This is a genomic window from Pseudomonas sp. S3E12, assembly GCF_001702295.1.
Lineage (GTDB): Bacteria > Pseudomonadota > Gammaproteobacteria > Pseudomonadales > Pseudomonadaceae > Aquipseudomonas > Aquipseudomonas marginalis.
On record NZ_MBDT01000005.1, the window covers coordinates 848102 to 935416 of the forward strand.

Below are 87315 nucleotides of genomic sequence, written 5' to 3' on the forward strand. Positions count from 1 at the left end.
GCCATGGCAATGCCGTCGCCGCAGGCGCCGTCGGGGTTGCTGGTATAGAGGTAGACCTTGGCGGCGCCGCCGGAGGCGAGGATGGTGAAGCGCGCACCATAAGTATCCACTTCGCCGCTGGCGCGGTTGAGCACATAGGCGCCGAGGCAGCGTTCGCCCGGAAGGCCCAGGCGCTTTTCGGTGATCAGGTCGACAGCGACGCGTTGTTCCAGCAGTTCGATGTTGGGGCGTTGGCGGGCTTGGTCGAGCAAGGTCTTGAAGATCGCGGCACCGGTGGCATCGGCGGCGTGGATGATACGGCGATGGCTGTGGCCGCCTTCGCGGGTCAGATGGAACTCGAAGCCGCCGTCATCGCTGCCTGCATGTTCATCGCGGGTGAAGGGCACGCCCTGGTCGATCAGCCATTGGATCGCCTCGCGGCTATGCTCGACGGTGAAGCGCACCGCGTCTTCGTTGCACAGGCCGCCGCCGGCGTTGAGGGTGTCTTCAACGTGGGATTGCACCGTATCGGTGTCGTCCAGCACCGCGGCGACACCGCCCTGGGCCCAGAATGTCGAACCGTTGGCCAGGTCGCCTTTGCTCAGGACGGCAATGCGCAGGTGGCTGGGAAGGGTCAGCGCAAGGCTCAAGCCGGCCGCGCCGCTGCCGATCACCAGGACATCGTGTTGAAACTGTTGGCTCATTTGAAGGATTCCGCAAAAAGCGATCCACAGGGCTGGCGCAAACAGGACGCCTGGATCGGCGAATCAAAGGGTCACACGGGCCACTAGTATATAGAGGGGGGGAGCGGCACAATAGCCGGGCATTCGTGGCAATGTGAGATTACGGTGCACGGCTCGGGTAAAATCGGCAGGTTATTGAGGTGGGAACTTTTTGCATAAGCCTCGACTCAATAGCAGGTTGCCCGAAAGCTGGGAAACGTTGAGTTTATTGGCCCGTCGGGAGCATTGGACGCGTCAGAAAACCGACGACAAGATTATTCGCGCAGCCGGCGTTGCCCGCGCTGCGTTTTTCGTGTGTGCCAAATCAGTGCATGCCGGAAACTTGCTTGAAGGGGGAGAACTTTTGCGAAAAGTCCGAGTCTATGTTTGCAAGCCTGATCGTTTAGTTATGCAAGCCTCCTTCAAGTACAACGAGGAGTGTTCATGCTAACCCAGGAAGAGGATCAGCAGCTGGTCGAACGCGTTCAACGCGGTGACAAGCGAGCATTTGATCTGCTAGTGCTGAAATACCAGCACAAAATTCTCGGGTTGATCGTGCGGTTTGTGCACGACACCCATGAAGCGCAGGACGTTGCACAGGAAGCCTTTATCAAGGCGTACCGTGCACTGGGCAATTTCCGCGGTGATAGTGCGTTTTACACGTGGCTCTACCGCATCGCCATCAATACGGCGAAGAACTATCTGGTGTCTCGCGGACGCCGCCCACCGGATAGTGATGTAAGTTCAGAAGATGCAGAATTTTACGATGGTGATCACGGCCTCAAAGATCTCGAGTCGCCGGAGCGTGCATTGCTGCGCGATGAGATCGAAGGCACCGTTCATCGCACAATTCAGCAACTGCCAGAAGATTTGCGTACGGCGTTAACTTTACGTGAATTCGATGGTCTGAGTTACGAAGACATTGCGAGCGTCATGCAGTGTCCGGTGGGGACTGTAAGGTCACGGATTTTCCGGGCCCGGGAAGCCATCGATAAAGCCTTGCAACCGTTGTTGCAGGAAAACTAAAGACAGCGGCGACAGCCAAGAGAGGAACCGCCATGAGTCGTGATGCCCTGCAGGAATCGCTGTCCGCAGTGATGGATAACGAAGCGGATGAACTGGAACTTCGTCGAGTGCTCAACGCATTTGATGATGCCGAAACCCGTGATACCTGGTCTCGTTACCAAGTCGCTCGGGCGGTGATGCACAAGGATCTTCTAATCCCTCGTCTGGATATTGCTGCGGCCGTTTCTGCCGCGCTGGCTGATGAAGCCGTTCCGGCAAAAGCTGCTCGTGGCCCTTGGCGCAGCCTGGGTCGCCTGGCAGTGGCTGCCTCGGTGACTGTTGCAGTGTTGGCCGGTGTGCGCCTGTACAACCAGGACGAAATCGCCGGTGCCGAACTGGCCCAGCAGACTCAGCAACCGGTCATGGCCGGTCCGCAAGTCAAAGGCCCAGCGGTATTGGCCGGCTACAAGGAAAGCTCCGACACCACCGGCCCTATGGCCAACGGTGTGCTGCAAGGGCAATCCGGCTGGCAGGACCAGCGTCTTCCAGGCTACCTGCGCCAACACGCACAGGAATCCGCCTTGAAAGGCACTGAAAGCGCTCTGCCATACGCTCGCGCTGCAAGCCTGGAAAACCGCTGATCCGTTAAGGAGCCCTATGCGCGCCATACCGCTCCTTACGTTATTGCTCAGTGGTTGGTTTGCACTCCCCGCCCATGCCGATGAAGCCCAAGACTGGCTGACTCGACTTGGGCGTGCTGAGCAGCAGCAAAGTTTTCAAGGTACGTTTGTCTACGAACGTAATGGCAGTTTTTCTACCCACGACATCTGGCATCGTGTCCAGAATGGCCAAGTCCGTGAGCGGCTCTTGCAGCTTGATGGTTCTGCCCAGGAAGTCGTTCGGGTAGATGGTCGCACTCAGTGCGTCAGCGGCACTCTTGTCGCCGGCCTGGGCAATTCGCGTGATGCGCCCTCGCGCGCCCTCGATCCGCAAAGACTCAATCAATTCTACGAACTGGCCGTTATCGGAAAATCTCGCGTGGCCGGTCGTAATGCAGTGATTGTGTCGATTACACCCCGAGATCAATACCGCTACGGTTTTGAGCTGCACCTTGATCGTGAAACTGCGCTGCCGCTCAAATCCTTGTTGCTGAATGATCAAGGACAGTTGCTGGAGCGCTTTCAGTTCACTCGATTGGACACCTCCACCACACCCAATGATCGCGACTTGCAGCCCAGCGGCGAATGCACTTCCATCGCCGTCGGCGATACCAAGGCATCGGCCGTAGAGGCCACCGAGGCGTGGCACTTGGAGTGGTTGCCGCCAGGCTTTCAGCTGACCAATAGCAGCGCCCGCAAGGATCCCCATACCAAGGCCACGGTCGACAGCCTGATGTATGAAGATGGACTGGCGCGCTTCTCGGTGTTTCTCGAACCGATCAGCGATGTGAGCGTGACCGAGACTCGCACCCAATTAGGCCCCACGGTTGCTGTATCTCGTCGCTTGAATACGGTGGATGGCGAAATGATGGTGACTGTGGTCGGCGAAATACCTATTGGCACCGCCGAACGCATCGCACTGTCGGTGCGCGGTGAAAAAAAGGCCACCCCCAAGCCGTGAGTCGTTAATCCTATGTTCATCCAGATCTTTCACAGTACGCCCATGCCAGGTTGGCTGCCGAGAGCATGAAATGTCTGGATCAGCATTTTCACTTGCAAAAATCTCCCATGTTTTTTATAGGTCAGGGCTTGTTGGCCCTGGCCTTGTTTTGTTCGCGGAACAAAGATGTCGTTCGCAGTTTTCGGCGTTTCTTGAACCCTGTCGCTCAACCCTGCTCGTCGTAACGGGAGCTGTATGTCGATACCACGTTTGAAGTCTTACCTATCCATAGTCGCCACGGTATTGGTGCTGGGTCAGGCCGTGCCCGCGCAAGCGGTCGAGTTGCCTGACTTCACCCAATTGGTTGAGCAAGCCTCGCCTGCCGTGGTGAACATCAGTACCACTCAGAAACTGCCGGATCGCAAAGTCTCCAACCAGCAGATGCCTGACCTGGAAGGCCTGCCGCCGATGCTGCGCGAGTTCTTCGAGCGTGGCATGCCACAACCGCGTGCGCCCCGTGGTGGCGGTGGTGGCCAGCGTGAAGCGCAGTCCCTGGGGTCGGGCTTCATCATTTCGCCAGATGGCTACATCCTTACCAATAACCATGTGATTGCCGACGCCGACGAGATCCTCGTGCGCCTGGCCGATCGCAGTGAGCTGAAAGCCAAATTGGTCGGCACCGATCCGCGTTCCGACGTGGCCTTGCTGAAGATCGAAGGCAAGGACCTGCCGGTGCTGAAGCTGGGCAAGTCCCAGGACCTGAAGGCGGGGCAGTGGGTGGTAGCCATCGGCTCGCCGTTTGGTTTTGACCATACCGTTACCCAGGGTATCGTCAGTGCCATTGGTCGCAGCCTGCCGAACGAGAACTATGTGCCGTTCATCCAGACCGACGTGCCGATCAACCCAGGCAACTCCGGTGGCCCGTTGTTCAACCTGGCGGGCGAAGTGGTGGGGATCAACTCGCAGATCTACACCCGTTCCGGTGGCTTCATGGGGGTTTCGTTCGCCATTCCTATCGACGTGGCCATGGATGTTTCCAATCAGCTGAAAAGCGGTGGCAAGGTCAGCCGTGGCTGGTTGGGCGTGGTCATCCAGGAAGTGAACAAGGACCTGGCTGAATCCTTCGGCCTCGACAAGCCGGCGGGCGCCCTGGTCGCGCAAATCCAGGACGACGGCCCGGCTGCCAAAGGCGGTCTGCAAGTCGGCGACGTGATTCTGAGCATGAACGGTCAACCGATCATTATGTCGGCCGACCTGCCGCACCTGGTTGGCGCACTCAAGGCCGGCAGCAAGGCCAAGCTGGAAGTGATTCGTGATGGCAAGCGCCAGAATGTCGAGCTGACCGTGGGTGCGATCCCTGAAGAGGGCGCGACCCTGGATGCCCTGGGTAATACCAAGCCGGGCGCCGAGCGCAGCAGCAATCGCCTGGGCATTGCCGTGGCCGAGCTGACTGACGAGCAGAAGAAAGCCTTCGATCTCAAGAGCGGCGTGGTGATCAAGGAAGTGCAGGACGGCCCGGCAGCCTTGATCGGCCTGCAGCCTGGCGACGTGATCACTCATCTGAACAATCAGGCGATTGAGACTACCAAGCAGTTCACCGACATCGCCAAGGCGTTGCCGAAGAACCGCTCGGTATCGATGCGCGTGCTTCGTCAGGGGCGTGCCAGCTTCATTACCTTCAAGCTGGCCGAGTAACCCACCCGGCCAATAAAAAGCCCCGCCTTCGTGTTACGAGGGCGGGGCTTTTTTGTGGGCGACGGGTCTAGCCCATCATGCCTTTAACCAGGCGTTCCTGTTCGATCAACTCACGCTGACGTGCATCGATACGTGACGACAACGGGAAATTGCTGCCGGCGCGACGTTTGGCAAAGTCCAACTGCTGAATCGCCTGCTGGAAGTCGCCCACCAAAGCAAAGTATTCGGCGCGAGCCTGATGCAGGCCGATGATATTGCCCGACAAGCCACGGGTCTCGGCGACCTGGTACCACACATCCGGATCGTCCGGGCGCGACTTGAGCAAGCCATCCAGGGCCTTTTCCGCATCGGCGGTGCGATTCTGTTTAAGCAACAGATCTACCCGAATCTGATTCAGCGGGTAGTTGCCGGGGTATTGGGTCAGCATCCGATCCGTGCGTTGCTGGGCATCGGGCAGGTGGTTGTTGTCGATGTCCAACTGGATCTGCGCCAGGTTGTAGGTGATGTCATTGGGCGCCTTGGCCAGCAAGGGTTGCAGGCTTTCCCGTGCCTGTTTGAACTGGGAGGCCTTGATCTGGGCGATGGCCAGGCCATAGCGCGCCACGTCGTTTTTAGGATTTTCGTCCAGTTGCGCCTGGAAGCGCTTGGCGGCGAGTCCGGAGGTGTCTTCGTATTGCAGTTGTACCCGCGCGCGAATCAGCTGGTAGCGCAGGCTGTCTTCCTTGCCGCCGGCCTTGGCCTGTTCCGCGCGGTTGCGGGTGTCGGCGATACGCGATTCGGTCACCGGGTGAGTCAGCAGGAATTCCGGCGGCTTGGCGTCGAAGCGATACTGACGCATCAGACGTTCGAACATGGTTGGCATGGAGCGCGGGTCGTAGCCGGCTTTCTCCAGGTTGACGATGCCGATACGGTCCGCTTCCTGTTCATTCTGGCGAGAAAATCGTCGTTGTTCCTGGATGGCCGCGGCCTGTGTGCCGGCGATTGCAGCGATCCCGGCATCCCCGGCACCGGCGGCGGCCGCAATGATGCCGCCGAGGAGGGCGGCCATCATCGGGATCTGCATGCGCTGCTGCGCCTCGACACCACGGGCGAAGTGACGCTGGGACAAGTGAGCCAGTTCGTGGGCCAGCACCGACGCGTATTCCCCTTCGGTCTGGGCATTGAGAAACAGGCCGCCGTTCACGCCGACGATACCGCCGGGTGCGGCAAAGGCGTTCAGCTGCGGGCTGTTGATCAGGATGAATTCCAGGCGCCGGTCATTCACCTGGCTGGTTTCCACCAGCTTGTACACGCTGGTTTCGACGTAATCCTTGAGCTGCGGGTCGTTCAGCTGCGAGACCTGGCCCCGTAGGTAGGCCAGCCAGGCGCGGCCCAGCTGATATTCCTGTTGTGGCGAGACAATGGCAGAACTGGCGTCGCCAAGTGACGGCAGGTCGTCAGCGAAGCCTGGGGAGGCCAGCAGGCAAGCCAGCGTCAGCAGGGTGGGGCGCAAAAAAGTCATGCACAGAGCCTTTCGACAAAGAGCTTACTGTAGCCGGACACTGAGCTTCGGACCAGATATTCTAAGCACCCCGAATGCGTGCCCGGAGTAAAACCATGACCGACGCTGTAGCCTTTGATGCCGAACTCGATGCCAGCGGCCTCAATTGCCCGTTGCCTCTGCTCAAGGCCAAGCTGGAACTCAATCGATTGGCCAGTGGCGCTGTGCTCAAGGTGATCGCCACCGACGCAGGTTCCCAGCGTGATTTCCGCACCTTCGCCAAACTGGCCGGCCATACCCTGCTGCATGAAGAAGACGCCGCCGGTGTGTACCGTTACTGGTTGCGCAAGGCCTGAACCGTTTGCCCCTACCACCCGAGGTTGATTGATGTTCAAAGTGTTACGAGACTGGATCCAGCGCTACTTCTCCGATGAAGAAGCCGTGGTGCTGGCGGTCCTGCTGTTTCTGGCCTTTACGGCCGTACTCACCTTGGGAGGCATGCTGGCGCCGGTACTGGCGGGGATGGTGCTGGCTTACCTGATGCAGGGCCTGGTCACCACCCTGGAGCGTTTACGCTTGCCGGGCGGCGCGGCAGTGGGCCTGGTATTCGCCTTGTTCATGGGGCTGCTGGTGGTGTTTGTCGTCGTGGTATTGCCGCTGCTGTGGCACCAACTGATCACGTTGTTCAACGAGTTGCCGGGCATGCTCGTCAAATGGCAGTCGCTGTTGCTGCTGCTGCCGGAGCGCTACCCGCATCTGGTCTCGGACGAGCAGGTGTTGCAGGCCATAGAAGTGGCGCGCGGCGAAATCGGAAAATTCGGGCAATGGGCGCTGACCTTTTCCCTGTCCAGCCTGCCGCTACTGGTCAACATCATGATCTACCTGGTGCTCGTACCGATCCTGGTGTTCTTCTTCCTCAAGGACCGCGCCATGATCGGACGTTGGGTGAGCGGCTATCTGCCGCGCGAACGGGCGCTGATCACCCGGGTGGCCGAAGAAATGAACCGGCAGATCGCCAACTACATTCGTGGCAAGGTCATCGAGATCATTATCTGTGGGGGCGTTACCTACATCGCGTTTATCGCACTGGACCTCAACTACGCCGCCTTGCTGGCACTGCTGGTGGGGATTTCGGTGGTGGTGCCGTATGTCGGTGCCGTGGTGGTGACAGTGCCGGTGACCTTGATCGCCTTGTTCCAGTGGGGCTGGAGCGACCAGTTCATCTACCTGATGGCGGTCTACGGCATCATCCAGACCCTGGATGGCAACGTGCTGGTGCCGCTGCTGTTCTCGGAGGCGGTCAACCTGCACCCGGTGGCGATCATCTGCGCAGTGTTGTTGTTTGGTGGGCTGTGGGGATTCTGGGGGGTGTTCTTTGCGATTCCCCTGGCGACGCTGTTCAAGGCCGTGCTGGATGCGTGGCCGCGGCAGGAGCCGGTGGTGGCACCGTTGTTGTAAGGGGAGGCGCGAATCACTGCTTCATCGCCGCAGTGATCCGCGCTACAGATCAGGCCTTGTTCAACGCCTGGGCTGCGGCCAGAACGGCGTCCACATGGCCCGGTACTTTCACGCCGCGCCATTCCTGGCGCAGCACACCGTCCTTGTCGATCAGGAAGGTGCTGCGATCTACACCCAGGTATTCCTTGCCGTACAGCTTCTTCAGCTTGATGACGTCGAACAGCTGGCAGACCGCTTCGTCCTTGTCGCTGATCAGCTCGAACGGGAATTCCTGCTTGCCCTTGAAGTTCTCATGGGACTTCACGCTGTCGCGCGACACGCCAAACACTTCGGTGTTGGCGGCCTTGAATGCTGTGTACTGGTCACGGAAACCCTGGCCTTCGGTGGTGCAGCCTGGGGTGCTGTCCTTCGGGTAGAAGTAGATCACCACGTGCTTGCCCTTGAGGGCGGCAAGGCTGAAGGTCTGGCCACTGGTGGCCTGGGCTTCGAAATCGGCTACGGGTTTGTCGATGACTACCGCCATGAAAAAACTTCCTTACATTGGGTTCTGTGGGCGCCACGGCTCGATCAACGCGTCGAGGTTCAGGGCATCGGCGAAATCCAGGAACTGGTCGCGCAGCCAACTGATCTGCACGCCGGCCGGCAGGGTCACGGTGAAGGTGGCGTTGAGCATGGTGCCGCCGGTTTGCGGGGCCTGGTAGGTGTCGCAGGTCAGGTTCTCCAGTTCGACGTTATGGTCGATGAAGAACTGGCACAGCTCATTGACGATGTCCGAACGGTAGGCCGAGCTGACATACGCCACATAAGGAAGCGCCTGCGGGCGATTTTCCAGGGCGGCGCTGCGCACCACGTTGACGGTGAAGTCGTGCTTCTTGGCCAGGCCCGGCAGGCCGGTCTCCAGGCGCGCCAGGGCATCCCAGGTGCCGGAAATCTGCAGGACCAGCGCACTGCACTCGCCATGGCGGGTCAGGCGGGAGGTCACCACGGCACAGCGGTTTTCATGGCTGGCGCGGCACAGGACGTTGGTCAGCTCCATGGGGTTGGCGCCGAGGGCACTGATAACAAGGAATTGTTCGCGAACTGTGGGGGTGGACATGCAGCCTTCCTAAAACGATGAGCGGTCGATACGGTGAGGGCTGTATCGATCAAAGCATGAAGGGTAGCGAAAAGCGTCGCCAAGGGATAGGAGGTGGCGTTTTCATTACGTGATCCGCCTGATTTTGCCCTGCCTCAACCGGTGCTTTGGCCCGATGATGGCATTGCCCGTCGTTTAGTTGCGCCAGAACGCATCCTCAGGCGGTACTTCGCTTGTACAAGCATCTTGGCGCCAGTACCATTACGGCTCTCTTTTTCCGGCAGGAGCGGTTGCATGATTGCGGGCAGTATGGTGGCACTGGTCACACCCATGGATGCACAAGGTCATCTCGACTGGGACAGCCTGGGCAAACTGGTGGACTTCCACCTGCAAGAAGGCACCAACGCCATCGTGGCGGTCGGCACCACAGGTGAATCGGCCACCCTCGATGTGGAAGAACACATCCAGGTGATCGAATTCGTGGTCAAGCGTGTGGCAGGGCGTATCGCCGTGATCGCCGGCACGGGCGCCAACTCGACGCGCGAAGCCATCGAGCTGACCCGAAATGCCAAGAAAGCCGGCGCCGACGCTTGCCTGCTGGTGACCCCGTACTACAACAAGCCGACCCAGGAAGGCCTGTACCAGCACTTCCGCACCATTGCCGAAGCCGTCGACATCCCGCAGATCCTCTATAACGTGCCGGGTCGTACCGCGTGCGACATGAAGGCCGAGACCGTGATCCGCCTCTCTACCGTGCCGAACATCATCGGCATCAAGGAAGCCACCGGCGACCTGCAGCGCGCCAAGGATATCCTGGCCGGGGTGAGCAGCGACTTCCTGCTGTATTCCGGTGACGACGCCACGGCTGTCGAGCTGATCCTGCTGGGGGGCAAGGGCAATATCTCCGTGACCGCCAACGTGGCCCCGCGCGCCATGAGCGACATGTGTGCCGCTGCCATCGCCGGTGACGCCGTGACCGCCCGTGCGATCCACGAGAAGCTGATGCCGCTCAACAAGACACTGTTTATCGAATCCAACCCTATTCCCGTGAAGTGGGCGCTGTTCGAGATGGGCCTGATGCCGGACGGTATCCGTCTGCCGCTCACCCGCCTCAGCGAAGCCTGTCACGAACCGCTGCGACAGGCCCTGCGCCAGTCCGGCGTCCTGGTTTAATTGAGGAAGCACTACGCATGAAGCGATTGGCCGGACTTTCCGCACTTGCCTTGATTATCTCCAGCACCAGTGGCTGCGGTTGGATCTGGGGCCCGGAAGGCTACTTCCGTGACCGCGGCAGCGATTACCTGGAAGCACAAGCAACCAAACCGATGCAACTGCCGCCGGACGTCAACGTCGCCAAGCGTCTTGACCCGTTGCTGCCGATTCCACGCAACGTTGCCGACGACACCACCAAGGGTGAATACGTCGTGCCACGTCCACAGCCGATCTCGGCCGTGGCGGATGCCAGCGATTACAGCCTGCAGAAGAGCGGTGATTCGCGTTGGATCGTGGCGCAGCGCCCACCTGCTGAAGTCTGGCCGGTAGCGGTGCAGTTCTTCCAGGACAACGGTTTCCGCATCGACGAGCAGCGCCCGCAGACCGGTGAATTCACCACGGCATGGCAGCAGGGCAGTGAACTGTCCGCCACCATGGCCAAGCGCCTGCAGGCCGGCGGTGTGGCCGCCGGCAGCGAAGCCCGTGTGCGTGTGCGCATCGAGCCGGGCGTGCAGCGCAACACCAGTGAAGTCTACGTGGTCAGCGCCGAGCGTCCTGCCGGCAGCACCGCCAACGTCGACTTCACCAACCGCTCGGTCAACACCGGTGTCGACTCGGCATTGGTCGACGAGATGCTGGCCAGCATGAGCCGTATCTCCGAGAAAGGCGGTTCCGTTTCCCTGCTCGCCGCCCGTGATTACGACACCCCGAGCCGCGTCAGCCTCACCGAGGACGGCAGCGGCAACGTGGTGCTGAACCTGGGTGAAGACCTGGATCGCGCCTGGGCCAGCGTCGGCCGCGCGTTGGAGCAAGGCCCATGGCGTGTTGAAGACATCAACCGCAGCCTGGGCCTGTACTACATCAACGTGGCTGAAAAGGCCGAGCGCAAAGACGATGAGCCTGGTTTCTTCGGCAAACTGTTCGGCAGCAAGCCGACCAAGGAAGAAATCGAAACCCGCGCCGAGCGTTATCAGGTGCGTTTGAGCAAGGTTGGCGAGACTGTGCAGGTCACCGTCGAGAAGAACATCAACACCGTGGCGCCGGCTGAAACAGCGCGCAAGGTGTTGGGCGTGATTCAGGACAACCTGGGCTGATCCGATGCGTTTTGCCGTTCTCGGCAGCGGTAGCCAAGGGAACGGCACGCTGGTCGCCCATGACGACACGTACGTGCTGGTGGATTGTGGTTTCTCGTTAAAGGAAACCGAGCGGCGCCTGCTGCGCCTGGGGGTTCACCCCTCGCAGCTGAGCGCGATTCTGGTGACCCACGAACATGCCGACCACGTGCATGGCGTGGGTTTGCTGTCTCGGCGCTACAATCTTCCGGTGTACCTCAGTCGCGGCACACTGCGCGGGATGCGCAAACCTATAGAACCCGCAGGTTTCCTGGCCGGTGGCGAGCAGCTGCAAATCGGTGCCCTGAGCATCGATGTGATTGCCGTGGCGCACGACGCCCAGGAACCGACGCAGTATGTATTCAGTGACGGAGAGCGGCGTTTCGGCGTGCTCACCGACCTGGGCTCCTACTGCGCCAAGGTACTGGACGGCTACCGGAACCTCGATGCCTTGATGATCGAGTCCAACCACTGCCGAGACCTGTTGGCTCGCGGTCACTATCCGTACTTTCTCAAGCAACGGGTCGGCGGCGAACTGGGACATTTGAACAACCATCAGGCGGCGTACCTGGTGTATGAGTTGGGCTGGCAAGACCTGCAACACCTGGTCCTGGCCCACTTGAGCAGCAAGAACAACCTGCCGACGCTTGCCCGGCAATGTTTTGTCGACACCCTCGGGTGCGACCCGGACTGGCTGCAACTGGCCGATCAAGATTCAGGGCTCGACTGGCGACATATCGCCTAGCCCACCTCACTCAAAGCGGAGCCCATCATGGAAAAACGTGAAGAACTCTACCGCGGCAAAGCCAAGTCGGTTTACAAGACCGACGACGCCAACCGCCTGATCCTGCTGTTTCGCAACGACACCTCGGCGTTCGACGGCAAGCGCATCGAACAACTTGATCGCAAGGGCATGGTGAACAACAAGTTCAACGCCTTCATCATGCAGAAACTCGAAGCGGCCGGCATTCCGACCCAATTCGACAAACTGCTTGGCGACAACGAGTGCCTGGTCAAGAAGCTGGACATGATCCCGGTGGAATGCGTCGTACGTAACTACGCCGCCGGCAGCCTGGTCAAGCGCCTGGGCGTGGAAGAGGGCCTCAAGCTCAACCCTTACACGTTCGAGCTGTTCCTGAAGGACGACGCCAAGGGCGACCCGTTCATCAACGAATCCCACGTCGTGGCATTCGGCTGGGGCACCGCCGAGCAACTGGCACGCATGAAGGAGTTGTCCCTCAAGGTCAACGACGTGCTGAGCAAGCTGTTCGACGACGCAGGCCTGCTGCTGGTGGACTTCAAGCTGGAATTCGGCGTGTTCCACGACGGCTCCATCGTCCTCGGCGACGAATTCAGCCCGGACGGCTGCCGCCTGTGGGACAAGGACACCAAGAAGAAGATGGACAAGGACCGCTTCCGCCAAGGCCTCGGTGATGTGATCGAAGCCTACGAAGAAGTCGCCAAGCGCCTCGGCGTACCGCTTTAATCGACGCAAGCATCTGATAGCACGGAAAAAAATCTCGTTTGAGCTTTGCTTCCACGAAACAGGCTGTTATGATGCGCGCCGTTGGAGAGATGCCAGAGTGGCCGAATGGGACGGATTCGAAATCCGTTGTACCTTCACCGGTACCTAGGGTTCGAATCCCTATCTCTCCGCCATTACATAGAAAAAGCCCCGTAGCTGAATAAGCTACGGGGCTTTTTCGTTTCTGAGATTTGGAGGCAAGCTACTCGTTCCGAGCAGCAAGAAGGGCCGTAGCGTTGTTTCCAGCAGGCACAACCAACCGTATTCCGTCTTCAAGCATGCCTTACTGGCTTGATCAGGCTTTCTGCTGGAATTCCAAACATCTCATGCAGCTTCCAAATCATTGGCAAGGTCAGCGCTCGTTTTCCATTCAGCACTTCATAAATACGATTCTGGCGGCCAATGGCGGGAATAAGATCAGCCGCCGACAGGCCAGACTGTTCCATTCTGAAGCGAATGGCATCGATTGGGTTGGGCAGGTCCATGGGAAAGTGTTTGGCTTCATAGGCCTCGATCAGCGTGATCATTACGTCAGAGTAATCACCTTCCTGGGTGTACGCCCCTCAAGTCTTTATCCGCACGGCCGAAATACTCTCGTACGACATCGTATCCCCCAATAAGAGAGTCCCCCCTAATGTCCCTTCGCAGCCTGTCCATCGCCCGCCGTGCGGGTCTGGGTTTTGCCCTGATTGCTTTGCTCGTGGCCCTGCTGGGTTTTTTTGCACTGTCGAACATGGCAAGCATCCGCGCCAGCGCGGTGCAGGTGGAAAGCGGGCTGGTGCCGAAGATGCGGCTGGTGGCGGACATTCGCGAAATCATGCTGCGCATTCGTACGATCTCTTTGCGCATGGCCCTGGACCCGAACCCGGCGAGCATCCCGCAATACCGTAGCCAGATGGACACCCGCAGCCAGGACCTGAGCAAACGGCTGGCCGACCTCGATGCAGTGATCGACACCCCCGAAGTGCGCACGCTCTACGACCAGTTCCAGGTCTCGCTGCGCCAATACCAGCAAGGGCTGGCGCAGTCTTTCATCCTTGCCGACAAGCAGCAGGGCGCCGAACTCAACAAGCTGTTGCTGGTGGATATGAAAACCGTGGTCGATGGCTCCGGGGCCCAACTCAATGCCCTGGCCGACTACTACAACGCCCAGATCAACCAGCAAGGCCAGGCGGCCGAGTCGCAGTACAGCCGTTCGCGCACCATGGTGTTCGGCTTTGTGATCGTGGCCGGGTTGAGCACCGTGCTGCTGGCCTGGTTGCTCACGCGCAGCATTGTCGGCCCGCTCAGTCATGCCGTACGGGCTGCCGAGAACGTTGCCCAAGGTGACCTGACCCAAACGGTGGACGTGAGCGGCGACGACGAAGTGACGCGCCTGCTCGTGGCACTCAAGACCATGCAGGCCAACCTGCGCGGGACCTTGCAACTGATTCGCCAGTCGGCCGGGCAGATGGCGTCATCGGCCACCGACCTCAACGGCATCACCGACCAGAGCAGCCGCAGCCTGCAAAAGCAGACCGCTGAAATCGAGCAGGCCGCTACCGCTGTCAACGAGATGACCTCGGCGGCGGATGAGGTGGCGCGCAATGCGGTGTCCACCTCCGAGTCCACGCGTCTTTCCAATGAAACCGCGCGCGAAGGCCAGCACCGTGTGGGTGAAACGGTCAGCGCCATTCAAGCCCTGAGCACCAACATCGGCGAAACCTCGACCCTGGTGCAGAACCTCGCCGAGCAATCGCGGGATATCGGCAAGGTGCTCGATGTGATCCGCTCCATCGCCGAGCAGACCAACCTGCTGGCACTCAACGCTGCGATCGAGGCTGCGCGGGCCGGTGAGTCCGGGCGCGGCTTTGCGGTGGTGGCTGACGAAGTCCGTGCACTGGCCCACCGTACCCAGCAATCGACCCTGGAAATCGACCAGATGGTGACCGCCATGCGCACGGGGTCCAACGAGGCGTTGAGCTCGATGCAGTCGAGCACCCAGCGAGCCACCGACACCCTGGCCCTGGCTGAGGGGGCGGGGGGCGCATTAAGCCAGATCACCGATTCCATCGACCAGATCCACCAGCGCAACCTGGTCATCGCCAGCGCCGCCGAGGAGCAGGCCCAGGTGGCCAAGGAAGTCGATCGCAATATCGTCAATATTCGCGACCTGTCTGCGCAATCCTCTTCCGGCGCCGGGCAGATCAATGGATCGAGTCGAGAACTGGCGCAGCTGGCCGTTTCACTGAACGAAGCCGTCGCAAGGTTTCAGCTGTAGTGAAATGCGCGGGCTAGTTCAGTGTCGACTCGTCCACGATCTCGATATTGACGGCCTGCCAGTCGCCGCCCGGGCCCCTGACCAATTCGTAGGTGACCGTCTGCCCCTCGCGCAGCCGCCGTCCGCCCTGGGCGGTGGTGGCACTGAGAAAGAAAATGTCCCGTTCAGTGTAGGCGGCGGTCTTGCTGCTGATGGAGATTGCAGTCTGTGGAGTTTTCCTGGGCATGGCCGTTCTCCTTTCCAGTGCAATAGATGGCCCGTCGGGGCAGGTATGTCTGCGGGCATCAAGCGGGTCAGGACACGATTTGGACTTTATCGGCCTGCATGCCTTTCTGGCCCTGTACGGCTTCGAAGGTGACCTTCTGGCCCTCCTTCAGTGTTTTGAACCCGTTGCCCTCAATTGCCCTGAAGTGGACGAACAGGTCGGGGCCGCTCTCCGGCGTGATGAATCCGTAACCCTTTTCATCGTTGAACCACTTCACTGTGCCGTTCTGTCTGTCGCTCATTCTTGGTGTCCTCGAACCAGTGTGCCCCGCTGCAGATTCGTCGCGGTACCCATAAGCAAAGTCCCGAAGCCGCTGCTCGTCAACGCGCCACGGGACCAGCGGTACTGTCATTCCTGACAGGTTCGCCGCCTGTGCCGTTGCGCGATACTGCTTCGTTTTACCGTGGGTTTTCGCGCCGCGCGGGCATTCGGTTTTCGCCGCCTTCGGGCACCAGGCAGGTGCCTTGTGGCGTGGTGCGCCTGTCCCTTCTAACGCTCGCCTGCCGTCCCATCCAGCCCACGGCGGATCTTTTCCAGCAACTCATCGATGTGAAACGGCTTGGAAATCAGATCCATGCCTTCGCCGAGGAAGCTTTGCCGGTTCGCGGCATTTTCCGCGTAGCCGGTCATGAACAGGATCGGCAAGGTGTGGCGGATCTCGCGTGCTACGTCTGCCAGTTCGCGCCCGGTCATAAAGGGCAGGCCGACGTCGGTCAACAACAGGTTGATGCTCGGGTCGCTGCGCAGGCAGACCACCGCTTCGTCACCATTGGCGGCCAGGCTGCAACGGTAGCCGGCGTCGGCCAGGATTTCGGCGACAAAGCTGCGCACCGAAGGCATGTCTTCGACGACCAGCACATGTTCGCCCTGGCTCTGGCCGGGTGCGGCCAGAGGCTTGGTCACGATGCTGGCAGGCCCGCTGGCGGCGGGAAGCATGATGGTCACTTCGGTGCCCTGGCGGGTCACGCTGCGGATCTGTGCATCGCCGCCGGACTGGCGGGCAAACCCGTAGATGGTCGACAGGCCCAGCCCGGTACCCTGGCCCAGCGGTTTGGTGGTGAAAAAAGGATCGAAGACTTTGTCGATGACGCTGTGTTCGATGCCCACCCCGTTGTCCCGCACCGACAGGGCGATGTAGGCGCCGTTTTCCAGTTTCAGGTTGCCACTGGAGTAGGCTGGGTAAGTCGTCACCCAGACGGTGCCGCCCTTGGGCAGCGCGTCGCGGGCGTTGATCACCAGGTTCAGCACCGCACTTTCCAGCTGGATCGGATCGACCATCGCCACGGCAGGGTTGTTGGTCAGCTCCAGCTTCAGCGCGATATGTTCACCGATGGTGCGTACCAGCAGTTCCTCCAGGGAGCGGATATGCGCGTTGATGTCGATCGGCCGTGTGTCCAGCGGCTGCTGGCGGGCGAAGGCGAGCAGGCGGTTGGTCAGGCCGGCGGCGCTGAGGGCCGAGCTCAACGCTGCATCGGCATAGGCCATGACCTTGTCGGTGCGCTGGGTCTCGATGCGTTTCTTGATCAGCTCCAGGCTGGTGATGATCCCGGTCAGCAGGTTGTTGAAGTCATGGGCAATGCCGCCGGTGAGCTTGCCCAGGGCATCCATCTTCTGCGCCTGCAACAGTTGCGCCTCGGTACGTGCCAACTGGGTGGCGGCGTTGGCCAGCTCGGCCTGTTGGTGCCGCTCGCGGTGGCGGTGCTCGGTGACGTCTTCGACAAACACCAGGCTCAATTCGGCGCTGCGGTAGGGCGAAACCTGCCATTCGGTCTCGCGCAACTGACCGTCGACCTTCATGTGCAGGGTGCCCTTCCAGCGCTCGCCCGCAGCCAGGCGCTGGCACAGTTCCTGGAGCACGCCGAGCTGATCGGCGGCGAAGCACTCCAGCAGGGCGTCGGGGTTGAGGTTGTCGTGAATCAATTGGGCGAAGGCGTGGTTACATTCGTGGACCTTGAGCTGTGCATCCATGACCGCAATCGGTGCGCTGATATTGAAGAATATTTCGCGAAAGCGTGCTTCGCTCTCGCGCAGCGCATATTCGGTGTCGCGCACCCGCAGCAAGGTCCGCAGGGTCGCCAGCAGCACATCGGGGTCGATGGGGTGGATCAGGTAGGCATCCGCCCCGGCATCCAGGCCGGTGATGATGTCGCCGGTCTCGATGGAGGCGGCCGACACGTGCACCACCGGCAGCAAGGCCGTGAGCGGATCGGCGCGCAGCCCGCGTACGATGTCGAAGCCGCTCATGTCCGGCAGGTTGACGTCGAGGATCAGCCCGTCGATCTTTTGGCTGGCGATCAGGTCCAGCCCTTCCTGGCCGGTGCCGGCCTCGAGCACGCGGTAGTCATGGTTCTCCAGGCGCCGGCGCAGGGCATAGCGGGTCGCCGCGTTGTCGTCGACGATCAGCAGTTGGATGTCACGGTTCATCAACAGGCCCGCCAGGAATAGAGAGAGGAATGATCACGAAGAACATCGAGCCCACGCCTGGGGTACTTTCCACGCCGACGCGGCCGCCGAGCAACTCGGCAAAGCGTTTGCACAGCGACAGCCCCAGGCCGGTGCCGCGCAGGCGTTTTTGCAGCGGCGAATCGATCTGGGAAAAGTCTTCGAACAGGTTGCTGTGCAATTCGGCCGGAATGCCCAGGCCGGTGTCGTGCACGGCAAAGCGGATTTCCTGATCACCCACTCTCTGCGCCGAGACTCGCACTTCACCTTGCACCGTGAACTTCAGGGCGTTGGAGATGAAGTTGCGCAGGATCTGCGCGAGCTTCTTGTCATCGGTGTACAGCTTGGGCAAGCCGATCGGCTCTTCGAAGATCAAGTCCACCGACGTCGCATCGACGATCGGGCGGAACATCCCGCGCAACGCCGAGAACAGATCGAACATGTCGAACCAGGCCGGCGAGATCGTGATGCGCCCGGCCTCGATCTTGGCCAGGTCCAGCAGGTCGTCGACCATTTCGCGCAGTTCGCGTGCGGAGCTGCGGATAAACCCGACTTGTGTGTGCTGCTCGGGGCTCAGCGGACCGTCGAGTTCGTCGACCAGCAGGCTGGTGATGCTCAGGATCGAGCCCAGGGGCGTGCGGAATTCATGGCTCATGTACGACAGGAAGCGGCTTTTCAGGTCCGACGCCTGGCGCAGTTGGTCGGCCTGGGTATCCAGCTCGGCATAGAGTGCCAATACGCCCTGGTTGGTTTCGTCCAGTTCGGCGCGCAGTGCATCGGCTTCCAGGCGAAGCGTTCGCACTTGCTCCTCAAGCGAAACGGTGGTGTCAGCCATCGGTGGCCTCCAGGGCAATCACAAAGACGGTAACGTCATCCCGGCCGCGAGAGAAATCACGGTGCAGGACGGCGGCGATCAGGGCAGGGTGGCGATGGGAAAGCCCGGGATAGTCCGCCAGGTTCCAGCGTGACTGCAGGCCGTCGCTGTAGAGGATCAGCATCTGGCCACCCACTTGAGCGTAGTCGAAGGGCTGCGCCTTGCGAAACTGCACGCCGACGATCCCCGGATGGGACGCCAGCCCGCGGGACTTGCCGGGGCCGATCAGGCTGGCGCCGATATTGCCCACCCCGGTAAAGCGCAGGCTGTCTGCCGTGGCATCGTACTGCGCCACGGCCACGGCTGCGCCGCGGGTGCCGTTCATGCCGATATGCAGGTCGTTGAACAACTCGCTTGCGTCGAAGAAGGCGTCTTGGGCAAACACCGCTTCGCCGGCCTGCGCCGCGCGTTCGGCTTCGCAGCCATGGCCCAGACCGTCGGCTACCATCACGCTGAACCGGCCGGGTTCGATCACCAGGTGCCAGGCATCGCCACAGGCCGGGTCGTCGTGCAGGGAATGCTGGCTGACGCCGTAGCGGATATCTTTGGTGGCCGATGCCCGTGGATACAGGCGCGCCAGCATCGCCGTGCCGCGCTGATCGGCGTACACGTCGAACACCTGGGCCACACGAGCAATGGCGCCCATGCCGATGCCCTGGGTGCCGCCGGTGGAAAATCCGTCCACCAGGCAACTGTCCAGGTCAAAGCCCTGGCCACGGTCCACGGCGATCAGCTCCACGCCCTGGTTACCCGTAAGGCGCAGATGCAATTGGCCATGGGCGGCATGCTTGAGGATATTGCTGGCCAGTTCGGTAGCCACCAGTGCCACGCGGCCGGCATCGGTCTCGTCGAAGCCCGATTGTTCGGCCAACTGTTGCGCGGTGCGTCGGGCATGGCCGATCTGGCTGACATCCTCGATCAACAACACCTGGGTCAGGGCACTGGGAATATTCAGGCCCATCGGGTAATCGTCACGCGGGTGCCCTGGCCGGGTGCGGTGTCCAGTTCAAACTCGTCCACCAACCGCTTGGCGCCGGTCAGGCCCAGGCCCAGGCCGCCGCCGGAGGTCCAGCCGTCGGTCATCGCCAACTTGAGGTCGGGGATGCCCGGCCCTTCGTCGCGAAAGGTCAGGCGCAGGCCTGGGCGGTGGTCTTTTTCGACCACGGCCCAATCCATATGGCCGCCGCCGCCGTACACCACGGTGTTGCGCGCCAGCTCACTGACGGCGGTGACCAGTTTGGTCAGGTCGATCAGGCGCATGCCGCATTCCTGGGCCAGCTTGCGCACCAATTGTCGGGCCAGCACTACGTCCTGTTCGATGAGCACCGGGTGAGTGCCACTGCTGGCCTGGGTCATGAGTGGTCTACCCGGTCACGCAACAGTTGCATGCCACGCTCGACGTTCAACGCGGTCGCCACGCCCGGCAGGGTCATGCCCAGTTCCACCAGTGTGATCGCCACGGCCGGCTGCATGCCTACCAGCACGGTCTGGGCATCCATGATGCGCGAAAGGCCGGAAATGGTGCCGATCATGCGGCCGATAAACGAGTCGACCATGTCCAGCGCCGAAATGTCGATCAGCACGCCCCGGGCCGATGTGCGGCTGATGCGCTCGGACAGGTCGTCCTGCAGCGTCAGCGCGAGCTGGTCATGCATGTCGACCTGGATCGTCACGAGCAGGAATTCGCCCATCTGCAAAATAGGGATACGTTCCATGCTTAAACAGCCTTGCTGATGGTGACGCCCAGGCGTTTCAGGGCCAGCGCCAAGGCATCCGCCAGGTTGGCCTTGGTCACCACGCCTTGCAGGTCGAGGCCCAGGTGCACGATGGTCTGGGCGATCTGCGGACGCACGCCGCTGATGATGCAGTCGGCCCCCATGAGGCGGATGGCCGTAACGGTTTTCAACAGGTGCTGGGCTACCAGGGTGTCCACGGTGGGTACGCCGGTGATGTCGATGATGGCGATTTCCGAGCCGGTGTCGACGATGCGCTGCAGCAGCGACTCCATGACCACCTGGGTGCGTTGCGAATCCAGGGTGCCGATCATTGGCAGGGCCAGCACGCCGTCCCACAGCTTGACCACCGGGGTGGACAGTTCCAGCAATTCTTCCTGCTGGCGCTTGATCACCGACTCACGGGATTTCTGGAACGTACGGATGGTGTGCATGCCCAGCGCGTCAAGCAGCTCGGAGATTTCCCAGAGTTGTTCGGCCAGTTGCGTCGGTTGTTCGGCATATTCCCGTTGCAGCAGCGCGAACAGCGGGCCCTTGAGGGCAAAGATAAAGCTGGCGGTCTGTTGCGAGTCCTGGCCGACCAGGGCGCGGCTGTGGGAGAGCTTTTCCAGGAATACCCGGGTTTCTGCCCAGTTTTCATGGTTGACCGGCTGGGAACCGCCTTGCTGCAGCGCCGCGATCAGCAGGTTGAGGAAGTCGTTGGCCTGCTGCCGGGTGTCTTCGGCCTTGACGTTACGCGTGGCCCCCGAAGCTTCAAGGCTGGCAACCCATTCGGTCAGCAGGGTCGGGCGATGGGTGTGCAGTGCCTGGATGGTGTGAGCTTGCAGAGTTGCCACGGGAAACCTCCTTGAATGCCTTGTTGAGTGGCATGCAATTTATACTAAATTGAAGTGCTTTGAATTGTTTCGAAGGTTTTCGTTCATTTGCCTCAAGCCCTGTGGACCGGGCGCTTCGGGCGGGTGGAGGCGGGATGGGGGTCGATGCTGCCGTCGATCGCGATAGCGGCGTCGGAGCAGCCCATTTGGCTGAGTGTGCCGTGGGTGGAACCGCAGGTGAGGTGACCAAACGCCGCGGACGGAGCTGGCCGTCGGCGGCGCTGGAATTGGAGCAGTGTGGCGGAAGATACCGTTTCGGTCAGCGTGCCACCGAGTCCAGGCCGGTGGATTGCACCACCGGTTGTGCCTGGGGCGAAGCGAGGAACTGCAACAACGCCTTGGCCTGTGCAGGGTGTTCGGCATTGACCGGAATGCCCGCCGCAAAGCGCGTCACCGATTGCACGTCTTCCGGGATCTTGCCGACGTAAGTCACACCCGGCACCGGCAATAACTCCGCCACCTGCTGCAAGCCCACCTCGTAATCGCCCTTGGCGACCTGTTCGGCCACCGGGAGGCGTTCGATCATGGTGCCTTTGGCGGGCATGCCGAGCTTCTTGAACAGCTCTTTCTCGACATACACACCGCTGGCGCTGTCCGAATACGCCACGGACTTGGCCTTGCTCAGTACGGCCTTGAGTTCGGCATCGGTGCCGATCGCGGGTTTGGTCGCACCTGCCTTCACCACCAGGCCGATGCGCGAATCCGCCAGTTCCACGCGGGACGCCGGGTCGACCTTGCCTTGTTTGATCAAGTCATCCAGGGCATAGCCGACCATGATCACCACGTCGGCATGTTCGCCACGGGCCAGGCGGTTGGGAATCGCTTCCGGCGCCTTGCCCATGGACGGGCCGAGGACGGTATCGAGGGTGTCGCCGCTGTGCTGGGCGTATTGCGGGCCCAGCAGTTTATAGGCGGCGGTGAAGCCACCGGAGGTCATCACCTTGAGTTCCTCGGCCTGGGCCGTCAGCGCCAGGGCACCGAGGGCCAGGGCCGCCAGGGTCTTGAACAGAGACTTCATCACGCCGCCCCCTGCATCACCTGCCCGCGTGCATTGGCGCGACGATACAGCGCCAGGGTCGAACACAGCGCGCACAACGCAGCGAACATCATCCAATAGGCCGGCGAGGCCTTGTCTTCAGTGATGTGGATGAACCAGGTGGAGATCGCCGGGGTAAACCCACCGAAGATCGCGGTCGCCAGGCTGTAGGCCAGGGAGAAGCCCGCCACGCGCACTTCCACCGGCATGATTTCCGTGAGGGCGGGGATCATCGCGCCGTTGTACATGCCGTACAGGAACGAGAACCACAGCAGCGTCTCCAGCATATGGGCGAAGCTCGGTGCATTCACCACATAGGACAGCGCCGGATAAGCCGTGAGCACCGTCAGCGCGGTCATGGCGATCAGCACCGGCTTGCGGCCGAAGCGGTCGCTCAGGGTGCCGCCGATCGGCAGCCAGACAAAGTTCGACACCGCCACCAGCAAGGTCACCAGCAGCGCATCGGAGGTGCTCAGTTGCAGCACGGTCTTGCCGAAGGTCGGCGCGTACACGGTGATCAGGTAGAACGCGGTGGTGGTCATGGCCACCATCAGCATGCCGCCGATGACCACGGTCCAGTTTTTCACCAGTGTGGCCAGCACTTCGCGCATGGTCGGGCGATGCTTGCGGTTGGCGAATTCTTCGGTTTCCTGCAGGTTGCGACGCAACACAAAAATAAAGGGGATGATCACGCAACCGATGGCGAACGGAATGCGCCAGCCCCAATCGGCAACCACCGCCGGCTCCATCCACACGTTCAAGCCATAGCCCAGGGCGGCGGCGACCACGATGGAGATCTGTTGGCTGCCCGATTGCCAGCTGGTGTAGAACCCCTTGCGGCCTGGGGTGGCCATTTCAGACAGGTACACCGACACACCGCCCAGCTCCGCACCGGCCGAGAAGCCTTGCAGCAAGCGGCCCATCAGCACCAGCAACGGGGCCCACAGGCCAATGGTGTGATAGCCCGGCACCAGCACGATCAACAGCGTGCCGCTGGCCATGATCGACAAGGTCACGATCAACCCTTTGCGGCGACCGACGTCATCGATATAAGCGCCGAGGATGATTGCGCCCAGTGGGCGCATCAGGAAGCCTGCGCCGAACACGGCGAAGGTCATCATCAATGAGGCAAATTCATTGGCGGCAGGGAAGAACGCGGCAGCAATGTAGGTGGCGTAGAAGCCGAACAGAAAGAAGTCGAACTGTTCAAGGAAGTTGCCCGAAGTAACGCGGAATACCGCACCTACTTTCGAACGGGCAGAATCGGGCCGGGAAGGGCTAGTCATGGGTTTGTGTCTCCAGCGTTCTTTTTAAATGCTTGTTTCGCGTAAGACCGAGGATAGTGGCTGACACATTTAGAAATGAAAAGTGAAAAATATGGATTGATTAATGTCTGTTGGTTATGAATTTGCGCGCCTTTCAAAGATCCCGCTCTGTTCTATGCTGGAAGGTATGACCAATTCTTACGGAAGGGAGATGGCTATGGGCAATGAACCGAAGCGCCAAGATGAGCCGGAGCATGAGCAACCCCGGCGACATGAAGAGGAAAAACCCCAGACCTGGAAGCACCCGGACGACGGCACTGAGCTGTCCGAGCGGGATCAGGAGCGTCCGCTCAAGCCCTGATCAATGTTCGGCCGGAGCCAAAAAGCACCCTTGACGGGCCATGAACTGCCTCCACGAAGGGCTCTCCGTGGGGGCGGGTGTTACCTGGGTCGGGGTTTCGAATTGCGCCAGCGCGATGCCGGTATCGGCAATGTTGCGGATGTTCATCAAGGCAGTAGCGTCCAGTTCAAAGAGGGGCGTTATGAAACCAGCAACGAAACAGGAAAACCCGACGCCAGCACCAGGTACGCCACCACTGCCGCCAGGCACAGGCCGACAAACACCCGCAACAAGGTGCGGGCGGTGGGGCGGGTGACAAAGCGGATAAGCCAGAGGCAGAACCCGGCCACCAGAATGGCCAAGCCAAAAATGACCAGCACGGGAGTGTTCCTGCGACGTTCGAGCGCTGTTTATAGTCCCAAAGCCGCGTGATGAACAGTGTGCACATAGACGCGGCCGGTCCGGCTTTCTAAACTGCGGCTTGTCTTGGGCTAGGGGCAGGCGCCGATGAATCGCAATGAATTACGCAAGGCCGACATCAACCTGATGGTGGTCTTCGAAGCACTGATGCTCGAGCGCAATGTGACGCGAGTGGCCGAGAAGCTGTTTCTCGGCCAGCCGACCATCAGTTCGGCCCTCAACCGTCTGCGTACCTTGTTCAACGACCCGCTGTTTATTCGCGTCGGCCATCGCATGGAACCTACCGCGCGCGCCGAGGAAATCATCCAGCACCTGTCGCCCGCCCTGGACTCACTGTCGTCGGCCTTGAGCCTGACCCACGATTTCGACCCATCCATCAGCACCATGACCTTTCGCATCGGCCTGTCCGACGACGTCGAGTTCGGCCTGTTGCCACCGTTGCTGCGCGCCTTGCGCCAGGAAGCGCCGCAGGTGGTGTTCGTGGTGCAGCACGTGGACTATTGGCGGATTCCCGATCTGCTGGCGTCCGGCGATATTACCGTCGGCATCACCCAGACCCGTGGCCTGCCGGCGAATGCCAAGCGCAAGCTGCTGCGCCACATTCGTCCGCGACTGCTGCGCGCCGATGCCTCGGACACCCCGCTGACCCTCGATGAATATTGCTCGCGCCCCCATGTGCTGGTGTCCCACACCGCCAACGTGTCCGGGTTTGCCGATGAGTGGCTGGCGGAAATCGGCCGCAAGCGCCATGTGGTGTTATCGGTGCCGCAATACAGCGCATTGCCCGCGCTGCTGGCCGGGACCGACCTGATCGCCAGCCTGCCGGATTACACGGCCGAGGCCATGGCAGTGTCGGGCAACCTGTTCTGCGAGCCGTTTCCGTTCGAGACGCCGACCCTGGATTTGTCCATGGTCTGGCTCAGTCATGTGGACACCGACCCGGCTGAGCGCTGGGTGCGTTCGCGGCTGGAGGCGTTCATGAGCGATCGGGGCCAGACGAACAAGGCCTGAGGCTTTTATCCGTGCTATATCTACAGACTTTCCTACGAATGACTCGGAGTCATCCATGCCACACCTGCACTTGGAATACACCGCCAACCTGACAAACCTGGCCGTCGAGAAAACCCTGTTGAGGCTCAACAATGTGCTGATGGCGTCCGGGCAGTTCGGTTCCGAGTTCGATATCAAAAGCCGCGCCGTGAAGCTCGAGAGTTTTCAGGTGGGCACCTCCCTCAACCCACGCGGTTTCATCGCGGTGAAGCTGTCACTGCTCAGCGGGCGGTCGCCGCAGGTCAAGCAGCAATTGTCGCAAAGCCTGCTGGCAGCGTTGCAGGATCTGGGCGACTGGCCGACGGATCTGCAGGTTCAACTCAGTGTCCAGCTGGTCGACATGGATCGCGATTCCTACAGCAAAGTCGCCATCGGCTAACCCTCGCCACAGAAGTTAAAGTAATCCCTGATCCGCACACACCTTCACCACCTGTTCACGAAACCAGGTATTGGCACTGTCCTGTTCACTGCTTTCATTCCACTGCATATCCAGGGTGAACCCCGGCAACCCGTTGGGGGCCTCGCAGTGGCCGAACACCGTCGCCGGTGCCAGCAGTTTCTGCACGCGGCGCGGCAGGGTGACGATGAAGTCGGTGCCGGTGATCATCTTCAGCGCCGCGCTGTAGCTGTTGGCGCGGGCGATCACCTGGCGCTTGTGGGCCTGGCGCGCCAGCCAGCCGTCGATCATGTTGGTGTCGGAGGTCCATGGCGTGGGGAACACGTGGCGCCGCTCGACGAATGATTGCAGGCTGAACGCCGACTCGCGCGGTGCCGAGCGTTTATCGAAGACGCACACCAGATCGTCCTCCAGCAGCATTTGGGTCTTGAAGTCTTTATGGGCGCGGTGAAAGTGCGGTCCGAAGCAGATCACCAGGTCCAGGCGGCCCTCGCGCAGGTCGTCGGCGGGGATGTCGGCTTCCAGTTTCTGCACATTGACGATCACCGGCAGGTCGGCGCGGTCGAAATGCTTCAACAGGCGCGGCAGGATCAGTTGTTCGAAGTACTCCGGCGCGCAGACATTGAAGGTCACGGCCTTCTGGGTCGGGTCGAAGGCCTGGCCACCGGCGTGGCACAGGTTGATGCTTTCGAGGATCTTCTGCACATGGGCGTACATGGTAGTGGCCTTGTACGTAGGCCGCATGCCCGCCCGCGTGTTGATAAACAGCTCGTCTTCAAAACTGGTCCGCAGTTTCTTCAGGCTGTAGCTCACGGTGGACTGGCTGACGAACAGCGTTTCTGACACGTCGGTAACGCTGCTCTGGTCATAGACGGCGATAAACACCATCAAGTCCTGCATATCGAGTTTTCTGAGCAAGTTACTGTTTAACATCGGTTTCGTCCGTAAACCCCATGTACCGAAGTCAGTACAAGACAGCGCGAAAGCTTAACGGAACGGCCGTACCAATAGAAAGCTCTGTAGGGCGTTTCAATGTTTTGCGTGGGACAAATACTGTTTGCAACACGACGTCAGCGAATATGTTCTGCGTAATGCCTTGGGTTGAAGCGCGTGACGATCAGCAGCATCACCACGATCACTGCCGTCAGCGACCACCAGGCCCATTCGAAGCTGCCCAGTTGGTCGCGGATCATCCCGGCGATCAGCGGCGACAGGCCGGCAATCAGGTAGCCGATGCCCTGCACGAATGCGGTAAGGCCCCCCGCGCGACGCGGGTTGTCGAGGTGGTCGAGGGACAGGATCAGGCTCATCGGGAACAACCCGCCGATACCCAGGCCCAGCAGGCACGGCCACAGCAGACTGAGGTGTTGCGGGCTGAGGATCAGGCCGCAGAACCCCAGGATGATCAGCCCCAGCAACACGGCCACTACCCCGCGTTTATCCCGGCGGCGGTTGGCGATGGCCGGCGTTACCAGGCCGGACACCACTTCCATCGCGGTCAGGAAACCCAGCAACAAACCGGCATTCTGTTCGCTCCAGCCTTGCTCCACGTAGTACGGCGCCAGCCACGCCAGCACGCAGGTGTAGGACGCCGTACCGAGGCCGAAAAAGATCGCCAGCAACCAGGCGCGGCCGTTGCCGAAAAACGATTCCTGAGGGCCGGCGGCGGCTTGGGGCAACGGTGGCAACACCGAGCGCTGGGCGTACCAGAACACCAGGGCCAGCAGCGCCAGAAACCCCCAAATCGCCAGGCCGATGCGCCAGCTGCCGGTCTGCACCTGCACGAAGGGGGAGAACGCTGCCGCCAGCGCCGCGCCGCCCATGATGGCGGTGACATAGAGGCCCATGAACAGCGACACGTTGTCGCTGAACCGCGACTTGATCAGGGCCGGCATCAACGCCTGGATCATGGCGATACCCACACCGGCGGCAATGGCGCTGACGATCAATTCCAGGGCCGAATCCAGGAACAATCGCGACAACGTCGCCACGCCAATCACCAGCAGTGACAGCACAATGCTGCGGTGCTCGCCAACGCGCTTGGCCAGGCCCATGCCAAAGAACATCGCCAGGCCCATGGCCATGACCGGCAACATGGTCAGCAACGCCGCGCTGCTGAAACTCAACGGCACCTCGCCGCGAATCGACGACAACAACGGCCCCACGGCGGCCATCGACGGCCGCAGGTTAAGGGCGACCAGCACGACGCTGATCATCAGCCATACGGCGGTGGTGGGTTTTGCCTGAACGTTTTCCATGGGCCTGCCTTGAGTGAACAAGGGTGAATCAGGCCACGCAGGGGGGAGGGGGGCAAATGAGAAAGTCGCAGGGACTATCTAAAAATTGCGGTTAACTGAACCACCACTATCGGGGCAAGCCCCCTCCCACAGTTGTTCTGCGTCGTCAGATAGACCGGATCACATGCTTGATCTCCTGAAACGCCGCCAGCCCCCACGGGCCCAGCTCACGGCCGATACTGCTCTGCTTGTAACCACCCCACGCTGCCTGCGGGAAGATCACCTGCGGTGCGTTGATCCACACCAACCCGGCCTGCAAGGCATTCGCCACGCGCTCGGTGGTCTCGACGCTGCGGCTGACCACGCTGGCCACCAGGCCGAAATCGCTGTCGTTAGCCAGGGCAATGGCCTCTTCCTCAGTGGCAAAAGCTCGTACACACAGCACCGGGCCGAAGATTTCTTCGTTCCACAATGCACTGTCCAGCGGCACATCGGTAAACACCGTCGGGCGAATGAAGTAGCCCTTCGCCAGATTCGCTGGGCGTTCACCGCCACACACCAATCGCGCACCAGCCTCGACGCCCCGTTGGATATGCCCCAGCACCCGCTGATACTGCACGCGGTTGATCAGCGCGCCCATTTCCACGTCGTCGGCAAACGGGTCGGCGACGCGAATCCCTTCAGCCCGTGCCTGCAAGCGTTGCAGGAATTCATCCGCCAGGCTGTCGGCCACCAGCACGCGGCTGGTGGCGGAACACATTTGCCCGGCGTTGAAAAAGCCACCGCCACACGCCAGCTCCACCGCCAGGTCGAGGTCGGCATCCGCCAGTACCAGCAGCGAAGATTTACCACCCAATTCCAGGCTCACGCCCTTGATGGTTTCCGCTGCGCGTTGCATCACCTGCACGCCCACGGCGTTGCTGCCGGTGAAGGAAATCTTCGCCACGCGACGGTCTGCGGCCAACGGTGCGCCAACGGCCAAGCCGGTGCCGCAGACCAGGTTGAACACCCCCGCCGGGCAGCCCGCGTCAGCGATGATTTGCGCCAGATGCAACTCTGCCAACGGCGTGACTTCCGAGGGCTTGAGCACTACGCAGCAACCGGCGGCGAGGGCCGGGGCGAGTTTCCAGGCGGTGGTGACCATCGGGAAATTCCACGGCACGATCAACCCCACCACGCCGCACGGCTCACGGCGCAGGCGCGCGCTGAAGTCATCGCTGGGCAGCGCCACCGGGCGATCCTGGCCGGCGTCCATGTCGTCGGCGATACCGGCGTAGTACTCGAACGTGGCGATCACGTCGTCCACATCGATGCCGGCTTCAAACAGCGGCTTGCCGTTGTTGCTCGATTGCAGGTGCATCAACTGTTCGCGCTGCGCGCTGACGCCTTGGGCGATTTTGCGCAGCAGGCTGGCGCGATCACGGCCGCTACTTTTCGACCAGTCGATAAAGGCCGCGCTGGCTGCATCCACGGCCTGGGTCACTGCCTGCCCATCGCCGACGCTGATGCGCGCCAGAGTCGCCTCGGTGGCCGGGTTGATCACCTCCAGCACGTCATGGCCGGCACGCCATGCGCCGTCGATATACACACCGTTCACTACTGCGCTCATACCGCTGTCTCCTTCATCCATAGGTCCTGGTCGATCTCAATCAGCGTCGGCCCCGGGCGATCGGCGGCGGCGCGCAAGGCGTTGCGTAGCTGTGCAACGCTGTGAGCGCTGTCGGCAGCACTGCCGAGGGCCTTGGCCACCCCGATAAAGTCCGGGGTGTAGATGTCTACGCCGACCGGTTCGATGGCGCGGTTGAGCATGTATTTCTTGATCTCTTCATAACCCTGGTTATTCCACAGCAGCACGATGATCGGCGTGCGCGCTTCCACTGCGCTGGCCAGTTCCGGCAGGGTGAATTGCAGTCCGCCGTCACCGATCAAACACACCACCGGTTGCCCATCGCCACGGCCCAACCACGCGCCGATGGCGGCCGGCAGGGCGTAGCCCAAGGTGCCGTAGCCAGTGGAGGAATTGAACCAGCGGCGCGGGTGGTCGAGGTTCAGGGTCAGGTTGCCGCTGTACACCGGTTGGGTCGAGTCGCCCACCAGCACGGCGCCCGGCAGTGCTTCCAGCACCGTATTGAGGAACAGGGTTTGCGCGCGGGTGGCGGCGTCCCAGGTGGGGGCCAGTTCGGCCCACAACCGGGCGACGCGCTGAGCACCCCAGTCGGTGTGGCGAGGGGCCAGCGGCGTGCGGTTCAAGTCGGTCAGCAAGGCATCGGCGGCGATCTTTGCGTCGGCCACCAAGGCGAGGTGCGGCGGGTAGTTGCGCACGGTCTGGTCGGGGTCGATATCGATGCGCAGCAGCGCACCGGGTATCTCGAAGCCACCGGCGAAGGTCACGTCGTAGTCGGTCTCGGCCAGCTCGGTGCCGATGGCCAGCACCACATCGGCCTCGGCGACCAGCGCGCGGGTAGCGACCAGGGACTGAGTCGAGCCGATCAGCAGCGGATGCTCGGAAGGCAGCATGCCCTTCGCATTGATGGTCAGGGCCACCGGCGCGTCGAGGGCTTCGGCCAGGCGGGTCAATTCGGCGGCCGCCTCAATCGCGCCGCCACCGGCCAGGATCAGCGGGCGTTTGGCGGCGGCGAGCAACTGGCTCATCTGCTTGACCGCCGCCGGTGCCGCACCGGCACGGGCGATGCTGACCGGTTGACTGCCCAGCAGTGCATCGGCGTTTTCCACCAGCACATCCAACGGAATCTCGATATGCACCGGGCGCGGCCTGCCGGCCTGGAACAACGCAAACGCCCGCGCCAGCACGGCGGGCAATTCCGCTGCCGACATCAAGGTATGGGAGAACGCCGCCACGCCGGCCATCATCGCGCCCTGGTTCGGCAGCTCATGCAGCTTGCCGCGCCCACCACCCAATTGGCTGCGCGATTGCACGCTGGAAATCACCAGCATCGGGATCGAGTCGGCGTAGGCCTGGCCCATGGCGGTGGTGATATTGGTCATGCCCGGGCCGGTGATGATGAAACACACGCCCGGCTTGCCACGGGTGCGCGCGTAGCCGTCGGCCATAAAGCCGGCGCCCTGTTCGTGGCGCGGGGTGACGTGGCGGATGCTCGAGCGGGCCAGGCCGCGATACAGCTCCACGGTGTGCACGCCGGGGATACCAAACACCTGGTCCACGCCGTAGCGTTCCAGGAGGTTGACCAATACTTCGCCGCAGGTCGCCATAGGTGTCGCTCTTGTTATGGAATCGTGGCGGTATTGGACCGGTTGGCCCGTAGCGGCAACAATCGATAAAAAGTCATACTAGCCATGTCCTCACGTCATGGCTGCGCCCTTATGAAACGCCTTCCGCCCCTGCCCGCGCTGCATACCTTCTGGGTCACGGCCCAGTGCTGCAACTTCACCCGCGCCGCCGAGCAACTGCACATCACCCAAGGTGCGGTGAGCCGGCAGATCGCCGGGCTGGAGAGCCATTTGGGCTACGCCTTGTTCCAGCGCCAGGCACGGGGGTTGAGCCTGACCGAAGAAGGTCGCGAGTGGTCGCAACGGGTGCAGCAGGTGTTTGGCCTGCTCGGTGACGCGCTGGAACAGATCGGCAATCGCCGCCATACCCTGCAAATCAAGGCCTCCACCTGTGTGATGCGCTGGTTGTTGCCGCGCTTGATGCAGTGGCAAAAGGAACGCCCGGACGTGCCGGTGGAACTCACCACCACCGTGGCCTACAGCGTGGATTTTCGTCGCGAGCAATTCGACGCGGCGGTGATCTATGCGCCCATTGCCGAGCAATCGGCCGAGGCGCGGCATTTGTTCGATGAGCAACTCACCCCGGTCTGCGCACCGGCGCTGCTCGCTGGTTTGCACACCCCGGCGGACCTGCAGCAACAGGTGCTGCTGCACCCCACGCGAGACGAGCGCGATTGGGCGCGGTGGCTCAAGGCGGCGGATACGCGGTTGAGCAACTTGAGCCAGGGGCATCATTTCGAGACGTTGGACTTGGCGATGAACGTGGCCTCCCAGGGCTCCGGGGTGGCGATGGGCGACAGTGCGTTGATGGGCGAGGATCTCAAGGCGGGGCGCTTGGCGATGCCGTTTGAACTGCGGGTACCGACGGGGAAGGGGTACTACCTGGTGTATCCGCCGGGGACGGTGCCGTCGGCAGGGCTTGAAGCGCTGATGGATTGGTTGGTGAGCCAGGCGCAACAGTCGTAGGCGCTGAAGATCCAAATGTGGGAGGGGGCTTGCTCCCGATAGCGGTGTTTCAGTCAAAGAGGCTGCAACTGAACTACCGCTATCGGGAGCAAGCCCCCTCCCACATTTCTTGACCGCGTTGGGTCAGTAGCCGACGGTAAAGCGCTGTCGGGAATGTTTTGGCGTTTCTACTTCGTCGATTAGTGCAATCGCATAGTCGGAGAAGCTGATCCAGCTTCTTCCTTTCTCACTAATGAGCAAGTGGTCTTGCCCCAATCTGAAGTCGTCAGTGCGCACATCTTCAACAAACTCCGCAGAGGGCGAGAGAAAGGACCAATCCAACTCCTGTTCTTGACGCAGTTTGTCGAGAAACACGCTGCCAGCACTTGCTTCTGCACGATATTCCTCAGGGAATCCGGCGCTGTCGATGACGCGCTCTCCGGTCGGTAATAACAACGAGCCAGCGCCTCCCACTACCAACAGGCGCTTTACACCGGCTTTCTTCACCGGACCGATCACAGCCTCGGCTGGCACGGTTGCGAAGTGTGCGGCACTGATTACCACATCACTTCCACTGACAGCCTGTTGCAGTTCGTCAGCATTCAAGGCATCCGCTTTTTTGACGGTCACACCTGGCTTCACATCGATGGATTCGGTGTTACGCGCGATAGCCACCACGCTATGCCCACGACGCAGGGCTTCTTCCAGCAATTGGCTGCCGGCACGGCCGGTGGCCCCAATGATTGCGATCTTGCTCATGATGTTCTCCAGTACGGTCAGGGTTTAAAGCCATTCACCACTTCATTTCGCCCTTGGCGACTTTGGCGCTCAGTTCCAGCGAGCTTTCGTCGGCGAGGGTGGGGTAGCGCTTTTTCATGGCCGCGATCAGCGCGGCGGCGTCCTTGGCCTTGGCGGTTTCTACGTCGAATGCCTTGATGTAGTCGGCAGTAAAGGCCACGGATTGCGGCGATGGCGTGCCCAGATAGTGGCCCGGAATCACCGTGCGTGGCTTCAGCTGTTCGATGCGTTGCAGGGTCGCAAGCCAGTCTTTATGGGATTGCGCGCTTTGGGTGTCGGCCATCCACAGATGAATGTTTTGCGCGACCACCACGCCCCCGACCACGGCCTTGATCGACGGGATCCACACGAAGCTGCGGTCCGGCTGCGGGCCGTCCAGGCCGATCACCTCCAGTTGCTGCCCTTCAAGGGTCAGGCTGTGGCCTTGCAGCACCTGGGGCACGATGGTTTTGCCCGGTTTGTCGGCACCCATTTTCGGGCCCCAGAACTCAAGTTTGCCGGCCACGGTGGCGTTGATATGGTCGACCACCGGTTGCGGTGCCAGGACCTTGGCGTCAGGGAACGCGGCGGTCAGGGTGTCGAGGCCGAAGTAGTAGTCCGGGTCGCCGTGGCTGATGTAGATGGTGGTCAGGTGCTTGCCGCTGGCACGGATCTTCTGTACCAGTTGCTCGGCCTGGCCTTTGCCGAATTGGGCGTCGACCAGGATCGCGTCTTTGGCGCCGCTGACCAGCACCGAGCTGACCGGGAAGATGGCCGCCTCGCCTGGGTTGTAGACATCCAGGGTCAGGTCGGCCGCCGCTGCATGGCCGGCAAACGCCAAGACAGCGGTGAAGGTCAAGCGCTTGAGGGTTGAGAACATCGGGCAACTCCAGCAGTGGATTCAAAGAATGCACAGAGCTTAGTTGCACTAAACCGAACTAAAAATGCGATGCTGGGACATAGTTTGTTTCTGAAATCGGGCAAATCATGGATCGTCTTCAAGCAATGCGCGTGTTTGTCACGGTGGTGGACCTGGGCAGCCAGTCCGCCGCTGCCGATCATCTGGACCTGTCGCGCCCAGTAGTGTCGCGTTACCTGGCCGAGTTGGAAGACTGGGTCGGCGCGCGCCTGTTGCATCGCACCACGCGCAAACTCAGCCTCACGGCGGCCGGTGGCGAAACCCTGCCACGCTGTCGGCAACTCCTGGAGTTGTGCGGCGATATGCAGGCCGCCGTCAGTGAGCCCGATAATGCGCCCCGTGGCCTGTTGCGCCTGAGTGTCAGCACCTCGTTCGGCCAGGCGCAATTGGCCGAGGCTATCGCCGAGTACGTCAAGCGCTACCCCTTGGTGACGATTGACCTGCAAATGCTCGACCGCACGGTGAACCTGGTGGACGAGCGCATCGACCTGGCCATCCGCACCAGCAACGACCTGGACCCCAACCTGATCGCCCGGCGCCTGACGGTCTGTCGCTCCGTGGTGTGCGCAACCCCGGCCTACCTGTTGGAGCACCCGGCGCCGCAGAAAGTCGAGGACCTGGCCCGGCACAACTGCCTGACCCATTCGTACTTCGGCAAAAGCCTGTGGCATTTCGAGGAGCACGGCGAGCACGTCTCGGTGCCGGTGCACGGCACTATCACCGCTAACGAAGCGAGTACGTTGTTACGCGTGACGCTGGCCGGCGCGGGTGTGGCGATGCTGCCCAGCTACCAGGCCGGCGATCACATCCGCCGTGGTGACCTGGTACGTCTGCTACCCGAGGCCGAACCCCGGCAGATGAACATCTACGCGGTCTATGCGTCGCGCAAACACATGCCATCGGCGTTGCGCAGCCTGCTGGATTTCCTGGTGGTGAAGTTCCCCGAGGAGCCGGTCTGGGATAGGGGGCTCTAGGGCGACATAACCCTGTTGAATGTCGCCCAATAATGGCAACTCGCCCTGGTTGGCCTATGCTTTAAACAGCACCCTGTAGATCCGCTCAGAGGTCTGTGCCATGAGCATTAAAACCCGCAAATACCTGATGATTTTCTTCCTCTGCGCCCTGGCGACCGGCCTGTATGGCACCGCCGCCTACCGCGTGGAGCAGACCCGGATGCAGCCGACCTTTGCGATCAGCTGCCATCAGGACCAATGCGTTCCACACACCGGCAGTTTCAGTGCACTCAGATAGGCGGCTGTTCGGCCTTGAGTTGCTCGCGAAACGCCTTGGGTGAGAACCCGACCCGTCGGCGGAACAGCCGAGAGAAGTTGGTCGGGTCGGAAAAACCCAGTACTTCTGACATTTCATTGATGGTCATGCTGGTGTAGGTCAGCAGGCGCTTGGCTTCGAGTAATTGGCGGTCATGCATGATCTGCAAGGCAGGCTGCCCACCCAGTTCCCGACACGTCCCATTCAGGTGCGAGACCGAGATACCCAGTTTGTGGGCCAGATCCTCAATCTTCGGGTGTTCCCGATAGTGCTGTTCAACCAATTGCGTAAAGCGCCGGAAATACTCGCGGCCCCTTGGCGCACGCGGGTGGCGACGCTGGATGGCCTGGCGGCTGATCCACACCAGCAGCACACTGACCAGCGCATGCATCAGCATGTCCCGGGCCGGTTGGTTGTCGGCGTATTCGTCCTGCAGGCGGGCGAACTGGCTGTTGAGGTAATCACTGTCCTTGCCCGCCGGGTAGCTGCCCAGGGTCTGCAAACCGCCTGCCGTTGCGCCCAGCTGGGCTTGCAAGTGGCTGACCAGCGGTGCCGCCAGGGTGACCACATAGCCTTCCACATCTTCGGCAAAGCGAAACCCATGCACGCACAACGGCGGCAATACCTGCAGCGTGGCTTCTTTGAGGGTGGTGCGCTGGCCTTCGATTTCCAACTCGGCCTGGCCTTTGTGCACGTACAGCAGTTGGCACAGATCCGCGTGCCGGTGGGGCTGGATTTCCCACTGGTATTCCCGACTGCGCCGGGAAATGGTTTCGCAGTGCAACAAATCGGGGGTCGGCCATTGCTGGCTTTCTCCGTAAAGCTTGAAGACCGGAATCGCGGTGTTGGTCATGGTTTCAATCCGATACTCAGGACAGTGGTGCGGTAATCGCCCAAATTGGCAAAAAGCGCAGGTTTTGTCGCAGTTTTCACCTTCTTATAATGCGCACTCAAGTGAAAACTGTCAGCCACAAGATCAATGACAACTCTTTCACTCGATCCGTTCGGGTGGAACTTGCGGGCGATAAAAATAATGAAAACCCTGAAAACCCAAGTCGCCATTATCGGCGCCGGTCCCTCCGGACTCTTGCTCGGCCAGCTGTTGCACAACGCCGGTATCCAGACCCTGATCCTGGAGCGCCAGAGCGCCGACTACGTACAAGGCCGCATCCGCGCCGGGGTGCTGGAACAAGGCATGGTCAACCTGCTGCGCGAGGCGGGCGTGAGCCAGCGCATGGATGCCGAAGGCCTGGTGCATGATGGCTTCGAGCTGGCGCTGGACGGTCAACTGACCCACATCGACCTCAAGGCGCTGACCGGCGGCCAATCGGTGATGATCTACGGCCAGACCGAAGTCACCCGCGACCTCATGGCCGCCCGCGCCGCCGCTGGCGCCACCACCCTGTATGAAGCGCGCGACGTGCAGCCCCATGATCTTAAAAGTGATCGACCCTGGCTGACGTTCGACCATCAGGGCCAGGCGTTTCGCCTGGAGTGCGACTACATCGCCGGTTGTGATGGGTTCCACGGCGTGGCGCGCCAGTCGATCCCGGCTGAATCGCTAAAAGTGTTCGAGCGGGTCTACCCCTTCGGTTGGCTGGGCATCCTTGCCGACACCCCGCCGGTGCATGCGGAACTGGTGTACGCCAAGCACCCACGGGGCTTTGCGCTGTGCAGCATGCGTTCACCGACACGCAGCCGCTATTACCTGCAAGTGCCGGCCGAGGAGCCCGTGGATGAATGGTCGGACGAACGCTTCTGGGCGGAACTGAAAACCCGGCTGCCCAACGCTTTGGCTGAACAACTGGTCACCGGCCCCTCCATCGAAAAAAGCATCGCGCCCCTGCGCAGTTTTGTGGTGGAACCGATGCAGTACGGGCGCCTGTTCCTGCTCGGCGATGCGGCCCATATCGTGCCGCCCACCGGGGCCAAGGGCTTGAACCTGGCGGCCAGCGACGTGAGCACCTTGTTCCGGATTTTGCTCAAGGTGTATGGCGAGGGGCGCGTGGACTTGCTCGAACGTTATTCCGCCATCTGCCTGCGCCGGGTGTGGAAGGCCGAACGGTTTTCCTGGTGGATGACCTCGATGTTGCATCAATTCCCTGAGTCCGATGGATTCAGCCAGCGCATTGCCCAGAGCGAGCTGGAGTACTTCATCCACTCCGAAGCCGGCCGCCAGACCATCGCGGAAAATTACGTCGGACTTCCTTACGAGCCTATCGAATAGCCTGCTATCGTATCGAGCATTCCCGCGGGCCGCCTTTTCCCGCGGGCCTTGCTCGAAGGTTCTGCCGTGACTCAGCTCAATCAGCCCGCGCCACCGCTCCCCGCGGTGCGCAGTATTCTCGCCTCGTTGATGATGGCGATCTTCCTCGGTGCCCTGGACCAGACCATTGTCGCCGTGTCCATGCCCGCCATCTCCGCGCAATTCCACGACGTCAACCTGCTGGCCTGGGTCATCTCCGGTTATATGGTGGCGATGACGGTGGCGGTGCCGATCTACGGCAAGCTCGGCGACCTCTACGGGCGGCGGCCGATGATGCTGATCGGCATGGGCCTGTTCACCGTCGCTTCGTTGTTCTGCGGCATGGCCCAGAGCATGGAGCAACTGGTGCTGGCGCGGGTGCTGCAGGGCATCGGCGCCGGCGGGATGATCTCGGTGAGCCAGGCGATCATCGGCGACATCATCCCGCCCCGTGAGCGCGGGCGCTATCAGGGCTATTTCAGCAGCATGTACGCGGTGGCCAGTGTGGCCGGGCCGGTGCTGGGCGGCTACATGACCGAGTACTTATCCTGGCGTTGGGTGTTCCTGATCAACCTGCCGTTGGGCGCCGGTGCCTGGTACGTGGCCCATCGCACTCTGGTGGGGCTGCCGGCACCGCAACGCAAGCCGATCATCGATTACCTCGGCACGGTACTGATGATCATCGGCCTCACCGCCTTGCTGTTGGGCATCACCGAAATCGGCCAGGGCCATCATTGGCGTGACAGCCAGGTGCTGGGGCTGCTGGCCTGTGCCCTGGTGGCATTGACCCTGTTCGTCTGGCACGAGCGCCGCGCCCGCGAGCCCTTGCTGCCGATGCACCTGTTTGCCAACCGCAGTGCGGTGCTGTGCTGGTGCACGATTTTCTTCACCAGCTTCCAGGCGATTTCCCTGACGGTGCTGATGCCCTTGCGCTTTCAGACAGTAACCGGCGGCGGTGCCGACAGTGCCGCCTTGCATTTGCTGCCCCTGGCGATGGGCCTGCCCATCGGCGCCTATTGCGCCGGGCGCATGACCTCGGTGACCGGGCGCTATAAACCGATGATCCTCGGCGGCGCGCTGTTGAGCCCGCTGGCGATCCTGGGCATGGCCTACAGTGCGCCCCAGGATATGCTGCTGACCGGCGTATTCATGTTGTTGTGCGGGATCGCCGCCGGCATGCAGTTCCCCACCTCCCTGGTGGGGGCGCAGAACTCGGTGCAGCAACGGGACATCGGCGTTGCTACCAGCACCACCAACCTGTTCCGCTCCCTGGGCGGCGCGGTGGGGGTGGCGTGCATGTCGGCGTTGCTGCTGGCGCTGTTGCAGGACTCCAGCTTCGCCCACCTGGCCAGCGGTGCGCTGGTGCCCGAAGGCGGTTCCGGCAATGTGCTGCTTGACGGCCTGAACGCTGCGCCAGGCCCGGCGCAGGATGCCCTGCGCGGGGAGCTGGGGGTGACGTTCAGGCATTTGCTGTTGGTGAGTGCGGGGGTGTCGCTGCTGGGGTTGGCGGCGGCGATCGCGATGCCCAATCGCGTGCTGCGCGGGCGGGAAGACAAAACCCGCTGACTGACACAATAGAGACCTAATGTGGGAGGGGCTTACCCCCTCCCACATTTGAATGCATTCCAATTCAGATCAGGGGCTGTAGTAACCCACCGCAACCATGAAATGCCCGGCCTTGCGCACATACGCATGCTTGTTCTCGACCTTATCCGTCACCGGGTTCTTCCAACGGTACTTGTATTCCCCCTGGTCCTGCTCGGCCATCAGCTTGAGGATCGGCTCGCCCACCGGCTTGCCGTCGGGGTCCTTGATCTTGCTGAAGTCGGTGTTGATCAGGCGCAGGTTGGTGCCATGGGCCACGTAGCGCTGGGTGTTCAAGTCCACGACAAACACATAGAGGTCATCCTGCAGGAAACCGCCCTGCAATGAGTTGATGGCCTTGAGTGTGCCGGCTTCATCCTTCACCAACGCGTTCACCGCCTTGTTGCGCAGGGCCCGGGCCTGTTCCGGGGTGGCGCGCGGCAGGTAATAACCCACGGCCAGGATGCGCTCGCCGACGCGCTGGTAAAACACATGCTTGTGCTCGACCTTGCCGTCGTTCCAGTTCTGCCAGCGGTAGTCGGCCTGTTGGATACCCTGGCCTTCCGGCACCTTGAGCGCGTCCTTGAATGACTGGCGCAACTCTGGCCCGAGTACCTCGGACACATCCCGGCCGATCAAGGCGGAGGAGGGCCCGCCGCTGGCCAGCAGCACGCCCTGGGTGTCGACCACGAATACGTAGCGGTCATGGTCGACAAACTCGCCTTGGCGGCTGAACACGGCGAGCGCCTTGTCGCCGTTGCTCTGGTAGTAGGCCAGGGCTTTTTCCAGCAGGGCCTGGGCGGCCTGGGCGCCCTCGTCCTGAGTGGTCGCGGCGTGCACCTGGCTGAAACACAACAGCAGCAGCCAGGTTATGCGGAGCAGTCCCTTCATGTCCCGTCCCTCGTTCTTATTGATGTGAGCACAGCGTAGACGGCTCTGGCTCAGGGCGCCGCCAACCATTGGCTGACGATGCCGTCGTAGACGCCGGTGGCCACGCTCAGGTGCAACCACTGGTCGACATAGCTCTTCCACGCCACATCATCGCGGGGCAGCAGGAAGGCTTTTTCGCTGTACTGCATCTGCCGCTCCGGGTTGACCGCGCACAACCCGGGCTTTTGCTTCTGCTGGTAACGCGCTTCGCTGGCGTCGGTGATCATCACGTCGGCTTTGCCGGCCAGCAGTTCGTCGAAGATGGTCACGTTGTCGTGCAGGCGGATTTGCGCCTGGCCCAGGTGGGCGCGAGCGAAGATTTCGTTGGTGCCGCCCGCCGGTTCGATCACGCGCACCTGGGGCTGGTTGATCTGCTCCACGGTCTGGTAGCGCTTGACGTCGGCGCAACGCACCAGCGGGATCTTGCCGTCGACCCCGAGGGACTGGCTGAAGAAGGCTTTTTTCTGGCGTTCCAGGGACACCGAAATCCCGCCCACGGCGATGTCGCAGCGCTGGGCGAGGAAGTCCGGCATCAGGGTTTTCCAGGTGGTGGGCACCCATTGGATCCTGGCATTGAGGCTCTTGGCCAGGGACTCGGCCATGGCAATGTCGATGCCTTCATAGCCGCCATCGGCGCGCAACGAGGTGTAGGGCTTGTAGTCGCCGGTGGTGCAGACGCTGAGGGTGCCGCGCTCAAGCACCTGGTCAAGGCGCGAGGGGGCTGTGTCGGCCAGGGCGGAGGTGGCCAGGCTTGCCAGTACGCACAGGGTTATCGTTGTTTTCATGCGGTCGGGTCCTTGGGGCATGCTCGGGGGCGGTCATTATTTCCAGCAGCAAGGCCAGGTAGCAAGGGGCGTTGAATGTTTAGCCAAGTCGCAACCAAACTCCATCAACCCTGAATTTAAACACCTATGCGGGCGTGTGACGCTGGGCGCATCTCTATCATTGTGATCCACCCATGGGCGGCTCCCCCGACACTCACCCTGTGACACTGCCCTCCGAACTCGCCTTCTGGGCCCTGTTCCACTGCCGCCACGCGCGCCCGCCAGATTCCCTTCTCCTACGCTGATTTACCCCACGGATGACGCACCCTTGTGCGCGCCTGCCTGAAACAAACGTAAGAGAACCCCCATGAGTGTTTTTGCCAGCCTGCACGAAGCCCACGCCTTCCTTGAACAGCATCCGGACATCGAGATGTTCGAGCTGTTTATCCTCGACAACAACGGCGTGCCGCGCGGCAAGTTGCTGCACCGCGATGAATTGCTGGCGGTGTATGAAAGCGGCCGTCCGTTGCCCAGCACCATCCTCGGCCTGACCATCAATGGCGACGATGTGGAGAATTCCGGGCTGGTGTGGGAGGTGGGCGATATCGACTGCCGCGCCTACCCGATCAGCGGCAGTTTGCAGCGCATGCCATGGCGGCTGATCCCCACTGCCGCGGTGCAGGTCAGCATGCACCCCACTGAGGGCCTGCCTGCCACCGTGGCCGACCCCCGGCATTTGCTGGCCAAGGTGATCGAGGGCCTGAACGCCGACGGTTATTACCCGGTGATGGCGGCGGAACTGGAGTTCTACCTGCTCGACCAGAAGCCCGACAGCAATGGCCGCCCGCAACCGGCGCGGGACGTGGACGGCGGGCGCCCACGCGCAACCCAGGTCTACGGCCTGCGTGAGCTGGAGCAGATCGAACCGTTCCTCGCCGACCTTTACAGCGCCTGCAAACTGCAAGGCATTCCGGCGCGCACGGCAATCTCCGAATACGCCCCGGGCCAGGTGGAGATCACCCTGGAACACCGCGCCGACGCCCTGCAAGCCATGGACGAAGCGGTGCGCTACAAGCGCCTGGTCAAGGGCGTGGCTCACAAACACGGCATGGCCGCGTGCTTCATGGCCAAGCCGTTCGATGACCTGGCGGGCACCGGCATGCATATGCACGTCAGCCTGGCCGACGCCGAGGGCAACAACCTGTTCGCCAGTGAAGCCGCCGACGGCACGCCACTGCTGCGCCACGCAGTGGGGGGCATGCTCGGCACCTTGCTCGATTCACTGCTGATGTTCTGCCCCAACGCCAACTCCTATCGCCGTTTCCAAACCAACAGCTATGCGCCGCTGGCCGCCACCTGGGGCGTGGACAACCGCACCGTCAGCCTGCGGGTGCCGGGTGGTCCGGCCGATTCCCGGCATATCGAACACCGCATTTGCGGCGCCGATGCCAACCCTTACCTGGCGGCGGCCGCGATCCTGGCGGGCATCCACCGTGGCCTTCGCGAACAACTCGACCCCGGTGCCCCGGTGGAAGGCAACGGCTACGCTCAGGCCAAGGAATTGCTGCCCACCGATTGGCTCACCACCCTGCGCGCACTGGAGGCTTCAAGCTGGGCGCGGGAGGCGTTCGGCAGCGAGTTCCTGGGCGTGTACCTGGCGGTGAAACATGCTGAATACCGCCAGTTCATGGGCGAGGTGGGCGAGCAGGACTGGCGTTGGTATCTGCATCAGGCGTGATGGTTTTTACGCTGGTGAGGGCTTCGACCTTTTTTTCACGTTGCAAGGGTTAAGCTGCGAATCAAGGTCGTTCACTACCGTTTCAGTCACATGAGCCTGCGATGTCGCCACAACCTCCTTCTTCCATCGAGATCGAATACGCCGAACGCTGTGGCCTTGAGCACGCCAGGGTCTGCGGTGACACGCGCCCGCCCGGTCTGCGCCAGCGCCTGGCGTCATGGCGCGACGAGTGGTTGGTGCGCCAGGCGCTCAAGGTCGCTGGCGAGCCGGGGCTGATCCTGGACCTGGCCTGCGGCTCGGGGCGCTTCTGGCCGGTGTTGGCCGAGCACGTCAACCGCGTGATTCTGGCCTCGGACAATTCCCAGGACATGCTCGACCACGCCCGTAGCCACCATCCGCCGTCATTGCTCAAGCGCGTCAAAACCTTTCAGGGCTCGGCGTTTTCCATCGGTTTGTCGGCGAATGCGGTGGATTGCATTTTCTGCCTGGAGTTGTTTCGTCATGTGCCCAGCAGCGAAGGGCGCATGGCGTTGCTGCGCGAGTTTCACCGGGTCAGCCGCGACACGGTGATTGTCTCGGTACCCTCGCGTACCGCCGTGGAAGAGGAATTTCGCCAGGCCGGGTTCAAGGTCTTGAGTCAGCAGGAATTCATGCCCGGCTCCAGCCTGTGGCGGGCCTACGTTCTTCGTAAGAAAGGATAACTCCCACTTGTCGGACTATTCTTCCTCTCCTGTCTGAGTTTTCATGGTTGCCTGTGCACTGCGGATGCTCGCTAGCCCCGTTCGCGATATATACTGCGCGCCATTCTTCAAGGGAGAGCCGTGTGGCCATCGATATTCACTGGATCTGCGACAACGATAGCCTCGGCCAGCATTGCGCCGAATGGCAGCAGTTGCCATTCGTCGCCCTCGACACCGAATTCATGCGGGTCGACACCTTTTATCCCATTGCCGGGCTGATCCAGATCGGTGATGGCGTACGCGCTTACCTGATCGATCCCCTGACCATCGACAACTGGCAACCCCTGGCCGCGTTGCTGGAGAACCCGGCGGTGATCAAGGTGGTGCACGCCTGCAGCGAAGACCTTGAGGTGTTGCTGCGCCTGACCGGCAGCCTGCCGGTGCCGTTGTTCGATACCCAATTGGCCGCCGCCTACCTGAACCTCGGCTTCTCCATGGGCTACTCGCGCCTGGTGCAAGCCGTGCTCGATATCGAGTTGCCCAAGGGCGAGACCCGCTCGGACTGGCTGCAGCGGCCATTGTCCGAGACCCAGGTGAGCTACGCCGCCGAAGACGCCGTGCACCTGGCCGAGGTCTACATTCGCCTGCGCCCGCGCTTGTCGGATGATAAATACGCCTGGGTCCTGGAAGACGGCGCCGAACTGGTTGCCAACCTGCGCCGCGAAGTCGACCCGTACGAGGTCTACCGTGACGCCAAGCTGGCGTGGAAACTGTCCCGTGCCCAACTCGCTGTATTGCGTGAACTCTGCGCCTGGCGCGAGCAGCAAGCCCGCGCCCGTGACCTGCCGCGCAACCGCATCATTCGCGAACACTCGCTGTGGCCCCTGGCCAAATCCCAGCCGGACAACCTCGCCGCCCTGGGCAAGATCGAAGACATGCACCCGCGTACCGTGCGCCAGGATGGCCAGTTCCTGCTGGACCTGATCAAGCGTGCCGGCAGCGTGCCCATGGACCAATGGCCGCCGGCCGTGGCCGAACCGCTGCCGGTGGACGCCGCCACGCTGATCAAGCAACTGCGCGCCCTCGGCCAGACATTCGCCGAGCGCCTGGAAATGGCGCCGGAACTGATGCTGCGCAAGAAAACCCTCGAAGCCCTGGTTAAAAGTGGCTACCCCGATGGGCCTTACCAATTGCCAGACTCGCTGCGTGGCTGGCGCCGCGAGTTGATGGGCCAGGCGCTGCTCGACAGCCTGGCCACTGCCGGAGAACAGCCTTGAAACGTATTTGCTCCATCTATCGCAGCCTGAAAAAAGACGGCATGTACCTCTACGTGCTCAAAAGCGACGCCCTGGAGCGCGTGCCGGAGCCCTTGATGGCGGCGTTCGGCAAACCGCACCACGCCTTCGACATGGTGCTGACGCCGGAGCGCAAGTTGTCGCGCGAGGACATTGTGGTGGTGTTGGAAAACCTCGACAAGCAGGGCTATCACCTGCAAATGCCGCCGGCCGAGGACGAGTACATCGAGCACCTGCCCGAAGAGCTGCTGCGTCGCAACGACCCGATGTGATCGGGCAGTGCCTCGCCCGGGGCACAGGTTTCAATGGAATCGTATTAGTGGGCGGTGGCCGTAGGGAAGCGGGCGGCCGTCTGCACTGTTTTTGAAAGGTTTGAACCATGCGTGTTCTGATTGCTGAACAGGATCACCCGCTCTACGCCCAATTGCTCAATGACGCGGCGCCGGACCTGGAGGTGCTCACCAGCGGCGACTCGGCCGAACTGTCGCGCCTGGCCGCCGATTGCCCGGTATGGCTGGGCCAGCCGGACCTGTTGGCGACACTGTTGCGCCAGGGCCACCAGCCGCAGTGGCTGCAATCGACCTGGGCCGGTATTACGCCGCTGCTGGCCGAAGGCTTGCCCCGCGACTATCGCCTGACCCGCGCCGTCGGTATTTTTGGCCAGGTCATGGCCGAATTTGTCCTCACCTACATGCTGGGCCACGAGCGCGAAGTACTGGCGCGACTGGTCAGCCAGGTTGAGCGCAAGTGGGACAGCCGCACCGGCCAGAGCCTGGCGGGGCGCAAGGCGTTGATCGTGGGTACCGGCGACATCGGCCAGCGTGTCGCCGAGTTTCTCGTGCCGTTCGGCGTCAAGCTGTACGGCATCGCCAGCACTGCGCGGGAACAAGCGCCGTTTATCGAAGTGGCCGGGCTCGACCAACTGGGTCGGTTGGTGGGGGAGGTGGACTACGTGATCAACCTGCTGCCCAACACACCGAATACCCACGACCTGTACGACGCCGCGCTGTTCAAGCAGTTCAAGCCGACCGGTTTGTTCATCAACGTCGGGCGCGGTGTGGCGGTGGTGGATGCCGATCTGGTCGAGGCCCTGAAAGAAGGGCACCTGGCTGGCGCAGTTATCGACGTGTGCCGCCAGGAACCGTTGCCGCAGCGCCACCCGTTCTGGACCGCCTGGGGCCTGCTGTTGACCGGGCACAGCTCCGCGCCGACCTCGCCGCCGATGATGGTGGAGTTGTTCCTGGAAAACCTGCGCGCGTACAAGGCCAAGCAAGCCTTGCGCGGGGAAGTGGATTTCGAGCGCGGTTACTGAGGCCGCGCGGGGAGAAAATGTGGGAGGGGGCTTGCTCCCGATAGCAGAGTGTCAGTCACTGTATCTATTGACTGAACCACCGCTATCGGGTGCAAGCCCCCTCCCACATTTTGAGATTGCGTCAGTTTCAGAGGCTGAAATCACCTTCTGACACCAGCTCGCTCAGCGGCTTGCGCGGGCTTGGCGCTTCACGGCCCTGCAGGTACTCCGGCAAGGTCGACTTGTCGCCCAGCTTGCCCACTGCAACGGCGGCATGCAGCGCATACCCCTCCGGAATCTTCAGCTCCTTGCGCGTCAGCTCCTGATCGAAGCCGGCCATGCCGTGGGTGTGCCAGCCGCTGAGGCTGGCTTGCAGCGCCAGGTGGCCCCAGGCCGAGCCGGTGTCGAAGGTGTGCCAGAGTGCCGGGGTTTCTTCCGTGGCACCGGGGGCGATGAAGTCGGTTTTCGAGGCAATGATCACCAAGGCCGACGCATGCTGTGCCCAACCACGGTTGAATTCATTCAGCAGGCCCAGGAAGCGCTCCCAGTCCGGCGTATCACGGCGTGCGTAGAGAAAACGCCAAGGCTGCGAGTTGTAGGCCGACGGTGCCCAGCGTGCGGCTTCGAAGAAGCTCAGCAGGGTTTCCTGCGGGATGCTCTCGCCGGTAAAGGCACGGGGCGACCAGCGTTCGGTGAACTGGGTATGGATCGGGTAATCGGCAACGCGTGTCATGGGCAGCTCCTGATCGTCAATTCGGCGCTCAAAGCTACTGCGCCCCCGCTAGACTGACAAGTCTTGTCATACCGACAGTCGTAAGCGCTTGGCCCCAGGGGCCTTGGGCACTAGACTGGCGGCCTTTTCACCTACCGATACCGATGTAGAGCCATGGCCGCCAAAGTCGAACCTTTCTGGATACGCAAAACCCTTGAACACCTCGACCAGGAGGAGTGGGAGTCGTTGTGCGACGGTTGTGGCCTGTGCTGCCTGCAAAAGCTTGAGGATGAAGACGACAACAGCGTCTATTACACGCGCATCGCCTGCAAGCTGCTGGACCTGAAAACCTGCCAGTGCACCGACTACCCCAACCGCCGTGCCTCGGTACCCGACTGCATCCAGCTCACCCCAGGCCAGGCCGACCAGTTCAAATGGCTGCCGCCCACCTGCGGTTACCGCCTGGTCAGCGAGCGCAAGGACCTGCCGTTGTGGCACCACCTGGTCTGCGGCGACCGCGATGCCGTGCACCACGAACGCATTTCCCAGTCCGGGCGCATGCTCAGCGAAGGCAGCGTGCCCGAGGACGACTGGGAGGATTACCTGATCTTCCGCGCGGGCTGAGCAAGGAGTGTGTATGAGGGCGGGAACCAAGCTGGCGGCAAGCCTGGTGTTGCTGGCGTTGAGCATGCCTGCGTGGTGCGCGAAGAAAGTCGACCTGGATTATCACGTCAAGCTGCTGCCCCAGAGCGATCAGGCCGAGGTGCGGGTGAGCCTGTCTCAGGGCTCGGCGGTGCGCAGCCTGAACTTCGACCTGGGCCGCACTGGCGACTACAGCGACTTCAAGGCCGATGGCCAGTGGAGCGTCAATGACCACCGCGGCCTCTGGCAACCCAGCGCCAACAAGGCCAGCCTGACCTATCGGGTGCGCCTGAGCCACGCGCGCAAACCGGGTATTTACGAAGCGCGGATGACCCCGAGCTGGGCGCTGTTTCGCGGCGAAGACCTGGTGCCGCCCGCACGCCTCGACCAGCAGGACGGCGTCGAACTGGTCTCGCGCCTGGTGTTCGAACTGCCGGCCGGCTGGAAAAGCATCGAAACCGCCTGGCCGCGCATCGGCAAGAACAAGTTCCGCATCGACAACGTCTCGCGCCTGTTTGACCGGCCCACCGGCTGGATGCTCGCCGGCACCCTGGGCAGCCGCCGCGTGCGCCTGGGCGAGACCGAAGTGACCATCGCCTCGCCCAAGGGGCAAGCCATGCGGCGGATGGATGTGCTGACACTGCTGACCTTTGTCTGGCCGCAGGTGGAAGCGGCGTTCCCACGTCATCCGGCCAAGCTGCTGGTGGTGGGCGCCAGCGATCCGATGCGCCGTGGTGCGGTCTCGGCGCGCGACTCGATCTACCTCAACAGCCGCACACCGCTGGTCAGCGAGAACGGCAGCAGCCCGTTGATCCGTGAAGTGGTGCAGGCGATTGGCCGCTTCAACGACCACGACACCAGCGACTGGATCAGCGAGGGGCTGGCGGAGTACTACGCCATTGAACTGGTGCGCCGTGCCGGCGGGGTGACCGATGAGCGGTACCAGGCGATACAGGCGCGCTTGGCCAGGGATGGCAAGGACGTGACCAGCCTGCGCGGCGACCACGTCAGCGGCGCGACGGTGTCACGGGCGGTGGTGGTGTTGCAGGAGCTGGATCGCGAGATCCGCGTAAAGACTCACAACAAGCGCTCCCTGGATGATCTCGCGCAGGCGGTGATGCGCGCCAACAGCATCACCACCGCGGAGTTTGTGCAGTTGGCCGAGAGCATCATCGGCGAGTCGTCGGTGGTACTGGACAGCAAGCTGCTGCGCTGAGCCCTCGCCATACACAAAACAAAAGGTGGGAGGGGGCAAGCTCTAATGCCATGTAGGAGCGAGCTTGCTCGCTCCTACATGATGGCATTAGGACTTACCCCCTCCCACATTTGAATCTAACCAGTGGTTTTAACCGCCTTCTCAGCCGCCACTTCCGCCTTGGTCTTCAGGTTTTTCAGCTCTGCACCGGCACGTTCGATCTTCGTGCGCACGCTGTTCATTTCCTGGCGGCCCTGTTCCAGCTTGTCTTTAAGCGCGCTATGCCCGGTAAAGCCGCGCGCCAGGGCCACGCCGCCGATCGCCACCTGAATCAGGCCGAAAATCCCGCCACGGCGCAGGCCTTTGCCCACCATCATCACGCCACCGGCCACCGAGCCGATACGTTCCCAGCCGTGCACGTTCTGGGTGGGCTGATTCTGGAAGGGGGTGTGTTCGATGATAGGTCGCAAGGTTGTGCTGTCGCTCATGATCTGTCTCCAACAAGGTCAAGTGTATGCAGCTGACTGCGCGCAGGCGCCGGATGTTCCCAAAAGATCAGTACTTGGGGCCCGAACGGGTGTTGTTGCCCTTGGCCATGCGGTCGTAGAGCACCACGTTGACGGTGGCGGCCAGGTTCATGCAGCCGGTGGTGGGGATGTACACGACGTCTTCGCACCAGTCGCGGATGTCTTTATCCAGGGACCCGTCTTCAGGGCCGAAGATATACAGCGCGCGGTCGGGGTGCGTGTATTCGGGCAGCGGTCGGGCACCGTCCACCAGCTCCACGGCGACCGGGATGCACCCCAGGGGCAGGATCTTCTTCAGGTCATCGATGCCGATCAGCGGAATATCGTGGTGGACCTTCTTGGTGTCGGTGATGAAGTCCCGGGCGCGCTCGTAGCGCACGCCGGTGTAGAACACCGAGGCCACGCCGTAGCAGCCGGCGGCACGCATGACCGAGCCAACGTTTTCGGGGGATTTGGGGTTATACAGACCGATGCAGCTGTAGCGTTTATTGCCCACGGGGAAGGGTGCCTTGGAGAAAAGCGGCGATTATACGGCCTGAAGCTGGTGTATTGCTTGGGGTAACGCTATCGGGAGCAAGCCCCCTCCCACATTTGAAAGTGTTCGCAACTCGAAATGTGGGAGGGGGCTTGCTCCCGATGAGGCCAGGACAGGCAACGACACTCTTCAGTCGTCTTTCTTCATCAACCCCGCCAACGCCGCAAACGGGTTATGCGTGGCCTTGGCGATCGTCGGGCTGCTGGTGGAGCCTTCGCCGAAGTACTGCTGGTCGGTGTAGCGCGAATGTTCGTTGTCGTGGCAGTACAGGCACAGCAACTCCCAGTTCGAGCCATCCTGGGGATTGTCATCATGATTGTGGTTACGGTGGTGTACGGTAAGTTCGCTCAAGCGCTTGCCGGCGAACTCACGGGCGCAGCGGCCGCACACGTGGGGGTACATCTTCAGGGCTTTGTCGCGGTAGCCCATTTCCCGGTCGCGCTGGGCATCGGCAAGGATGCGGTCCAGCTTGGCGGTGTGGGAGGGCGGGTTGGTCGAGCTCATCATGGCTCCTGGCTGTTTGGTGGTCACGGATAGCGTTGATTCTAGCCGCTTGCGTCGCAAATGACCGCTGGGATCGATTTACTTTACTCATAAGGATCTGAAAAACATGCGTCTGCTTTCATGGACTGTTGCACTGCTACTGTGTGTCGTTACCCTCCAGGCCCAGGCGTTCTCGACGCCCAAGCCCGGGCAAGTGATCGAAGTTGCCCTTGAACAATTGCATCCGACCCAGGCGGTGGTGGGCTTCGACCAGATCTACTACAGCCTGGGCCTGTTCGCCGACAAACCCGCCAAGGTCTTCGATGAATACTGCGAAACCAACGGCCAGGGCGAGGCCGACAAGGTGCCCAGCAAGGCTGACCTGCACCAGCCCGACAGCTTCACCTGCAAGGACCCGGTGGGCACCCACCCCGAGGACATGAAAACCGTGGTGGTCGGCCCCGCCGGCCAACTGTACCTGACCGACGGTCACCACAGTTTCACCACCTTGTGGGAAGTGCCCGGCGGCGGCCCGCGCTTGAAGATGTGGGTCAAGGTCACCGACGACTTCAGCAACAGCCCGAACATGGCGAGCTTCTGGCAGCGCATGGAAGCGGCCCGCAAGGTCTGGCTCAAGGACAACCAGGGCCAGGCCCTGCCGCCGGAACAACTACCGGCGCACCTGGGCTTCAAGAACCTGCAGGACGACACCTTCCGCAGCCTGGTGTATTTCACCCGCAAGGCCGCCTATGGCAAGCCGGATGGCGGCGAGATCGCACCGGAGTTCCTGGAGTTCTATTGGGGTAACTGGCTGCGCACGCAGGTTGATCTGCGCCAGTACAACCTGAACAAGAAAGGCGGCTACAAGGACGCTATCGAAGCGGTCGCCAAGCGCATGGTCAGCCTGGCGCCGGGCTCACAGGTGGGTGACAGCGGTTTCACCGCCCATCAACTGGGCGGCATGACCCGGCTGGACCGCGATGAGCTGGAGAAGACCTTCGACAAAAAAGTGCCGTACGTGATCGACTACCGCAAATCCCACAACTGACAGGGATCAACATGTGGGAGGGGCGTCTTGGGAAGCGTGCTCAGCCCTTGAGCTTCTCCGCAATCCAGATGGTGTGCCGGGTGCCCTTGTTGCCATGGGCAAATACCTGCACTTCCTCCGCCTTGAAACCGGCCTTGCGCAGTTTGTCGCTGAACACTTTGTCGGCGCTGGCGGACCATACCGCCAGCACGCCCTTGGGCCGCAGGGCCTTGGCGCAGGCAGCCAGGCCACCGGCGGAATAGAGCCAGCTGTTGGCCTTCTGCGTCAGGCCTTCGGGGCCGTTGTCGACGTCGAGCATGATCGCGTCAAAGCCCTGGGGCTCGGCCTGCAGCACCTTGGCCACGTCTTCCATGCGGATCACCGTGCGCGGGTCCAGCAGTGGGCGGCCGGACTTTTCCCCCAGGGGCCCACGATTCCACTCCACGACACCGGGCACCAGTTCCGCCACCACCACTTCGGCGCTCTTGCCCAGGTGCTTGAGCGCCGACGCCAGGGTAAAGCCCATGCCCAACCCGCCGATCAATACCCGTGAGCCCGGGCGCCCCGCGACCTTGCGGCAAGGGATTTCCGCCAGCGCGTCTTCGGAACCGTGCATGCGCGTGTTCATCAACTGGCCGCCGTCACCGCCCTGAATCTTGATGACAAAGTCTTCACCGTATTCGAACAGGCACAAGGCACCGCCGTTGTCGGGGATCGGGGTGGTGTCCAGCAGAACGAAACGTTTCATGGAAATCTCATTGGGAAGGGCATTCTTGCGCGGTTGGGAGTAGCCTTACGACATTCCGGTCAGGCCATGGAGCCATCGATGAAGTGCAGCATTCTAACGGTCATTGTGTTGAGCGCGCTCGCATTGGGTGCGGCGCAGGCTCAGGAGTTGCAAACCGTACCGGTGGCGCCGGCACCTAGCCCCGGCGCACCGGGCACGCCAACGCCGACGCTGTATCCGCAGATCACCCCGCCGGCCGTGCCGAAGACGAACGGTTCACCGCCGTTGGTGCCCATCGTGTTGCCGACACCGCCGAAGGACCAGACGGTGCCCGGCCTGCAGCAGAACGACAGCAAGCCGAAGACGCCAGGCGGTTAAAACTGTTGGGAGAGTAATTGCCCATCGGCCATGCGCAGGCGCTTGGACAACGCGATGGCGATTGCGCGGATGATCTTCGCCGCCACACGCGGCGTTTCATTGAGCATCTTTTCCAGGGCGTCCTTGCCCAGGTTCAACAACACGCAGTCGCTGGCGGCCACGCAACTGGCGGAGCGCCGCTCGCCGTCAAGCACGGCCATCTCCCCAAAGGCCCGGCCGCTGCGCAGGGTGGCAATGGTCAGGCGCTGGCCGGTGTGGTTGGTTTTCTGCACCGCCACCTGGCCGCTGTGGATGATGCACATGAAGGTGCCGGCATCGCCCTCGAGGAAAATCGCCTCGCCCTCGGCAATGCTGCTGATGTTGAAGTAGCCGGCGGCGACGTAGAAGTCTTCCGGCAACAACGGGTCGAACAGGCCGCAGTCCATGAGCATGTCGCGGATTTCGGTATTCATTAAAGTCGGGAGTGCCATGGCTGCAATCTTGGTCCATCAATCAGGAGGCGGTCTGAATGTTCAGACACGACCGCCCCGCTAAGTTCCTTAAACCAGCCCCAGCGCCTTGAACACAAATGCATATTCGAGTGCTACGTCACGTAATCCCTGGTAGCGACCGCTCATCCCGCCATGGCCGGCACCCAGTTCGGTCTTGAGCAACAGCAGGTTGTCGTCCGTCTTGGTCGCGCGCAACTTGGCCACCCACTTGGCCGCTTCCCAGTACTGCACGCGGCTGTCGTTGTAGCCGGCGATCACCAGCGTGGCCGGGTAGGCCTGGGCGCTGACGTTTTCGTACGGCGCGTAGGCCTTGATGCGTTCATACACCGCAGGCTCTTCGGGGTTGCCCCACTCGTCGTACTCGGTGATGGTCAGCGGCAATTCCGGGTCGAGCATGGTGTTGAGCACGTCGACAAACGGCACTTCGGCAATCGCCGCCTGGAACAACTCCGGACGCTGGTTGAGCACCGCGCCGATCAACAGGCCGCCGGCACTGCCGCCGCTGATGACCAGTTGCCTGGAGGTGGTCAGGCCCTCGGCGATCAGGTGTTCGGCACACGCGATAAAGTCGCTGAAGGTGTTCTGCTTGTGTTCCTGCTTGCCATTGCGATACCAGGCTTCACCCAGTTCGCCACCGCCGCGCACATGCGCAATTGCGAAGGCCACGCCACGGTCCAGCAGGCTCAGGCGCGCATGGGAGAACCACGGGTCGAGGCTTGAGCCATAGGCGCCATAGCCATACAGGTACAACGGTGTCGGCTTGCCGAGCTGGTCGCGCTTGACCACCAGGCTGATCGGCACCTGGGTGCCATCGGCGGAGGTGGCCCACAGGCGCTGGCTGACGTAGTCATCGGCATTGAACACGCCGAGCACCGGGGTTTCCTTGAGCACCTGCTGGGCGCCGCTGGCCAGTTCCAGCTGGCGCACCTGGGCCGGGCGGTTCAGGGCTTCATAGCGCAGGCGGATCTTGTCGCTGACGAATTCCAGGCTGTTTTGCACGTAGAGGCTGTAGGCAGCGTCGGGCAGCTCCACGCGATAGGGCGACAAGCCCTGGGGATGCACTTCGATCACCGGCAGGCCGCCGATGCGCAGGCTCAGGGTCATGGCGCCGGTGTTCAGGCTGACGCCGTCGAGCATCACGTCATCGCTGTGGGGGATCAGGTTCTGCCACTCATCCTCGGTCGGCACGTCGCCAATGTCGGTCGCCACAAACAGGGCGTAGTTGATGCCATCACGGTTGCTGCGGATAAACCAGGTCCACGCGCCATTCAGTTGGCCGTGGTCGACATCGTATTCATGGTCCTCGACCCGTGGCGCCAGGCAGGTGAAGTCCAGGTGCGGCTGGTCGGCATCCAGCGCCCAGACCTCGCTGGTGGTCTTGCTGCCGAGCGAGAGCAGCAACTGGCGCTCGGAGCTGGAACGGTAGCAATGCAGGAAGAAGCGGCCGTCGGGCTCATGGAACACTTCTTGCGCCGCCGTGCCATCCAGGCGGTAGCGATACAGCTTGTGCGGGCGGTGGGTGTCGTCCAGCTCGCCGAAGAACAGGGTCAGGCTGTCATTGGCCCAGGTCATGCTGCCGTCGCAATCCTGGAACTCCAGTTCGCTGACTTTGCCCGTGGCCAATTCCTTCACGAACAGGGTGTAGATCTCTTCGCCACTGGTATCGAGGCTGTAGGCCAGGCGCTGGTGGTCGGGGCTGATGCTGAATGCGCCGAGGGAAAAGAAGCCGCCGTTGGCCAGCACGTTCGGGTCCAGCAACAGCTCTTCGCTGCTGTCGTCCACCTGGTTGCCGTCGCCGGCCGGGCGGCGGCAGCGGTAGTGGCGGGCGTATTCGTCACCGGCGGTGGTGCGCGTGTAATACAGGTACGGGCCCCAGGGGGAGGGCAGGGACAGGTCGGTTTCGAGGATGCGGCCCTTGATCTCCTCGAACAGGGTTTCGCGCAGGGCCTGCTGGTCGGCGAGCCGGGCTTCCTGGAAGGCATTTTCGGCCTTCAGGTAATCAAGGACCTCAACGCTGTCGCGCTCTTGCAGCCAGGCGTACGGGTCCTGGCCTGGGGCTTTACGGGCAATCGGGGCGGTCGATGAAGGCATGGAGCACTCTCTGTCTGGCGGAAGGTGGCAGGCATTGCAGCCGCGACACGCAAAAGCCGTTATCATAGCCGCCTGTTTGCCTACCTTGCCATGGACACCATGACCGAGAACGACTATCTGACCGCTTGGGGCCTTTACGCCTTCGCTGCCTTGGGCTGCCTGTTGGTGTGGTGGCGCATGACCCGCTGGATCTGGCGCTGGCTGCGCGAACCGCTGCAATTACTGATGGCCGTGCTGTTGTTGAGCCCGACCATCGTCGACCCGGTCAAGACTCAGTTCGCGCCGGCCGTGGCCATCACGGCCCTGGACCTGGTGCTCAAGGTCGGCAATAACGCCTGGCGGGCGATTTCCGATTTGTTCATGTACACCCTGATCGCCTTTGGTGTGTACCTCGTGTTTGTGCTGATCCGCTGGCCCATCGAGCGCGCCGCCAACGCCCGCCGTGAGCGCAAGGCCGCCACCGACGCTGCCTTGGCCGCCGAGCCTGTTGATGAAGACGACGAGCCGTTCCGTCGTCCTGCACCGGTGAGCGGTATGCGGGTCGAACCGCGCCTTTAACGTTGTCCGCCCTGCAGCGAGAGCCCTGGCATGTGTGAATTATTGGGCATGAGTGCCAACGTCCCCACCGATATCGTGTTCAGCTTTACCGGGCTGATGCAGCGCGGTGGGCGTACCGGCCCCCACCGCGACGGCTGGGGCATCGCCTTCTACGAAGGCCGTGGCCTGCGTCTGTTCCAGGACCCGGCCGCCAGCAGCGAGTCGGAAGTCGCCCTGCTGGTGCAGCGTTACCCCATCAAGAGTGAAGTGGTGATCGGCCATATCCGCCAGGCCAACGTCGGCAAGGTGAGCCTGGCCAACACCCACCCGTTCGTGCGCGAACTGTGGGGCCGCAACTGGTGTTTCGCCCACAACGGCCAACTGGCGGACTTCACCCCCCGCGCCACCTTCTACCGCCCGGTAGGCGATACCGACAGCGAAGCGGCCTTTTGCGACCTGCTCAACCGCGTGCGCGAAGCCTTCCCCGAGCCGGTGGACATCGAACAGATGCTGCCGGACCTGATCGCCGCCTGTGCCGAATATCGCAGCAAAGGCGTGTTCAACTGCCTGCTCAGTGATGGCGACTGGCTGTTTTGCTATTGCTCGACCAAATTGGCGCAGATCACCCGGCGTGCACCGTTTGGCCCGGCGCGCCTCAAAGATGTCGACGTGATCGTCGATTTTCAGGCCGAAACCACCCCCAACGATGTGGTGACGGTGATTGCTACCGAACCGTTGACCGACAACGAAAACTGGACCCGCTACGAACCGGGCCAATGGAGCCTGTGGCGACGCGGTGAATGCGTCAGCCAGGGCGTTACCGAGTAAGGATATCGACCATGTTGCTCAGTTATCTGCGGTTGGTGCTGTTTGCCATTGGCCTGTTGGTCGGCGTGCAAGTGCCGGGGTTTATCAACGACTACGCCAAGCGCGTCGAAGCCCACCTGATCGAGGCCCAGACCGGCCTGAGCGGGTTTGAAACCACCGCGCGGCAGTTCTTCAACGGTGACTTGAAGGCCTTGGTGGCGCATTACCGCGCCAGCGACGATCCGGTGTTCCAGAGCGACGCCAACAGCCTGGGCGCCATGCTTGACCGCCAGGTGGCATTGGACAAGCAATTCCAGGCCATGCAAGGCCCGTGGTACATCCGTGCCCTGCAAGTGGCGGTGGCCGCCGACCCGGATATCCGCCTGGAGACCTGGAACGGCTACAGCTACCAGATCCTGCTGACCCCCGAAGCCATGGGCTGGGGCCTGGGCGGGGCGATGCTGCTGTCGTTTGGCCTGGAGTGCCTGTTCCGGCTGATCGACTGGGTGGTGCTGGGTGGCAAGCGCTTGCGCCAGAGCCGGCCAATCGAAGAGCGGGACCTGAAAGGTCTCTAACCCACACCTCGGTCTAATGTGGGAGGGGGCTTGCCCTAATGCCAGTCAGTTAAGGAGGAACACTGTAACTGTGGTGAGCGGGCTTGCCCCGCGTTGGGCTGCGCAGCAGCCCCAAAACACAGCCCCGGACCTGCCTGGCATACTGCAGCGCTCTTATTGGGGCTGCTGCGCAGCCCAACGCGGGCGGTGCGACGATTCGACAAGCCCGCTCGCCACAGGTTACTGTTTGCCCGTTCTATCTCTTAACTGATCGGCATTATTTGTATCCGGTTTATTCAGTTGCTCAGCAGCATCCGCTCTTCGCCGACTTCCTCGGCATAGCGGCCAACCACCTTCTGACACAGCCCGACAATCTCCTCCACCAATTCCACCCCCACGCGCCACGACACCACCACTTGCAGGTTCGGCAGTTTTTGCGCCATCGGCAACATCACCAATTCGCCACGCGCCAGTTCTTCCCTGACCAACACCGGCGGCAGTGCACCAATCCCGAAGCCATCGCGCAACAACCGGGTAATCGCCGACACCGAGTTCACGCAGTTCATCCGTGGCGCGGCCACGCCGTTGGCCTGCATCAGGCTGATGACGTCCTGGTGCGGGTGGGAGTTTTTCGAGTAGGTGATGATGCGCTCCTGGGCCAGTTCGGCGAGGGAGGCGTAGTCGCGGTTGTAGATCGACTGGCTGGCGACGATCCAGGCCATGGGGTGGCTGGCCAGCTCCAGGCTGCGCACGGTTTCCAGGCGCAGCAGGTCGGTTTGCAGGATCAGGTCGAGAAAGCCTTTTTGCAGCTGATCGCTGAGGTTAAGCGCGGTATCGGCGACCAATTCGATTTCCACCAATGGAAAATGGTCCATCAGTTCCGCCACCAACGGGCTGAGCCAGGTGTGGATCACCGTGTCCATCGCACCGATGCGAATGCGCCCGACCTTGCTGCTGGTGGTTTCCAGGGACTGTTTCAGGCCCTGCATGGTCACCATCATCTGCTCGGCATAATCGAGCACCTTCAAGCCTTCCGGGGTCAGGCTCACGCCCCGGGAGTCACGCAGGAACAGCTTTACCCCCAGCTCGCTTTCCAGCACGGCGATGCGGCTGGAAATCGAGGCCTGGGTGGTGAACAGCTTCTCCGCGGTCAGGCGGAAGCTCTTGAGCTTGGCCACCCAGACGAAGGTTTCGAGGAACTTCAAATTCATGGGATCAACTTTTTCTTATGCATGGATCGGTTTTTATTAGTTGGACGCCGCACCGGGCAAACGCCAAAAATCAGGCTATTCCACGATAAGCGCCGTTGGGGTGTCAGGACAAGTTGCGAGTTCTGCGTAAAAAATCCCACACTACAAAAAAACAAAGCCTACAGGAGCAACCAGCGTGAGCCGTCTGCTATTGAATTGCGACATCGGCGAGAGCTTTGGCAACTGGACCATGGGTCTGGACGCCGAGGTCATGCCGTTCATCGATTGCGCCAACGTGGCCTGCGGCTTTCATGCCGGCGATCCGAGCATCATGCGCAAGACCGTCAGCATGGCCCTCAAGCACGGTGTACAGGTGGGCGCACACCCGGCGTACCAGGACCTGCAAGGCTTCGGCCGCCGCTCCATGACCTACACCCCCCAGGAAATCCAGGACCTGCTGCATTACCAGATCGGCGCCCTCGACGGCATCTGCCGTGCCCAGGGCGGGCGTGTCAGTTACGTCAAGCCCCATGGCGCGATGTACAACGACATGATGGCCAACCCGGCGCAGCTGCGTGCGGTGATCGAGGCCGTGGCCGCGTATGGCGACCTGCCGCTGATGCTGCTGGCGACCCGCGACAACAGCGCGGCCCAGGCATTGGGGGATGAGTACGGGGTGATCCTGTGGTTCGAGGCTTTCGCCGACCGTGCCTACGACGCCAACGGCCATCTGGTTTCCCGTCAATTGCCGGGGGCGGTGCACCATGATCCAGAGGTCATCGTCCAGCAGTCCTTGACCCTTTCCCGTGGCGAACCCCTGACCGCCAGCGATGGCAGCTCGTTGTTGTTGCGCGCCAATACCCTGTGCGTGCATGGCGACAATGCCAGTTCGGTCGCCGCCGTAAAGCGTATCCGCGAGGCATTGAAGCCAGCATGAAGCCGCGGATTGAAGTGGTGGCGATCGACTGCCTGATGGTGCGTCTGTTCGAGGTGATCGCCGAAGCCAATATGCCGTGGATGCTCGCCGCCACCCAGCGCCTGCGCAGCGGTTTTGGCGCGGCCCTGGTGGATCTGGTGCCGTCCTACACCACCTTGATGGTGCATTACGACCTCACGGCGTTGAGCCCGGCCCAGGCGCGGGAATTGATCGACCAGGCGCTGACCGACCTGCAACCCCAGGCCCAGGGCAGCGGCCAGTGCCATGTGCTGCCGGTGTGGTACGACCTGAGTGTCGGCCCTGAACTGACATTGCTGGCCCAGCGCAGTGGCGTGGCTGTCGACGACGTGATCCGCCGCCACAGCGCCCACGAATACCAGGTATTCGCCCTGGGCTTCGCCCCCGGTTTTGCCTTTATGGGGCTGGTGGATGAAATCCTCGCCACCCCGCGCCTGAGCACCCCACGCCAGCGCGTGGCGGCCGGCAGTGTCGGTATCGCCGAGCGACAGACCGCTGCCTATCCGGTGGTGTCCCCTGGTGGCTGGAACCTCATTGGCCGCACGCCGGCCAAGCTGTTTGACCGCGAGCGCGCTGGCTACAGCCTGATGCAGCCCGGTGACACGGTGCGCTTTGAGTCGGTCAGCCACGCTGAATTTATAAACCTGGGTGGCGATGACACGCCGTTGGAGGCGCAGGCATGAGCCGCTTGATCATCGAGGCCAGCACGCCGCTGTGCCTGCTGCAGGACGCCGGTCGTTTTGGCGTGCGCCACCTGGGCGTGACCCAGGGCGGCGCGCTGGATTGGGTGTCGATGTCCTGGGCCAACTGGCTGCTGGGCAATGCGCTGGACGCGCCGGTGGTGGAAATCACCCTCGGTGGCTTTACCGTGCAGGCCGAGGATTATTGCCTGTTGGCGCTGGCCGGGGCGGATCTGGGGGCGTATATCGATGAACGTGCGATCAGCCCCGGGCGCAGTTTTATCCTGCAAAAGGGCCAGCGCCTGCGCTTTACCCAGCCGTTCAGCGGCGCGCGGGCCTACCTGGCGGCCCCCGGCGGGTTTGATGCGCCGGATGTGCTGGGCAGCTGCGCCACGGTGGTACGTGAGGCGCTGGGCGGGCCGGACGGTTTCGGCAAGGCCTTGGCCGAAGGCGGGCGACTGGGCTACTCCGGTACCGGCGGCGGGATGAAAGTGCTGAGCGAACAGGCGTTGCCGGCCAAGGCGCCGCTGGAGGTGATCGTCGGCGCCCAAATTGGCCTGTTCAGCGGCCAGAGCCTGTTCGACGCCTTTAACACCGAGTGGACCCTGGACAGTCGCGCCGACCGCATGGGCATGCGCTTGCTGGGCACGCCGTTGCAGTACCAGGGACCGTCACTGATTTCCGAAGGGATTCCGTTGGGTGGCATCCAGGTGCCGCCGGATGGGCAGCCGATCGTGTTGCTCAATGATCGCCAGACCATCGGTGGCTATCCGCGCCTGGGCGCCTTGACGCCGTTGGCGCTGGCGCGGCTGGCGCAGTGTTTGCCGGGAGAAAAGCTGAGGTTGGTGCCGGTGGTGCAGGATATGGCGCATCGGCAGCATGTGGAGTATCTGCGCCGGTTTTCCCTGTAAAGAAAGCTCCTACGGGAGTGCCAGTGTTTGTCGTCTTCGCGGCTTTAGCGCAGTCATGAAAACCTGAATGGGTTCATCCACTATTCAGGCTTTTCCATGCGCTATTTGAAGATTTTTGCCCAAGATGTACTCGATAACGATGTTCCCGATGTGGTGTACCTGGAATTCTATGACGATTCCAGGACCCCCGCGCTTGTCCATCGAGCCACCGCCTTCGATATCACCGACGACGGCCAGTTCGACTGGATCATTGCGGACGATCTCAATCAGGACGGCATTGTCGACACCGTGGACCGAGAGATGGCCATCGAGTTTGCCCAGCTGTTTCTGGCGTTCGAATGGTTCAGCCTCGACGAACCCTTCGACAAGTACCTGAAGGTATTTGCCGGGGATTTTGATAACAACGGGATTCCCGACACGGTGCGCTTGCACTTTCATCAAGGGGAGGGGGTGCCCCGAGATGAAACCATTGTTTACTCGGCGGCGGTGTACAGCGACGGTAATGGTCGTGGCGCCTCTGTCTCGATCCACCAGGACGTCAACAATGATGGGAAGGTCGACCGTCAGGATTCGGAACTGGTCAAGCGGTTCGCCGCGCTCTTCCTCAAGTTTGCCTGGATCGACCGCGAGCACTGCTGAGTGAGGGACCTGAAGCCGATGTCTTCGGCTACAGGCCTGCCATCACTTGGACAGGAAGCGCATGCCTTCTTCCAACCCGCGCAACGTCAGCGGGTACATCTGATCCTCCACCAACTCCCGCACAATCCCCGTCGACGCGGTATAGCCCCAGGTATCCTTGGGATACGGGTTAATCCAGATCAGCTTCTTGTACTTGGCCATGAAGCGCTGCATCCACACATACCCCGGTTCCTCATTCCAATGCTCGACGCTGCCGCCGGCCTGGGTGATTTCATACGGCGCCATCGATGCGTCGCCGATAAAGATCACTTTGTAATCGGCACCGTACTTGTGCAGCAGGTCCTGGGTGGAGGTGCGCTCGGAGGTGCGGCGCTGGTTGTTCTTCCACACCGACTCGTACACGAAGTTGTGGAAGTAGAAGTACTCCAGGTGCTTGAACTCGGTCTTGCACGCCGAGAACAGTTCTTCGCAGATCTTCACGTGGGCGTCCATCGAGCCGCCGATATCGAACAGCAACAGCAGCTTGATGGTGTTGCGGCGTTCCGGGCGCATCTGGATATTCAACAGCCCCGCATCGCGGGCGGTGTGATCGATGGTGCCGTCGATGTCCAGCTCTTCGGCCGCACCCTGGCGGGCGAACTTGCGCAGGCGGCGCAGGGCGATCTTGATGTTGCGGGTGCCCAGTTCCACCTGGTCGTCGAGGTTCTTGTACTCGCGCTGGTCCCAGACCTTCACGGCCTTGCCCTGGCGCTTGCCGGCGTCGCCGACGCGAATGCCTTCGGGGTTGTAGCCGCCGGAGCCGAACGGGCTGGTACCGCCGGTGCCGATCCATTTATTGCCGCCGGCGTGGCGTTCCTTCTGTTCTTCCAGGCGTTTCTTGAATGCCTCGATCAGCTTGTCGAGGCCGCCGAGGGACTGGATCTGTGCGCGCTCTTCGTCGCTCAGCGAGCGTTCGAACTCCTTGCGCAGCCAGTCTTCGGGGATCAGCGCCTGCAGGTGGTCGTCGAGCTTTTCCAGGCCATTGAAGTAGGCGCTGAAGGCGCGGTCGAACTTGTCGAAATGCCGTTCGTCCTTGACCAGGATCGCCCGGGCCAAGTAGTAGAACTCGTCCATGTCGGCAAAGGTCACGCGCTGTTTCAGCGCGTTGATCAGGTCGAGCAGCTCGCGCACCGACACCGGGACCTTGGCTGCGCGCATTTCATTGAACAGGTTGAGCAACATTATCGATTACCGCGGCGGCTCATGAATGCCAGGCGTTCGAGCAACTGCACGTCTTGCTCGTTCTTGACCAAGGCACCGGCCAGGGGCGGGATGGCTTTGGTGGGGTCGCGCTCGCGCAGCACCGCTTCGCCGATATTGTCGGCCATCAGCAGCTTGAGCCAGTCGACCAGCTCGGAGGTGGACGGTTTTTTCTTCAGACCGGGGACTTTGCGCACGTCGAAAAACACATCCAGCGCCTCGCTGACCAGCTCCTTCTTGATGTCCGGGTAGTGCACGTCGACGATTTTTTGCAGGGTGGTGCGGTCGGGGAAGGCGATGTAGTGGAAGAAGCAGCGGCGCAGGAACGCGTCCGGCAGCTCTTTTTCGTTGTTGGAGGTAATGATGATGATCGGGCGCTTCCGGGCCTTGATGGTCTCGTCGATTTCGTAGACGTAGAACTCCATCTTGTCGAGTTCCTGCAGCAGGTCGTTGGGGAACTCGATGTCGGCCTTGTCGATTTCATCGATCAGCAGGATCACCCGCTCCTCGGACTCGAATGCTTCCCAGAGCTTGCCCTTCTTGAGGTAGTTGCGCACGTCGTGCACCTTGTCCACTCCCAGTTGCGAGTCGCGCAGGCGGCTGACCGCGTCGTACTCGTACAGGCCCTGGTGGGCCTTGGTGGTGGACTTGATGTGCCAGGTAATCAGCTTGGCGCCGAAGGACTCGGCCAGTTGTTCGGCGAGCATGGTCTTGCCGGTGCCGGGCTCACCCTTGACCAGCAGTGGGCGCTCCAGGGTGATGGCAGCGTTGACGGCCAGTTTCAGGTCATCGGTGGCAACGTAGGCCTGGGTGCCTTCGAACTTCATCGGTCATTCCTCGAATTCATCAATGCCCGGACTATACCGCGCGGCCCCGGCGACTGTGAACGCAGACGGGTTATTCAGTCTCTGAATGACCGGTCACGGCTCAATCCGCCGAAGGCTTGGGCTGTTCATAGCGCGCATTGAACGCCTGGATAAAACCATTACGCAAAATCGCCAAAAATGCGGAGAACGCGCTGACATTTTGCTGATGCACGCTGCCGCTGAGTTCCACGCGGGTGGCGAACTGGTTCTTTGCCTGGTTCTTCAATACGGTCTCGCTGGCGCCCACCACGGCCTCCCAGATCGAACGAAAGATGTTCTTGTCCTTGTTCTCCACGTCCTGCTGCCAGTCGAAGACTTCCACGTCGCGCAGCAGCGGCTTGATGTACCCGGTCAACTGGCCTTTTTCCGCCTGGGCTTCGATCACCACATCCCCGGTGCCGGCCTTGAAGTCGAACTTGCCATAGGCCGCGGCGAAGTCGTTCATGCGCTTGAGCTGCAAGTCCCTGGCGCGGAAGCGAAACTCGAAGTTCTCGAAATTGCTCAGCGGGTCGAAGGTGGCGGTGGCTTCCAGCGGGGCCTGGCCTTGCAGCAGGGCCTTGCCGTCGAAGCGCGCGTCGCGCCGGCCTTTGACGTCGACCACATTGGTCAGGTTGTAGAAGCTGGCGTTGACGCCGGTCGCGTCGATCTTCACCACGGGTTTGGAGCTGAAGTTGTGGAAGGCGATCTTGCCGTCTTCAATGCGCACTTCGTCGAGGGTGATGGGGGCCAGCTTACTCAACTGCTCGCGCCAGTCGGTACCCTTACCGGTCTGGGAGGCTTGCTTGTTGGCGCCGCCGTCGACGAAGTTAACCTCGGGCTTGATAAACAGCACTTTGGCCACCACCGCGTGGTCGTACCAGAGAGAGTGCCAGCTCACCGCCAGGTCGATCAGCGGCGCCTTGACGAACGGGACGGGCACCTTGCCGTCGACCTTGACGATCTCCAGGCCGTTGATCCGGTACGCACCCCGCCACAGCGCGAGGTCCACGTCGGTCACCTGGCCGCGGTAATCGCCCATGTCGGCGAGCTTGTCATTCAGGTAGTTACGCACCAGGTAGGGGAGCGCGATGCTCACGGCGACCAGGACCACCAGCAATCCGGCAATGGTCCATAGTGGCCAGCTGTAGCGACGTTTCATGGGGAGAGTCCTCTGTCCATACTGGTGCGGTGGACCCCAGCGGCAGGCGCAACGTTCCTTCGACTGGACGCTTTGCAGCACGAGGCATACCCTTGGAGCCTTTCTGAAAACCGCCTAATAGGACCCGCCATGAGCCGCATTTTTGCAGACAACGCGCACTCCATCGGTAACACGCCCCTGGTTCAGATCAACCGTATCGCACCGCGTGGCGTGACCATTCTGGCCAAGATCGAAGGGCGTAACCCAGGCTATTCGGTGAAGTGCCGCATTGGCGCAAACATGATCTGGGACGCCGAAAGTACCGGCAAACTCAAGCCGGGCATGACCATCGTTGAACCGACTTCCGGCAATACCGGTATCGGCCTGGCGTTTGTCGCCGCCGCCCGTGGCTACAAGTTGCTGCTGACCATGCCGGCGTCCATGAGTATCGAACGCCGCAAGGTGCTCAAGGCCCTCGGCGCCGAATTGGTCCTGACCGAGCCGGCCAAGGGCATGAAGGGCGCCATCGACAAGGCCGGCGAAATCGTTGCCAGTGACCCGGCCACCTACTTTATGCCGGCCCAGTTCGAAAACCCGGCCAACCCGGCCATCCACGAAAAAACCACCGGCCCGGAAATCTGGAACGACACCGATGGCGCCGTGGACGTGCTGGTGGCGGGCGTGGGCACCGGTGGCACCATCACCGGCGTGTCGCGCTACATTAAGAACACGGCGGGCAAGCCGATCCTGTCGGTGGCTGTCGAGCCGATGGTGTCGCCGGTGATCACCCAGGCCCTGGCCGGTGCCGAGATCAAGCCCAGCCCCCACAAGATCCAGGGGATTGGCGCCGGGTTCGTGCCGAAAAACCTCGACCTGTCGATGGTCGACCGCGTGGAACTGGTGACCGACGACGAATCCAAGGCCATGGCCCTGCGCCTGATGCAGGAAGAGGGCATCCTGTGCGGTATTTCCTGCGGTGCCGCCATGGCCGTGGCCGTGCGCCTGGCCGAGAAGCCGGAAATGCAGGGCAAGACCATTGTGGTGATCCTGCCGGACTCCGGTGAACGCTACCTGTCGAGCATGCTGTTCAGCGATTTGTTTACCGAGCAGGAAAACCAGGCTTGATTTATGTCAGCCGGTCAGCCTGGGCCTTCTGCATAATGGCCCAACTGTTTATCATGGCCGGCTGTCACGTCTGGCCTCCCGTCGCCGGGAGGCTGTTGGCCAGGCGCTTATTTCCAGGAGTTGCTGCATGACCTTTTCTTTGGCCGCCAAACTGTCGGTGTTGTTGCTGTTTATCGGCAGCACGCTGTACGTGCACCTGCGCGGCAAGGCCCGTTTGCCGATGTTGCGCCAGTTCGTCAACCATTCGGCGCTGTTCGCCCCCTATAACGCCTTGATGTACCTGTTTTCGGCGGTGCCGTCCAAGCCGTACCTGGACCGCAGCAAGTTCCCGGAACTGGACGTGCTCAAGGACAACTGGGAAGTGATCCGCGAAGAGGCCATGCACCTGTTCGACGAGGGTTACATCCGCGCCGCCGAAAAGAACAACGACGCCGGTTTCGGTTCGTTCTTCAAGAAGGGCTGGAAGCGTTTCTACCTCAAGTGGTACGACAAACCCCTGCCATCGGCCGAGGCGCTGTGCCCGAAAACCGTGGCGCTGGTGAGCAGCATCCCCAACGTCAAGGGCGCGATGTTCGCGCTGTTGCCGGGCGGCAGCCACCTCAACCCGCACCGTGACCCGTTTGCCGGTTCCCTGCGGTATCACCTGGGCTTGTCCACGCCGAACTCCGACGACTGCCGCATCTTCGTCGACGGCCAGGTATACGCCTGGCGCGACGGTGACGACGTGATGTTCGATGAAACCTACGTGCACTGGGTGAAGAACGAAACCGACAAGACCCGCGTGATTCTGTTCTGCGACATCGAGCGTCCGCTGAGCAACCGCCTGATGACCCGTATCAATCGTTGGGTCAGCAAGCAATTGGGCCGCGCCACCGCACCGCAGAACCTGGATGACGAGCGCGTCGGCGGCATCAACCAGGCGTACGCCTGGAGCAAGACCTTCAGCGACAAGTTCAGCGGTGTGGTCAAGCAGTGGAAGCGCAAGCATCCGAAGGCTTACCGCATTGCGCGGCCGGTGCTGGCGGTAGTGGTGTTGGTACTGCTGTGGAAGTGGTTGTTCGGCTGATCTGAAGCGTTAAACGCGGTCAAAATGTGGGAGGGGGCTTGCTCCCGATAGCGGTGGATCAGTCATAGATGTTTTGACTGACATACCGCCATCGGGGGCAAGCCCCCTCCCACATTTGATCTCCTGTGTTCTTAAGAGGCAATCAACTGCCGCAGCACATAGTGCAGAATCCCCCCCGACTTGAAGTATTCCACTTCATTCAAGGTATCGATCCGGCACAGCACCTCGACCTTCTCGCTGCTGCCGTCCTCGCGGGTAATCACCAGCGTCAGGTTCATCCGCGGTACGATCTCTACCTCGGTCAGGCCGAGGATATCGATCTTCTCCTTGCCCGTAAGCTTCAGCGCCTTGCGGTTCTGATCCAGCTTGAACTGCAGCGGCAGCACGCCCATGCCCACCAGGTTGGAACGGTGAATCCGCTCGAAACTCTCGGCGATCACCGCCTTGACCCCCAACAGGTTGGTGCCCTTGGCGGCCCAGTCGCGGCTGGAGCCGGTGCCGTATTCCTGGCCGGCGATCACCACCAGCGGTGTGCCCGAAGCCTGGTACTTCATGGCCGCATCGTAGATCGGCATTTTCTCGCCGGTGGGGATGTACAACGTATTGCCGCCTTCCTCGCCGCCAAGCATTTCATTACGGATGCGGATATTGGCGAAGGTGCCGCGCATCATCACTTCATGGTTGCCCCGGCGTGAGCCGTAGGAGTTGAAGTCACGCGGCTCCACGCCTTGCTCGCGCAGGTAGCGGCCGGCGGGGCTGTCGGTCTTGATGTTGCCGGCGGGGGAAATGTGGTCGGTGGTCACCGAGTCCCCCAGCAACGCTAGTACGTGGGCGCCCTTGACGTCTTTGATTACCGGCAGAGGCCCGGCGATGTCGTCGAAGAATGGCGGGTGCTGGATGTAGGTGGAGTCTTTCTGCCACACATAGGTCGCGGCCTGTGGCACCTCAATGGCTTGCCACTGTTCGTCACCGGCAAACACCTCGGCGTACTCCTTGTGGAACATTCCGGTGCTGACCTGCGCAACGGCGTCGGCGATCTCCTGGCTGCTCGGCCAGATGTCCTTCAAATACACCGGATTACCCTGTTGATCGTTACCCAGCGGTTCGCTGCTGATATCGATGCGTACGGTCCCCGCCAAGGCGTAAGCCACCACCAGCGGCGGCGAGGCCAGCCAGTTGGTTTTCACCAGGGGGTGCACGCGGCCTTCGAAGTTGCGGTTGCCGGACAGCACCGAGGCTACGGCGAGGTCGGCCTTCTGGATGGCTTTTTCAATCGGCTCGGGCAACGGCCCGGAGTTGCCGATGCAGGTGGTGCAGCCATAGCCCACGAGGTCGAAGCCAATTTTATCCAGATACTGGGTGAGGCCCGCGGCCTTGTAGTAGTCGGTGACCACTTTGGAACCGGGCGCCAGGGAGGTTTTCACCCAGGGTTTGCGCGTGAGGCCTTTCTCCACGGCTTTTTTCGCCACCAGCCCGGCGGCCATCATCACGCTGGGGTTGGACGTGTTGGTGCAGGAGGTGATGGCGGCGATCACCACGGCGCCGTTTTTCAGGCGATAGGTCTGGCCTTCGTATTCATAGTCGGTTTCGCCCACCAGGTCGGCGTTGCCCACGGCCACACCGCCGCCGCCTTCACTTTCCAGGCGGCCTTCTTCCTTGGTGGTGGGTTTGAACTGCAGGTCGAGGAAGTCACTGAACGCCTGGCCGACGTTGGGCAGGGACACGCGGTCCTGTGGGCGTTTCGGCCCGGCGAGGCTGGCTTCGACGCTGCCCATGTCGAGGGCCAGGCTGTCGGTGAACACCGGCTCCTGGCCAGCGTGGCGCCACAGGCCCTGGGCCTTGGTGTAGGCCTCGACCAGCTTCACGGTGGCAGCCGGGCGACCGGAGAGGCGCAGGTAGTCCAGCGTCACTTCATCCACCGGGAAAAAGCCGCAGGTGGCGCCGTATTCCGGGGCCATGTTGGCGATGGTCGCGCGGTCCGCCAGGGGCAGGTCGGCCAGGCCGTCGCCGTAGAACTCGACGAATTTACCCACCACGCCTTTCTTGCGCAGCATCTGGGTGACGGTCAGCACCAGGTCGGTGGCGGTGATGCCTTCTTTCAATTTGCCGGTGAGCTTGAAGCCGATCACTTCCGGGATCAGCATCGACACCGGTTGGCCGAGCATCGCCGCTTCCGCTTCGATCCCGCCCACGCCCCAGCCGAGCACGCCGAGGCCGTTGATCATGGTGGTGTGGGAATCGGTGCCCACCAGGGTGTCGGGGAACGCGTAGGTGCGGCCGTCCTCGTCCTTGGTCCACACGGTGCGGCCCAGGTATTCGAGGTTGACCTGGTGGCAGATGCCGGTGCCCGGCGGTACCACGCTGAAGTTGTCGAAGGCGCTCTGGCCCCAGCGCAGGAAGGCGTAGCGTTCGCCGTTGCGCTGCATTTCGATGTCGACGTTCTGCCCAAAGGCGTCGGCGTTGCCGAACTTGTCGACCATCACCGAGTGGTCGATCACCAGGTCCACCGGCGAGAGCGGGTTGATGCGCTGCGGGTCGCCGCCGGCCTTGGCCACGGCGGCGCGCATGGCGGCCAGGTCGACCACGGCGGGTACGCCGGTAAAGTCCTGCATCAACACGCGGGCGGGGCGGTACTGGATCTCACGGTCGGACTGGCGTTCTTTGAGCCAGGCGGCAATGGCCTTGAGGTCGGCGCCGGTGACGGTCTTGTTGTCCTCCCAACGCAGCAGGTTCTCCAGCAGCACCTTGAGGGACATCGGCAGCTTATCCAGGTCACCCAGGCGCTTGGCGGCCTCGGGCAGGCTGAAATAGTGGTAGGTCTTGTCGTCGATTTCTAAAGTTTTAAGGGTACTCAGGCTATCAAGGGATGACATTACATGACTCCTTATGGTCCGCACGGCTACGGACCTGACGGGACGAACAGAGCTTTCAAACTAGCGCTGTTTTCAGTAGCTGGCTAATTACTGGACTCTATGGACAGAACCAAGGTTCCGAACTCGGCTATCATGCGCGCGTTTTCATGACAGGCATTGCGATAGCGCAACGTCAGTTGAGTCACCAGGAGAGTCGATGAACACCCTTTTTATGCACTGCCGCCCGGGGTTTGAGGGCGAAGTCTGTTCCGAGATCGCGGAACACGCCGCGCGCCTGAATGTTTCCGGCTACGCCAAGGCCAAGACCGGCAGCGCCTGCGCCGAATTTGTCTGCACCGAAGAAGACGGCGCCCAGCGCCTGATGCACGGCCAGCGCTTTGCCGAGCTGATCTTCCCGCGGCAGTGGGCGCGCGGGGTGTTTATCGACCTGCCGGAAACCGACCGTATCAGCGTGATCCTCGCCCACCTGCGTGAATTTCCGGTGTGCGGCAGCCTGTGGCTGGAGATGGTCGACACCAACGACGGCAAGGAACTCTCGAACTTCTGCAGGAAATTCGAAGTGCACCTGCGCAAAGCCTTGTTGAACGCCGGCAAGCTGGTGGACGACCCGAGCAAGCCGCGCCTGCTGCTGACCTTCAAAAGCGGCCGCGAAGTGTTCATGGGCCTGGCCGAGTCGAATAACTCGGCGATGTGGCCGATGGGCATCCCGCGGTTGAAATTCCCCCGAGACGCGCCAAGCCGCTCAACCCTGAAACTGGAAGAGGCCTGGCACCACTTTATCCCCCGCGACCAGTGGGACGAGCGCCTGCATGGCGACATGACCGGCGTCGATCTGGGGGCGGCCCCTGGCGGCTGGACCTGGCAACTGGTCAACCGTGGCATGCTGGTGACCGCCATCGACAACGGCCCCATGGCCGAAAGCCTGATGGACACCGGCCTGGTGCAGCACCTGATGGCCGACGGCTTTACCTTCGTGCCCAAGCAGCCGGTGGACTGGATGGTCTGCGACATCGTCGAAAAGCCGGCGCGCAACGCGGCATTGCTGGAGACCTGGATCGGCGAAGGGCATTGCCGCGAGGCGGTGGTGAACCTGAAGTTGCCGATGAAGCAGCGTTACGCCGAGGTCAAGCGCCTGCTGGAGCGTATCGAAGACGGCTTCAAGGCGCGCGGCATTCGGGTGGAGATCGGCTGCAAACAGCTGTATCACGACCGTGAAGAAGTGACCTGCCACCTGCGTCGGCTGGTGGATGTGAAGAAAACCAAGGCCCGCTAAACTGAGCGCCGGTTTCAGGAGTAGACAATGAGCGATATTTTCGACACCGCCGTGGATGGCACCCTCGACGCAACGGGCCTCAACTGCCCTGAGCCGGTGATGATGCTGCACCAGCACATCCGCGACCTGCCGCCCGGCGGCTTGCTCAAGGTGATCGCGACCGACCCGTCGACGCGCCGCGATATCCCCAAGTTCTGCGTGTTCCTTGATCATGAACTGGTGGATCAACAGGAGCAGGCCGGTACCTATCTGTACTGGATCCGCAAAAAACTCGACTAACACCGGTCCCTGTAGGAGCGAGCTTGCTCGCGAAGGGCGTTAACGATGATGCGCGTATCCTGAAGGAACGCGGCGCTCTCGGGTTTTTCGCGAGCAAGCTCGCTCCTACAGGGGGACGCGTTGTGCTTATGCCTTGTTGGCGCGAATGCGCCGGCGTGCACTGCGCGCCAGGCGCACCAGCAGCATCCCCGCCGCACAGCTCAAGCCCACGATCAGCCCTTGCCACAAACCGCTCGGGCCGCTGGGTTCGCCCAGCCAGTTGCTCAGCCCCAGGGCGTACCCCACCGGCAGCCCCACGCCCCAATAGGCAAACAGGGTCAGCACCATGGTGACACGGGTGTCCTGGTAGCCCCGCAGGGCGCCGGCGGCGGTGACCTGGATCGAGTCACTGAACTGGAACAGCGCTGAAAACACGATCAGCGTCGAGGCCAGGTGGATGACAATCGGGTCCGGGGTGTAGATCGCCGCAATCTGCTCGCGAAACACCAGCATCAGGCTGCACGACAGGCAGGCGTACGCCAGCGCCGTGCCCATGCCGACCCCGGCGGCGAAGCGTGCTCCACGCGCCTCGCCACGCCCCAGGGCCTGGCCGACGCGCACGGTGACGGCCATGCTCAGGGAATAAGGGATCATAAACACCAGTGAGCTGACGTTCAGCGCGATCTGGTGCCCCGACACAACCGTGGCGCCCAGGCTGCCGAGCAGCAGGGCGATGACGGCAAAGATGCTCGATTCGGCAAAGATCGCGATGCCGATCGGCAGGCCAATCCCCAGTACGCGCTTGATCACCGACCACTGCGGCCAGTCGAAGCGCTTGAACAGTTCGCTGCTCTGGTAGGCGGCCCCCCAGCGGGTCCAGGCGGCCATGCCGAGCATCATCACCCACATCGCAATGGCCGTGGCCCAGCCGCAGCCCACGCCGCCCATGGCCGGCACGCCCAGGTGGCCGTAGATGAAGATGTAGTTCAGCGGAATATTCAGCGCCAACCCGCACAGGCCCATGGCCATGCTGGGCAGGGTGCGGCCCAGGCCATCACTGAAACAGCGCAGCACGTAATAGAGGGCGATGGCCGGCATCCCGGCGGCGATGCCATGCAGGTAGCCCATGGTGGGGGCGATAAGGTCCGGCTCGACCTTCATGGCATGCAGGATCGGCTCGGCGCAGAGCAACAGCAGCGCGCCGATGATGCCGACCACCACCGCCAGCCACAGTGACTGACGCACCAACGGCCCGATTTCGCCGTAGTGGCCCGCACCGTAGCGCTGGGCGACTTTCGGCGTGGTGGCCAGCAGCGTACCGGTCATCAGCAGGTACACCGGAATCCAGATCGAGTTGCCCAGGCCCACCGCCGCCAAGTCCTGGGGGCTGACGCGCCCGGCCATCACCGCATCGACGAAGCTCATGGCCGTGGTTGCCAGTTGGCCGATCATGATCGGCAGCGCGAGCGTCAGCAGGCCACCCACTTCCCGGCTGATGCGGGCGGGGCGGGTGAGGGGGGCAGTGGCAGTGTTCACGTACGCAAGTCCAGTCAAGAGGGTGCAAGGCCGCGGATTCTACGCCTTGACGTAACGGTCAGGAAAAAACCTGTGTTAGGGATTTGTAAGCGACCTGCCAGCCCCCTCCCACATTGAAGATCGCATCCCTGTACACTGCTGATCCGCCAAAGGAGCCTGCCATGCTGATTGTTGCCGACGAAAATATCCCGCTGCTCGATGAGTTCTTCCAAGGATTTGGCGAGATTCGCCGAGTGTCCGGTCGTTCCATCGACCGCGCCACCGTCGAACAGGCCGATGTGCTGCTGGTGCGCTCGGTGACCAACGTCAACCGCGCCCTGCTGGACGGCACGCAGGTGCGTTTTGTCGGCACCTGCACCATCGGCACCGACCACCTCGACCTCGATTACTTCAAGCAGGCCGGTATCCAGTGGTCCAGCGCCCCCGGCTGCAATGCGCGTGGCGTGGTGGACTATGTGCTGGGCAGCCTGCAAACCCTGGCCGAGATCGAAGGCGCCGACCTCAACCAGCGTACCTACGGCGTCGTCGGCGCCGGTGAAGTGGGCGGGCGACTGATCGAAGTGCTCAAGGGCCTGGGCTGGAACGTACTGGTCTGCGATCCGCCGCGGCAGATCGCCGAAGACGGCGATTACGTCAGCCTCGAGCAGATCCTCGAGCAATGCGATGTGATCAGCCTGCACACGCCGTTGACCAAATCCGGCAATGGTTCCACCTGGCACCTGTTTGATCGCGATCGCCTCAACCGCCTCAAGCCCGGCACCTGGCTGATCAACGCCAGCCGTGGCCCGGTGGTGGACAACGCCGCCCTGCGCGATGTGCTGCTGGCGCGTGAAGACCTGCAAGCGGTGCTGGACGTGTGGGAAGGCGAGCCCGAAGTGGACGTCGACCTGGCCGACCTGTGTGTGCTGGCCACCCCGCATATCGCCGGCTACAGCCTGGACGGCAAACAGCGCGGTACGGCGCAGATCTATCAGGCGTTCTGCGCGCACCTGGGCCATGAGCCCAGCATTCAGCTGGGCGACTTGTTGCCGCAACCGTGGCTGGCCGAAGTGCACTTGAACGCGTCGACCGACCCCGCCTGGGCGCTCGCGACCTTGTGCCGCAGCGTGTACGACCCGCGCCGTGATGATGCGGATTTCCGTCGCAGCCTGGTGGGCAGCGTCGAAGAACAACGCAAGGCGTTCGACGTGCTGCGCAAGCATTATCCGGAGCGTCGTGAGATTGATGGCTTGAAGGTGCGCATTGTGAATGGGGAGTCGCCGGCGTTGGCGCGCATCGTGTCCGCATTGGGCGCGACAACCGTCTAGGCACTGAATAAAAAACCCGGCCACCGGGGCCGGGTTTGAAAGAGCGTGGGCCCTTCAGCCTTGCTGGGCAGGCTTGACCAGTCGCTGTTCCAGCTCGCGGCACGCTTGCTGGATCATCTCTTCGGTAATCTGCACTTCGCGGCCCTGGGCGTCGATCACGGAGCAAGGCAAGTGCTGCGGTTGGCGGATCACTTCAATCTTGGCATCGCTGCTGTTTTGCAAGGTCATGGCCTGTCTCCTCATCAGGTTGTGTACCTACTGTATAACCCCCGAGTGACCGCGCTGTTACAACTCCTTACGAGATCACCGGTTCGAACACCCAGTCCACCAGAAACCGCTGTGGATTTCCAGCCGGGCGTTAGACCGATAGCCTCTAGGGGCCAGCATCGGCGGGCATAATTAACCTGACTCATTGTTATTCGCGCAAGTTCCCCCCATGTAAGCAGGCAGGTACCAACCCTTTCCGATCAGGTGATGCCCTCCATGCTCTCAGTCCGTCAACGCCGTGCAATTCGCCTGGCCAGTCGTTTCATCGCGCCCTACCGCTGGCAGGCCCTCGGTGCCCTGGTCGCGCTGATCGTCACCGCCGGCATCACCTTGTCCATGGGGCAGGGTATTCGCCTGCTGGTGGACCAGGGCTTCATGACCCAATCGCCGCACCTGCTCAACCAGTCCATCGGCCTGTTCATGGTGTTGGTGCTGGGCTTGGCCGTGGGCACGTTTGCGCGGTTTTACCTGGTGTCGTGGATCGGCGAGCGGGTGGTGGCGGACATTCGCCGGCAGGTCTTCAACCACCTGATCTACCTGCACCCAGGTTTCTACGAGAACAACCGCAGCTCGGAAATCCAATCGCGGTTGACCACCGACACCACCTTGCTGCAATCGGTGATCGGCTCGTCGTTGTCGCTGTTCCTGCGCAATGCCTTGATGGTGATCGGCGGCATCGTGCTGTTGTTCATCACCAACCCCAAGCTCACCAGCATCGTGGTGGTGGCGCTGCCGCTGGTGCTGGCGCCGATCCTGATCTTTGGCCGTCGTGTACGCAGCCTGTCGCGCCTGAGCCAGGACCGTATTGCCGATGTGGGCAGCTACGTGTCCGAGACCCTTGGCCAGATCAAGACCGTGCAAGCCTATAACCACCAGGTCCAGGACGAGCAACGCTTTGCCGTGACCGTGGAAGAGGCGTTCACCACCGCACGCAAACGCATCGCCCAGCGCGCCTGGTTGATCACCCTGGTGATCATGCTGGTGCTGGGTGCGGTGGGCGTGATGCTGTGGGTCGGAGGGATGGATGTGATCAGCGGGCGCATTTCCGGCGGCGAGCTGGCTGCGTTCGTGTTCTACAGCCTGATCGTCGGCAGCGCCGTCGGTACCCTGAGCGAAGTCCTCGGTGAACTGCAACGTGCCGCCGGTGCAGCGGAGCGCATTGGTGAGCTGTTGCAGTCGAGCAACGAGATCCAGGCGCCGGCCACGGGCAGCGTGCAGTTGCCCGAGCGCGTCAGCGGGCGCATGGAGCTGCAGGACCTGCGCTTTTCCTACCCTTCACGACCGGACAGCTACGCCATCGACGGTCTGAACCTGAGCATCAACCCCGGCGAAACCCTGGCACTGGTGGGGCCGTCCGGCGCGGGCAAGTCGACGATTTTCGACCTGCTGCTGCGCTTCTACGATCCCCAGCAAGGCCGCATCCTGATTGAAGGCCAGGCGCTGACCGATCTCGACCCCCTGGACCTGCGTCGCCACTTCGCCCTGGTGTCCCAGAACCCGGCGCTGTTCTTCGGCAGCGTCGAAGAGAACATCCGCTACGGCAACCCCACCGCTACCCGCGAGCAAGTCGAAGCCGCTGCCCGCATCGCCCATGCCCACGATTTCATCCTGCAAATGCCCGACGGCTACCAGACCCACCTCGGCGACGGCGGTATGGGCCTCTCCGGCGGCCAGCGCCAACGCCTGGCGATTGCCCGTGCGTTGCTGGTGGACGCGCCGATCCTGCTATTGGACGAAGCCACCAGCGCCCTGGATGCCCAGAGTGAACACCTGATCCAGCAAGCGTTGCCGCAATTGATGCAAGGGCGTACCACGCTGGTTATCGCCCATCGACTGGCGACGGTGAAGAACGCTGACCGTATCGCGGTGATGGATCAGGGCAGGCTGGTGGCGGTGGGCACGCATCAGCAGTTGATTGCGAGCAATCCGTTATATGCGCGATTGGCGGCGTTGCAGTTCAGTGATGGGGCTGAGGAGAGCACCGAACACTGAGTTTCGGTGCCGATAAAAAATGCCCGCATCTCTCAATGCGGGCATTTTCATTTCTGCTTTAAACCTTATTGATCATCAAAGTAGCGCTCATGCCAATCCACCAATGGCTGTGGCGAATTGAGCTTCTGCCCGTAGATCACCGAATAAGACAGCACGTTCTGCACATACTGACGGGTTTCGTCGAACGGGATGCTTTCCACCCAGACGTCGAAGCTCAGGTGGTCGGCGCCACGTAGCCACTGGCGCACGCGGCCGGGACCGGCGTTGTAGGCGGCGGAGGCGAGGACACGGTTGCCGTTGAACTGACTGTGCACCTGGCTCAGGTAAGCCGCGCCGAGCTGGATGTTTTTGTCCGGGTCCAGCACCTGGGCGGGTGAGGCCAAGGGGATGCTGAACTTGCGCGCGGTGTCCTTGGCGGTGCCGGGCATCAGTTGCATCAGGCCGCTGGCGCCGACGCCGGAGCGCGCGTCGTCCATGAATGCGCTTTCCTGGCGGGTAATGGCGAATACCCAGCTGGAATGCAGGCCACGGACCTTGGCTTCGCGCACCAGGGTGTCGCGGTGGGCCATCGGGAAGCGGATGTCCAGGTCATCCCAGTACTGGGCCTGGCTGATGGTGCGGATCGCCGGGAAGTACCACTTCATGTCGTAGGCCAGCTTGGCCTGGGCGACCATTTCGTCACGGTTGAAGTGGCGGCTGACGTGGTACCACTCGCGACGACCATCCACGATCTGGCCCCGGGCGTAGAACTCAAGGGCACGGCGCACGCCCGGGGTGTTACGCACTTTGTTGACCAGCGCCTGGCTCATCAGCAGCGGCTTGTTCTTCAACTGGTACGGCGCCTTGGAGCGATCGGCGGCCAGGAAGCCATAGAAGTCCCGTTCCTGCGCGAGATTCTTGTACAGCACCAGGGCTTGCGGGTTTTTCGGCTCGGCCAGTTCCAGGCTGCGGGCCTGCCAGTAGCGCCAGCGGTTGGTGGTGGCCAAATCCTGCGGGAGTTTGCGCGTCAGTTGGTAGGCATCTTCCCAGCGGGCTAGGCGCAACAGCAGGCGCAGGCGCCATTCGGACACCGTGTTGTCGCGCAACTCGGGGTCGTACTTGGTCATCACCTCAAGCGCCCGCGGGTCGAAGCGCTTGGCCAGGGTCAGGCCGATTTCACGGGCGATTGCCACTTTTTCGTCACGGGAGAAGTGCATGCTGCTGGCGTAACCGTCGAGCAGCGCCATGGCCTTGTCCGGATCCTGGCGTGCCAGGCGGCGCAGGCCCAGGCCGACGGCGTCAGACATCGCCTCGGTGGCCGGCAGGAAGCGCGACGGGTCGCCGAGCATGTCGGGCTTCTGTGCTACGTCCACCATCAGGCGGCCCTGGGCGCCCAGGGTCGGCAGGGTTTTTACCAGGCTGTTGGCCAGCGGGTAATTGCGTGCTTCGGCGGCGAGTTTGGCGCGGTCCCAGATTTTTTGTTCGGTGAGTTGGCCGTCCGCGGCCCACTGGCCGAAGGTGGCATCACAGGCGGCCGGCTGGGATTTGCCGGTCATCCAGAGTTTTTCGGTGGTTTTGTAGCCTTCAGCCTTCAAGTTGTGGGTCAGTTGGAACTGGCCGTGCAGGCAGTCCAGTTCGACGAAATTAAGCTTGGGGTCGTAGTACTTTTCAAAGGTCTGCCAGTCGCCACGCTCGGCCAACCAGCGCAACCAACGCAGTTTCATCCAGTTGGCCTGGGGCAGGTCGCCGTTTTTGGCGAGGAATTGTTCGATTTCCTCGTTGCTGGCGGTCTTCAACCGGGCGGTCAGTTCGTCGTAGGCCAGGTAGGGCGTCAGGGGGTAGTCGGCCAGGGCCTGGCTGTATTGCATGTAGGGGCCGGTATCGCCCTTGGCCAGGGCGCGTTTGGCTTCATCGTAATATTGACGTTGGGTGGTGAGGTCCACGGCCTGGGCGGATTGAACGGCGGTGGCGGAAAGAAGCAGACAAGATAAAAAGTTGAAAAGGCGACTGCGCATGAGACGTCCGTGCAGAGAAATCACGACTAGCACCGGCACCGCCGACACTGATTGCCCCTAGCTTAGCCTTTTGCCAGCGGCCGGCGAAAGCTTTGCCAGGTGGTTCGTTCAAGTTCTCCGGAAATGTCCTACAGAACGTGTCGGTAGCGAAAATGCTGGCCGCATCCCACCCTCAAGTCAGGTAGAATGCGCGCCCAGTTTTTGGAGAAGCGTATGACCCTGCTCAAATTCAGCGATGTGTCCCTTGCTTTCGGCGCTATGCCGTTGTTGGACAAGGTGTCCTGGCAGATCGCCCGTGGTGAGCGGGTGTGCATCATCGGCCGCAACGGCACCGGCAAGTCCAGCATGATGAAGCTGGTAAAGGGCGACCAGAAGCCCGATGACGGCTCTGTCTGGCGTGCCCCAGGCCTCAAGATTGGCGAATTGCCGCAGGAATTGCCGGTGGCCGACGGACGGACCGTGTTCGACGTGGTTGCCGAAGGCCTGGACGGTGTCGGTGAGTTGCTTGCGCAATACCATCACCTGGCCCAGAACTGCGTCACCGAAGCCGACCTGGACAAGCTGATGCACGTTCAGCAAGACCTCGAAGCCCGTGACGGCTGGCGCCTGCAGCAACTGGTCGACAGCACCCTGAGCCGCCTGCAGCTGCCGGCCGACAAGACCCTCGCCGAGTTGTCCGGCGGCTGGCGTCGTCGTGTGCTGCTGGCCCAGGCCCTGGTGTCCGAGCCGGACCTGCTGCTGCTCGACGAGCCAACCAACCACCTGGACATCGGCGCCATCGCCTGGCTGGAAGAAGCCCTCAAGGATTTCCAGGGCGCCGTGCTGTTCATCACGCATGACCGTTCCTTCCTGCAAAACCTCGCCACGCGGATCCTCGAGCTGGACCGTGGTGGCCTGATCGACTGGAACGGCGATTACGCCAGCTTCCTGGTGCACAAAGAGGCGACGCTGGCTGCCGAAGAAACCGCCAACGCCCTGTTCGACAAGAAACTGGCCCAGGAAGAAGTCTGGATCCGCCAGGGCATCAAGGCGCGCCGCACCCGTAACGAAGGCCGCGTGCGTGCCCTCAAGGCCCTGCGCGTTGAGCGCAGCGAACGTCGCGAGCGCACCGGCAAGGCCAATATCCAGCTGGATACCGCCGATAAGTCGGGCAAGCAGGTCATGGTGCTGGAGAACGTCAGCTTCCATCACCCGGATGGTCCGTTCCTGATCAAGGACTTCTCTATGGTCCTGCAGCGCGGCGACCGTATCGGCCTGTTGGGTGCCAACGGTACCGGCAAGACCACCTTGCTCAAACTGATGCTCAATGGTCTGCAACCGACCAGCGGCACGGTGGAAGAGGGCACGCGCATCGACGTGGCCTACTTCGACCAGTTGCGCCATCAGTTGGACCTGGAAAAGACTGTGATCGACAACGTCGCCGAAGGCCGCGACTTTATCGATATCGACGGCCAGAGCCGCCACGTACTCAGCTACCTGGGCGATTTCCTGTTCAGCCCGCAGCGTGCGCGTACGCCAGTGAAGGCCTTGTCCGGTGGCGAGCGTGCGCGCCTGCTGCTGGCCAAGCTGTTCAGCAAGCCGGCCAACCTGCTGGTGCTCGACGAACCGACCAACGACCTCGACGTGGAAACCCTCGAGCTGCTGGAAGAGGTCCTGCTGACCTTCAACGGCACTGTGCTGATGGTCAGCCACGACCGGGCATTCCTCGACAACGTGGTCACCAGCACCCTGGTCTTCGAAGGTGAAGGCAAGGTGCGCGAATACGTCGGTGGTTACCAGGACTGGCTGCGTCAGGGCGGCTCGCCGCGCCTGTTGGGCGTGACCGAGAGCAAGTCCGGCAAGGCCGACCTGGCCTCCGCTGTGGTGGCTCCGGTGGAAGCGGCTGCACCGGCCCAGGAAGCGGCGCCGGCGACCAAGAAGAAACTCAGCTACAAGCTGCAGCGTGAGCTGGAAGCCTTGCCGGGTGATATCGACGCCAAGGAACAGCAGATCGCCGCGGTAGAGGCGGAAATGGCTGACGCGGGTTTCTATCTGCGTCCGGCAGCGGAAACCGCCAAGGTCATCGCCTCTCTGGAGACGTTGAACCAGGAGCTGGAAGTGCTGGTCGAGCGTTGGGCCGAGCTGGATGCCTGAGTGATCTACGCGCAATAAAAAAGCCCGGCGCCCTAATTGGGCGCCGGGCTTTTTCATATGAAATGCGGTTCAAATGTGGCCTTAAGAGGTTTTTACCAGCCTGACGGCCAATACATCGCACGGCGCACCGTGCAGCACATCATTGGCAGTAGAACCCAGCAGCAACGCCAAACCATGACGGCCATGACTGCCGACCACGATCAGGTCGCAATGCTGCTCCTTGGCCAAGTGGTGGATTTCCTGGCGCGGTTGGCCGTAGGTGAGGTGGGAGTTTTCCTTGGTCACTTCGGGGTATTTGACGATCAGGCGGTCAAGGCGCTCCTTGGCCTGGTCGAACTGTTGTTGCTGCAGTTGGGAAAGGTCCATGGGCACGTCGCCGCCAAAGGCCATGGCCATGGGCTCGACGATATGCACCAGTGACAGTTTTGCGCCACTGGCAACGGCAAACGCTCGGGCGCGCTTGATCACTGGATCGCACTCTTCGGTCAGGTCTACGGCGACCAGAATATGTTCGTAGGACATGGGGCGTTCCTCCAGGGGACTGCAATAGATTCAGTATGGCTGCTTTCAAGCGGATAGGGTTGCGTCAGGTCAAATCCGCTCATCAGAAAAATCGGGAGTACACATATGACGGTCTGGATAGTGGTGTCAATCCTTGTCGTGGTTCTGAGCCCCCTGGCATGGCTGCGCCCATCGCGCCATCAGAGCGGGCGCATGGCCTTGCGCATGGAGGCGCGCCGCATCGGCCTGGCCATGCAACTGGCGCCCCAGGAGTGGCCGCACTGGCTCAAGCAAGAGCCGCCGAGCCCGTGTGCGCAGTACTGCCGACCCCGGCGCGGCAGTATGCCGGCCGTTTGGAGCTACTGGCAGCTGGAGCCGGGCGTGTGGGTCAATCAGTGGCGCGAAGAGTGTGTGGACGAGAAGTTGTTGCCGCATTTTGCAACGCTGCCGGCGAATGTCTACAAGGTCGAGGCGGACAAGCAAATGATCGCCCTTTACTGGGGCGAGAAGGGCGAGGCGAGCGACCTGCTGGCTATTGATACATTGCTCAAGGCCCTGGCCTGACACCTGTTGGTCAAACCCCAGGCAATAAAAAGCCCGAAAGCATCATCGGGCTGGAGTTGGCCAGGCAGGCCGGTAAATCCGGGTTTCCCGCGTCGGATGTTCATCCAGGCGCCTTACGGTTGTCGCTAGCCTAGCGGCATATCCCGTTCTGTACAGCGGTTTTCCCTATCTTTTTCATTATTGATTTCGTGAATAGTTGAATATTGACGAATCGCGGGCCTGGCCCCGGGGTTCTGAAATGACTGGAAAGTCGCGTTTTTCCTAGCCTTTCGAGCGATTGACAATTGCTCGGAATTGGATGAAGGTGGCGTACCCAAATCAAACGGGCGTATGAATTGAGCGTTTGTCTGTCAGACCGCTCATACAGAACCCCGACTATCGCATTGGCGGGTGTGCCTGGCGGATTGGCCTGAGCATTGACGAAATTATCAATGTCCAAGCATAGGCCAGCGTCCAATGTGTACTGTTCAGCTTCCATATCGTGGAGATCAGTTGATGATTTACGAAGGTAAAGCCATCACGGTTAAGGCTCTTGAAAGTGGCATCGTCGAACTGAAGTTCGACCTCAAGGGTGAGTCCGTCAACAAGTTCAACCGTCTAACCCTGAACGAACTGCGTCAGGCCGTAGACACCATCAAGGCTGATGCATCGATCAAAGGCGTGATCGTCTCCAGCGGCAAGGACGTGTTTATCGTCGGCGCTGACATCACCGAATTCGTCGACAACTTCAAGCTGCCCGATGCCGAGCTGGTGGCTGGCAACCTCGAAGCCAACAAGATTTTCAGCGATTTCGAAGACCTCAACGTACCCACCGTTGCCGCGATCAATGGCATCGCGCTGGGCGGCGGCCTGGAAATGTGCCTGGCGGCGGACTTCCGCGTCATGTCCGCCACTGCCAAGATCGGCCTGCCTGAAGTCAAGCTGGGCATCTACCCAGGCTTCGGCGGCACCGTGCGCCTGCCGCGCATCATTGGTGCCGACAACGCCATCGAGTGGATTGCCGCCGGCAAGGAAAACCGTGCCGAAGACGCACTGAAAGTCGGTGCCGTCGACGCCGTGGTGGCTCCGGACAAGCTGGCTGAAGCCGCGTTGAACCTGATCAAGGGCGCTATCAGCGGCGAATTTGACTACAAGGCCAAGCGTCAGCCGAAGCTGGAAAAACTCAAGCTCAACGCCATCGAACAAATGATGTCGTTCGAAACCGCCAAGGGCTTCGTGGCTGGCCAGGCCGGCCCGAACTACCCGGCACCGGTTGAAGCGATCAAGACCATCCAGAAGGCCGCGAACTTCGGTCGCGACAAAGCCCTGGAAGTGGAAGCAGCAGGCTTCGTCAAACTGGCCAAGACCTCGGCGGCCCAGAGCCTGATTGGCCTGTTCCTGAACGACCAGGAACTGAAGAAAAAGGCCAAGGCCTACGACGAAATCGCCAAAGACGTGAAACAGGCTGCCGTCCTCGGTGCCGGTATCATGGGTGGCGGTATCGCCTATCAGTCGGCGTCCAAAGGCACGCCGATCCTGATGAAGGACATCAACGAGCACGGGATCGAACAGGGCCTGGCCGAAGCCGCCAAGCTGCTGGTCGGCCGCGTTGATAAAGGTCGTATGACCGCGGCGAAGATGGCTGAGGTGCTTAACGGCATTCGTCCTACGCTGTCCTACGGCGATTTCGGCCATGTCGACCTGGTGGTCGAAGCGGTTGTCGAGAATCCGAAGGTCAAGCAGGCGGTACTGGCTGAAGTTGAAGGCCACGTCAAAGACGACACCATCCTGGCCTCGAATACCTCGACCATTTCCATTTCGCTGCTGGCCAAGGCCCTCAAGCGTCCGGAAAACTTCGTCGGCATGCACTTCTTCAACCCGGTGCACATGATGCCGCTGGTGGAAGTGATCCGTGGCGAGAAGTCCAGCGAGCTGGCGATTGCCACCACCGTTGCCTACGCCAAGAAAATGGGCAAGAACCCGATCGTGGTCAACGACTGCCCGGGCTTCCTGGTCAACCGCGTGCTGTTCCCGTACTTCGGCGGTTTCGCCAAGCTGGTGAGTGCCGGTGTGGACTTCGTGCGCATCGACAAGGTCATGGAAAAATTCGGCTGGCCTATGGGCCCGGCGTACCTGATGGACGTGGTCGGCATCGACACCGGCCACCACGGTCGTGATGTGATGGCTGAAGGCTTCCCGGACCGAATGAAAGACGACCGCCGCTCGGCGATCGACGCGCTCTACGAGGCCAAGCGCCTGGGCCAGAAGAACGGCAAGGGTTTCTACGCCTACGAGGCGGACAAGAAGGGCAAGCAGAAGAAAGTGGCCGACCCGTCGGTGCACGAAGTGCTGGCTCCGGTCATCTACGAACAGCGTGAGGTGTCGGATGAGGACATCATCAACTGGATGATGATCGCCCTGTGCCTGGAAACCGTGCGTTGCCTGGAAGACGGCATCGTTGAAACCGCCGCCGAGGCCGATATGGGCCTGGTGTACGGTATTGGTTTCCCTCCATTCCGTGGTGGTGCACTGCGTTACATCGACTCGATCGGTGTGGCCGAGTTCGTTGCCCTGGCTGATCAATACGCTGATCTGGGCCCGCTGTACCACCCGACCGCGAAGCTGCGTGAGATGGCCAAGAACGGCCAGCGCTTCTTCGGTTAAGTGCCCAGACGACTAGAGCGAGAATATTTATGAGCTTGAATCCAAGAGACGTCGTGATTGTCGACTTCGGTCGTACGCCGATGGGCCGCTCCAAGGGCGGCATGCACCGCAACACCCGCGCTGAAGACATGTCGGCGCACCTGATCAGCAAGCTGCTGGAACGTAACGTCAAGGTCGACCCGAACGAAGTCGAAGACGTGATCTGGGGCTGCGTCAACCAGACCCTGGAGCAGGGCTGGAACATCGCGCGCATGGCGTCGTTGATGACGCAGATCCCGCACACGGCAGCCGGCCAGACCGTCAGCCGCCTGTGTGGCTCGTCCATGAGTGCGCTGCACACCGCCGCCCAGGCGATCATGACCGGCAACGGTGATGTGTTCGTGGTTGGTGGCGTGGAGCACATGGGCCACGTCAGCATGATGCACGGCGTCGATCCCAACCCGCACATGTCGCTGTACGCGGCAAAAGCCTCGGGCATGATGGGCCTGACCGCGGAAATGCTCGGCAAGATGCACGGCATTACCCGTGAAGCCCAGGACGCGTTCGGCGTGCGTTCCCACCAGCTCGCCCACAAGGCGACCGTGGAAGGCAAGTTCAAGGATGAAATCATCCCGATGAACGGCTACGACGAGAACGGTTTCCTCAAGCTGTTCGACTACGACGAAACCATTCGTCCGGATACCACCCTGGAAAGCCTGGCGGCCCTCAAGCCTGCCTTCAATCCAAAGGGCGGCACCGTGACGGCGGGTACTTCGTCGCAAATCACCGACGGCGCCTCGTGCATGATCGTGATGTCGGCGCAGCGTGCCCAGGATCTCGGCATCCAGCCGCTGGCGGTGATTCGTTCGATGGCGGTGGCGGGTGTGGACCCGGCAATCATGGGCTATGGTCCAGTACCGGCGACACAAAAAGCCTTGAAGCGCGCGGGCCTGACCATCTCCGATATCGACTTCTTCGAGCTCAACGAAGCTTTCGCTGCACAGGCCCTGCCGGTGCTGAAAGATTTGAAAGTGCTCGACAAGATGAACGAGAAGGTTAACCTGCACGGCGGTGCGATTGCCCTGGGCCACCCATTCGGTTGCTCCGGTGCGCGTATTTCCGGCACTTTGCTTAACGTGATGAAGCAAAATGGCGGTAACCTTGGGGTTGCAACCATGTGCATTGGTCTCGGCCAAGGCATCTCCACCGTCTTCGAACGCGTCTAAGCGTTGAGTCGACGGAAGCCGGGGCCCAGTGCCCCGGTTTTTGTTTTTTGGAATTTTTAATATTTTTTTTCAACAAATTTTGTAAGGGGGCCAGAGCATGAAAGTCGAACCAGGGCTCTACCAACATTATAAAGGTCCGCAGTACCGCGTTTTCAGCGTGGCACGGCATTCCGAGACCGAAGAAGAAGTGGTGTTCTACCAAGCACTGTATGGCGATTACGGCTTTTGGGTACGCCCCTTGAGCATGTTCCTGGAGACCGTCGAAGTTGACGGCGAGCAGGTCCCGCGCTTTGCTTTGGTCCAGGTCGAACCCAGTCTTTTTTCAGGGCAATAACGGCAGGTCGCGCAGAATGCTGCGCTTGACCTCACCTTGTTGCCACTATATATAGCGTTGCCGCGTCAGGCGCCAACTGCCTTTCACTTCTCGAATTCAGGAATTTTCCGATCCATGGGCAAATCGCTGGTCATTGTGGAATCCCCGGCTAAGGCCAAGACCATCAACAAGTACTTGGGCAACGAGTACGTGGTGAAGTCGAGTATCGGCCATATCCGAGACCTGCCCACCAGCGGTTCGGCTAGCGCCAGCAAGGAGCCTGCCGCCAAGCGCGGCAAGGCGGCCGCGGGCGAAGGTCCGGTGCTCACGCCTAAAGAGAAAGCGCGCAAGCAGCTGGTCTCGCGCATGGGTGTGGACCCGGATCATGGCTGGAAGGCCAAGTACGAAATCCTTCCGGGCAAGGAAAAGGTCATCGAAGAGCTGCGCCGGCTCGCCAAGGATGCCGACACCATCTATCTCGCAACGGACTTGGACCGCGAAGGGGAAGCCATTGCCTGGCACCTGCGGGAAGCCATCGGCGGTGATGACAGCCGCTACAAGCGTGTGGTGTTCAACGAAATCACCAAGAAAGCCATCCAGGAAGCCTTCTCCAAGCCGGGCGAGCTGGACATCGATCGCGTCAACGCCCAGCAGGCCCGTCGTTTCCTCGACCGCGTCGTGGGCTACATGGTCTCGCCGCTGCTGTGGGCCAAGATCGCCCGTGGCCTGTCCGCCGGTCGTGTGCAATCGGTAGCGGTCAAGCTGGTGGTGGAGCGCGAACGTGAGATCCGTGCGTTCAACCCCGAGGAATACTGGGAAGTCCACGCCGATCTCGGCACCGCCAAGGGCGCCAACGTGCGCTTCGAAGTGGCCCGTGAGAAAGGCGAGGTGTTCAAGCCGCTGAACGAAGCCCAGGCCATGGCCGCGCTGGAAAAGCTCAAGGCCTCCAGCTACAGCATCGTCAAGCGTGAAGACAAACCGACCAGCAGCAAGCCGTCGGCGCCGTTCATCACCTCCACCCTGCAACAGGCCGCAAGTAACCGCCTGGGCTTCGGGGTGAAGAAAACCATGATGATGGCCCAGCGTCTGTACGAAGCCGGCTACATCACTTATATGCGTACCGACTCCACCAACCTGTCGCAAGACGCGGTGGCGATGGCGCGTACCTATATTGAAAGCGAATTCGGCAAGAAGTACCTGCCGGAGAAGCCGAACGTCTACAGCAGCAAAGAAGGCGCCCAGGAGGCGCACGAAGCGATTCGTCCTTCCGATGCCAACACCGAGCCAAGCAAGCTGAGTGGCATGGAACGCGACGCTGAGCGCCTCTACGAGCTGATCTGGCGCCAGTTCCTGGCTTGCCAGATGCTGCCGGCGCAATACCTGTCCACTACCGTCAGTGTCGGCGCCGGGGACTTCGAGCTGCGCGCCAAGGGCCGTATCCTCAAGTTCGACGGCTACACCCGGGTGATGCCGCAGATCGCCAAGCCTGGCGATGACGATGTGCTGCCGGACATGGCTCAGGGCGACACGTTGAAGCTGATCAAGCTCGACCCGTCCCAGCACTTCACCAAGCCGCCGGCGCGTTATTCGGAAGCCAGCCTGGTGAAAGAGATGGAGAAGCGCGGTATCGGTCGTCCGTCGACCTACGCGGCGATCATCTCCACCATCCAGGACCGTGGCTATGTCGCGCTGCACAACCGTCGTTTCTATTCGGAAAAGATGGGCGATATCGTTACCGAGCGCCTGTCCGAGAGCTTCTCCAACCTGATGGACTACGGCTTTACCGCCGGTATGGAAGAGAACCTCGATGACGTGGCCCAGGGCGAGCGCGACTGGAAAAACGTGCTCGACGAGTTCTACGGCGACTTCAAGAAAAAACTTGAAGTGGCCGAAAGCCCTGAGAGCGGCATGCGTGCCAACCAGCCGGTGATGACCGACATTCCGTGCCTGACCTGTGGCCGTCCGATGCAGATTCGTACCGCATCCACCGGCGTGTTCCTCGGTTGCTCGGGCTACAGCCTGCCGCCGAAAGAACGCTGCAAGGCCACCGTCAACCTGGTGCCGGGCGATGAAATCGCCGCCGACGACGAGGGTGAATCCGAATCGCTGGTACTGCGTGGCAAGCACCGCTGCCCGATCTGCAGCACAGCAATGGACGCTTACCTGCTGGACGAGAAGCACAAGCTGCACATCTGCGGTAACAACCCGGATTGCGACGGC

The 87315-nt window shown here is 61.7% G+C and carries 88 protein-coding genes, 1 tRNA gene and 2 pseudogenes (1 of these 91 running past the window's edge); 49 read left to right on the forward strand and 42 right to left on the reverse strand.

The genetic code is table 11. The features are described from left to right. Window positions 1-683 carry the start of an L-aspartate oxidase gene (gene nadB / locus BB029_RS08700; protein WP_065938890.1) on the reverse strand. Its footprint begins 934 nt before the window's first position, so only the first 683 of its 1617 coding nucleotides appear in the window; its start codon is at window positions 681-683; its stop codon lies off the left edge, out of view. Window positions 684-1145: 462 nt separating this feature from the next. On the opposite strand from nadB, the gene rpoE reads away from it, so the two are divergent. Genes rpoE through BB029_RS31910 form a run of 3 tightly spaced genes read left to right on the forward strand, consistent with a single transcriptional unit; the run spans window position 1146 to window position 3326 of the window. Then, entirely contained in the window at window positions 1146-1727 is a 582-nt protein-coding gene (gene rpoE, locus BB029_RS08705; RefSeq protein ID WP_003172477.1) for an RNA polymerase sigma factor RpoE, read from the forward strand. A gap of 32 nt (window positions 1728-1759) precedes the next feature. Continuing rightward, window positions 1760-2347, forward strand: coding sequence for a sigma-E factor negative regulatory protein (locus BB029_RS08710; RefSeq protein WP_003172479.1), 588 nt, complete (start codon window positions 1760-1762; stop codon window positions 2345-2347). A gap of 16 nt (window positions 2348-2363) precedes the next feature. Next, window positions 2364-3326: a MucB/RseB C-terminal domain-containing protein gene (locus BB029_RS31910; RefSeq protein WP_083236355.1), complete on the forward strand. Its 963-nt coding sequence runs from the start codon at window positions 2364-2366 to the stop codon at window positions 3324-3326. A 29-nt stretch (window positions 3327-3355) separates the two neighbouring features. Here BB029_RS31910 and BB029_RS32785 read toward each other — a convergent pair whose 3' ends face one another. Then, complete coding sequence (locus BB029_RS32785; protein ID WP_133822131.1) at window positions 3356-3535, reverse strand: hypothetical protein; 180 nt, start codon at window positions 3533-3535, stop codon at window positions 3356-3358. A gap of 25 nt (window positions 3536-3560) precedes the next feature. Between BB029_RS32785 and BB029_RS08725 the strand changes: the two genes are divergently transcribed. Further along, window positions 3561-5000, forward strand: coding sequence for a DegQ family serine endoprotease (locus BB029_RS08725; protein ID WP_065938892.1), 1440 nt, complete (start codon window positions 3561-3563; stop codon window positions 4998-5000). A gap of 67 nt (window positions 5001-5067) precedes the next feature. Here the strand turns inward: BB029_RS08725 and BB029_RS08730 are convergent, their stop codons facing one another. After that, on the reverse strand, window positions 5068-6501 hold the full coding sequence (locus tag BB029_RS08730) for a M48 family metalloprotease (protein WP_027604315.1): 1434 nt from the start codon (window positions 6499-6501) through the stop codon (window positions 5068-5070). A gap of 95 nt (window positions 6502-6596) precedes the next feature. On the opposite strand from BB029_RS08730, the gene BB029_RS08735 reads away from it, so the two are divergent. Next, entirely contained in the window at window positions 6597-6836 is a 240-nt protein-coding gene (locus tag BB029_RS08735; protein WP_010212198.1) for a sulfurtransferase TusA family protein, read from the forward strand. Between the two features lie 31 nt (window positions 6837-6867). After that, window positions 6868-7938, forward strand: a complete 1071-nt coding sequence (locus tag BB029_RS08740; protein ID WP_065938893.1) for an AI-2E family transporter — start codon at window positions 6868-6870, stop codon at window positions 7936-7938. Window positions 7939-7987: 49 nt separating this feature from the next. On the opposite strand, the gene BB029_RS08745 is transcribed toward BB029_RS08740, so the two are convergent. Beyond that, on the reverse strand, window positions 7988-8461 hold the full coding sequence (locus BB029_RS08745) for a peroxiredoxin (protein ID WP_065938894.1): 474 nt from the start codon (window positions 8459-8461) through the stop codon (window positions 7988-7990). A 12-nt stretch (window positions 8462-8473) separates the two neighbouring features. After that, window positions 8474-9034, reverse strand: a complete 561-nt coding sequence (locus BB029_RS08750; protein ID WP_003172487.1) for a glycine cleavage system protein R — start codon at window positions 9032-9034, stop codon at window positions 8474-8476. Between the two features lie 273 nt (window positions 9035-9307). Between BB029_RS08750 and dapA the strand changes: the two genes are divergently transcribed. From dapA to BB029_RS08775, 5 genes are all read left to right on the forward strand, one after another. Further along, window positions 9308-10186: a 4-hydroxy-tetrahydrodipicolinate synthase gene (gene dapA / locus BB029_RS08755; RefSeq protein WP_065938895.1), complete on the forward strand. Its 879-nt coding sequence runs from the start codon at window positions 9308-9310 to the stop codon at window positions 10184-10186. A 17-nt stretch (window positions 10187-10203) separates the two neighbouring features. After that, complete coding sequence (gene bamC / locus BB029_RS08760; protein ID WP_065938896.1) at window positions 10204-11319, forward strand: outer membrane protein assembly factor BamC; 1116 nt, start codon at window positions 10204-10206, stop codon at window positions 11317-11319. A gap of 4 nt (window positions 11320-11323) precedes the next feature. Further along, on the forward strand, window positions 11324-12082 hold the full coding sequence (locus tag BB029_RS08765) for an MBL fold metallo-hydrolase (protein WP_027604310.1): 759 nt from the start codon (window positions 11324-11326) through the stop codon (window positions 12080-12082). 27 nt (window positions 12083-12109) lie between these two features. Continuing rightward, window positions 12110-12823 (forward strand): phosphoribosylaminoimidazolesuccinocarboxamide synthase, encoded by a 714-nt coding sequence (gene purC, locus BB029_RS08770; protein WP_027604309.1) that lies wholly within the window; start codon window positions 12110-12112, stop codon window positions 12821-12823. A gap of 83 nt (window positions 12824-12906) precedes the next feature. Further along, a tRNA-Ser gene (locus tag BB029_RS08775) sits at window positions 12907-12996 on the forward strand. 138 nt (window positions 12997-13134) lie between these two features. Here the strand turns inward: BB029_RS08775 and BB029_RS08780 are convergent. Then, window positions 13135-13416 (reverse strand): annotated as a pseudogene (locus BB029_RS08780) (type II toxin-antitoxin system HigA family antitoxin); the annotation flags it as partial. A gap of 80 nt (window positions 13417-13496) precedes the next feature. Here BB029_RS08780 and BB029_RS34120 point away from each other — a divergent pair. Together BB029_RS34120 and BB029_RS34125 are read left to right on the forward strand one after the other, a co-directional pair. Beyond that, a pseudogene (locus BB029_RS34120) lies at window positions 13497-14264 on the forward strand (MCP four helix bundle domain-containing protein); the annotation flags it as partial. A 48-nt stretch (window positions 14265-14312) separates the two neighbouring features. Further along, a complete protein-coding gene (locus BB029_RS34125; RefSeq protein ID WP_371914500.1) occupies window positions 14313-15122 on the forward strand; it encodes a methyl-accepting chemotaxis protein in 810 nt (269 codons plus the stop codon). Between the two features lie 13 nt (window positions 15123-15135). On the opposite strand, the gene BB029_RS08790 is transcribed toward BB029_RS34125, so the two are convergent. From BB029_RS08790 to BB029_RS08835, 10 genes are all read right to left on the reverse strand, one after another. Then, complete coding sequence (locus BB029_RS08790; RefSeq protein WP_065938898.1) at window positions 15136-15348, reverse strand: cold-shock protein; 213 nt, start codon at window positions 15346-15348, stop codon at window positions 15136-15138. A 67-nt stretch (window positions 15349-15415) separates the two neighbouring features. Continuing rightward, window positions 15416-15628 carry a cold-shock protein gene (locus tag BB029_RS08795; protein ID WP_027604304.1) on the reverse strand — a complete coding sequence of 71 codons (213 nt, stop codon included), beginning with the start codon at window positions 15626-15628 and terminating at the stop codon, window positions 15416-15418. Window positions 15629-15876: 248 nt separating this feature from the next. Continuing rightward, complete coding sequence (locus BB029_RS08800; RefSeq protein ID WP_065938899.1) at window positions 15877-17811, reverse strand: response regulator; 1935 nt, start codon at window positions 17809-17811, stop codon at window positions 15877-15879. Beyond that, a complete protein-coding gene (locus BB029_RS08805; RefSeq protein ID WP_065938900.1) occupies window positions 17801-18664 on the reverse strand; it encodes a sensor histidine kinase KdpD in 864 nt (287 codons plus the stop codon). Before BB029_RS08805 ends, BB029_RS08800 begins: the two co-directional genes overlap by 11 nt. Beyond that, a complete protein-coding gene (locus BB029_RS08810) occupies window positions 18657-19664 on the reverse strand; it encodes an ATP-binding protein (protein WP_083236356.1) in 1008 nt (335 codons plus the stop codon). The genes BB029_RS08805 and BB029_RS08810 overlap by 8 nt, the downstream gene beginning before the upstream one ends. Beyond that, window positions 19655-20059 carry an anti-sigma regulatory factor gene (locus BB029_RS08815; RefSeq protein ID WP_065938901.1) on the reverse strand — a complete coding sequence of 135 codons (405 nt, stop codon included), beginning with the start codon at window positions 20057-20059 and terminating at the stop codon, window positions 19655-19657. Before BB029_RS08815 ends, BB029_RS08810 begins: the two co-directional genes overlap by 10 nt. Then, the gene (locus BB029_RS08820; RefSeq protein ID WP_065938902.1) at window positions 20056-20418 is read right to left on the reverse strand and encodes an STAS domain-containing protein; all 363 of its coding nucleotides are present in this window, start codon (window positions 20416-20418) and stop codon (window positions 20056-20058) included. Before BB029_RS08820 ends, BB029_RS08815 begins: the two co-directional genes overlap by 4 nt. A 2-nt stretch (window positions 20419-20420) precedes the next feature. Beyond that, entirely contained in the window at window positions 20421-21272 is an 852-nt protein-coding gene (locus BB029_RS08825) for an STAS domain-containing protein (RefSeq protein ID WP_027604298.1), read from the reverse strand. A 298-nt stretch (window positions 21273-21570) separates the two neighbouring features. Next, window positions 21571-22329, reverse strand: coding sequence for a substrate-binding domain-containing protein (locus BB029_RS08830; RefSeq protein WP_065938903.1), 759 nt, complete (start codon window positions 22327-22329; stop codon window positions 21571-21573). Then, window positions 22329-23633, reverse strand: coding sequence for an MFS transporter (locus BB029_RS08835; protein WP_065938904.1), 1305 nt, complete (start codon window positions 23631-23633; stop codon window positions 22329-22331). The genes BB029_RS08830 and BB029_RS08835 overlap by 1 nt, the downstream gene beginning before the upstream one ends. A 196-nt stretch (window positions 23634-23829) precedes the next feature. On the opposite strand from BB029_RS08835, the gene BB029_RS33165 reads away from it, so the two are divergent. Continuing rightward, window positions 23830-23973: a hypothetical protein gene (locus tag BB029_RS33165; protein WP_162844254.1), complete on the forward strand. Its 144-nt coding sequence runs from the start codon at window positions 23830-23832 to the stop codon at window positions 23971-23973. Between the two features lie 179 nt (window positions 23974-24152). Here BB029_RS33165 and BB029_RS08845 read toward each other — a convergent pair whose 3' ends face one another. Further along, window positions 24153-24332: a hypothetical protein gene (locus BB029_RS08845; protein WP_065938906.1), complete on the reverse strand. Its 180-nt coding sequence runs from the start codon at window positions 24330-24332 to the stop codon at window positions 24153-24155. Window positions 24333-24459: 127 nt separating this feature from the next. Between BB029_RS08845 and BB029_RS08850 the strand changes: the two genes are divergently transcribed. Further along, window positions 24460-25383: a LysR substrate-binding domain-containing protein gene (locus tag BB029_RS08850; protein WP_065938907.1), complete on the forward strand. Its 924-nt coding sequence runs from the start codon at window positions 24460-24462 to the stop codon at window positions 25381-25383. 55 nt (window positions 25384-25438) lie between these two features. Next, on the forward strand, window positions 25439-25801 hold the full coding sequence (locus tag BB029_RS08855; protein ID WP_065938908.1) for a 5-carboxymethyl-2-hydroxymuconate Delta-isomerase: 363 nt from the start codon (window positions 25439-25441) through the stop codon (window positions 25799-25801). 15 nt (window positions 25802-25816) lie between these two features. On the opposite strand, the gene BB029_RS08860 is transcribed toward BB029_RS08855, so the two are convergent. The 4 genes from BB029_RS08860 to BB029_RS08875 form a co-directional block, all read right to left on the reverse strand. Further along, window positions 25817-26752 (reverse strand): LysR family transcriptional regulator, encoded by a 936-nt coding sequence (locus BB029_RS08860; RefSeq protein WP_065938909.1) that lies wholly within the window; start codon window positions 26750-26752, stop codon window positions 25817-25819. Window positions 26753-26889: 137 nt separating this feature from the next. Next, the gene (locus BB029_RS08865) at window positions 26890-28077 is read right to left on the reverse strand and encodes a cyanate transporter (RefSeq protein WP_065938910.1); all 1188 of its coding nucleotides are present in this window, start codon (window positions 28075-28077) and stop codon (window positions 26890-26892) included. Window positions 28078-28222: 145 nt separating this feature from the next. Further along, window positions 28223-29665: an aldehyde dehydrogenase family protein gene (locus BB029_RS08870; protein ID WP_065938911.1), complete on the reverse strand. Its 1443-nt coding sequence runs from the start codon at window positions 29663-29665 to the stop codon at window positions 28223-28225. Beyond that, window positions 29662-31287, reverse strand: a complete 1626-nt coding sequence (locus BB029_RS08875) for a 5-guanidino-2-oxopentanoate decarboxylase (protein WP_065938912.1) — start codon at window positions 31285-31287, stop codon at window positions 29662-29664. The genes BB029_RS08870 and BB029_RS08875 overlap by 4 nt, the downstream gene beginning before the upstream one ends. A gap of 111 nt (window positions 31288-31398) precedes the next feature. Between BB029_RS08875 and BB029_RS08880 the strand changes: the two genes are divergently transcribed. Beyond that, complete coding sequence (locus BB029_RS08880) at window positions 31399-32271, forward strand: LysR substrate-binding domain-containing protein (protein WP_065938913.1); 873 nt, start codon at window positions 31399-31401, stop codon at window positions 32269-32271. 123 nt (window positions 32272-32394) lie between these two features. Here BB029_RS08880 and BB029_RS08885 read toward each other — a convergent pair whose 3' ends face one another. Together BB029_RS08885 and BB029_RS08890 are read right to left on the reverse strand one after the other, a co-directional pair. Then, a complete protein-coding gene (locus BB029_RS08885; protein WP_065938914.1) occupies window positions 32395-33009 on the reverse strand; it encodes an NAD(P)-dependent oxidoreductase in 615 nt (204 codons plus the stop codon). 34 nt (window positions 33010-33043) lie between these two features. After that, window positions 33044-33907 (reverse strand): MBL fold metallo-hydrolase, encoded by an 864-nt coding sequence (locus BB029_RS08890; protein WP_065938915.1) that lies wholly within the window; start codon window positions 33905-33907, stop codon window positions 33044-33046. A gap of 107 nt (window positions 33908-34014) precedes the next feature. Between BB029_RS08890 and BB029_RS08895 the strand changes: the two genes are divergently transcribed. Together BB029_RS08895 and BB029_RS33170 are read left to right on the forward strand one after the other, a co-directional pair. Then, on the forward strand, window positions 34015-34920 hold the full coding sequence (locus tag BB029_RS08895) for a LysR family transcriptional regulator (protein WP_065938916.1): 906 nt from the start codon (window positions 34015-34017) through the stop codon (window positions 34918-34920). 100 nt (window positions 34921-35020) lie between these two features. Continuing rightward, window positions 35021-35197, forward strand: a complete 177-nt coding sequence (locus BB029_RS33170) for a hypothetical protein (RefSeq protein ID WP_162844255.1) — start codon at window positions 35021-35023, stop codon at window positions 35195-35197. Here BB029_RS33170 and BB029_RS08900 read toward each other — a convergent pair. Further along, window positions 35190-36068 (reverse strand): helix-turn-helix domain-containing protein, encoded by an 879-nt coding sequence (locus BB029_RS08900; RefSeq protein WP_065938917.1) that lies wholly within the window; start codon window positions 36066-36068, stop codon window positions 35190-35192. The genes BB029_RS33170 and BB029_RS08900 overlap by 8 nt on opposite strands. Before the next feature lie 189 nt (window positions 36069-36257). On the opposite strand from BB029_RS08900, the gene pobA reads away from it, so the two are divergent. Together pobA and BB029_RS08910 are read left to right on the forward strand one after the other, a co-directional pair. Next, complete coding sequence (gene pobA / locus BB029_RS08905; RefSeq protein WP_174556996.1) at window positions 36258-37442, forward strand: 4-hydroxybenzoate 3-monooxygenase; 1185 nt, start codon at window positions 36258-36260, stop codon at window positions 37440-37442. Window positions 37443-37508: 66 nt separating this feature from the next. Beyond that, window positions 37509-39026 carry an MDR family MFS transporter gene (locus tag BB029_RS08910; RefSeq protein ID WP_065938973.1) on the forward strand — a complete coding sequence of 506 codons (1518 nt, stop codon included), beginning with the start codon at window positions 37509-37511 and terminating at the stop codon, window positions 39024-39026. A gap of 69 nt (window positions 39027-39095) precedes the next feature. Here BB029_RS08910 and BB029_RS08915 read toward each other — a convergent pair whose 3' ends face one another. Both BB029_RS08915 and BB029_RS08920 read right to left on the reverse strand, forming a co-directional pair. Beyond that, on the reverse strand, window positions 39096-39935 hold the full coding sequence (locus BB029_RS08915) for a cache domain-containing protein (RefSeq protein ID WP_065938919.1): 840 nt from the start codon (window positions 39933-39935) through the stop codon (window positions 39096-39098). Between the two features lie 50 nt (window positions 39936-39985). Further along, complete coding sequence (locus BB029_RS08920; RefSeq protein ID WP_065938920.1) at window positions 39986-40759, reverse strand: transporter substrate-binding domain-containing protein; 774 nt, start codon at window positions 40757-40759, stop codon at window positions 39986-39988. Window positions 40760-41105: 346 nt separating this feature from the next. Here BB029_RS08920 and BB029_RS08925 point away from each other — a divergent pair, with 346 nt between their 5' ends. The 5 genes from BB029_RS08925 (at window position 41106) to BB029_RS08945 (ending at window position 45763) form a co-directional block, all read left to right on the forward strand. Then, a complete protein-coding gene (locus BB029_RS08925) occupies window positions 41106-42476 on the forward strand; it encodes a glutamine synthetase family protein (RefSeq protein WP_065938921.1) in 1371 nt (456 codons plus the stop codon). Between the two features lie 101 nt (window positions 42477-42577). Further along, window positions 42578-43177, forward strand: coding sequence for a class I SAM-dependent methyltransferase (locus BB029_RS08930; protein ID WP_065938922.1), 600 nt, complete (start codon window positions 42578-42580; stop codon window positions 43175-43177). A 122-nt stretch (window positions 43178-43299) separates the two neighbouring features. Next, window positions 43300-44433, forward strand: coding sequence for a ribonuclease D (gene rnd, locus BB029_RS08935; RefSeq protein ID WP_065938923.1), 1134 nt, complete (start codon window positions 43300-43302; stop codon window positions 44431-44433). Continuing rightward, window positions 44430-44723: a YcgL domain-containing protein gene (locus BB029_RS08940; protein WP_065938924.1), complete on the forward strand. Its 294-nt coding sequence runs from the start codon at window positions 44430-44432 to the stop codon at window positions 44721-44723. The genes rnd and BB029_RS08940 overlap by 4 nt, the downstream gene beginning before the upstream one ends. 107 nt (window positions 44724-44830) lie before the next feature. Next, window positions 44831-45763: a D-2-hydroxyacid dehydrogenase gene (locus BB029_RS08945; RefSeq protein WP_027604275.1), complete on the forward strand. Its 933-nt coding sequence runs from the start codon at window positions 44831-44833 to the stop codon at window positions 45761-45763. A gap of 127 nt (window positions 45764-45890) precedes the next feature. Here the strand turns inward: BB029_RS08945 and BB029_RS08950 are convergent, their stop codons facing one another. Next, the gene (locus BB029_RS08950) at window positions 45891-46475 is read right to left on the reverse strand and encodes a nitroreductase family protein (protein ID WP_065938925.1); all 585 of its coding nucleotides are present in this window, start codon (window positions 46473-46475) and stop codon (window positions 45891-45893) included. A 153-nt stretch (window positions 46476-46628) separates the two neighbouring features. Here BB029_RS08950 and BB029_RS08955 point away from each other — a divergent pair, with 153 nt between their 5' ends. Together BB029_RS08955 and BB029_RS08960 are read left to right on the forward strand one after the other, a co-directional pair. After that, window positions 46629-47078, forward strand: a complete 450-nt coding sequence (locus tag BB029_RS08955; RefSeq protein WP_003172524.1) for a YcgN family cysteine cluster protein — start codon at window positions 46629-46631, stop codon at window positions 47076-47078. A 13-nt stretch (window positions 47079-47091) separates the two neighbouring features. After that, the gene (locus tag BB029_RS08960) at window positions 47092-48312 is read left to right on the forward strand and encodes a hypothetical protein (RefSeq protein ID WP_065938926.1); all 1221 of its coding nucleotides are present in this window, start codon (window positions 47092-47094) and stop codon (window positions 48310-48312) included. Window positions 48313-48428: 116 nt separating this feature from the next. Here BB029_RS08960 and BB029_RS08965 read toward each other — a convergent pair whose 3' ends face one another. The 3 genes from BB029_RS08965 to BB029_RS08975 all read right to left on the reverse strand — a co-directional run bounded on the left by BB029_RS08965 (window position 48429) and on the right by BB029_RS08975 (window position 49857). After that, window positions 48429-48779 (reverse strand): DUF2892 domain-containing protein, encoded by a 351-nt coding sequence (locus BB029_RS08965; protein ID WP_027604272.1) that lies wholly within the window; start codon window positions 48777-48779, stop codon window positions 48429-48431. A 67-nt stretch (window positions 48780-48846) separates the two neighbouring features. Next, the gene (locus BB029_RS08970) at window positions 48847-49314 is read right to left on the reverse strand and encodes an RNA methyltransferase (RefSeq protein ID WP_065938927.1); all 468 of its coding nucleotides are present in this window, start codon (window positions 49312-49314) and stop codon (window positions 48847-48849) included. Window positions 49315-49482: 168 nt separating this feature from the next. Beyond that, window positions 49483-49857 carry a YajD family HNH nuclease gene (locus tag BB029_RS08975; RefSeq protein ID WP_003210675.1) on the reverse strand — a complete coding sequence of 125 codons (375 nt, stop codon included), beginning with the start codon at window positions 49855-49857 and terminating at the stop codon, window positions 49483-49485. A 106-nt stretch (window positions 49858-49963) separates the two neighbouring features. On the opposite strand from BB029_RS08975, the gene BB029_RS08980 reads away from it, so the two are divergent. Next, window positions 49964-50884, forward strand: coding sequence for a ParB/Srx family N-terminal domain-containing protein (locus BB029_RS08980; RefSeq protein ID WP_065938928.1), 921 nt, complete (start codon window positions 49964-49966; stop codon window positions 50882-50884). Window positions 50885-50924: 40 nt separating this feature from the next. On the opposite strand, the gene BB029_RS08985 is transcribed toward BB029_RS08980, so the two are convergent. After that, window positions 50925-51611 carry a spermidine synthase gene (locus BB029_RS08985; RefSeq protein WP_065938929.1) on the reverse strand — a complete coding sequence of 229 codons (687 nt, stop codon included), beginning with the start codon at window positions 51609-51611 and terminating at the stop codon, window positions 50925-50927. Between the two features lie 78 nt (window positions 51612-51689). Here BB029_RS08985 and BB029_RS08990 point away from each other — a divergent pair, with 78 nt between their 5' ends. After that, complete coding sequence (locus BB029_RS08990; protein WP_027604268.1) at window positions 51690-51968, forward strand: hypothetical protein; 279 nt, start codon at window positions 51690-51692, stop codon at window positions 51966-51968. On the opposite strand, the gene BB029_RS08995 is transcribed toward BB029_RS08990, so the two are convergent. Together BB029_RS08995 and BB029_RS09000 are read right to left on the reverse strand one after the other, a co-directional pair. Further along, window positions 51965-52438, reverse strand: a complete 474-nt coding sequence (locus BB029_RS08995) for a cyclic nucleotide-binding domain-containing protein (RefSeq protein ID WP_065938930.1) — start codon at window positions 52436-52438, stop codon at window positions 51965-51967. The genes BB029_RS08990 and BB029_RS08995 overlap by 4 nt on opposite strands. 69 nt (window positions 52439-52507) lie before the next feature. After that, window positions 52508-54550 carry a S9 family peptidase gene (locus BB029_RS09000; protein ID WP_065938931.1) on the reverse strand — a complete coding sequence of 681 codons (2043 nt, stop codon included), beginning with the start codon at window positions 54548-54550 and terminating at the stop codon, window positions 52508-52510. A gap of 24 nt (window positions 54551-54574) precedes the next feature. On the opposite strand from BB029_RS09000, the gene BB029_RS09005 reads away from it, so the two are divergent. Genes BB029_RS09005 through BB029_RS09015 form a run of 3 tightly spaced genes read left to right on the forward strand, consistent with a single transcriptional unit; the run spans window position 54575 to window position 56469 of the window. Further along, a complete protein-coding gene (locus tag BB029_RS09005; RefSeq protein WP_027604265.1) occupies window positions 54575-55108 on the forward strand; it encodes a hypothetical protein in 534 nt (177 codons plus the stop codon). Window positions 55109-55138: 30 nt separating this feature from the next. Then, window positions 55139-55915: a class II glutamine amidotransferase gene (locus BB029_RS09010; RefSeq protein WP_053136626.1), complete on the forward strand. Its 777-nt coding sequence runs from the start codon at window positions 55139-55141 to the stop codon at window positions 55913-55915. An 11-nt stretch (window positions 55916-55926) separates the two neighbouring features. Beyond that, on the forward strand, window positions 55927-56469 hold the full coding sequence (locus tag BB029_RS09015) for a DUF2937 family protein (protein WP_027604263.1): 543 nt from the start codon (window positions 55927-55929) through the stop codon (window positions 56467-56469). Between the two features lie 275 nt (window positions 56470-56744). Here BB029_RS09015 and BB029_RS09020 read toward each other — a convergent pair whose 3' ends face one another. Continuing rightward, on the reverse strand, window positions 56745-57659 hold the full coding sequence (locus BB029_RS09020; protein ID WP_065938932.1) for a LysR family transcriptional regulator: 915 nt from the start codon (window positions 57657-57659) through the stop codon (window positions 56745-56747). Window positions 57660-57834: 175 nt separating this feature from the next. Between BB029_RS09020 and BB029_RS09025 the strand changes: the two genes are divergently transcribed. The 4 genes from BB029_RS09025 to BB029_RS09040 all read left to right on the forward strand — a co-directional run bounded on the left by BB029_RS09025 (window position 57835) and on the right by BB029_RS09040 (window position 60823). Continuing rightward, entirely contained in the window at window positions 57835-58575 is a 741-nt protein-coding gene (locus BB029_RS09025) for a 5-oxoprolinase subunit PxpA (protein WP_065938933.1), read from the forward strand. Continuing rightward, on the forward strand, window positions 58572-59276 hold the full coding sequence (pxpB, locus tag BB029_RS09030) for a 5-oxoprolinase subunit PxpB (RefSeq protein WP_065938934.1): 705 nt from the start codon (window positions 58572-58574) through the stop codon (window positions 59274-59276). Before BB029_RS09025 ends, pxpB begins: the two co-directional genes overlap by 4 nt. Next, on the forward strand, window positions 59273-60184 hold the full coding sequence (locus BB029_RS09035) for a biotin-dependent carboxyltransferase family protein (RefSeq protein ID WP_065938935.1): 912 nt from the start codon (window positions 59273-59275) through the stop codon (window positions 60182-60184). The genes pxpB and BB029_RS09035 overlap by 4 nt, the downstream gene beginning before the upstream one ends. A gap of 96 nt (window positions 60185-60280) precedes the next feature. After that, the gene (locus BB029_RS09040; protein WP_065938936.1) at window positions 60281-60823 is read left to right on the forward strand and encodes a hypothetical protein; all 543 of its coding nucleotides are present in this window, start codon (window positions 60281-60283) and stop codon (window positions 60821-60823) included. Between the two features lie 42 nt (window positions 60824-60865). On the opposite strand, the gene BB029_RS09045 is transcribed toward BB029_RS09040, so the two are convergent. From BB029_RS09045 to BB029_RS09055, 3 genes are all read right to left on the reverse strand, one after another. Continuing rightward, window positions 60866-62044, reverse strand: a complete 1179-nt coding sequence (locus BB029_RS09045; RefSeq protein ID WP_024074064.1) for a VWA domain-containing protein — start codon at window positions 62042-62044, stop codon at window positions 60866-60868. Further along, a complete protein-coding gene (locus BB029_RS09050; RefSeq protein ID WP_065938937.1) occupies window positions 62044-62889 on the reverse strand; it encodes a MoxR family ATPase in 846 nt (281 codons plus the stop codon). Before BB029_RS09050 ends, BB029_RS09045 begins: the two co-directional genes overlap by 1 nt. A gap of 100 nt (window positions 62890-62989) precedes the next feature. Beyond that, the gene (locus BB029_RS09055) at window positions 62990-64066 is read right to left on the reverse strand and encodes a DUF748 domain-containing protein (protein ID WP_065938938.1); all 1077 of its coding nucleotides are present in this window, start codon (window positions 64064-64066) and stop codon (window positions 62990-62992) included. 129 nt (window positions 64067-64195) lie between these two features. On the opposite strand from BB029_RS09055, the gene cysK reads away from it, so the two are divergent. After that, window positions 64196-65170 carry a cysteine synthase A gene (cysK, locus tag BB029_RS09060; protein ID WP_065938939.1) on the forward strand — a complete coding sequence of 325 codons (975 nt, stop codon included), beginning with the start codon at window positions 64196-64198 and terminating at the stop codon, window positions 65168-65170. A 127-nt stretch (window positions 65171-65297) separates the two neighbouring features. Next, window positions 65298-66236 carry an aspartyl/asparaginyl beta-hydroxylase domain-containing protein gene (locus BB029_RS09065; RefSeq protein WP_065938940.1) on the forward strand — a complete coding sequence of 313 codons (939 nt, stop codon included), beginning with the start codon at window positions 65298-65300 and terminating at the stop codon, window positions 66234-66236. A 131-nt stretch (window positions 66237-66367) separates the two neighbouring features. Here BB029_RS09065 and acnA read toward each other — a convergent pair whose 3' ends face one another. Continuing rightward, window positions 66368-69109: an aconitate hydratase AcnA gene (gene acnA, locus BB029_RS09070; protein ID WP_065938941.1), complete on the reverse strand. Its 2742-nt coding sequence runs from the start codon at window positions 69107-69109 to the stop codon at window positions 66368-66370. A gap of 196 nt (window positions 69110-69305) precedes the next feature. On the opposite strand from acnA, the gene rlmM reads away from it, so the two are divergent. Beyond that, window positions 69306-70382 carry a 23S rRNA (cytidine(2498)-2'-O)-methyltransferase RlmM gene (gene rlmM, locus BB029_RS09075; protein WP_065938942.1) on the forward strand — a complete coding sequence of 359 codons (1077 nt, stop codon included), beginning with the start codon at window positions 69306-69308 and terminating at the stop codon, window positions 70380-70382. Window positions 70383-70409: 27 nt separating this feature from the next. Then, window positions 70410-70661 (forward strand): sulfurtransferase TusA, encoded by a 252-nt coding sequence (gene tusA, locus BB029_RS09080; RefSeq protein ID WP_065928166.1) that lies wholly within the window; start codon window positions 70410-70412, stop codon window positions 70659-70661. 126 nt (window positions 70662-70787) lie between these two features. On the opposite strand, the gene BB029_RS09085 is transcribed toward tusA, so the two are convergent. Next, complete coding sequence (locus BB029_RS09085) at window positions 70788-72176, reverse strand: MATE family efflux transporter (protein ID WP_065938943.1); 1389 nt, start codon at window positions 72174-72176, stop codon at window positions 70788-70790. A 161-nt stretch (window positions 72177-72337) separates the two neighbouring features. Here BB029_RS09085 and pdxB point away from each other — a divergent pair, with 161 nt between their 5' ends. Further along, the gene (gene pdxB, locus BB029_RS09090; RefSeq protein ID WP_065938944.1) at window positions 72338-73483 is read left to right on the forward strand and encodes a 4-phosphoerythronate dehydrogenase PdxB; all 1146 of its coding nucleotides are present in this window, start codon (window positions 72338-72340) and stop codon (window positions 73481-73483) included. A 54-nt stretch (window positions 73484-73537) separates the two neighbouring features. Here pdxB and BB029_RS33175 read toward each other — a convergent pair whose 3' ends face one another. Further along, on the reverse strand, window positions 73538-73711 hold the full coding sequence (locus BB029_RS33175) for a PA1571 family protein (protein ID WP_027604248.1): 174 nt from the start codon (window positions 73709-73711) through the stop codon (window positions 73538-73540). Between the two features lie 246 nt (window positions 73712-73957). Here BB029_RS33175 and BB029_RS09095 point away from each other — a divergent pair, with 246 nt between their 5' ends. Next, entirely contained in the window at window positions 73958-75742 is a 1785-nt protein-coding gene (locus BB029_RS09095; protein WP_168166800.1) for an ABC transporter transmembrane domain-containing protein, read from the forward strand. Between the two features lie 65 nt (window positions 75743-75807). Here the strand turns inward: BB029_RS09095 and BB029_RS09100 are convergent, their stop codons facing one another. Further along, window positions 75808-77736: a transglycosylase SLT domain-containing protein gene (locus BB029_RS09100; protein WP_065938946.1), complete on the reverse strand. Its 1929-nt coding sequence runs from the start codon at window positions 77734-77736 to the stop codon at window positions 75808-75810. 213 nt (window positions 77737-77949) lie between these two features. On the opposite strand from BB029_RS09100, the gene BB029_RS09105 reads away from it, so the two are divergent. Beyond that, a complete protein-coding gene (locus BB029_RS09105; RefSeq protein ID WP_065938947.1) occupies window positions 77950-79869 on the forward strand; it encodes an ATP-binding cassette domain-containing protein in 1920 nt (639 codons plus the stop codon). Window positions 79870-79950: 81 nt separating this feature from the next. On the opposite strand, the gene BB029_RS09110 is transcribed toward BB029_RS09105, so the two are convergent. Continuing rightward, entirely contained in the window at window positions 79951-80391 is a 441-nt protein-coding gene (locus BB029_RS09110; RefSeq protein WP_027604244.1) for a universal stress protein, read from the reverse strand. 105 nt (window positions 80392-80496) lie between these two features. Between BB029_RS09110 and BB029_RS09115 the strand changes: the two genes are divergently transcribed. The 5 genes from BB029_RS09115 to topA form a co-directional block, all read left to right on the forward strand. After that, the gene (locus tag BB029_RS09115; RefSeq protein WP_065938948.1) at window positions 80497-80934 is read left to right on the forward strand and encodes a hypothetical protein; all 438 of its coding nucleotides are present in this window, start codon (window positions 80497-80499) and stop codon (window positions 80932-80934) included. Window positions 80935-81429: 495 nt separating this feature from the next. Beyond that, window positions 81430-83577, forward strand: coding sequence for a fatty acid oxidation complex subunit alpha FadB (fadB, locus tag BB029_RS09120; RefSeq protein ID WP_065938949.1), 2148 nt, complete (start codon window positions 81430-81432; stop codon window positions 83575-83577). A gap of 29 nt (window positions 83578-83606) precedes the next feature. Further along, complete coding sequence (fadA, locus tag BB029_RS09125) at window positions 83607-84782, forward strand: acetyl-CoA C-acyltransferase FadA (protein WP_026136849.1); 1176 nt, start codon at window positions 83607-83609, stop codon at window positions 84780-84782. A gap of 97 nt (window positions 84783-84879) precedes the next feature. Beyond that, window positions 84880-85116 (forward strand): DUF1653 domain-containing protein, encoded by a 237-nt coding sequence (locus BB029_RS09130; protein WP_027604241.1) that lies wholly within the window; start codon window positions 84880-84882, stop codon window positions 85114-85116. A gap of 114 nt (window positions 85117-85230) precedes the next feature. Continuing rightward, the coding region (gene topA / locus BB029_RS09135) for a type I DNA topoisomerase (RefSeq protein WP_065938950.1) at window positions 85231-87315 on the forward strand (2085 nt) is incomplete at its 3' end.

Coding starts and splice junctions, on each gene's coding strand:
- rpoE (WP_003172477.1), top strand. CDS start 1,146: ATGCTAACCCAGGAAGAGGATCAGCAGCTGGTCGAACGCGTTCAACGC.
- BB029_RS08710 (WP_003172479.1), top strand. CDS start 1,760: ATGAGTCGTGATGCCCTGCAGGAATCGCTGTCCGCAGTGATGGATAAC.
- BB029_RS31910 (WP_083236355.1), top strand. CDS start 2,364: ATGCGCGCCATACCGCTCCTTACGTTATTGCTCAGTGGTTGGTTTGCA.
- BB029_RS08725 (WP_065938892.1), top strand. CDS start 3,561: ATGTCGATACCACGTTTGAAGTCTTACCTATCCATAGTCGCCACGGTA.
- BB029_RS08730 (WP_027604315.1), bottom strand. CDS start 6,501: ATGACTTTTTTGCGCCCCACCCTGCTGACGCTGGCTTGCCTGCTGGCC.
- BB029_RS08735 (WP_010212198.1), top strand. CDS start 6,597: ATGACCGACGCTGTAGCCTTTGATGCCGAACTCGATGCCAGCGGCCTC.
- BB029_RS08740 (WP_065938893.1), top strand. CDS start 6,868: ATGTTCAAAGTGTTACGAGACTGGATCCAGCGCTACTTCTCCGATGAA.
- BB029_RS08745 (WP_065938894.1), bottom strand. CDS start 8,461: ATGGCGGTAGTCATCGACAAACCCGTAGCCGATTTCGAAGCCCAGGCC.
- BB029_RS08750 (WP_003172487.1), bottom strand. CDS start 9,034: ATGTCCACCCCCACAGTTCGCGAACAATTCCTTGTTATCAGTGCCCTC.
- dapA (WP_065938895.1), top strand. CDS start 9,308: ATGATTGCGGGCAGTATGGTGGCACTGGTCACACCCATGGATGCACAA.
- bamC (WP_065938896.1), top strand. CDS start 10,204: ATGAAGCGATTGGCCGGACTTTCCGCACTTGCCTTGATTATCTCCAGC.
- BB029_RS08765 (WP_027604310.1), top strand. CDS start 11,324: ATGCGTTTTGCCGTTCTCGGCAGCGGTAGCCAAGGGAACGGCACGCTG.
- purC (WP_027604309.1), top strand. CDS start 12,110: ATGGAAAAACGTGAAGAACTCTACCGCGGCAAAGCCAAGTCGGTTTAC.
- BB029_RS34125 (WP_371914500.1), top strand. CDS start 14,313: ATGGCGTCATCGGCCACCGACCTCAACGGCATCACCGACCAGAGCAGC.
- BB029_RS08790 (WP_065938898.1), bottom strand. CDS start 15,348: ATGCCCAGGAAAACTCCACAGACTGCAATCTCCATCAGCAGCAAGACC.
- BB029_RS08795 (WP_027604304.1), bottom strand. CDS start 15,628: ATGAGCGACAGACAGAACGGCACAGTGAAGTGGTTCAACGATGAAAAG.
- BB029_RS08800 (WP_065938899.1), bottom strand. CDS start 17,811: ATGAACCGTGACATCCAACTGCTGATCGTCGACGACAACGCGGCGACC.
- BB029_RS08805 (WP_065938900.1), bottom strand. CDS start 18,664: ATGGCTGACACCACCGTTTCGCTTGAGGAGCAAGTGCGAACGCTTCGC.
- BB029_RS08810 (WP_083236356.1), bottom strand. CDS start 19,664: ATGGGCCTGAATATTCCCAGTGCCCTGACCCAGGTGTTGTTGATCGAG.
- BB029_RS08815 (WP_065938901.1), bottom strand. CDS start 20,059: ATGACCCAGGCCAGCAGTGGCACTCACCCGGTGCTCATCGAACAGGAC.
- BB029_RS08820 (WP_065938902.1), bottom strand. CDS start 20,418: ATGGAACGTATCCCTATTTTGCAGATGGGCGAATTCCTGCTCGTGACG.
- BB029_RS08830 (WP_065938903.1), bottom strand. CDS start 22,329: ATGAAGTCTCTGTTCAAGACCCTGGCGGCCCTGGCCCTCGGTGCCCTG.
- BB029_RS08835 (WP_065938904.1), bottom strand. CDS start 23,633: ATGACTAGCCCTTCCCGGCCCGATTCTGCCCGTTCGAAAGTAGGTGCG.
- BB029_RS33165 (WP_162844254.1), top strand. CDS start 23,830: ATGGGCAATGAACCGAAGCGCCAAGATGAGCCGGAGCATGAGCAACCC.
- BB029_RS08850 (WP_065938907.1), top strand. CDS start 24,460: ATGAATCGCAATGAATTACGCAAGGCCGACATCAACCTGATGGTGGTC.
- BB029_RS08855 (WP_065938908.1), top strand. CDS start 25,439: ATGCCACACCTGCACTTGGAATACACCGCCAACCTGACAAACCTGGCC.
- BB029_RS08860 (WP_065938909.1), bottom strand. CDS start 26,752: ATGTTAAACAGTAACTTGCTCAGAAAACTCGATATGCAGGACTTGATG.
- BB029_RS08865 (WP_065938910.1), bottom strand. CDS start 28,077: ATGGAAAACGTTCAGGCAAAACCCACCACCGCCGTATGGCTGATGATC.
- BB029_RS08870 (WP_065938911.1), bottom strand. CDS start 29,665: ATGAGCGCAGTAGTGAACGGTGTGTATATCGACGGCGCATGGCGTGCC.
- BB029_RS08875 (WP_065938912.1), bottom strand. CDS start 31,287: ATGGCGACCTGCGGCGAAGTATTGGTCAACCTCCTGGAACGCTACGGC.
- BB029_RS08880 (WP_065938913.1), top strand. CDS start 31,399: ATGAAACGCCTTCCGCCCCTGCCCGCGCTGCATACCTTCTGGGTCACG.
- BB029_RS08885 (WP_065938914.1), bottom strand. CDS start 33,009: ATGAGCAAGATCGCAATCATTGGGGCCACCGGCCGTGCCGGCAGCCAA.
- BB029_RS08890 (WP_065938915.1), bottom strand. CDS start 33,907: ATGTTCTCAACCCTCAAGCGCTTGACCTTCACCGCTGTCTTGGCGTTT.
- BB029_RS08895 (WP_065938916.1), top strand. CDS start 34,015: ATGGATCGTCTTCAAGCAATGCGCGTGTTTGTCACGGTGGTGGACCTG.
- BB029_RS33170 (WP_162844255.1), top strand. CDS start 35,021: ATGAGCATTAAAACCCGCAAATACCTGATGATTTTCTTCCTCTGCGCC.
- BB029_RS08900 (WP_065938917.1), bottom strand. CDS start 36,068: ATGACCAACACCGCGATTCCGGTCTTCAAGCTTTACGGAGAAAGCCAG.
- BB029_RS08915 (WP_065938919.1), bottom strand. CDS start 39,935: ATGAAGGGACTGCTCCGCATAACCTGGCTGCTGCTGTTGTGTTTCAGC.
- BB029_RS08920 (WP_065938920.1), bottom strand. CDS start 40,759: ATGAAAACAACGATAACCCTGTGCGTACTGGCAAGCCTGGCCACCTCC.
- BB029_RS08925 (WP_065938921.1), top strand. CDS start 41,106: ATGAGTGTTTTTGCCAGCCTGCACGAAGCCCACGCCTTCCTTGAACAG.
- BB029_RS08930 (WP_065938922.1), top strand. CDS start 42,578: ATGTCGCCACAACCTCCTTCTTCCATCGAGATCGAATACGCCGAACGC.
- BB029_RS08945 (WP_027604275.1), top strand. CDS start 44,831: ATGCGTGTTCTGATTGCTGAACAGGATCACCCGCTCTACGCCCAATTG.
- BB029_RS08950 (WP_065938925.1), bottom strand. CDS start 46,475: ATGACACGCGTTGCCGATTACCCGATCCATACCCAGTTCACCGAACGC.
- BB029_RS08955 (WP_003172524.1), top strand. CDS start 46,629: ATGGCCGCCAAAGTCGAACCTTTCTGGATACGCAAAACCCTTGAACAC.
- BB029_RS08960 (WP_065938926.1), top strand. CDS start 47,092: ATGAGGGCGGGAACCAAGCTGGCGGCAAGCCTGGTGTTGCTGGCGTTG.
- BB029_RS08965 (WP_027604272.1), bottom strand. CDS start 48,779: ATGAGCGACAGCACAACCTTGCGACCTATCATCGAACACACCCCCTTC.
- BB029_RS08975 (WP_003210675.1), bottom strand. CDS start 49,857: ATGAGCTCGACCAACCCGCCCTCCCACACCGCCAAGCTGGACCGCATC.
- BB029_RS08980 (WP_065938928.1), top strand. CDS start 49,964: ATGCGTCTGCTTTCATGGACTGTTGCACTGCTACTGTGTGTCGTTACC.
- BB029_RS08985 (WP_065938929.1), bottom strand. CDS start 51,611: ATGAAACGTTTCGTTCTGCTGGACACCACCCCGATCCCCGACAACGGC.
- BB029_RS08990 (WP_027604268.1), top strand. CDS start 51,690: ATGAAGTGCAGCATTCTAACGGTCATTGTGTTGAGCGCGCTCGCATTG.
- BB029_RS08995 (WP_065938930.1), bottom strand. CDS start 52,438: ATGGCACTCCCGACTTTAATGAATACCGAAATCCGCGACATGCTCATG.
- BB029_RS09000 (WP_065938931.1), bottom strand. CDS start 54,550: ATGCCTTCATCGACCGCCCCGATTGCCCGTAAAGCCCCAGGCCAGGAC.
- BB029_RS09010 (WP_053136626.1), top strand. CDS start 55,139: ATGTGTGAATTATTGGGCATGAGTGCCAACGTCCCCACCGATATCGTG.
- BB029_RS09015 (WP_027604263.1), top strand. CDS start 55,927: ATGTTGCTCAGTTATCTGCGGTTGGTGCTGTTTGCCATTGGCCTGTTG.
- BB029_RS09020 (WP_065938932.1), bottom strand. CDS start 57,659: ATGAATTTGAAGTTCCTCGAAACCTTCGTCTGGGTGGCCAAGCTCAAG.
- pxpB (WP_065938934.1), top strand. CDS start 58,572: ATGAAGCCGCGGATTGAAGTGGTGGCGATCGACTGCCTGATGGTGCGT.
- BB029_RS09035 (WP_065938935.1), top strand. CDS start 59,273: ATGAGCCGCTTGATCATCGAGGCCAGCACGCCGCTGTGCCTGCTGCAG.
- BB029_RS09040 (WP_065938936.1), top strand. CDS start 60,281: ATGCGCTATTTGAAGATTTTTGCCCAAGATGTACTCGATAACGATGTT.
- BB029_RS09045 (WP_024074064.1), bottom strand. CDS start 62,044: ATGTTGCTCAACCTGTTCAATGAAATGCGCGCAGCCAAGGTCCCGGTG.
- BB029_RS09050 (WP_065938937.1), bottom strand. CDS start 62,889: ATGAAGTTCGAAGGCACCCAGGCCTACGTTGCCACCGATGACCTGAAA.
- BB029_RS09055 (WP_065938938.1), bottom strand. CDS start 64,066: ATGAAACGTCGCTACAGCTGGCCACTATGGACCATTGCCGGATTGCTG.
- cysK (WP_065938939.1), top strand. CDS start 64,196: ATGAGCCGCATTTTTGCAGACAACGCGCACTCCATCGGTAACACGCCC.
- BB029_RS09065 (WP_065938940.1), top strand. CDS start 65,298: ATGACCTTTTCTTTGGCCGCCAAACTGTCGGTGTTGTTGCTGTTTATC.
- acnA (WP_065938941.1), bottom strand. CDS start 69,109: ATGTCATCCCTTGATAGCCTGAGTACCCTTAAAACTTTAGAAATCGAC.
- rlmM (WP_065938942.1), top strand. CDS start 69,306: ATGAACACCCTTTTTATGCACTGCCGCCCGGGGTTTGAGGGCGAAGTC.
- tusA (WP_065928166.1), top strand. CDS start 70,410: ATGAGCGATATTTTCGACACCGCCGTGGATGGCACCCTCGACGCAACG.
- pdxB (WP_065938944.1), top strand. CDS start 72,338: ATGCTGATTGTTGCCGACGAAAATATCCCGCTGCTCGATGAGTTCTTC.
- BB029_RS33175 (WP_027604248.1), bottom strand. CDS start 73,711: ATGACCTTGCAAAACAGCAGCGATGCCAAGATTGAAGTGATCCGCCAA.
- BB029_RS09095 (WP_168166800.1), top strand. CDS start 73,958: ATGCCCTCCATGCTCTCAGTCCGTCAACGCCGTGCAATTCGCCTGGCC.
- BB029_RS09100 (WP_065938946.1), bottom strand. CDS start 77,736: ATGCGCAGTCGCCTTTTCAACTTTTTATCTTGTCTGCTTCTTTCCGCC.
- BB029_RS09105 (WP_065938947.1), top strand. CDS start 77,950: ATGACCCTGCTCAAATTCAGCGATGTGTCCCTTGCTTTCGGCGCTATG.
- BB029_RS09110 (WP_027604244.1), bottom strand. CDS start 80,391: ATGTCCTACGAACATATTCTGGTCGCCGTAGACCTGACCGAAGAGTGC.
- BB029_RS09115 (WP_065938948.1), top strand. CDS start 80,497: ATGACGGTCTGGATAGTGGTGTCAATCCTTGTCGTGGTTCTGAGCCCC.
- fadB (WP_065938949.1), top strand. CDS start 81,430: ATGATTTACGAAGGTAAAGCCATCACGGTTAAGGCTCTTGAAAGTGGC.
- fadA (WP_026136849.1), top strand. CDS start 83,607: ATGAGCTTGAATCCAAGAGACGTCGTGATTGTCGACTTCGGTCGTACG.
- BB029_RS09130 (WP_027604241.1), top strand. CDS start 84,880: ATGAAAGTCGAACCAGGGCTCTACCAACATTATAAAGGTCCGCAGTAC.